A 111,276-nucleotide genomic window follows, 5' to 3' on the forward strand; every position below is an offset into this window, starting at 1 on the left:
TGAGCATTGCGGATATTTGCAGCTATGACTCCTGGCCTTCGCCTAGCTGGCGCGGCATCCGTGATAACTATCGTCAGTATGCCGTCTTGGACGCATCGCAACATGCGCAAATCCTAACGCGACAGCTGGAAATGGCAGTGTTCAATAAATCCCAGATGACGGGAACGCTATTACAACAGTATCTGGCGCCGATCGTCGGCGTGGTCGGCCAACCCGCATTTTATCAACATCAAATCGCCCATTACGACGCCCGCTATACTGATGATTTCGCACTGCGTTTGCCGGAACTACGTTTGCCGGTGCAAATTCTGTGGGGGGAAAACGACGAATGGCAGCCGGTCAGTTACGCTTACCGTTTACAAGGCGACATTCCCGGAGCCAGGCTGCAGGTAATCCCGCAGGCGGGGCATTTTCTCATGGAGGATGCACCGGAAACCGTAGCTCAACAGCTGGTCGCATTTATTCATTCACTTTAAACCGGGCGAATAGGCTCAGGAGTACATGATGCAATTGATAGGCATGCTGGATTCACCCTACGTGCGCCGGGTCGCCATTTGTTTAAAATTATTGGGGATCGCGTTTGAGCATCATGCCATTTCAGTCTTTAGCGGCTTCGATCGGTTTAAAGCCATTAACCCGGTAGTGAAAGCCCCGACGCTGGTGCTGGCCGACGATCAAATCCTGATGGATTCTTCCTTGATCCTGGAATACGCCTCAAGCATCGCCCCCACAGGGAAGATCTTGCTGCCGACCCAGGGTGCAGAGCGTCTACGTGCCCTACAGCTCAACGGCTTGGCACTGGCGGCCTGCGAAAAAACGGTGCAAATCGTTTATGAACAGCAACTTCGCCCGCAAGAAAAACAGCACCAGCCTTGGCTGGATCGTATTCAGAACCAACTGCTGGCCGCCTATGCCGAACTCGAAAAGCAGTTGCCACAGGCCGCAATGCCTGGCTGGATGGGCAGCGCAGAGGTCAGCGTGGCTGTTGCCTGGAGCTTCACCCAACTCATGCTGCCCGGGCAGATAAGCGCCGAGCAACACCCTGCATTGGCGGCATTTTCCGCCAATGCAGAAAAACACCCGGCATTTGTCAGTACTCCGCAGGTTTAACCCGCTGAAGCGCGCGTCATGCAGCGCTGATGCCGCTCATCCACCCGCTTGGCGAACCAGGCGGTGGTCAACTTACGGGTGATTTTCGGGCTTTCCAGTTGAATACCCGGCAGCATTTCCCGCGGTAATTTCTTGCCCGTGCTTTTCTCCGCCAAGGCATAGACCCGCTCATACAGGTCAGTGTCAGAAAACTCGAACCTATCGCCCTTTTCCAGCGCCCGACGAATCGCCGAATCACTCATATTCAGCCGTTTGCCGAGGGTGCGCACTGCCAGCTCAGTGGTGCCGGGTTTATCCGTACCGTAGTTGATCAAATCGCCATCCAACGCCAACGGAATGCCCGTCGTTCGGCTGACTGCACTCTGGAACGCCGCGTTGCGGCTGGCGTACCAACCGGCATTGAAGTCGGCGAAGCGGTAAATCGGCTGACTGTAGTTAGCGGGGTAGCCCAGCAAATGGGCGATACCAAAATACATGCCACCACGGCGGCTGAACACTTCACGGCGAAGGGTACCGTCAATCGGATACGGGTAGCCTTTGGCATGCGCTTCGGCGAAGGCAACGCTCACCTGCATCGGCCCAGCGGTATGTACCGGATTCAGGTTACCAAACAGCGTTTGGCCCATCGGCACCGAATTGATCATGTCATCAAAAATATCGCTAAGATCTTTCTCGGTACGTACCTTATCCAGACGTTCGCTATAGCTCTTACCGTTCGGTGATTTGATCAACAAAGCGGTATGCACCAGGAAATTCGGAATATGCAGCTGATCAGCACGGCGGTCGATCTCTTTCCAGGCAATTTTTGGTAGCCCCGGTACCGGCGGATTTGCCTGGAAGGTCGACTCCTGCTCGGTGACCGCCAGAACCGAACATAGGTTTTGAACGCTAGGTTCAATGCCCTGCGCAGCAAAAGCGGCAGTGATGTCGGTGGCCCACCCTTGACGATCGGCCGTATTGGCCGGCATCAGCCTTACCAGTTGGGCTTTAACGTCTTCCGGGCGTTGTACCGGTGTCGTTGTCGTAGTCTTAGTGGTACAACCGACCAGCACCATCAGCGCAGCCAGGCTCAATGGACGCAAAGTCATCGGGTTGATAAAACGGCGAATAAGCATCTTTTCCCTGATCGTTTTAGCATAAACTGCACTGACGTTAGCCCAGCGGAGGGCCGTGATCCAGTTTAAATATGCCCTCGGCTATCAGAACCAGGCTATGACAGGACATTAATCGTAAAGGAATAGCGTAATGATTGAACTCATAGACATGAGCCAACAGGACTTCGAGCGTTATCGCGTTCATGGGATCGAAGAATATGCCCAGGATTTGGCGCGTTCGTTGTCGTTGAGCCAGGAGCAAGCCCGAATAGAGGCCACAACATCCTACAACGATGCGCTCCCCAATGGGTTGGCAACACCACACCATCGACTGGTTTGCGCTCGCTTAAGTGGGTCAACGGAAAAGATAGCCATCGTCTGGTACAGCATTAAACAACGCACCTTCGGCAGGCAGCTGTTTGTCTACGATTTTGAAGTGGATACTGCCTGGCGGGGCAAAGGCTATGGTGAGAAAATCCTTAGCGCAGTGTTGAATGCCGGACGAGCTGCCGGTGCAGAATATGCCGAGCTGGCAGTTTTCGACGACAATCCGACGGCGGCCCGTCTGTATACTCGGCTCGGCTTTAAGGCCGTCAACACACGAATGCATCGTAAACTCTAAATCACGCCTTTGATGATATCAGGCATGTTCAAAGCCCCCATAAACATGTATTTTATATGCAACATATAAAATCATTTTATTCGCCCACCCTGTGCGGCAATACAGAACCTGAGGAGAGATGCATGACCGAGCTGCTGCGTTATAAAACCCTGCCGGAATGGAACAGCACCACGCTGCCAGAGAGTTTCCAACAAAAGCACAACACCCAAAGTGGCACCTGGGCCAAACTCACCCTGCTGAGCGGCACACTGACCTTCGCGCTCATGACCGAAGAGGGCGAAACCACCGAAACCTGGCAGTTTAGCCCCGAAAGCCAACCGCCGTTTATCGAACCGCAGCAATGGCATCGCATCGTTTCATTTTCCGATGACATGACCTGCCAACTGGCGTTCTATTGTTCGCCTGAAGATTACTACCACAAGAAGCATCAACTGACGCGCACCCATTCCGAAGTGATTGAGGCCGCGCAACGTATCGCGCCCGGTAAAACGCTGGATCTAGGCTGTGGCGGCGGACGCAACTCGCTCTACCTCAACCTGAAAGGCTTCGATGTCACTGCCTGGGATAAACACGCTCCCTCTATTGATAATCTCAACGCCATTATCGACAGCGAAGGCCTGTCACATATTCGCGCCAGCGTGCAAGATCTCAATACACACGGCTTCAGCGGTGAGTACGACTTTATTCTTTCCACCGTGGTATTGATGTTCCTCAACCCGGCGCAGATCCCCGCACTGGTGAAAAACATGCAGGACAGCACTGTCAGTGGCGGTTACAACCTGATCGTCGCGGCGATGGATACCCCAGACTACCCTTGCACTCTGCCCTTCCCGTTCACCTTTAAGCCAGGTGAATTGAACAATTATTACGCTGGCTGGGACGTGCTTAAATACAACGAAGACGTTGGCCAACTGCACAAAACTGATGCTGCCGGCAACCGTATTTCTTTGCGTTTCGCCACGCTACTGGCACGCAAGCCCTAACATTCCTGTACTCCCCGTCCAACGGGCTCGTGCCTGCCTGCGCCGAAATGCGGCAAACAACATGAAGTTTATTACGTTGCCAACCCGTGGCTGCGGCGTTAGGATCGCGCCCGGCTACGGGTGTAGCCAGTGTAATGAGTTGTCAGTTCCGCGCATGGAGAGGTAATTGTGTTAGAAAGTTTTGGCGTCCTGAATCTTTGGACCTATCTGGTCGGGGTGATTTTCATCATCATTTTGCCAGGCCCGAATACGCTGTACGTTTTAAAAACCGGTGTTACACGTGGCGTACGCGCTGGCTATACCGCCGCTCTGGGCGTGTTTATTGGCGATGCTATCCTGATTTTTTGCGCCTATATTGGCGTGGCCTCACTGATCCGCACGACGCCGTTTCTGTTTACGCTGGTGCGATTTCTCGGTGCGATTTACCTGTTGTTCCTGGGTGCAAAAATTCTCTATGCCACCTTTATCCAGAAAAATGCGGAGCAACATCCCCAGGTTGAAGGCGGCCATAGCATCCTGCGTAAATCACTGACGCTCAGTCTGACCAACCCGAAGGCGATCCTGTTTTATGTTTCGTTCTTCGTGCAATTCATCGACTTTGACTATGCCCACACCGGCCTGTCGTTCACCATTTTGGCGTTGATCCTCGAATCGGTCAGTTTTATTTACATGACTACGCTGATCTTCAGCGGCGCCATGCTGGCACACTTCTTTAATCACAAGAAAGGTCTGGCAAAACTGGGTAACGGTCTGATTGGTCTGTTGTTCCTGGGTTTCGCTACCCGCCTGGCAACCCTCAGTTCCTAGCCTCGCTCACAACGGCTGACTTGCTCAGCCGTTAGCCCTCCCCCGTTATGTCACGCAGGACAAACCGATTGTCAGGCAGACCAAAGTCGATCTTCTCAACCTGCTGTAGACTTTCAAGGTTAACGATTTACCCAAAATAATTGGCGTGGTATCAGGGCAGCCCGCGCGCAAATCCCGATGCGCTTACACCAGTCGGTGATTCGGATGAGTGCAGCCAACGCAGGTATCGCGTCAAGAATTAAGGGTACGACCTTTTTTGTCTGACAGGAGGGCGTATGCCTGACAATACCCTAGCAGTGATGGACAACGTTTCACGTTTTCTCGATCGTCATCATGGGCTGTATATCGACGGCCAGTGGTGTGAATCCAGCGCCGAAGGTCGGTTGGCAGTGTATAACCCCGCCGATGGGCAACAAATTTCCTCCACCGCAGACGCCAACGCGCAGGACGTCGCACGCGCCGTCCAATCGGCCCACAACGCGTTTACCTCTGGTGTCTGGGCGCAACGCTTACCCGCAGAGCGCGAACGCATATTATTGCGCTATGCCGATCTGGTTGAGCAACACACTGAAGAGCTGGCACAGCTGGAAACGCTGGAACAAGGCAAGTCGATCAATATTGCCCGTATGTTCGAGGTTGGCTGTACGCTGAACTGGATGCGTTACACCGCCGGGCTGACCACGAAAATCACCGGCCAGACACTTGATGTGTCAATCCCGATGCCGCCGGGCGCCAAATATCAGGTGTATACCCGTAAAGAACCGATTGGCGTGGTCGCCGGTATTGTGCCGTGGAACTTCCCACTGATGATCGCCATGTGGAAAGTGATGCCAGCGCTGGCCGCAGGTTGTTCTATCGTCATCAAACCGTCGGAAACCACCCCGCTTACCGTACTGCGCATGGCAGAACTGGCAACCGAAGCCGGTATCCCACCAGGCGTATTCAACGTGGTGACCGGTAAAGGCAGCGGTTGTGGCAAAGCGCTGACAGAACACCCGCTGATCGCCAAAGTGAGCTTCACCGGTTCCACTCCCGTTGGCAAAGGGATCGCACGTGCCGCGGCGGATCGTCTGACACGCGTGACCCTCGAACTCGGCGGCAAAAACCCGGCTATCGTGCTGAAAGATGCCGATCCACAACAGGTCATCGAAGGCCTGATGGCTGGCAGCTTCCTCAATCAGGGCCAGGTGTGCGCCGCCAGTTCGCGAATTTATATTGAAGCGCCGATCTATGACACTCTGGTCGCTGGGTTCGAGCAGGCGGTGAAATCACTGTCCGTTGGGCCGGGAATGGATGCCAGTGCGCAGATCAACCCGTTGGTCTCCAGCGATCACCGCAATAAAGTGGCCGCGTATCTGGATGACGCCAGATCCAAACATGCGGAGCTGATCAGCGGCGCATCCGGGCCAGACTCACAGGGGTTCTATATCCCCCCTACGCTGGTGATTAACCCGGATGACAAGCTGAACCTGACGCGCGAAGAAGTCTTTGGCCCGGTGGTCAATTTGATCCGCGTCGCGGACGCCGAAGAAGCCTTGCAAAAGGCCAACGATACCGACTACGGCTTGACTGCCAGCCTGTGGACCACCAGCCTGCAATCGACCATGGCTTATACGCCGCGTATTCAGGCCGGTACGGTTTGGGTCAACACCCATACGTTGATCGACGCCAATATGCCTTTCGGTGGGTTCAAACAGTCGGGCAGTGGGCGTGATTTTGGCCCGGATTGGCTGGATGCCTATACCGAATCCAAATCAGTGTGTATTCGTTACTGATCGTGCCCCAAAGCATCAGTAGCCCATTTTATGAGGCTACTGATGCTGTTTGCGGTATTCGCTCGGCGAGACGCCAAAACGGCTTTTGAAGGCAGTAGAGAAGTGGCTGTGATCGGTAAAACCCCAGTCATAACCGACAGTCGCCAGCTTTTGTCGTTCCGGTGCACGGCGCAAGGCCTGTGCGCACAGATCCAGACGGCGGTGCTTGATATATTGCGCCACCACCAACCCCTGGCGGGAAAACATCCGATACAAACTGCGTACCGATACGCCCAATTCACTGGCAATCCATTCCGGCCGCAACTGCGGCGATTGAATATGCGTATCGATAAACGCCAGCGTTCGGGTGAAGCTGCGAGGGTGGCTATCAACCTCAACCTCGCGATCAACCAACGCCGGGCGTAACAGCGTCGCGACGGCGCTCAGTATCGCTTCACTCTCTGGGGCGCTCATCAGCGGGTCCTGCATACAACCCAGCACCAGTTGCCGGCTAAGTCGCACTACGCTGCTTTGCGCGTCGAGACGCCGCGCACACTGCACATCGGCCCCGTGCGCCGAGGGTTCGAAATAACTGCGTGGCATCAATAACGAAATTTGGCGGGAATCTTGTTGAAAGGTAAAGCTGCTGGTACGTGAAGCGTCGATCAAGGTAACGTCGCCGGCGGACAGTACCGCCTGCCGCTCCCCCTGCTCCATCAATGAACTGCCACGCAGTTGAAAGACGGTGAAAAAGTGCGAACCGTCGCTGCGGGAAATCTCTTGAGGGGTACGATACAAGCGGGTGTGAGCGGCATCAACCACACTCAGACGTAGCGCATGGGCGCGGAACTCTTGCATCGCACCGCTAAACCCTGGCCCCAGCGTCTTGGCGCAAAACCGGCCGCAGGCGGAGTTGATTTTCGCCAGCCACTCCTCAAAGCCAACTTCCCTGCTCTGGGCGGAAATTGTCATGGCTTTCCCCTTCAAACATCAGCGATAAACGCTGTCGAACCGCAAGCGGCATTGAACAGAAAACCAACATAACAATCCGATAACATACAATCAATGCCGTGACCGGGATCTGGCGCAGGGATCACACATTGCTCCCACCACACGGGCACAGTCATCAAATTGACACCCAGCCGTCATGTAACCATCACATGACTCGCCAAATACAGAGCTCAGTTTGCTGACAGCCACCTTCACACCATGGGTATTCCTAATGAAATTATTACAAAAATCTGCGCTGGCACTGTGTTTGTTCACGGCTGCCGCCCTGCCTGCGTTCAGCGTTTATGCCGCCGAAGATGCACAACCCTTCACAACCTCACAGCAGGTTGATCTGACCCAGATCCTGCTGCCACCTCCGGCCAATGACTCCGTGCAAACCAAACGGGAACTGCAAGAAGTCGTGGATATGCAGCAGAAACGGACGCCGGACATGGCCACGCAGGCCAAGGCAGATGCGGAAGAGAATGTGTGGGTATACAGCAATGTGATGGGGCCGAAATTCAATGCCCAGGCGCTGCCGGTACTGAGTGCTTTCTTTGATCGCGTTGTCGCGACAGAAGCCGCCGTGGTTGATCCCGCCAAAGACTTCTGGAAACGCCCGCGCCCACACATGCTGGACAGCCGCATTGAACCGATCGTAAAACGCTCTACCTCCGGCTCCTGGCCTTCCGGTCACACCACGCTGGGCACGTTGATGGGCATTACGCTGGCCAATATGGTGCCGGAAAAGCGCGCCGAGATCATGGCACGCGCCTGGCAATACGGCGACAACCGCGTGGTTGCCGGTATTCACTATCCGTCGGATATTGAAATGGGTCGGATCGCCGGCAGCGTCATCAGCCAGCAGATCTCACACCAACAAGATTTCCAGCAGCAATACCAGCAGGCCCGCGAAGAACTGCGTCACGCATTGGGCCTGCCTGCCGCAAAATAATGCTTAAGGCTGGGTATCCAGCAAATAGCGAACGACGGCCGCGTACTCTTGTGCGTAGCCGTCGATGCTTTGACTCGACATACCGGCATTGTCGATCTTGTACTTACCGGAAACGTAAAATGATGGCGTTGCGCGTACATCCAGCGCTTTTACTGCTTCATTCTGCTTGGCAATCATGCCTTTCACCAGTAGGCTGTGGCGCGCATTCTCATAAGCCGCTGCGTCAACACCGGCGGCGGCAAACACCCGCTGAATATCCTCTTCACTGTTGATGGCACGTTTCTTTTGCAGCGCGTCAAACAGCATTCCTTCAATTTTATCCTCAATGCCCATCACCATCGCCACCGACCAGGCCTCGGTCAGTTCATTGCCTAATTTCCCCATCAGGCCAACGTGATACTTGGTCAGTTTGGTGCCCTCAGGCAACGCCTGGCTAACGGTGCTACCCACGTGGTAGGTATCAGCAAACTGGTAGCAAGGGCCGCAATAGAAGGAGAAGAATTCCACGACAGCCGGCGCAGAGGCCACCGGCTTATCCAGACGAGTATATTGTTCGCCTGCACGATAATCCGCCGCGGCAGCCAGGGTCGGAAGTAACAGCACCAGTAATGAACCGGCGATCAATCGATTAATTTTAGCCAACATACCTACTCCATTTTAGATGAGATCATTGTCCCTAACGCCGGTGTTTATAATCAAATTGTCGGCTTAAGGCCAGGCTTTATTACCTTATATTTATGTGGGATTGATGCACATCAAAGCCATAGCCTGGCCTGTCAGTGGCATTCTCCAGCCCAGGAACTATGCTTGAAAGAGGGCGCGAATTGCCGCTGGCGTGCCTGAGTCGAGGTAAAAATGACAGTAATTAATAAAGGTATTGGCGAATATGACTTCACCGCAGAGAAGAGGGACGGTGTGATCACCGGAACCATCAGCGGCGAATTCCCAGACAGCGATGCCAGCCTCCCACTGTTGCCTTTCACCGGTACCTTTTCGGCTACATCGGTCGCAGAAGCCATTGACGATATTACCCGGCAATTCCCTGATATAGAGCCAGCGATTATCGATTTATTACGAGATGAAATGCTCAGCGCCGGATATTAACTCGCGTTATCTCAATGACCGATATCCTCCCGATTAGAATAATCTTACTTACAGAACCTTTTCGGTTTCCCTACCTTTTCCCTATTGCTTGCACCCTTAGCAGAAGATGATACTAACGACCTCAATCTAAAGTTAAGAGGTTATATTATGCGTCGTATTCTGATGTTCATCAGTGCGCTGACTATTAGCGCCATGCTTTCCGGCTGTATATTCCCGCCACCAGGTGGCGGCGGTGGCGGTGGGCGCGGTGGCCCAGGCGGACCGGGGCATTATTTTAACGGGCCACGTTAAATAACGTTCATATCCCTGGCGCGTGACTTGAATATAAATTTAAGCCTGTAGGTCATCATAATGAAAAAAACACGCCTTATTATTTCATCCGCATTGCTATTAACCTGTGTATCGGTTTTTGCTGCGCCGCCTGCCAATGAATTTAACGGCAAGCCAGTGGTTCATCAGAATAATAAAAAACCTCATGACAATAAAGTACAGCCAAAATCACACCACAATAAAAAACCACTCAGGAAACCGGATAAGAAAGCGTCAGAAAAACGGGTTCAAGCGTTCCACCACGCGCGCAACGATTAATGTCAGTGATTAGGTCAGTCATGGCTAAACGATTCCCCCTACGCATGCGGCAGGGGGAATCGCTTACATCGCTTTAGCGCGCAGGGTATCGCCGCTGCGAATAAAATTGCCGGCGCCCAGATGATGAATAGTATGTAATTGCGGATCTGCGTCGGCAAAGTTCCAGCGGCCCCCCTGAAACACGCGTTCGTCTGCGGCGGCGGCAACCACCTCACCAAAACACGTATCGTATTTCTGTTGGGCACCACGTTCAGGTAACAGGCGACACTCCAACCACGCCACACACCCCTGCTCTATCAAGGGAACGTTCAGCGTAGCGCTGGGGAAGCTGGCAATATTAAAGCGAGAAAACTTGTCTTCTACGTCTTGCCCCGAGATGCTGCCCACCGCATAGGTCGTGTCGATAAACACAGCCGCCGGGATGCAGATGCCAAATACGCCACTCTCTTCGATCATCTGTCGGGAATGCGCATTTTTATCGACCACGATAGCAATCCGTGGCGGGGTAAATTCAACCGGCATCGACCAGGCAGCCGCCATCACATTACGCCGCGCAGCATCCTGGCTTCTGCTGGTAATCAACACCGTCGGGCCATGGTTAAGCAAGCGGCTGGCATGTTCCAGTGCAACGGGACGAAAATGATTCATGGGAGGCCCTTATTGATGTCTTTGGGTAATCAAACAGAAGGTAGTAACGGAGACTGTCTGTGTTTTGCAGTGTAGATCTGCGTTGCCGTGGGGATCAATCACGTTGGCGGCACAGAAGCACGGAATGTGTGCCTGTAATAAGCCTGATGTTGCAGAAGCCTTGAGGTTTGACGAGGAAATATTGCGCCAGCATCCACTGGCGCAATAGGGTAAAACTAGTTTTTTGGCAGTTGAATGCGCACGACGCTTTCTGGTTTGCCGGCCTTGGTACTGGCACCGTCATTTTTCACGCTCACAAACAACACGTTGTTGCGGGTATCGAGCGCCAGGCTGTTCGGATGCGGTGGCAATTCTACCGTCTGCAGCCGCTTAAGAGTCTTGGAATCAAACACCGTCAACGTACCTACCCCGTGCTCGACGCGTACCCCTTTGCGGTTGGTGACATACACCCGTTGATTGTTCTCATCCAGCAGCAGACCAATCGGCACCTCATCGGTCAGTTCGCTGGCCAAGACCTTGCCGCTGTCCGCGTCCAACGCAAAGACCCGGTGCCCGCTACTGCGCTTCACGTAGTCGTGCCCCAGATGCGTATTACGGTAATTGTCGCGATCGATCCCCTGATCCACACCCAGCAGACGGTTGTTCTTACCGTCATACACCAGGTTCAGCAATTGATCCGCCTGGATCTCTTTGGTGGACGTGATTGCCAGCGTATCGGCATTCAGCGTGATCAACTGCCCCTGCATATTGGAGACAAAGACGCGCCGCCCTTTCTCATCAAGCGTAATGCCTACCGCGTTATAGCCAAAACCGGGGATCATTTTCTCCAGTTTTTTGTTGCGGGTATCTACCACAAACAGCACGCTGTCCACCCCGAAACCCAGTCCAGGTAAGAAAAGACGGCCAGTCTGCGCGTCGTACTTCATTTCACGGATCCGGTACTGGTAGTCTTCCGTGATCTTGAAACGCTTAAGTTCCTCAAGTAAGAATTCCAGCCGTTTACCGCTGATGCCTGCGTCTTTATACGTCTTCTCAAGCATCGACTTTTCGGTCACCAGGATACTGCCCACCGCACGATTGGTGGTGGTATCCACCACACCGACCGAACCGTTAAACCCCTGGGTCAGATACAACCGGTGACCGGCATCATCCAGCGCCACGCCGAAGCCTTTCACCTGCAAAGGGATCTCCGCCTGCACCGCCAGCGTGGTCGGATCTAAACGCAACACGCGGGATTTTGCCTCTTCTTTCCAGTCTGGTGCACTGACAAACAGCGACTGCTGGCTCGGGCTATAAGCCATCTCCACCAGCGCCGACGACAACGGCTGGCGCTTGATATCCTCAGGTTTGATCCCTGTGTCACGGGCCTGTGCCGCACCGGCCACCACCAACGACGTTGCGATCAACAGCGACAGTAAAGCGCGAGGTGTTCCTATTGTTCCAGACATCCATTTATCTCCATGAAAGTAATAAAGTCAGTTAGGGTGAACAACGTCATTGCTGCGGTGCCGGTGGCAGGTCCGCAAGCGGCATATTCCCACCGTCCTGCTGGGAAAAATGCGCGAACACGTGCTGAATGGTCCCGGCGATCAGTCCCGCCTGTTGCGCGGTGTAGTGATCGGTCCGATAGGTCATCATCACGCGCAGGGATTTCACGCCGTCGAGGTTCTCTTCCATCACTTCAAACTGCAAACCGAGCAGTGATTCGGTTTTCTCCGGCTCAATCTGGCGATACGCTACCGTGCTGCCGTCTTGCAGGGTGAATGCCCCATTGAGCTTGATGCGGCTGTGGATCTGGATGAACACTTCAAACATGTGATTCTTGCGATCGGCATGCGCGCCAAATAGCCCCTCTTCCACCAGGTCAATCGGAATATCGGTGTAGGGCATCGAGCCATTGATGGTATTTTTGACCTGATCGATCAGGCCAGCCACCGTGAGTTGCTCGGCGAAGCGCACCCGGTGTACCACCACGGTAGTGAAGTAGCCAATGGTGTCGAAGTACTCAGCGTCGTTGCGCCCGGAAGTCGAGGTGCCCACCAGCAGATCTGCCGGACCACCGAGAAGACGCAAAGCCGAGGTGATACCGGCATAGACCACGTTGAACAGCGAGGCATTGTTCTTTCTGGCCTGTGCATACAAGCCGTCTGCCACCGCCGGGTCGACGTCGAACTCCAACCATCCTCCGTTGACATCGGCCTCTGCCGGTACTGCTGGATGGTGGGAAGGCTCCTGTTGGAACAGCGGCTGCCCCACTGGCGCATCCCGCAGGTTATCGAGCCAGTAATCCAGGTGTTGCTGTGCGACGCCGCCCGCCTGCTGCTGCCGGGCAAAGGCATAAAACTGCGGCACGTCGTTCGTCCACTGTGGCTTCTGCCCGGCAACGCGGTAGCGATAAGCGATACCCAGTTCGTCCATCATCAGGTTCAGCGACCATTCATCCAGCACGACATGGTGGAACAGCAACGACAACCATTGCTGGCCGGTGGCCGCGTCACGCAGGAAGGTGGCACGCAGCGGCAGCTCGGTGGCGAGGTTGAAGCGGTGGTCGCCAGCATTGGCCAGCAATTCACTGCCGTTACCGGCCGGTGTTTCATGAGAGAAGCGGAACCAGGCATAGTCGAGCAATTCAGCCGCAGGCACCACTTGCTGGCATACCTCACCGTCACGCGTGATAAACAGCGAACGCAATACGCTGTGCCGTGTCATCACGTCGATAAATGCCTGGCGCAACGCCGTTTCGTCTACCGGGTCAAGGAAGCTGATGGCAAATGGCAGGTTGAAGATCTCGTCATGACCGAACGCCTCATACACTTTCCACAGGGAGTGCTGTGCCAGCGACAAGGGTGCCTGGACGGTGTCGCCCTGCTGTTGCATGACGCCTTCCTGGGCTGCCGGCGCTACAGCGGCCTGACGTTTGGCATAGACTGACAGCCCGCGGGCAGTGGCATGGCTGAACAGATCGTTAATATTGAGCTCTATGCGATGCAAGCTGAGCAAACGGCCGATCACTCGAGTAGCCACCAACGAATGCCCGCCGCGATCGAAGAAATCCTCATCAAGGGTCATCTCTGGCGCAACCAGGGCATCGCGGAACTCCGCCAAGATCAGTTGTGCAATAGCGTCGTTTTCTTGCCCATCATTTACGGGCAAAGCGTGCTCAACCACGGCTAACGGCGGCTCAATGGCAGGAAGCCGCGCCGTCGTGATCGTCCGCCCCGCAAGGAAAGCGACAAACTGTTCCAACAGGAACGGGGCCGCGTGCGGAGTTAAACGAGGATCCGCGCTCAGCTCAAGCACCACCGAATCCGGATCGGGCAGGCTCAGCGCCAGCACCAATTCAAAAGGCGTATGCAGAGGCGGCAACAGCAGACGTTCAGCATTGACGCCGTCAAGTTGCAGAGCCACTGACGGGTCCGCCAACCAGGTCACCAACAGTTGAGCCAACTGCGGATTAGGGGCCTCCGGCGTGTGCTGCGCCAGCAGTCGGCTTTCCAATTCGGGATCGGCAGACTGTAGCGTCAGGCGTTTCAACCGGGCAGCGCTCATCCACGCGTCCACGCCGTTTGCCTGTTGTGCATCGTCCTGTGGTACACAGAGTTGTACCGGTAATCCGCCGGACTGGGCTGAGATAAAGCAGCCAAAACGCGTCGCGATCGCCGCCAACAACGTTGCCGGGTTATCAGCAACAGGCAGGATTTTACGCGCAACACGGGCCGCTATACGTACCCCGGCCAGTGCCAGAACGTCATCCTGCACAACCGACGTACGATAGTCCCGCAATGTCGCCGCCTGTCGCGCCCACGGCAGCACGAGATCGGTCACTTCCGGCAGTGGCGCAACCGGTGGCACCCCCTCAAAACCTTGCGCAGGGTCATTCCCGTTATACAGTGCCGATAACGTCTTCAATAACTGTCGGCATGACAACGTTTCCGCCAAAATATCGTGCGCCACAACGCCCAATACCACGCCGCTACCGGTGAAAACCCAAAAGCGTACCGGCGCTTCACGTGCCAATTCGAGAGGGGTGGCCTGTGCCTGCAGCAAACGGCTAACCGCCTGTTGCTCATTCGCCACAGACTGAATGTTTACCGGATTGAGCGCCGTATTACCGCGCAGCTTGCGTAAGCCTTGTTCGTCATCAAAGTCATAGCGAACATCCAGTTCCGGCATCAAGCGGCTCAGGGCTTCCAGCGCACTGACTAATCTGCCGATATCCGGTTCACCACCTAACCGCCAGGCCATTGCCTGCTGGCTCCCACCATCACCCCGCTGCTGGTGCATGAACCATGCCAGCTCTTCCGCTTCGCTCAGCGACTGAACGGCATCTGCCGCACGCTCGCCCAGTGCCTCGAACGCCAGATCCAGACGCTGGGCCTCATCATCGCTGAGAATATTGTCAAAATAACCGCTCACTGCTCTATCTCCTTGCGCCCGGTCAGCCCGGAACATCGGGGAAACGCTGGTCATTAAAAGGGGCGTTGATACGCCCCTTGCGCAGACTGGCTGTTACCGCATCAGAATGTCAGTTCAAGTGCCGCACCCACCATGCGTGGACGCTGCTGGGTTGCCGTATACACGTCATTGCCACTGACCATCACACGACGCTCTGAATCAAACAGGTTCTGTGCATACAGGGTGGCGCGACCATAGGCGAAGGTGTACGCCAGTTGGGTATTTGCCGACCAGTAAGAACCGATATGTCCGCGAGAGTCATTGTCATACTGCGAGTAGTAGGAATCAGAGAATGCGACGTTGCCGCTCAGTTCCAACCCGGCCATCAATTGGTACTTGGCGCCCATATTGGCGGTATAGGCTGGCGCACGCGCCAGTTCGTGCCCATCTACACCGCTGCCCGAGAACTTCTTGATCTTGGTTTTCAGCAGGCCAACGTTGGTAAACAGTTCGAAGTCCCAGCGCGGTTGCCAGGTCGCCCCCATTTCTGCCCCGTAGGTTTCCACCTTGTCGGCGTTGCGGATCACCGATGAGTTCGGCCCCAGGGAATACGGCAGTTGCATGTCCTTGTAGTCGTTGTAGAAGATGTTGCTGGTCAGAATGACATTGGCGTCTTTCAGGTGGTGACGGGTGTACAGCTCATAGTTCCAGACATATTCAGAACCATAGGTGTAGTTGACCACCGGCGTGCCAATGGTGATGCCCGCGCCACCGGCGTTATAGCCACGCGCTACCTTGGCGCCGTAGGTCTGGGTGTCTGTCGGCTTCCAGGCCAGATCGAGCTTCGGCAGGAACACGTCATAGGTTTCGTCGAAGTCGATACGCACGGCCTTGCTGCCGCCGGTACGCTGACGGTGCTCACGCTCCAGACGGCTGGCGGCTGTCAGGTCTACCTCAGGTGTAATGGCGTAGGTCAGTTCGGCAAAGGCGGAATGGGTGTCGGTTTTATCCTTGAAGGTGGAACCACCGAAAATATTGACGAACTCATCCTGCTTAGCGTGGAAATAACGCAGCCCCGCCAACCCATGCAAACGGCTGCCCGGCCCACCAAAGCGCGCCACCGGCTCCACGTGCACCTCTTTGCCGCCGATATCAGCGTATGGCAAGGCATAAGCGGTAGGACGGTTGATGTTAAAATCAGTGTAGATCACCCGGTTTTCGAGCGTCAGGCTGTCGGATTGCTCCCAGGCCAGATCCCAAACGCCGCTGTTGGTGTTGCTTTTAAACACCGCGCGGCGCGGATCGTGACGCAGGCTGGTCGGGTGCACCAGCGGATTGAGACTCTCGTTCTGTGGTGAGGTGCTGCCAAAATGGTTAAAGGTCAGCTTGGTGGTCAACTCGCGCATACCTGCCGGGTTGAACAACAGTTTGGCGCGAGCCGTCGTGGCTTCAACCTCGCGCGGATCGCCCACGGGTGCATAGGCGGGCAGGTCGACATCACTGCGGCGGCGCTGGCGATCGACGCTGACGCGGAACGCCAGTTGATCTTCCACCAGCGGGCCAGAGACCATGGCAGACAGCTGTGAAGAATGCTGATTACCCGCCCCACCTTTGAAGGCGCTTTCCCAGTCAAACGTCGGATCTTTACTGGCCATCACGATGGCGCCGGCAATGGCGTTACGCCCCTGAATATAGCTTTGCGGGCCAAGGAACACTTCGACGCGATCCAGATCCCACAGCGACTGCGGGCCGTATGCCTGCTCGTTATAGGTGAGAGAACGGCCATCCAGTGACAGGTTGAGGCGCGGACGGGTACCGCTGAGGAAGGCATTGGCGCCGGTGTTTGGACCAGAACCGTCGATACCACGCACGGTGGGGAGATCGTTACCGATGCCGACATCCATTACGTTGGCCGTCATGCGCAGCAAATCGGGGACCTGCAACGCATTGGGCATGGAAGATATCCGCTCGCTGTCGAAGACTTGCACGCTGGAGCCGGTATCAAAAATGCTGCGTTTAATTTTTTCACCGGTTACCAGCAGGCTCTCTGAGTCCTGCCAGTTGTCCTTACGTTTGCTGTCTGCGGCTTCCTGAACCTTTTCGTCCACTGCGGCGGCGTTAACGCTCCCTACAGATAAAGAACAAAGACCCAGAAAGAGTGAGGAAAATGCCCCAATGGCCTGTAAGCCTGCTTTTTCCTTGTTTCCTACGATTTTATGCCTTTGAGCCGCTGAATGCTTGCTCATAGATGTATTCTCCTTTCATCCCAGATGCACAAAAATTTACTTGTTTTCACATAGGTAACGACGCTGATTCTCACACTAACAATGGCATTACGGCCTTCCTGACCTTGCTATTGCATATCCCTGCCGCAGACGACCGCCCCACCCCAGACACACAGCGGGCGAGAGCAGTTTTTTTGTCTGGAAACGTAAAGAAATGTTAATAATGATAATATTTTACATATTTTAATGCAAATCATTATCACTTAAGAAAATAACCGTGCAGATAAAAAGCCACAACGCACAGAAATAAAACCGAAGTTACCCGTAACGATAAAAACCAATAATTTCATTTAAAATGAATACAAAACATAACTATATTGGAATTAACAATTTCACCCATCGAGCAAAAACCGGTATTAACCGTATTATTTACATGCGTTATTGAAACAAATAAAAATAGTAATAATTTTCATTCCCATTAACATTGACATATATTCTTACAGTCTCTCAATACTGATGGAAACCCGATGAAAGCGTTGACCACGATGCAGGCTGCCTACTGGGTTGGCAGGCAATCTGAAGCGCCGCTGGGGGGCGTATCTGCCCACCTGTATGCGGAATTTAACTGCAGTGACCTGGACGTCGAACGACTGAGACAGGCCGTTACCGCTCTTTACCTGCATCACCCCATGTTGCGCCTGCGCGTGACGGCGGATGGCCAGCAGACAATCGATGCCAGTGGTCCTCAACATCGCCTGCATCTGGACGATTTTAGCCACGCCGATGCTCCTGATGTTGCCAACCGGCTAGCCCATAAACGCCAAACGAAAAGCAGCCAAAAATTGCCGCTGGAACAGGGTATCCCCTGCGATATCAGCCTTAGCCTGCTGCCCGGTGGTCACAGCAGACTGCATGTGGATCTGGACATGATTGCCGGTGATGCGATGGGTTTTCGTGTATTGATGGAGGATCTGGCGCGTTTTTATCATCAATGCCCAACAGCACCCGATGACAGCAGTATTCCCTATTTTGATTACCTGGACCGTCACCGTGCCGACACAGCGCTACAGGCATGCCGCGCCCGTGCGCAAGCCTGGTGGCGTGAACGTCTGACTCAGTTACCGCCCGCACCGCATCTGTTGCGCACGCCGGATCGCTGCCGTAGCGATCGGCTGGCGCTGCAACTGAGCGCAAGAGAAACCCAAGCGCTGGAAGAGGCCGCCAAGGCACACCACGTCACGCTGTCATCACTGTTTCTGGCGCTGTTTGCCGTGACCGTCGGCCATGGCTGGAACCTGTCACGCTTCCGGTTGAATGTGCCGCTGTTCCACCGGGAAGCAGAAAACGTCGATAACATCATTGGCGATTTTTCTAATCTGGTGCTTCTCGGCATCACGCTGAATCCGACGGAAAACCTGTCAACGTTCAGCCGCCGCCTGATGGACCAACTGGCGGAACTGATCGCGAACGCCGACTACCCCGGCGTCAGCGTGATGCGCGACCTGTCGCGCCTGCAAGGCAGCATGCAACCTTCGCCGGTGGTGTTTACCGCCGGTTTTGGCATCCAGGGTAAAGCGCTGTTTTCTGATGATGTCACCCGCACCTTTGGTCCGCTGGAATGGGTGATTTCCCAGGGCCCGCAGGTTGCGCTTGATGCCCAGGTCGCGCACGCCAACGGCGGCATTCTGATCAACTGGGATGTGCGTCAGGACGCTTTCCCGGATCGGCTGCTGCCGCAGTTGTTCGCTACCTACGGTGCCTTGTTAAAACGGGCCGCCAACCAGCCAGACAGTTTCAACCAGCCGTTGGCGCAGTGGCTGTCACAATGTTCCGCGCAGGCATTGGGCCGCCAGGCGCCGGTACGCCAACTGTTACACCGGCTGTTAGCGCGCGTCGCGCCGGACACCCAGCTGGGTGATGACGACGACATCAACACCCTGCAGCTACCGCAGGATGGCCTGCTGGCCTTACTGGCCGTGCTTAACAAATATCTGTCGGTGGCGCTGACCCCAGAAGATGTGGCGGCTCACCCTACCCCAACGGCACTTGCCGCCCTGATCTGTGAACGGGCCCCCAATGCCGCTGAAGGTGTGCACATGCTGCTAAAGGTGCTGGCACCCAAAGCTTGATATCGGTTCCGGGTGCGTGGCCTCACGCGCCCTGTTTTCTTTTTCGTTGGTTAGCGACAATAGGGAAATACCATGGAGACACCATTAAGCACGCTGCAGCAGGCTTACCTGCTCGGGCGCAGCGAACAATGGCCGCTAGGCGGCGTGGCAATGCACGACTTTCGCGAATATCGCGGTCTGCAGTTGGACGTGGCGCGGTTGGAAAACCGACTGAGTGAACTGGTGCTGCACTATCCGGCGCTGCGCACCTGTATCGATCCTCACCGTTTCACCCAGCATGTACGACAGGAAGCCACGCTGAACCTGGATCGTCACGATCTGCGTGAGTTCGATCATGAGGTTGCACAACAACGGCTGGCAGCCCTGCGCGATCAATACTCGCACCAGCGGCACGATCCTACGCAGCCTTTGTGGCGTATCGCCGTCATTCAATTGCCGGAGATGCAGGACGCCCATCACGACAGCGTGGTTTTCACCAGCTTCGACGCGCTGATCCTCGACGGCCAGGGCATTTCCACCGTGATTGCTCGGTTATTTGACGACACCCCGCTGCGGCCCGTCGCCCCCCCGGCACCACCCGCCGCCGCCAGCGCAGAACAGCGTCAGACGGATGCGGCCTATTGGCAGGCCAAGTTGCAGAACGTCACCACGCCGTCGGCGCTACCCTGGCGTACTCCGCTGGCTAATATCAAGTCTTCACGCTACCGCCGCGCCACGTTGACGCTGCCACGCGAAACGTTAAAACAGTTCTCACGCCTGGGCTCTGCCCACGCATTGCTGCGCAACAGCAGCCTGTCGGCACTGATCCTCGATACGCTGGCGCAGTGGACCACCGACGGCGAGCTGTGCGTCGGCGTCCCCGTCGCCTTTCCCGCTGCGGACGGCGCACTCAGCAACGCCTCTACCTTCGTGGCGGTGCGCTATGCGCGTCAGGGTGGCACCTTTGTCAGCCGCGCGCAGGCATTGCAAGACGACGTATTAGGTGCGCTCGATCACCTGACATTTTCCGGTGTTGATTTGGCGCGACAGTTGCTGAACCACAGCCAGGGATCGCCTGCGCTGCCGGTGATCCTCACCAATTGCTTAGGTTGGGAGACGCTGCCAACCAATGCCCCCGTGCGCTACCATGACGGCGTGACGCAGACACCGCAGGTGGCGATCGATATTCGGCTGACGCAGGACGCCGACAAGAATCTGCTGCTGTGCGTCGACTATGCCGAACAGGCACTGGACGGTGAGCAGGTACAGGCGATGCTGAGTGCGCTGCAACGCCGGATAACGTTAATGTGCCGGGACGGCGATTTGGAGATCGCCCCAGCGCAATTTATCGATTATCAGCACTATCGCCATAACCACAGCGAGACGGCATTTACCGCCTATCCATACCTGGCGCAGTTGGCTGACCGGCTGTTTAACGATCCACAGCCGCGACCGGCCTTGATCTGCGATCAACAGAGCCTGACATACCCAGAACTTGGCCGGCAAGTCGGCAGCGTAATGGCCAATCTGCAACGGCGTGGCCTGAAACCTGGCAGCGTGCTGGCCTTGTATCTGGCACGCAGCCCAGAGCATGTGACGATCTCCCTCGCCTGTGCACTGCTGGGTATTATTTGGGTGCCGATCGACATCAACTCCCCCCCTGAGCGCACCGCTTATCTGCTGAGCAACTGTCGGCCGGATCTGGTGGTACACCAGGGTGAGCTGGAAACGGAGCACGGGATAACGCCAGAGGAACTGCTGGCCCCCACGGCAGACGCAGCCAAGCTACCGGACAGCCAGGCGCTGGCCGATCGCAGCGTCAGCACCGAGGCCAGTTATTACCTGTATACCTCCGGCACGACCGGCAAACCAAAATGCGTGGTGCTCAACAACCGCGCAACGGCCAACGTCATCGGCCAAACCCTGCAACGCTGGGCGGTTACCGCTGATGACGTGATGATCTCAGTCACGCCGCCGCACCACGATATGTCGATGTTTGATCTGTTCGGTTCGCTCAGCGCCGGGGCGACGCTGGTACTACCGGCACCGCATCAGGAAAAAGACGCCATCAGTTGGAACCAGTTGGTAGAGCGCCATCGCGTTAGCCTGTGGTGTTCGGTGCCCGCCATTTTGGAAATGCTGCTCACCTGCAAAACAGACGACAGCCTGCGCTCACTGCGCTTGGTGGCCCAAGGCGGTGATTACATCAAACCGGCAACGGTGCAGCTGTTACGTGGTTTGCGCCCCGACATCAGCCTGTTCTCACTCGGTGGCCCGACCGAAACCACCATCTGGAGCATCTGGCACCCGATTGCGGAACAGGATACCGGCACCGTGCCTTATGGCCAGCCGTTGCCGGCCAACCAATACTTTATCTGCCATGACGACGGCACCCATTGCCCGGCAGGGGTGGTTGGACGTATTCATACGGCGGGGGTTAATCTGGCATTGGGCTATCTGGAAGACGGCGCTCTAAAACAACATGACTTTGTCACCCTGGACGGCCCCGACGGGCAACCGCAGCGAGCCTTCCGCACCGGCGATCAGGGTTACTATCGTGCAGACGGCAATATTCTGTTCGCCAGCCGGGTGAACGGTTATGTGAAAATCCGTGGCGTGCGCGTCTCATTACCGGAGATTGAAGACGTGCTGCGCGGGCATGAGGCCATTCTCGATATCGTGGTCGTGGATTACCCAGGCGGCGACAATGCCGAAGCCACGCTGGGGGCGATGTACCTTACCCATGACGGCAAACCGCTGTCGCTAGCGGCCATCCGCGCCTTTTCCACCGGCTATCTGCCTTGCACCCATATTCCAACGCGCTTTATCCACGCCGAAACGCTGCCGCTTTCCGGCAACGGTAAAACAGACCGTCACCGCATCCGGGCGGCGTTCAGCGCTGAGCGTGCAGCACCAGGGCTAAACGCCTGCGCAGCACCGTTGCCACATGCACCCGCGGCAAACAGCGGCAAGATTTTGGCTATCTATTTGCAGGCCATCGGTGCAACGCCGCGCCCTGAGTGGGGGGAAGAAACGGCCTTTATCAGCATGGGGCTGAAGCTGCCACATATCCGGCAAGTGGCTACCCAGCTCAATGATGCCTTTGGCACCCGGCTCCCCCCCACGCTGCTCATTCCTTGTAAAAATGCGCGGGAGGTCGCAGCGCTGCTGGCGCGTTAACACCGTTTAAACGTCGTGGCGCAGCATGCTGCGCCCGCTCACAAAGGCAAATTGGGTCGAACGTCTTCGACCCCTACCGGTTGCGCTATTACGCCGGGTTATTCCCCCTCAGGCGGGCACCGCCATCAGTTCACCCACCGCGGTCTCCAACGCCTCTTCCCGCAATGCTCGCAGTAAAAAATCCTGCAGGGCGTTACCGTAGTCAGCAACCCCAATGCCAGGGAACTGCTGCACGTAGATATCAATATCCAGATGTAAATCGTCGGCATCGGTGCGCCCGCGGAAGGTCAGATTAGCGCCGTCACCCGAGCCACCCGCCAATACCTTGCGTGTGCTGTTGCACCCGCTGAAACCCGCAGGATCAAACGGCTGAACGTTGATAAACGGGGAAATAAACAGACGCGAAGCCGGCGTCACGCCACGATCGGCGGCGATCTGCCGCAGGCGATAACCGGCGTGGCTGCGTAGCTCACGCAGCGTCTGCGCCAGGTTGGAAAGAAAATGCCCGAGAGTCTCTTCCACGCGCAGCGACACCAAAAACGGCAGTGTATTGACCGCCAGTGCCGGCGTACTGGTCGCCTTGCTACTACGACGGTTCATTACCGGCATCCACATGGTGCGCGTATCGCCCTTATCGTGCGGTAGCGGCGGTAAGGTAAAGAACAGCCAGGCGGCGGACAGTGCCAGCAGCAAATCGGGCCAGCCGATGCCGCTACGTTCCGATAACCCACGCAGCCGCTGTGAGATCTCGCCCGGCAGCGCCGTGCTGGTGCTCAGACATTTCACGCCATATTCCCTGCCGCCTTTGCGTACCGTGGGTAACGTCTGTGACGGCGGTAAATAACGCTGCCAAAAAAGACGATCCTTAGTGCAGCGTTCAGACGTGGCATAGGCCAGCTCATGACGTTGGAAGGTGTCGAACGCCCCCAATGCTTGCCCTGCCGCACCCTTGCCAAGGAAGTGCGCATACAGCGCGGCGCAGCGGTGTTCGATCAGCGCCATGCCGAATCCATCGATGACGATATGGTGCGCACGAACGAACCAGATAAAGCGTGACGGCCCCAGTTTGATTAACCACATTGCCGCCAGCGGCCGGTTGCACAGATCCATAGGTTGCCCAATATCCGCCTGGATCAAGCGCATCGCGGATAGGTAGGGATCGGGTTGCTCTTGCAGGTCGATACAATTCAACGCCGGTGCCCAGGAAGGATCATAACGCTGCTGCGGCGGACGGTCGCCAATACCCGCATTAAAGCGCAGTGCGAATGCCTGCGTTTCGGCAAGCGTGAGGGTAATCGCCCGGCACAGCGCTATCTCGTCTACCGCTCCGCGTAATTCAGTGGCGTGGGCGACGGTGGAAAACGGCTGCCCGGGATGCAAAGTAAACTCTTCCCAGAAGTCTAACTGAGCCGGTGTCAGCGGCAGCCATTCTGTAGCCAAAACAGTTTCCGACATGTTACCTACCTTTGATAAGCCATAAACAAATGTTGAAACAACGGAAGCCAAAACCCCGCCGCCGCAGATTGCGTCTAATAACGGCCAATACGGGGTAAATACCGGATACGGCCTACCGCCCTATACACAGGCAACCTGGCGTGATCCTTTTTATTGTGGTTTGCGTGCTTGCCCCCCTGGCGCACGTAAAACGGGACGGCGCATCCGCCTTTTGCAAGGCCATGACAACGCACAGAAGATGTTTCGGTTCGGTTACAAATGAAAATGATAATAACACTTATTATCATTTTCATGAATATAGAACAACCTGTTCATACTGTAAATTTGCCTGACGGGGAAGGCTCTATACCGAAAAGCGCTGTTGAGGATGCTGTAACAAAAACAACAATCGACAACTAGCTCCCATATTCGCGATCAATCACTTATATTTAAATTGAGGGCTGCCTGAATGCCACAGCGGCGGCAGTGTCCTCGATTAACCTGAGGGAGCCATCCATTTTATGCATTTTAAACAAAGCACTGTGGGTCTGTTATTGGCGGGAACCGGTTTGTTGGCGGCGGGCAACGCACTGGCCGCCACGGATACTCTGGTCTATTGCACCGTGGCCTCACCGGAATCATTCAACCCGCAGCTTTCCAGCTCTGGGACCACCTTTATCGCGACGTCGCAGGTGTTGTACAACCGCCTGCTGACATTGCGTGAAAGCGATAAAACCCCGGCGCCCTCACTGGCGACCGAGTGGACCATCAGCCCGGATGGCAAAACCTACACCTTTACGCTGCGTAAAGGCGTGAAATTCAACAGCAACAAGTTCTTCACCCCCACGCGTGACTTCAACGCCGAGGACGTCGTGTTCACCGTGATGCGTCAAAAAGACCCCAATAATCCGTATCACAAGGTATCCGGCGGCAACTACGAGTACTTTACCGACACCGGGCTGGACACGCTGATCACCAAGGTAGAGGCAGTGGATAACGACCACGTGCGCTTTACGCTGAGCCAGCCTAACGCCGCGTTCCTGGCTGACTGGACAATGGATTTTGCGTCGATCCTTTCCGCCGAATATGCCGACGCCATGCTGAAAAAAGGCACGCCGGAAAATGTCGATAACTGGCCTATCGGCACCGGTCCCTTCGCACTGCAACAGTACAAACAGGACTCACTGATCCGCTACATCGCCAATCCCCATTACTGGCAGGGCGAAGTGGCCAGCAAGCACCTGATTTTTTCCATTACACCCAACCCGGAAACCCGGCTGGCCAAGCTGAAAACCAACGAGTGCCAGATCATCCCTGCTCCGCTGGCGGAGCAATTTGACGCCATCAAGAGCGACAAAAACCTGCAGTTGAACAGTATCGACGGCCTGAACGTCGGCTATCTGGCGTTCAATACCCAGAAGAAGCCGTTTGATAACGTGCTGGTGCGCCAGGCGCTGAGCTACGCGGTAGACAAAAAGGCGATTGTGGCTGCGGTATTTAAAGACAGCGGCACACCGGCCTATTCGATATTGCCGCCGGGCATGCTGGGCTATAACGACAAACTGCCTGAATACGCTTACAACCCGGAAAAAGCCCGTGAACTGCTGAAGCAGGCCGGTTTGGAGAAAGGGTTTGAGACCGACATCTGGTCGATGCCGGTGGCGCGACCTTACAACCCTAATTCACGGCGAATTGCCCAGATGATCCAAAACGACTGGGCGAAAGTGGGTGTGAAAGCCAAAATCGTCACCTGGGAGTGGGGCCAGTACCTGGCCGGGCTGCGCAAAGGAGAACAACAGAGCGCCCTGTACGGCTGGATGTCGGATAACGGCGATCCGGATAACTTCGCTACCCTGCTCAACTGCGCTGGCGTGCAAACCGGTGCCAACGCGGCCCGCTGGTGCGACAGCAGCTATGACAAACTGATCCAGCAGGCGATTCAGGTCAGCGTCCCTGCCGAACGCGCCAAGCTTTATCAGCAAGCGCAGGTGATTTTTGCCCAACAGGCTCCGCTGCTGCCACTGGCTAACGGCAAGGTGTTCTACGCCACCCGCAGCAACGTTAGCGGTTATGTGGTTGACGTTAACGGCAGTGACTTTGCCAAAGCCAAGGTCAACTGAGTGTGACTGCCGCGCCGGATGAAATTCGCATCCGGCGCTTTCCTCGCCTGTAACATTTCGTTACTCTCAGCAGCTAGACGATTTAACATCAAAAGGTAACCCGGTGCAGAACTCTTATATGCCAATGCAGATCCGCCTGCACTGGTTGGTGGCGATCCTGCTGGTCGTGACCTGCACAACGATTGAGCTGAGAGGTTTTACCCTGCCAGGCACCCCGTTATGGTACGTGCTGGTCGTGACCCACTTCAGTTGCGGCGTAACGGTCTTTGTCTTGATGATCGCCCGTCTGTTCCTGCGCTGGCGCCACACCAGCCCCGCTATTGCCCCTAAACCGGCAAAATGGCAAACCGGCGCGGCTCATTTGGTGCATAGCCTGATTTACCTCTTACTGCTGACACTGCCGGTTCTGGGTGTCTATTCCCGCTATCTGGGCGGCAAAGAGTGGTTTCTATTCGGTTTGCCAATGCCCTTTGCCGACGTTGCCGACCGCCCGCAGGCGCGGGCTATCATCGGCTGGCACAAGACGCTCGCCTCTTTTGGCTACTGGCTGATTGGGCTGCATGCCGCCGCTGCGCTGTTCCATCACTACATCGTGAAGGACAACGCGCTGGTGCGGATGCTGCCGTGGTTAAATAAGCGCTAACATCAAATGTTAATAAACCGCCCTGCGGCTGATAGACCCTTGGTTAAAGGGCTGTTTATTACAGAGCGCCTATTCCAGGTAAGAAAATAATCAAAGCAATAATGACCACATGCATACATATCAATTGAAATAATAAATAACCTCATTAATTAGAGGAAGGCCTGATTGCAAGCTAACAGGGCTGACAAATTTACCGTAGATAAATATAACCCTTTGTAAGAAAATGAGTTATATCAACCCACCTACTCAACCTTGAATTCAAGATAAAAAATTCTTATATGTCGAGTTGTATCTATTCCAGATTTTGACTAAGGTTATTCATACAACGAATATGCCAGCCAACTGGCCAACAACGTTAAAATAACATTCATTTTATACAGCTTAAAAACGCCAGTTAATTTTCGGGTTAACTCGTCATTTCTCATATTTATATGAGACGACAGAGTGCTGCCTATGACTTTATTAATTAGATCCCACCGACTACACACACAGGAAAGTTAATAAGGCTTTCCATTCATAAAAAGTCAGGAGAAAAGTAATGAAAGTAATGACTGGCATTATTCTACCGACAGTTGCCGCCATCACTATGGTTGGTATGGCACAGGCAGCAGACAGCAAACAACCGGTGACCGGCAAAGAGACGGTCACCCTGGAACACGTGCATGCCGTACAAGAAAATGGCAGCCCTGCACCCAAGCACGATGCCGCCTGTATGAAAGAGCTTTCGATGCCCACATCCAAGTATGTCGGCATGAAAGTCACCAGCGAATACACCGTTAACCCCAGCTCTATGATGATGTCCGCAAAATCTATGCTGCCGTCCCCAATGGCCACGCAACCGATGGAGTTGACGATTGATTTATCGGCACTGGGTCTGGAAGGGGTTTATGCGTTTGGTGCCTTTAAACCCAGCGCTTTACCGCAGGACTATGTTTATTTCACCATCGGCAAAGATTTTAAAAACCCCGTCAGCACCTTTATGATTATTAATAAAGGCAAAGAATATAACTGCGTTATTTCCAGCTCAAACAAAGCGATGAGTAAAGAAGAACGCAAGCACCTTATGGTTAAGAAATAGCGTGGGATATTGATGGGTAATAATGGGGGCGTGGGTGGTGTTTACTGTCCAGCCCCCATGCTTAATAAGACGATAACGTCCGCAGGTACCGGCTTCGTTTATTCATCATAATTAATTCCTCTAGTTAACTGATTGCTTAATAATCCTTTTCTGAGATAATTGCAGATATTCTGCTTTGGGATATCACTCGCGAAAAACGCCATGACTTCAGTTTATTCAACCGAGTATCAATTAGTTATAAAAATACTTCGGGATGCTCGTATAGAAAAAGGCATCACTCAGGCTAAATTGGCCGAGGCGCTGGGCCGCCCGCAGTCCTTTATCGCCAAGGTTGAGAACGGCGAACGCAAGCTGGATGTGGTGGAGTTTGCTCTTATCGCCAGGCTGCTTGGGGTGGATGCTGGAGCGGTTATGGAACGGATTGGTGGGCGGGTTAAATGATTGGAATATAAATATAAAATTCGTTTTAGAATGTCATTACTCTAACCATAAAAATCGCATCTCAGAAAACCATCACCAAGCAAATTATATTATTAACAAGAAATTTGCACATCGAGTAAAAATAAGATAACAGCATGAGATAATTAAAAAACCATTAAAGCCATATACTTTATTTAGTGATGAAACAGCTTTGAAAATTACGTAAAACATAAGAAAAACGACACTCATTAACAACCAATGAAAATATAAAAACCAAAAACACATTACAAAGAATTTTCACTTCACCCACAAAAATTTAAATTTCACGATATCTTATAGATTTCATAATTAAAATCTAATTTCTTGCTTTTTTTAAAATATATATTAAAATCAATATGTTTTTAAAAGGAGCACTTATGTTGACTAATATTTCCATAAAGAATTTTAAATCATTTTCTGGCACTCAATCCCTAGACTTAGCTCCAATAACACTTATCTTCGGACCAAATTCCTCTGGGAAAAGCACGATTATACAATCGCTGCTAGGTATGAAACAAACGCTGTCAACTCCACAAAAACAAGCCGGGTTCATAGCTAATGGGTCATGTTTAGACCTAAATTCATTTGTATCTTTAATTCACGGTCATGACGTTGGAAAAGAGATTGAGCTTTCATTTTCATTTACATACAATTTAAGCGCTCAGGAATACCAAGATATCTTCTCGGAAAGGCAATTTCTTGCATCATCTGATATTAGAAAAGTAGGATTCACGTATGCTCACAAAGAAAAAAGTGAAGATGACATCTCATCATGCTTTCTAAAGGAGTTCAAATATGAAATTTCAAATAGCTCAGACAAAGAAAACAAATTAAAATTAAATATTATAAAAGGGGATAAGAACTTCACATCAGAACTAAGTGAGAATTACTATGGTGATAGTGCGACTATAAGATCACTTTCTTCATTCATATTAAAAAGGATAGAGAGAATTTCTGATGATAACTCTAGCATTCTAAATAAAATGATTATTAAATCAATTAATAAAAATATTTTTAAAGTCAATAAAAACGTCTCCATTCCAATGACATTACATGGTGAAACGTTCTCTGATTTCACTAATAATTATCTTGGAATACTATCTAATGAGGTATCTCATGAATTTAACAGCATAAAATATTTAGGGCCATTAAGAACCACACCAAAGAGATTTTATTTATCCGGAAAGGATAATGCAGTGAAAATGAAAGGAGAAAGTAATCTAGGCGGCGAACTCTATGAATCCGGGAGTGAAGTTGTTAAAGAAATAAACAAATGGATGAAATCATTTGAAATACCTTATGAATTATCCGTGAAAAATTTCGGTAGTGAAATAAGCGGCGATATAATATCAATAGTATTAAAAGATGAACGAAACGATACACTAGTCACACCAATGGATGTTGGGTTTGGAATAGGGCAGGTCCTCCCAATAATTACAGATGCCATCATATCCAGAAATAATACATTATGCGTTGAGCAACCAGAAATACATTTGCACCCGAGATTACAAGCCCATTTAGCAGATCTTTTTATTGACTCTGTATTAGCCGAAAACAAAAACAAGAATGGGGCACAAAAGACAAAGAATCAATGGATAATAGAAACCCATAGCGAATCCTTAATCCTGAGAATGCAAAGAAGAATTAGAGAGAAAAAAATAAACAAAGAACTTGTAAAGGTATATTATGTGACGGCTGAAAATGAAGGTTCTAAGATAATTAACTTACCTTTAGATGATGATGGTGATTTTACCGCTCATTGGCCACATGGATTTTTTGATGAAAGAGTCAGCGAGATCTTTGGAGGGTAACATGTTAACTGAGTTTCATTTCGATGAAGATTTCTTAGCAGCTAATGATCTCAACGGCAAAAACTCCAACATGGTGAACAATATGCTGTTAGATTTTTGGTTAGAAAGAGGTTGTTTATTATATCCATTCTCAGAATTAAAAAACTACCAAGAATGGGAAGATACAATACCCGCAAAGTATTCCAAAAAATGGGTTACAGCTTTAACTCATGCTAGAACATATGATATCAGTAAATTATATAAAAAAACGGTATCCTTTGAAAATATTAATCAACTTGAATCTCTATATAAACCTACAGGGCTAGAGCTTATTCTAGTACCAAATGAATTTACTTCACTTGGTTTACTTGATGAAAACGATAGTATAGTTTTTGAAAGTTTAGAAATTTCAAAAATAAATGGCTTGCTAAAAAGTAACTCTTACTCAAAAAGTATAACACTATGCAATCAAGGTATAAAGGTTGGCGATGAAATAGAAAAAATATGGATGTTGCAATTTCAAAAAACAGCCAAGTATTCAAAGGTAATAACTATAATTGATCGCTATTTTGGCGCAAATCTCTCTGAAGATATTGGTAGACATAAAAGAGAGGTGGCGCTTGACCGATTCGTAAAGTTGTTAAGCCGGGAGGGTCGTAAATTCAACATTACAATTTGTACAGTTGGTGGAGAGCGTGATTCTGAACTGTACAATGAAATAACCAATTACTTAAGAAAAAAAATTGCTTCGAATATTCAATTTAAAAATACAATATCAAATATTACAATATTTTCGTGTGATGACAAAAATTTTCAGAAGTTTGGTCACGATAGATTTATATGCTTTGATAATATAGTATATGAAATAGGAAAAGGATTTGATATTTTCAGAGATCTACCATTATTCTCTTCAACATTATCGATAAAAAGTAGCTCTCACTCTAACTTCAAATATTCTTTAGGTGAGTTATTATCTCGGCGTCTATGGACTGAAGAGTTTTAGTTTAAAATTAAAAATTTCCGCTTGGAATAAATAACTATTTTAATTTATGAAAGCAATTAAATTAACTATCGGAGTAAAACATAATCATAGAAAAAAACATACCGTTACTAGGGGCGCAACATGCTGCGCCCCTACATTAAACCTAAACACCGAACCTAACGTTAACTGCGAACCTAACGTTAACTGCGAACCAAATCGTCGCCATAACCGATCCACTTATAGGTGGTCAGTGCGTCCAGGCCCATTGGGCCGCGGGCATGCAGTTTCTGGGTGCTGACGGCCACTTCTGCGCCCAGGCCAAACTGGCCGCCGTCGGTGAAGCGGGTGCTGGCGTTGACGTATACCGCGCTAGAGTCCACTGCGCGCACAAAGTGCTCGGCGCTGCTCAGTGAGCGGGTGAGGATCGCGTCGGAGTGGCTGGTGCCGTGGGTACGGATATGGTCGATGGCCTGATCGATGTCATCCACCAGCGCCACGTTCAGGTCCAGCGACAGCCATTCGTCGTCATAATCCTCCGCCGCTACCGCCACCACCGTTGCCGGGCCGTCTTGCAACAGCGGCATCGCGTTCTCTGCGGCATGCAGAGTGACGCCAACTGCAGCCATTCGGGTGCTCAGCGCAGGCAGGAACTCGGCAGCGATATTACGGTTCACCAGCAACGTCTCCAGCGAGTTACAGGCGCTTGGACGTTGGATTTTGGCATTCTCGATGACCGTCAATGCCTTGTCGAAATCAACGCTGTCGTCAACGTAGGTGTGGCAAACACCGATACCGCCGGTGATCACCGGAATGGTCGACTGTTCACGGCACAGCTTGTGCAAGCCAGCACCACCGCGTGGGATCAGCATATCGACGTAACGATCCAGACGCAGCAGCTCATTCACCAGTGCGCGATCCGGGCTTTCAATCGCCTGCACCGCTGCAGCCGGCAGGCCGCACTGTTCCAGCGCCTGCTGGATCACTTTCACTGTCGCCTGGTTGGTGTGGTGCGTTTCTTTGCCGCCACGCAGGATCACTGCATTCCCGGTTTTCAGGCACAGGCTGGCGACGTCGATGGTGACGTTCGGCCGCGCTTCATAAATCACGCCAATCACGCCGAGCGGCACGCGGCGACGCTCCAGCTTCAGCCCGCTGTCCAGCAGGCTGCCGTCCAATACGTGGCCGACCGGGTCGTTCAAACGGCACACCTGGCGCACGTCGTTGGCGATCGCTGCCAGCCGCGCCGGGGTCAGCAACAGGCGATCGAGCAGCGCTTCGGTCATCCCGCTGGCGCGTGCCTGTGCCATGTCCTGTTCATTAGCCTGTAAAATCACTTCGCTTTCGGCTTCCAGTCTGTCGGCGATCACCGACAACACCTGATTTTTCTTTGCCGTGCTCAGCACCGCCAGTTGCCAGGAAGCCTGTTTGGCGGCCTTCCCCATTTGCTCTAGCATGCTCACTCCTTAACTGACTATCATATCGTCGCGGTGCACTGCCACCGGGCCGTATTCATAACCGAGAATTTCGCTGATTTCCTGTGAGTGATGCCCGGCAATCATGCGCATCGCGTCGCTGTTGTAGCGGCTGACGCCGTGCGCCAGATCGCGCCCCGCCAGGTTGCGAATGCGGATCACTTCACCACGGGAGAAATCGCCTTTAACTTCGCGGATGCCCTTCGGCAGCAACGAACTGCCACGCGCCATAATGGCGTCGACGGCACCGTCGTCTACGGTGATCTCGCCGGCCGGTGGTGCACCAAAGATCCAACGTTTGCGGTTTTCCAGCGGGGTTTCCAGCGCATGGAAACGCGTGCCCACCGGTTTGCCTTCAATCACGTCGCCCACGACGCCTGGCTTGCTGCCGGCGGCGATGATCACGTCGATACCGGCGCGGCAGGCCACGTCAGCGGCTTGCAGTTTGGTCCCCATACCGCCGGTACCCAGGCCGGAAACGCTGTCGCCAGCGATGGCGCGCAGTGCGTCGTCGATGCCGTGCACTTCACGGATGAGCTCCGCCTGCGGGTTGTTACGTGGGTCTGCGGTGTATAACCCCTGCTGATCGGTCAGCAACAACAGCTTATCGGCCCCGGCTAGGATCGCCGCCAATGCCGACAGATTATCGTTGTCGCCCACCTTGATTTCTGCGGTCGCGACCGCGTCATTCTCATTGATTACCGGCACGATACGGTTGTCCAGCAGCGCCGTCATGGTGTCGCGTGCGTTGAGGAAGCGTTCACGGTCTTCCAGATCGGCACGCGTCAGCAGCATCTGCCCGACGTGGATACCGTAAATGGAAAACAGTTGTTCCCACAGTTGGATCAACCGGCTCTGCCCAACCGCCGCCAGCAGCTGCTTGGAGGCGATGGTGGCGGGGAGTTCGGGGTAACCCAAATGCTCGCGCCCGGCGGCAATCGCGCCGGAAGTCACGATAACGATGCGGTGACCCGCTGCATGCTGTTGTGCGCACTGGCGTACCAGTTCGACAATATGGGCACGGTTAAGACGCAGCGAACCGCCGGTCAACACGCTGGTGCCCAATTTCACAACCAGTGTCTGGCTGCCGTTCATAGTGTTTCTGCCGTATAAGATGAGAAGAATAATACTAGGGACTTTGTAACAGGAGAGACGCGTTATGCCAACAGGCACAACGCGAAATCAGCAGAATACTTGTGGTCAAACGGGGTCAGGCGGAAAGTTTAATCAGTTTTTCTTTGAAATCAGCGGCGGGCTCTAACGTCAGTTCCATTGTGTTCAGCAGTTCGCCCAGGCGGCGGTGGAAATCACGCAGGGTAGTTTCCAGCTTGGTTTTGACTTCAGTATCTTTAATCTTTTCCGGCGTCCAATGCCCTTCTTTATCAAACAGGCCGAACTGATAGGCGTAGGTGAAGCGCGTATCTTCAGCATGCAGTTCGATCCACCAGCCCCAGAACTCGCGTTTCTCTGGTGCGGGCTTAACATTGACGCAAACGGCTAAACAATCAAAGAAAAAACGGTCGTTCTCACACTGCCCTTCACGCAGATACGGCCCCAAGCTGGCGAAACGTTTCATTAGTCGGCTTTTAGGGTGACCACTCGGTAACGTCATTCTTTAACCTCCTCAATGTAGACCACTCTTTTTAACAAATTGTTAAAATTTAGCAACTATTTAACGCATTTTATCTTTCATCCAATGTGTCATCTGTAGCAATGCCTTGTGGAAACTGCTGTAGACAGGCGCGCGCGGTATGGCGATCAGCTTGCCGTCCATAGAAGACGACGCGATCAGTTGCGCTTCCTCTTTCGGGCTGAGGGGATCTTGATCCCAGTAACCGGCCAACATCGGCGTCGGACAGCGGCGGCCCAACAATCCCTGGGTTTTCAGCGAATAACTGTTCAGCTCAATCTTCAACACGTTATCCGACGCGTTGGCCATGCCCATGCGGCTGGCCAGCACGTCCATATACATATCCGGCACGTGTCGCTGCGTGTTGATGTCGCACAACAAGCGGTGCACCACCGGCCCCAGACAAGCCACACCCCGCAGCCGCTGCGGCTCCAGGTAGGCAAGACGGACGGCGACGTTGGCGCCGAAACGGAAGCCAAACGCCGTCACCCGCTGATGATCAACCCACGGCACCGAGGCCAGTTGAGTGAGCACCTGCTGGTGCAGGAAGCTGGAATCTTGCGTGAGTTTCCACTTATAAGAAGAACCGATAGAAGGCATATCAATGGTCAGCATGGCAATGCCATGCGGTGCCAGATAGTCGCGGAAAAAGCGGTGATAATCGGTCTGTAACGTGTCCAAACTGCCGCACATCAGTACCGTTGGGAACGGCGCTTCGCCTTTCTCTGGCATATGCAGGAACCCGGTGATACTGCTGCCGCCCTCAATGCGGAACTCCAGCTCTTTCAACTGGTACGGCAGTAACAGCGCGGCCTCTTCGTAGGCCCGACAGGACAGCGCTTCAGCCTGTTCGGCCAGCTCATCCCCTTTCAGATGCGGGTAACCGGCGATGCTGTAAAAATTGGCGGCGTTCAGCCAGTGCTGCCCACCGATCAGGGGATCTTGCTGTTCCAGCGCGCTCTGCTGCCAGCGCATGCCCTGGTGTACCCACTCGTAGATCCAGTTGCCGTTACGGTAACCGACCACGGTATCGAGCCACTTGTCGTTGGTGTGTTCCACATCTGCGACCGCAATGCGCGCCAGCACTTCGTTGATCTCGATCGGATCGACACCGCGCCAGGTCCACAGCAGGGGGTTAAGCATGCGATACCAGTTACTGACGGTATTGCCTTCTAGCGTGGAATGCAGCTCTGCACTGACTTTGTTGCGCGCACGCATGACCAGTGTCGAGGTCTCTGGGTGCTTAAATGAGGGTTTAAACAGGATTTCAGAAAGGTTGGCCTGTGCCATGGTAACAACAGCCTCCGTAAATCTGGCCGTAGGCCGCAAACAGCCTACTAATTAACTCGAGGTAGTGTACCGAACTCTGGCGCGATATACCCGTCATACTTGAAGCGACATCTGTGTCGGCCCCGCTCGCTTGCTGCCTTGATGCACACCCCATGGCCCAGTGGCGAATATCAGAAACAAAAACGCCCGGCGGAGCCGGGCGTTTTCACGAATCAGTGTGGCGAACTTAACGGCCGCCGATCGGTGGCACAAAGGTCACCGCCATGTCCCATGGCTGTTCGATCCAGGTGTCTTGCGGGATATCAACCACATAGTCATCCACCAGCGGGCGACCCGCCGGCTTGGCGAAGATGGTGACGAAATGCGCTTTCGGGTACATATCACGGATCGCTTTCGCGGTGCCGCCGGTATCCACCAGATCGTCGATCACGATAAAGCCTTCGCCGTCGCCTTCCGCACGCTTGAGCACTTTCATTTCGCGTTGGTTGTCATGGTCATAGCTGGAAATGCAGACGGTATCCACGTGGCGAATACCCAACTCACGGGCCAGTAAGGCTGCCGGCACCAAGCCGCCGCGGCTTACGGCAATAATGCCTGTCCATTGGTCAGCAGGCAGCAGGCGGTGAGCCAGTTTGCGCGCTTGCATTTGCAGCATATCCCAGGTAACAACGTATTTTTCGCTCATAGAATGGTGTCCCAGCCAGCAGTGGTGCGGCTTACTCAGTAATCAGGGGAAAAAAGGTTGCGCGAGATTATAAAGACTGGGCGCACCAAATACCAGTTGAACCGTGGAATTCATAAGTAATTCGTCTGGTGATTGATGCTGAAGAAATGAGCAACGACGCGTCAAACGAGTGTGATCAAGCGCTTAAACAGCGCAATACGGTACGGGCACCGCCCGGAATAAAGTGATATTCTCTGGAGATCGTGCCAAAGCCGCACAGATGCCCCTAACCCTAACCGAGCGGCATTCCCGCCTTGCCGAGAATGCTGTTACAGGAGACTTATAGTGTCTGAATTGTCTCAACTTTCACCACAGCCGCTGTGGGATATTTTTGCCAAAATCTGCTCTATTCCGCATCCTTCTTATCATGAAGAAGCGCTGGCACAGCACATCCTCGAGTGGGCGAAAGAGAAACACCTGCACGCCGAACGTGACCATGTAGGCAACATTCTGCTGCGTAAACCTGCCACCAAAGGCATGGAAAACCGCAAGCCCGTCGCCCTGCAGGCGCACCTGGATATGGTGCCACAGAAGAATAACGACACGGTGCACGACTTCACCAAGGATCCGATTCAGCCGTACATTGACGGCGAGTGGATTAAAGCACGCGGTACCACGCTGGGCGCCGACAACGGTATCGGTATGGCTTCTGCCCTGGCAGTGCTGGCCGACGACAGCGTTGAGCACGGCCCGCTGGAAGTGCTGCTGACCATGACCGAAGAAGCCGGTATGGACGGCGCGTTCGGGCTGCAAGCTAACTGGCTGCAAGCGGATATCCTGATCAACACCGACTCCGAAGAAGAAGGCGAGATCTACATGGGTTGCGCCGGTGGTATTGATTTCATCACCACCCTGCCACTGCAGCGCGAAGCCGTACCTGCCGGTTATCAGACCCTGAAGCTGACGATCAAGGGCCTGAAAGGCGGTCACTCCGGTGCCGATATCCACGTGGGTCTGGGCAACGCCAACAAACTGCTGGCACGCTTCCTGTTTGATCATACCGCTGAGTTGAACCTGCGCCTGCTGGATCTGAACGGCGGTACCCTGCGCAATGCTATCCCGCGTGAAGCCTCTGCAGTGGTTGCCGTACCGGCCGAAAAAGCCGATGCCTTGAAAGCGCTGACCCAGGCGTTTCTGGCAACCTTGCAAAACGAACTGGCCGCGAAAGAGAAAAACATTACCGTGCTGTTGGAGCCAACCACCAGTGCATCTCAGGCAATGACCGCCGACTGCCAACAGCGTTTCGTCGCGCTGCTTAATGGCACGCCAAACGGCGTGATCCGCATGAGCGACGCGGTCAAAGGCGTGGTAGAAACCTCATTGAACGTGGGCGTGGTCACCACCAACGACAGCGAAGCAGAAATCATCTGCCTGATCCGTTCACTGATCGACAGTGGCAAAGATTATGTGGTGGGTATGCTGACCGCTCTGGGCCAATTGGCTAACGCCAAAGTGGCACCAAAAGGGGGCTACCCGGGCTGGCAGCCAGATGCTGACTCACCGGTCATGCACCTGGTGCGTGAGATCTACCAGGATCTGTTTAACAAGACGCCAAACATCATGGTGATCCACGCCGGTCTGGAATGCGGCCTGTTCAAAAAGCCGTATCCAAATATGGATATGGTATCAATTGGGCCAACCATTACCGGGCCACACTCGCCGGATGAACAAGTGCATATCGAAAGCGTGGGCCTGTACTGGAAGCTGCTGACCGCACTGTTGAAGGCTATCCCGGAGCGCGCGTAATCTGCCGGGTTCGGCACGCTGAACCCCAAAAATGACCGAGCCGTTTACATAAAGGCGCAATCTTGCATTGCGCCTTTATTATTCCCACGGCAGCAACAGCTGACGCTCCAGTTGCGGGTCCAACAGCGTCACGTGCAAGCCGACCAGCCGCACCCCACGCCCTTCACGCCGCTCGCGCCATACCTGCCGTGCCACGCTGATCAAGTCGTCTTTATTGAGTACAGGCCAGACGTGTTCCTGCGTCGTTTGCTGGAAATCCTGAAACTTCAGCTTCACCCCTTGGCGGGCAATGTGCAGATCCGGTTTCACTTTACGCAACCGCGTCTCCAGCTCGGGATAGAGCTTATCGACGATCAAGGTTTCACACTCCTCCCAGTCATGGATATCTTCCGCCAGCGTACGCTCAACCCCCACCGACTTACGCAGCCGTTCTGGCGAAACCTCACGCAGATCTATCCCCTGGCAGCGCTCCCACAGCACACGGCCAAACTTGCCGAAGCGCTTTAACAGAGCAGCAAGATCGTACTGTTGCACATCTGCGCAGGTGATCAGCCCCACCTCTTCCAACCGTTTTGCGGTCACCTTCCCCACGCCGGGGATTTTGCTCAGCGGCAGTTGCTGTAAAAATGCCGGCACCTGTGCCGGCGTGATGACGTATTGGCCATTCGGCTTATTGAGCTCTGAAGCAATCTTGGCGAGGAACTTGATGGGGGCAATACCGGCAGACGCGGTGAGGTTCAGCTCATCGGAAATAGCCTGACGGATTTGCTGGGCGATCAGCGTCGCCGAACCGTTGCACTGGGTGCAGTCGGTCACATCCAGATAGGCTTCATCCAGGGATAACGGTTCAATCAGCGGGGTGTAGCGCGCAAATATTTCGCGGATGTGTTGCGAGGCTTCTTTATAGGCAGCCATACGGCCTGGCAGCAGTTTAAGATGCGGGCAAAGCTTGAGTGCCATCGCTGTCGACATCGCGCTGTGCACACCATAACGACGCGCAGGATAATTGGCGGTACTGATCACCCCGCGCCGATCGGCACTGCCGCCGATTGCCAGCGGAATCTCACGTAAACTGGGATCGTCGCGCATTTCTACCGCTGCGAAGAAGCAGTCCATATCGACATGAATGATTTTACGCATTGCGCCTCCAATAACACTGTATAAGTATACAGGCGATAATAGAAAGCTCAAGCCTCGGTTCAGTTCGAAGAAAACAGGGTTTCAACCAATTATCTTCGACTTGTTAAAAAAGCGTAATTTTTCAATAGTACGCTGTGAAAATTAATCCCCCCAGTGACTGACAACCATAACGCCTCGCACAGGATGGTGCCCTACATGAAAACATTATCTGTCTATTTGTTGGCTTCTGCTTTATCTCTGATATCCATTGCCGCTCAGGCCGCCCCTGCCATTATTGCGCACCGGGGTGGAACCGCCGACGCGCCTGAAAACACCCGCGTCGCTATAGAAACGGCACTGAAAAACGGCGCAGACGCCATTTGGATCACCTTACAGGAATCCAAAGACGGCGCGATCGTGCTGTATCGCCCTTCTGATCTGAAAGCGCTGACCAACGAACAGGGATTGGTTTCCGCCTTTACCGCCGCGCAGTTGGCAAAAGTCGATGCCGGTTGGTCATTCACCCAAGGCGAGGCACACCCGTTCCGCGGAAAAGGCATTGGCATTCCAAGATTGGATGAGATTCTGGCGGCGTTCCCCAAGGTCAACTTCTATCTGGATATCAAGTCGCCGGACGCAGACCCTGTTCAATTCGGCAAAGCCCTGTTGGCGACATTGGAGAAAACCAACAGCCTGGACCGCACCCGCGTGTATTCCACCGATGCCAACTATCTGCAGGCGCTACCGACAGCCATCAAACGTTTTGAGACGCGCGATGAAACCCGCGACCTACTGGCAAATATCAGCCTGTCACATCAGTGCGAGCTGAAACCCGATAATCAGCAACCGCGCTGGTACGGGTTGGAACTGAAGCGAGAAGTGGAAGTCGTGGAGAAATTTACGCTGGGTGAAGGGCGTTCCAAGGCGTTTTTGACCTGGGATAAAGAGTCGATCGACTGCTTCCGTTCGCAAGGGCCTGCACACATTATTCTGTTCGGCATTAATTCACCGGCGGAATACCAGCAGGCGCTGGCGTTGGGTGTAGACGGCGTGATGGTCAACTCACCGGCCGAGGCAAAAAGCTTTCGCCAAGCCAAATAACAGATAGCGAAAGGGGCGCTGCATGCGCCCCTTGTATTCAAATAATCCGGTGCTTGTCCAACTGCTTCTGACGCATCGCCTCTTTCTCCAGACGCTTCTTGCGTGCATCGCAAGGTTCAGGGCAATCACACACTTTATCCATCCCCAGCGCGGTAATCCCCCCACAGCTGCCTTGCAGGCTTTTGCGTTTGAACACGTAGCCCAATGACATCCCGCCGACAATCAGCAGAAACAACACGAAGCTGGCGATAAATACGGTCAACATAGCGACCTCACGAGTTATTGTTCAAATAGGGTTTAAACGCATCGGAGTAGCGCTCTTCAAAGCCGGTCGCGGTTTTCACAATCATAAACACCGGGATCCCCATCAGGTTCGCCAGCGCCATGCCGCGTTCCGGCCCCAAAACGTTCAGCCCGGTCGACAAACCATCGGCAGCCATACAGGTAGGGCTTAACACCGTGACCGACACTAAATGGTGATGGATCGGCCGGCCGGTGATGGGATCTATCGTATGCGAATAGCGCACGCCGCCCTGCTCGAAGTAGTTGCGATAATCGCCCGAAGTGGCGATCGACATCTCACCCGGTTGGATCACCAGTTGCGCTTTCTGCTCCATGCCAGCGGTTGGTCGCTCAATGGCAATACGCCATGGTTTTTTCTCGCCGTTATGGCCACGGGTACGCACCTCGCCGCCAATATCCACCATGTAGTTTTTAACCTGCTGCGATTGCAGATATTGGGCAATCACATCCACACCATAGCCTTTCGCGATCGAAGAGAGATCCACATATAGCTCTGGAATGCGCTTAACCAACGCATTGCCCTGCACCGACAGCTTGTCGATCCCCGTCCAGGCGCGACGTTGTTCCAGCGCCGCAGCACTCGGTACCTTTTCCGGTCGCCCTTCTGGCCCGAACCCCCACAGATTGACCAACGGCCCGACGGTCACGTCCAGCGCGCCATCGGTGACGCGGTTAATCCGTAGCGCTTCCAGCACCACTTCGGTCGTCGCGGCAGAGACCGGGAAAGGCTTATCCACGACGCGGCTGGCATTGAAGCGGCTCAGTTCGGAATTCGGCCGGTAGGTAGACATTTGATCGTTGACCAACTCTAACCGCTTGTCGATCTCCGCCTGTATTTTAGCGGCAGACGGCGTGTCGTCGCCGGTAACATAGCGGATCGAATAAGACGTCCCCATGGTTTTACCGTCGAGATTCACCTGCTCCGGCCCGCAGCCTGTCAATAACAGGGTGGCGCTCAGCGCCACCGTCGTTATTAACCCCTTCATTGCCCATCCACGCATTTAGCCACCAAAGTCATCGAGCATGATATTTTCGTCTTCGACACCCAGATCTTTCAACATCTTGATCACCGCAGCGTTCATCATTGGCGGACCGCACATATAGAACTCGCAGTCTTCCGGCGCAGGGTGATTCCGCAGATAGTTTTCCAACAGAACATTATGGATAAAGCCGGTGTAACCCGTCCAGTTATCCTCCGGCTGCGGATCGGAAAGTGCCACGTGCCAGGTGAAGTTCTCGTTCTCTTCCTGCAACCGATTGAAATCGTCCTCATAGAACATTTCACGCAGTGAACGCGCACCGTACCAGAAGGTAATTTTGCGCTTCGACTTCAGACGATTGAGCTGGTCAAAGATATGCGAACGCATCGGTGCCATACCCGCACCGCCACCGATGAAGATCATTTCAGCGTCGGTGTCCTTGGCGAAAAACTCGCCGAACGGCCCGGAAATGGTCACCTTGTCACCGGCCTTCAACGACCAAATGTAGGAAGACATGATGCCCGGTGGCACGTCCGGATCGCGCGGTGGTGGCGTGGCGATACGCACGTTGAGCATGATGATGCCCTTTTCGTCTGGATAGTTCGCCATCGAGTAGGCACGCACGGTGGTTTCATTCACCACCGAACGGTAGCGGAACAGGTTGAACTTGTCCCAGTCGCCACGGTACTCGTCCGGTACGTCAAAATCGGCGTAGCTGATGTCGTGTGCCGGCGCTTCAATCTGGATAAACCCACCTGCGCGGAACGGCACGTCTTCACCGTCAGGAATTTTCAGCTTCAGCTCTTTGATAAAGGTGGCTTTGTTATCATTGGAGATAACCTCGCACTCCCATTTCTTCACGCCGAAGATCTCTTCCGGTAACTCGATTTTCAGGTTCTGCTTCACATTCACCTGACAGGCCAATCGACAGCCTTCTTTCGCTTCACGCTTGTTGATGTGTGACAGCTCGGTCGGCAGGATATCGCCGCCGCCCTCTTTGATCACGACACGACACTGGCCGCAAGATCCCCCGCCGCCACAAGCGGACGAAACGAAGATCCCCTGGCTGGAGAGCATATTCAGCAGCTTGTCACCCGCCGGAGCGGTAAAGCTTTTGTCCAGATCGCCGTTAACTTCCACCGCGATGTCACCGGTGTTCACCAGTTTTGATTTGGCGAACAGGATGAGCAGCACCAGCACCATGACGATGCCGGTAAACATCGCGACGCCTAAAATAATTTCCATATCTTCTTCCCGCCTTTACAACTGAACACCGGAGAAGGACATAAAGCCCAACGCCATCAGCCCGGTGGTGATAAAGGTAATGCCCAGACCGCGTAACCCAGCGGGGACATTGGCATACTTGAGTTTTTCGCGGATACCCGCCATCGCGACAATCGCCAACATCCAGCCAGTGCCGGAGCCGAAGCCGTACACGACCGATTCGGCAAAGTTGTAGTCACGTTGCACCATAAAGGAAACGCCACCGAAAATGGCGCAGTTCACTGTGATCAATGGCAGGAAAATACCGAGTGCGTTGTACAGCGACGGGAAGAAGCGATCGAGGATCATCTCCAAAATCTGTACCAGCGCTGCAATGACGCCGATAAAGGTAATGAAGTTAAGGAAGCTCAGATCAACACCTTCCACCAGCGCGCCGTCACGCAGGATCAGGTTGTAGACCAGGTTGTTCACCGGTACGGAGATCCCGAGAACCAAGGTCACCGCGATGCCCAAACCAAAAGCGGTCGATACCTTCTTCGACACGGCCAGGAAGGTACACATCCCCAGGAAGAACGCCAACGCCATGTTCTCAACGAACACTGCGCGTACAAACAGGCTGATATAATGTTCCATCGGCCATTACTCCTTTTCGATCTGCGCTGGTTTCAGGGTGCGAAGCGCCCAAATCAGCAGGCCGATGATAAAGAACGCGCTCGGTGCCAGCAGGAACAGGCCGTTTGGCTGATACCAGCCGCCGTTCTGCACCGTTTCCAGCACGGGAATGCCAAACAACTTGCCAGACCCGAACAGCTCACGCAGGAAACCGACCAACACCAGGATCACGCCGTAGCCCAGCCCGTTGCCGATACCGTCCATGAAACTCTCGATGGGCGGCGACTTCATGGCATAGGCCTCGGCGCGCCCCATCACGATACAGTTAGTGATGATCAAGCCGACAAACACCGACAGCTGCTTGGAGATCTCGAACGCATAGGCACGCAACAGCTGATCGACCACAATGACCAATGACGCGATAATCGCCATCTGCACGATGATGCGCACGCTGTTTGGAATATGGTGGCGGATCAGTGAAATAAAGAAGCTGGAGAACGCCGTTACCAGCGTCACTGCAATGGTCATCACCACGGCCGTCTCCAGCTTGGTGGTCACGGCCAACGCAGAACAGACCCCAAGCACCTGCAGGGCGATCGGGTTGTTGTCGAACAACGGCCCCAAAAGGACCCGTTTAATCTCTTTGGAATCAGCCATTTTTCAGCGCTCCCTCACGAACTTTTTTCAGGAACGGGCCAAAGCCGTGCTCGCCCAACCAGAAGTCAAAAGTATGCTGCACACCGTTGGAAGTCAGCGTGGCGCCGGACAAGCCGTCCACCCCGTGTTCATCCCCCTGACGCGCCCCGCCTTTCACTACGCGGATCGCCGGCTGCCCGTTGTCATCAAACAGCTTTTTACCGATCCACTGCTGACGCCAGCTGGCATTCTCAACCTCACCACCCAGCCCCGGAGTTTCCCCTTGCTGGTAGTAAGTGATCCCTTTCACCGTGTTACCGTCGTTATCCAACGCAACAAAGGCGTACATCATCGACCACAGGCCAGTGCCATAGACAGGCAGGACAATTTTGTTCACCGCACCGCTATCGTCACGCACCAGGTAAATCTCTGCCTGGTTGCTGCGGCGTTTGATACCTGCCGGATCCTGAGCTGCCGGCAGTGCCGCGCTTTTACTGTCGTCACGCAATGCCGCAGCCAAATCGAACGCAGCCGCCTTGCCCGTCACAAACTCACCGCTGTTTAAATCCAGCAAACGTGGTTCGATACGTTGTGTGAACAACGCTTTAACCTGCTCACCTTCCATCTTCGGTTGCAGCAAGCCTGCCACGTCAAGGATATTGCGCTGTTTGTCGAGCAACTTCTGTTCCTGCTGTTTGGACTTCAGGCCGACAGCGGAACCCGCCACCACCACAGAACACACCAGGCACAGCAGCAGTACCACCAGCAGCGTTTTACCGATGCTGTCGTTTTTAGATTCATTCGCCACGGGCTTTTCTCCGCTTGATGTTGGCCTGCACCACCAGATAATCGAACAGCGGCGCGAACAGGTTGGCGAACAGAATCGCCAGCATCATGCCTTCCGGGTAGGCTGGATTGACAACCCTAATCAGCACGCACATCACGCCAATCAGAATGCCGTACCACCATTTGCCTTTGTTGGTAAACGAGGCAGAAACCGGGTCGGTGGCCATAAAGATCATGCCGAAAGCAAAACCGCCCAACACCAGATGCCAGTACCACGGCATGGCAAACAGCGGGTTGGTGGTAGAACCGATGGAATTGAACAAGAAGGCCGTCGCCATCATGCCCAGCATCACGCCGGCGACAATGCGCCAGGACGCCACGCGACCAAACAGAATTATTGCGCCACCAAGCAGGATCATCAGCGTAGAAACTTCACCAACTGAACCGGGGATGTTACCGAGGAAAGCATCCATCCAACTGATAGACTGGCCAGTCGCCACGTTGCTCAGGCTATGCGCCCCACCCACGCTCCACTGCGCGAGCGGCGTTGCGCCGGAGAAGCCGTCAGCAGAGGTCCACACCAGATCACCAGAAATCTGTGCCGGGTAAGCGAAGAACAGGAACGCACGCCCTGCTAACGCCGGGTTAAGGAAGTTACGCCCGGTGCCGCCAAATATCTCTTTCGCGACCACCACACCAAAGGTAATACCCAGTGCGGCCTGCCATAAAGGCAGCGTTGGTGGCACGATCAGCGCAAACAGAATCGAAGTGACGAAGAAACCTTCGTTAATCTCATGCTTGCGAATGATGGCAAACAGCACTTCCCAAAAGCCGCCGACCAGAAACACCACGGCATAGATCGGCAGGAAGTAACAGGCGCCCAGCACCATTTTACTGATCCAGCCGGCATCCGCCGCCAGGGACGCCCCCAGCCATTGTGCAAGCCGGTAGTGCCAATCGCCCGCCAGCACCTGTTGCAGCTGATCGCCGCTGTAAAGGTGGTGCAGGGCCGGGATGGCCTGTTGACCGACGTTGTACATACCCCAGAACATCGCAGGGAATACCGCCAGCCACACCAGGATCATCATACGTTTCAGATCGATGGCATCGCGCACGTGTGAAGCGCCGCGCGTTACCAGACCTGGGGTGTAAAACACCGTCGTCGTCGCTTCAAATAGCGGGTACCACTTCTCCAGCTTGCCGCCCGGAGTGAAGTGATGCTCTATCTTGTCAAAAAAATTCTTCAGGCCCATCGGTTATCCTTCCTGCTCAATCTTGGTCAGCACGTCGCGCAGCACCGGAGCGTATTCATACTTGCCGGGGCAAACGAAGGTGCATAGCGCCAGATCTTCTTCGTCCAGTTCCAGACACCCCAACGCCTGTGCACTGTCGCTGTCACCCGCCAACAGATCACGCAGCAGCAGCGTCGGCAGGATATCCAGTGGCATGACGCGCTCATAGTTACCGATCGGCACCATTGCACGCTCACCGCCGTGGGTGGTGGTCGAGAAGGCAAACAGTTTGTTCTTCAGGAAGTGGCCCAGCGTGGTGCGGGTGATGGAAAACTTATCCGGCGACGGTGCGATCCAACCGAATAACTCTTTATCGCGCCCTTCCTGCAGTACAGAAACCAGCGAGTGGAAACGGCCAAGGTAGGCGTTCGGCCCGGCGACATGCGTCCCGCTCAACACTGAGCCAGAAATCACGCGGTTTTCACCGGCTTTCAAACGGCCTGCTGTCAGTTCATCGAGGCTGGCGCCCAGACGGGTACGCAGCAGCACGGGGTTTTCCACCTGCGGTCCAGCCAACGCAACTACTCGACGAGTATCGAGCATGCCCGTGGTGAACAACGTGCCAATGGCAATCACGTCCTGGTAGCCGATATGCCAGACGGTCTTTTTCAAACTGACCGGTTCGAGGAAATGAATATGAGTCCCCACTAGCCCCGCAGGGTGCGGGCCGGCGAACTCGTTATAGGTGACCTGCGCATCGGGCTGTTTACCCAGGTTCGCGCCGGCAGCGTGACAAACATGCACCTTGCCGTCGGTCATACGCGCCAATACCGCCAGCCCAGCGTTGAACGCCGCTAGCTGCTCGGCAATGATCACCTGCGGATCGGCAGCCAGCGGCTGGCTATCCATTGCGGTGACGAAAATTGCACGTGGGGTGGTACCGGGAGCCGGTGTTTTACTGAACGGCCGGGTGCGCAGCGCGGTCCATAAACCGCTGGCGAGCAGTTCGCTTTCGACCTGTTCACGCGGCAGCATGGCCAGCTCAGCTACGGGGTAATGAGCAAACGCCAGTTGATCATCACCGCCGTTCTCAACAGCGATCACAACCGACTGCAATACGCGCCGCTCACCACGGTTGATGGCCACAATACGGCCACTGGCGGGCGCGGTGAAGAAAACCCCGGGGGTCTTTTTATCTTCGAACAGCGCCTGACCTTTCTTCACGGTATCGCCTTCCTGCACCAGCATGGACGGGCGCATTCCGACGTACTCTTCCCCAAGCAGGGCGACATGCTGAATTATTGGGCCGTCCTGAATCGCCTGAATCGGTGCTCCGGCAATGGGCAGATCTAACCCTTTTCTGATTTTAATCATAGGATTTATACGATGTTGGTTAGTTTCACACGTCTTACCGGCCCCAGAGGCTGGTGCTGACGATGCCTGGATGATGAGGCTGCATCAACAGCCTCTGGGTTGGGCGCAACGGCATCACGCTCAACATGAAATCTTGCGCACTGACAAAATGGGATCACGTACATTCCGTTGATTAACTCCTGCACCCATTTTTTGGCGCGATAAAAACGCTGTTAATATTTTGCTGCCGCCGAATGTCCACATACTAGACAGGGTGATGACATCAACACCTCTGCTCCGCGACCCTAACAGCAGGTTTATTCGAGACGGAATATTAACATTTTCCACAACATTTTTCTGCGTTGGGCAGTGACCTGAGTCAAGCAAACGCAATTAAATTTTGGCCCTTTTACATCACTAATCGTTAAAATCTGCCTGTCGATTCACTTTTATCGAAGTTTGTAGTTTTTTTATACATATCGCATATTGCTAAAATAGAACACACTGGTAATCTGACGGTGTTTTAAGACCGTAAAACAATAATCAGTGGCATGTTGGCCATGAACATTGAGCCAGCAGATAAATATAAGCAGGAATAATAATGAGAAAAATCGCACTGTTGTTTGCGATGCTTTTTTCTATGCCGATGATCACGGCCTGCAGCGCCAGCGAGCAGGTTCCCGAGGTTCCGGTAGTTAAACAGCAATTAGTCGGTTCACCGGTCTATATTCAGATTTTCAAAGAAGAACGCACGCTGGAATTGTATGCCAAAATGGGCAACGAATTCCGCTTGGTAAAGTCTTTCCAAATCTGTAATTTCTCCGGCGGCCTCGGCCCAAAACGCCGTGAAGGTGACTTTAAAAGTCCAGAAGGCTTTTATAGCGTTGACGCACGTCATCTGAAACCCGACAGTAAGTATTATCGGGCAATAAATATCGGTTTCCCTAATGATTACGATAAATCACAGGGGTATTCCGGCGCTTATCTGATGATCCACGGTGAATGTAAATCGATTGGTTGTTATGCGATGACCAACACGTATATGGACGAGATTTACCGTTACGTCGAAGCTGCATTCGCTTACGGCCAGAGCCGGATTGATATCAGTATCTATCCGTTCCGCATGACCGATCAGAACCTGAAACGCCACGGCTCATCCAACTACATCGCCTTCTGGCGTCAGTTGAAGCCAGGCTACGACTACTTCGTCAAAAACCATCAGCCGCCGATGGTCAGCGTAGCCAACGGTCAGTACGTGCTGGGCCAACCCGTGCTGAGCAGCAGCCAGATGACGCAATATGCGTCAACCACGGCTCCCGCTGTCAGTACCAATCCCTTCGCTCAGGCCAAGCCGCTCACCGAAGTGAAATAGCGCGAATTCGCCTGGTGCAATCTTGTGCCAGGTTTCATTCGCCGTCAGTGGCTGGGTGGCGATCACCGTGACCACATCGTTAGGTGTGGTCTGCTGCTGAAAATCAATCTCTACATCCTGATCGAGCAGCGTCGCTTTACCAAAAGGTGCGCGACGCGTAATCCAATACAGATTGGTGGAGCAATAGGCCATCACAAAGCGCCCATCCGACAGCAGCATATTGAATACCCCTTTCTGACGCAGTTGATCCGCCAGCAAAGCGATATAACGGAAGACCGGTGGCCAGCGGCTAGGGGTGCGCGGGTATTTAAGTGAAAGCTGGTGCAGCAACCAGCAGAAAGCGTACTCACTGTCGGTCTGACCAACCGGGCGGAAAGTGCCGGTTTCCAGTTGGCGATAGCCTTTCAGCTGGCCATTGTGTGCGTAGGTCCAATTACGTCCCCAGAGTTCACGGGTGAACGGGTGGGTATTTTCCAGCGAAACTTCACCGCGATTGGCCTGACGGATATGCGAGACCACCGCGCAGGATTTGATGGGGTATTCTTGCACCAGGCGTGCTATCGGCGAGTCGAAACTCGGCTGGGGATCCTTAAACGTGCGGCAACCGTTCCCTTCGTAGAAGGTAATGCCCCAACCATCTTTATGTGGCCCTGTACGGCCACCGCGCTGAACCAACCCGGTAAAGCTAAAGCAAATATCGGTCGGTACGTTTGCGCTCATCCCGAGCAGTTCACACATCGCCAGCACTCCTTAACCACACTGACACCGTCTATCTATACGGGTGCAGTAGACGGCACCCGTACTATAATTAATGAGGGACCAGGGGCCCCTCAGCAGCTATTACGCCTTAACCATCTCTTTTTCGATCAGTTGAATCAAGATGTGAATCGCTTTGATATGGATTTCCTGAATACGGTCGGCATAGCCGAAGTGCGGCACACGGATTTCCACGTCGGCGGAACCCGCCATTTTGCCGCCATCTTTGCCGGTAAGGGTGATCACTTTCATTCCCTTCGCACGCGCCGCTTCGATAGCTTTAATGATATTGCCGGAGTTGCCGGAGGTGGAAATGCCCAGCAATACGTCACCTTCACGGCCTACCGCTTCCACATAGCGTGAAAACACGTACTCATAGCCGAAATCGTTGCTGACGCAGGACAAGTGGCTAACGTCGGAAATGGCAATCGCCGGATAGCCCGGACGGTTTTCACGGTAGCGGCCCGTCAGCTCTTCGGCAAAGTGCATGGCGTCACAGTGGGAGCCGCCGTTGCCGCAGGAGATAACTTTCCCACCGGCTTTAAAGGAATCGGCCAGCAGCACCGCTGCACGTTGAATCGCGTCGATATTGGCGTCGTCATTGATAAATTTTGCCAGGGTATCGGCCGCTTCGTTCAGTTCACTACGAATAAGGTCGTGGTACATGAGGAACCTCTTGTTATCGTCAATCTTCCGCCCCGCAGTGTAACGGATCGGGGAAAAACCGAGAAGCACTGTGAGTTAAACAGCACCGCGGTTGAGGCACCAATGAGGTTTTTGATTATTGATGCGGTCAGTTTGTGACTTAAGTTGTAATTAAACTGTAAATGCATTGATAAAAATATGGCGTTGTACTAAAACCTATTACATACACACAACAGGTCAGACCTCTTGCCACTTTGGAGCTTCTTATGATGGTTCTTAGTATTGTTGTTTTGCTGGCACTCATTGGTGTGGTGTTTTATCACCGAGTGAACCTCACCCTCAGTAGCCTTATTCTTCTGGCATACACCGCTGCTATGGGCGCCATTGGTCTGTGGACCTTTTGGATGCTGCTGCCGCTGGCGATTATCCTGCTGCCATTGAACGTCGCCTCATTGCGTCGTTCCATGCTCTCTGCCCCGGCGCTGCGTGCGTTCCGCAAGGTAATGCCACCTATGTCCACCACCGAAAAGGAAGCTATCGAAGCCGGTACTACCTGGTGGGAAGGCGACTTGTTCCGCGGTACGCCGGACTGGAACAAGCTGCATAACTACCCGAAACCGCAATTGACCGCCGAAGAGCAGGCGTTTATTGACGGCCCAGTGGAAGAAGCCTGCCGTATGGCGAACGACTTCCAGATCACCCATGAACTGGCCGATTTGCCGCCGGAACTGTGGGCATATCTGAAAGAACACCGCTTCTTCGCGATGATCATCAAGAAAGAATACGGCGGCCTGGACTTCTCTCCTTATGCACAGGCACGCGTGCTGCAAAAACTGTCCGGCGTTTCCGGTATCCTGGCCATCACCGTTGGCGTGCCTAACTCCCTCGGCCCAGGTGAACTGTTGCAGCACTACGGTACTGATGAGCAGAAAAATCACTACCTCCCAGGCCTGGCACGTGGCGATGAGATCCCTTGTTTCGCCCTGACCAGCCCGGAAGCAGGCTCCGATGCCGGCGCTATTCCAGATGTCGGCACCGTCTGTATGGGCGAGTGGCAAGGCGAACAGGTCTTGGGCATGCGCCTGACCTGGAACAAACGCTATATCACGCTGGCTCCGGTTGCGACTGTGCTTGGCCTGGCGTTCAAACTGTATGACCCGAACCATCTGCTCAGCGATAATGCATCTCCTGGCATCACCTGTGCGCTGATCCCAACCAGCACCCCAGGTGTGGAAATCGGTAACCGTCACTTCCCGCTGAACGTCCCCTTCCAAAACGGTCCGACTCGCGGTAATGACGTGTTTGTCCCCATTGATTACATCATCGGTGGGCCAAAAATGGCCGGCCAGGGCTGGCGTATGCTGGTTGAGTGTCTGTCTGTCGGTCGCGGTATCACGCTGCCTTCCAACTCCACCGGCAGCGTGAAATCCATGGCGCTGGGGATTGGTGCTTACGCGCATATCCGCCGTCAGTTCAAACTCTCTATTGGCAAGATGGAAGGTATCGAAGAGCCGTTGGCACGCATCGCCGGTAACACCTATGTGATGGATGCAGCAGCTACGTTGATCACCAGCGGCCTGATGCTGGGCGAAAAACCGGCTGTCCTCTCAGCTATCGTGAAATACCATTGTACCCACCGTGGCCAGCAGGCAATCATTGATGCAATGGATATCGCCGGCGGTAAAGGGATCATGCTCGGCAAATCCAACTTCCTGGCCCGTGCCTATCAAGGTGCACCTATCGCCATCACGGTTGAAGGGGCGAACATCCTGACCCGTACCATGATGATCTTCGGTCAGGGCGCTATCCGCTGCCACCCATACGTTCTGGACGAAATGGCAGCAGCGCAGAAGAACGATCTGAACGCCTTTGACAAATCACTGTTCGGCCACCTGGGCCACGTGGGCAGCAACAAGGTACGCAGTTTCTGGCTGGGCCTGACGAACGGCCGCACCAGTGGCACACCAACCAAAGACGCAACTCGCCGCTATTATCAGCAGTTGAACCGTCTGAGCGCGAACCTGGCACTGCTGTCGGACGTATCCATGGGTGTTCTGGGAGGTAGCCTGAAGCGTCGTGAGCGTATCTCCGCCCGTCTGGGGGATATCCTCAGCCAAATGTACCTGGCATCCGCTACGCTGAAACGTTTTGAAGATGAAGGCCGTCAAAAAGAAGATTTACCGCTGGTTCACTGGGGCGTTCAGGACAGCCTGCACCAGGCAGAGCAAGCGTTGGACGATCTGCTGCGTAACTTCCCGAACCGCTTTATCGCCGGTGCAATGCGCTTCGTGATCTTCCCGTTCGGCCGTGTGCATACCGCCCCGTCCGACCGCCTGGATCACCAGTTGGCCAAGATCCTCCAACAGCCGTCTGCCACCCGTAGCCGCCTGGGCCGTGGCCAGTATCTGACGCCAAGCGAGCATAACCCAATTGGCCTGATGGAAGCCGCGCTGGTTGATGTGATCGCCGCCGAACCGATTCACGACCGTCTGTGCAAGGCAGCAGGCAAGAATCTGCCGTTCACCCGACTGGATCGCCTGGCGCAACGTGCGCTGGAAGAAGGCAAGATTAACGCGGATGAAGCGAAGATCTTGGTGAAAGCCGAAGAGAGCCGCCTGCGTTCCATTAACGTTGATGACTTCGAGCCGGATGCGCTGGCGGCCAATAAGCCGGAAAAGTCGCTAAAGCTGGATAAGCGCCAGAAACAGACCGAAGCCGCGTAACTGCAATAATCACATTTCCTCAGGGGGCGATAATTCATCGCCCCTTTTTTATTGCCGCTAGAAAATGCGCAGCAATTCGCAACATTGAAAAACGACTAATTTAATCTTGGGAATAATTGGATAGGCTGCGGATGGGTGCTCTGGATCTTTCTGTCCGGAGCCTTGGCAACGGATTAACCCAATGGATTTCATGTTGCAGCTAGGCGGCAAGTTCGGGCATCCCCGCGAGCTCACTTTGGTGAGTGACCGGGGTAAGCGAATGCAGCCAACAACGCTGCAGCTTGAAAGACGAAGGGGAAGAAAGAGAAAGGCCCCGAGTCGATATTATCAACCCGAGGCCACTCTCATGTCTAAGCAACATCAGGTTAGCCTCTTACCCGCCGCAAGGCAAGGACAAGGAGGTCAAAAATGCAGCAAGAACGGGTCGTTCTCAGGCTGATGATTATCTGCATCACGTTGATAGCGCTGATGTGGATTACCCGCGGTTCGCTATGCGAATTGCGCATCAAACTGGGGGACACGGAGGTTGCAGCCATTTTGGCTTACGAACCCGAAAGGTAAGGCAACCCAACGGCGGGGCTCGCCCCGCCTGTTGGTTGTTGACGACTGATCCATGAGCACCCTCCCCCACGGCATCCACCACGCTTCTAACCGTTCTGGCGGATACGCGCCAGTAAGGCATCAATATGCTCAATCTGTGGCGCGTTCACGATCAACGCACGGCCCAACCCCAAGGCATTCCGCTGACATTCAATGCGCATCTCGGTATCGTCTATGCTGTCCAGATCGGCAACATGTGCCAGGCCAATAGTGCGACGAATCAGCTCACTGCCACAGTAACCTACCGCATCCGTCCACACCTGTTGCAGGAACTGTTCGGCATAGCCTGGTACCGCCAACGCAAGTTCACGGGTCTGTTGGTGACATAATGCCAGGAAACGATCGGAGAAAATCAGCCAAAGCTCGCGCACATCTTGTAAACGCTGCTCACGCCCAGCGGCGGCGTCACGCGGCCCGAGAAGTCCCGGCAAACCGCAGTAATTCAACAACAGGTTCCCCAGCACGCTGCCGACGTCAAAGCCGATCGGGCCGTAGAAACCAAACTCGGCATCTATCGCCTTCAGTTTACCTTCTGCGACAAAAATCGAGCCGCTGTGAATATCGCCATGCAGCAGCGCTTCTGCCTTGCTCAAGAAGCGATGCTTCAACCCGGCTACCGCCAGTTTTAGCGGCGCATCGTTACGCAGTTCAACTACTTGCGGCAACAACGCCGCATCGAATTGATTACGTTCATGATCAATATAAGGATCGGTAAAGAATAGATCTTCGGTGATCTGGCACAGTTCAGGATTGGTAAAGCGGCTGACCTCCGCCTTTTTCTGCTGTGCCGACTGATAAAAGTCGGAGGTATGGAAGAGGGTCTGGGCCAAATATTCCGCCAATTGCCCAACCGCCAACGGATAATACTTGCCCTTGAGCAATTCACTGCGCCAGATGTGGTGGTCAGAGAGATCTTCTTGCACCATCACGGCCAGCTCGGGATCGTGATGAAGCACCTTTACCGTATGCCGTGGGCAAAAACCACCGTGGATCAACAAGGTTTCCGCTTCAATACGCGCACGATCCAGGGTCAATGGCCAAGATTCACCCACACAACGCACGTACGGAAGCGCCTGTTTGACGATCACCCGGCTTATGCCGTCACGATCGCGGATCTTGAACACCAGGTTTAAGTTACCGTCGCCAATCTCGTCGGCGCTAACAAGCGCGTGAGGATCGGCCAACAGCCCATATTGGCGGGCATATTCAACGGCATCGGCAGCAGTAAACGTACGATAGTGCGACATTCCCAACCCCTCTTTCCTGTCTCTCTGACACAGCGATTATTATTTTTTAGACGTAAAAGCATTTGGACGTCTATACATCTGGAAGTCATGTTGGCAGAATAGCTTTCCAGATGCAATAACTACGCAACAAGGAATTAACCGCCGATGCAAGCGCTTAACACCACCAGTTTGACCCTGAGAGACAACCGACTTTGGATCCTCGATCAACAGGCTCTGCCGCAGGAAAAACAATGGCGTCCCTGTGACAGCGTGGAAGAGTTGGTGGGACATATTCACAGCCTGCGAGTACGGGGCGCACCGCTGATCGGCCTGTCCGCCAGCCTGCTGTTGGCCCTGTTGGCAGAGCGCGGCCTGCCGCGTGAAGAGCTGGAGCAAGCGCTGATGACCCTACGTGCCTCAAGGCCGACGGCGGTCAACTTGATGAACAATCTGGACCGCATGAAGCTCGCGCTGGCGCAACCTCACTGGGTACCCGCGATGGTGGAAGAGGCATTGCGATTAGTGGATGAAGACCGCAAATTGTGTGACCGCATTGCCAATCACGGTGCCGAATTGGTGAAACCCGGCAGCCGCCTGCTGACACATTGCAACACCGGTGGTTTGGCAACCGCGGGTATTGGCACAGCCATTGGCGTGCTGCTGCGTGCTCATCAGCAAGGCAAGGTACAACAGGTGTGGGTCGATGAAACCCGTCCGCTGCTACAGGGAGGGCGGCTGACCGCTTGGGAACTGGGCGAACGGGGTATCCCATATACGCTGATTTGCGACGCCATGGCCGCTAGCCTAATGGCACAGGGCCAGGTAGATGCCGTGTGGGTAGGTGCCGACCGCATCGCCGCCAACGGTGATGTCGCCAATAAGATTGGCACCTATAGCCTGGCGGTACTGGCGCATTATCACCGCATTCCGTTCTACGTCGCTGCGCCGCACACCACCCAGGATCCGCACTGTCCCAATGGAGCGGCAATCCCGATTGAGCAACGGGCTGCGGCTGAGGTGACCGGCGTCGCCGGGAGCTTTGGTTCATGCCAGTGGGCGCCTGTTGATGCCCCGGTCTATAACCCGGCATTTGACGTGACGCCAGCGGCACTGATTAGCGGTTGGGTATTCGACAGCGGCGTAATCACACCGCAACAAGTCAATGAGGGGATATTCACGCGGGCGTTAGGTTAACGCCCGCATCATTGCGGTCAGTCGAGACGTGGATACGCATCGGCGATGTCGTCGCCGGTGAAATGTGCCACCCAGCCTTCGGGATTATCGAATACGCGGATCGCCGTGAAATTCGGTGCCGAGCCCATATCAAACCAATGGCGGGTATCGGCCGGTACCGAGATCAGATCGTTCTTCTCACACAGGATCTGGAAGATCTTGCCCTCCAGATGCAGGCAGAACAGCCCTGCTCCCTCCACAAAGAAACGCACTTCATCTTCGCCGTGTGTGTGTTCGGAGAGGAACTTGCTGCGTAACACGTCGCGCTGCGCATTGTCAGGACGCATGCTAATCACATCCCAGCTCTGGTAGCCTTTTTCTGCCACCAGCCGATCAATTTGCTGCTGATAGGCGGCAATCACCGTGGCTGGTTCTGGGTTTTCACCCAGTTCGCGATCCGCCTGCCAGCGTTCGAAGCGTACGCCAATCTGCGCCAATTGCTGCTGAATCGCCTGCGCATCGTTGCTCTGCCACAAAGGTTGCTGCGGCTCTTTATCACTGAAAATGGTTAATCCACTCATGAGGCAAACTCCCCTAAATCGATATGATCAAACCGGTTAACCTGCAGATGCTGGCTTTGCTCATCGGCATCATCGCGGATCAGTTGGCAGGTATGCCAACCGGCAGCACGCGCGGCGTCCAGCTCTTGGTGAATGTCAGAAAGAAATAACAGCGCGTCGGGAGCAATACCGATTTCACGGGCAATATTGCGGTACGAAGCAACGTCGCGCTTGGCACCCACATGGGTATCAAAATAACCGCTGAACAGCGGCTGAAGATCCCCGGCATCGCTGTATCCGAACAACAGTTTCTGCGCCTCTACCGAACCGGATGAGTAGACATACAGCTTCAGCCCTTGCTGCTGCCAGGCCGCCAATTGTTCGGCCACTTCGGGGTACAAATGCCCACGAAAATCACCGTTCTGGTAGCCACTGCGCCAAATGATGCCTTGCAGTGCCTTCAGCGCGGTAGATTTGCGATCTTCGTCCATAAAGCGATACAGCGTAGTAATCAGCTGTTCAATGTCCGCCTGCGGCCGATCAATTTCCTGGCGTAAGTCGTTCAGCGGCGCGGCCACTTCGGCATCAGCGGCGTGCTGACGAAGAAACGCCGCCAACCTTTCACGTGCATAAGGGAACAAGACTTGATGTACGAAGCGGATATCGCTGGTTGTGCCTTCAATGTCGGTGACGATAGCGCGGATCATTTTGCCTCCAGTAAGCGGCGTTGCAGTTCGCACTGGAACAGAAATTCCAGTCCTTCGAGATGGCGGCGAGCCTCTGCGACCTGGCTGCCCCAGCAGTACAAACCGTGGCCCCGCACCAGAAAACCATATTGCAACGGCGTCACTTCAGCATAAGCCGCCACGCGCGCCGCTAAGCGCGGGATGTCCTGATCGTTATCGAAAATGGGGATAACCAGGCTATCCAGATGCGTGCGTTGTCCACTGAGTGATTTTTGCATCTCATAGCCCTGCAACAACAGCCCATCACCCGGTTCAACACGTGACAACACCGTCGCATTCACTGAATGCGTATGCAACACCGCGCCAATCTGCGGATAGAGGCGGTAAATCAGGGTATGCAGGCCGGTTTCCGCCGACGGCGTGCGGCCGCTGGGTACGTGATTGGTGTCCGTTTCTACCAGCAAGAAATCCGTTTCAGTCAGGCTGCCTTTATCCTTGCCGGATTCGGTTACCAGACAGTGCCGATCGTCGAGACGCAACGACATGTTGCCGCCCGTCGCCGGACACCAACCCCTTTCACCAATCCAGTGGCACGCAGACAATAGCGCTGTAAGTTGCGGATTTTCGGTCATTATCGTTTCCCGGTCTGTAAGGTCGTCCAGCAGATGAAGCTTAGAATGATTTGATTGATGGTTAGATCTTTTCTTCATTTAGCCATCTAAGCGTCTTGATTGCCAAATACTAACATCGTGTTATATTGACGGCAACATAAGCGCCAGGAGTATTAGCCTGCTATGAGCACTTCAGCATGGATTCCCGAAAGTAAATTGCCCGCACTGGGCACGACCATTTTCACCCAGATGAGCGCACTGGCGGCGCAGCATCAGGCGATCAACCTGTCGCAGGGCTTTCCCGATTTCGATGGCCCCGATTACCTGAAAGAGCGCTTAGCCTGGCATGTCAGCCAGGGCGCTAACCAATATGCTCCAATGACCGGCGTCGCCCCTTTACGCGAGGCCATCGCTGAAAAAACGGCGGCTTTGTATGGCTGGCTGCCAGACGCCACCACCGAAGTCACCGTCACGGCCGGTGCCACCGAAGCCCTGTTTGCCGCCATCAGCGCGTTAGTACGCCCCGGCGATGAAGTGATCTGTTTTGATCCCAGCTACGACAGCTATGCTCCGGCGGTGGCCTTGTCTGGCGGCACGCTACAACGCATTGCGCTACAACCGCCGGCGTTCAGCGTAGACTGGCAACAGTTTTCTCAATTACTGTCGCCACGCACCCGTCTGGTGATCCTCAATACGCCACACAATCCGTCCGCCACAGCCTGGCAAGCGGAGGATATGCAGCAACTGTGGCGCGCAATCAGCGATCGCGAAATCTATGTCCTCAGCGACGAAGTCTACGAGCACATTTGTTTCGCCAAAGGTGGCCACACCAGCGTATTAGCTCACCCACAATTGCGTCAGCGTGCGATCGCCGTGTCCTCTTTCGGTAAAACCTTCCACATGACCGGATGGAAAGTGGGTTACTGCGTGGCCCCGGAAGCGCTGAGTGCTGAAGTACGTAAAGTGCATCAATACCTGACCTTCTCCGTCAACACCCCGGCGCAATTGGCATTGGCGGATATGTTGCGCAGCGAACCAGAACATTGGCAGCAGTTATCGGCGTTTTACCGCGCCAAGCGCGATCGTTTTGTACAGGCATTGTCAAACAGCCGACTGGAAATTCTCCCCTGTGAAGGTACATACTTCCTGTTGGCAGATTACAGCACCGTCTCCGATCTGGACGACGTGGCGTTCTGCCATTGGTTAACTGAGCACGTGGGCGTGGCGGCGATCCCGCTGTCGGTCTTCTGTGCCGATCCTTTCCCCCATAAATTGATCCGGCTGTGCTTCGCTAAACAAGATGCCACGCTGGATGCAGCTGCGGAGCGGTTATGTCGACTTTAAAAATTACCCTGTTGCAGCACCCCTTGGTCTGGCGCGACGGTGAGGCTAACCTGCGTCATTTTGATACGCTGCTGGCACCGTTAAGTGGACGCGATTTGATTGTGCTGCCGGAAATGTTCACAACCGGTTTTGCTATGGATGCCGGGGAAAGTGCACTGCCGGAACGGCAGGTGATCGACTGGCTACACGGCTGGGCGAGCAAAAGCAACGCGCTGGTCGGTGGCAGCGTGGCGCTAAAAACCCCCGAAGGCGCGGTAAACCGGTTCCTGCTGGTTGAGCCGAACGGTCGGGTACATGCCTACGATAAGCGCCATTTATTCCGCATGGCTGGCGAACACCTGCATTATCAGGCGGGCAAACGGCGTGAAATTTTTGAATGGCGTGGCTGGCGGATTCTGCCGCAGATTTGTTATGACTTGCGCTTCCCGGTGTGGTCCCGTTATCAACAAGATTACGATCTGGCGTTGTACGTCGCCAACTGGCCAGCGCCGCGCAGCAAACACTGGCAAACACTGTTGGCAGCACGCGCCATTGAAAACCAGGTGTACGTGGCGGGTTGCAATCGCGTTGGCGAGGACGGCAATGGGCTAAACTACAGCGGTGACAGCCTGATCATCAGCCCGCAGGGAGAGACGCTGGCGCACGTTGAGCCATTCGCCGCCGCACAGTTGGATGCAGAATTGTCGCTGGAAACCCTGCAAAGCTACCGCAGCGCCTTCCCGGCCTGGCGTGATGCCGACAGCTTCCTGCGCCACGATTAATGATGACGGGCGTGGTCCTCTACGCCCGTAACGTCAAGACAGTTCTTCCTCGCCCGTTTTTTCTTCTGCGCTCTCAATACGGTTAAACAGCAGGTTTAACAGTAACGCCACCAGGCACGAAGCGCTGATGCCGGAATGCAGCAAGGTACGCACCCCATTTGGGAACTGATCGTAAAAGGTCGGCATCACTATCGGGATCATGCCGAAGGCAATCGCCGTCGCCACCACCACCAAATTCATGTTGTCCTTATAATCCACTTTTGCCAGGGTACGAATGCCGCTGGCAGCCACCGAGCCAAACAACACCACGCCGGCACCGCCCAGTACCGGTAACGGAATGCAGGCGACTAACCGACCCAGCACCGGCAAAACGCCCAGCAGCACCAAAATTGCACCGCCAGCGCTGACGACAAAACGGCTCTTCACGCCGGTGATTGCCACCAGCCCAATGTTCTGGGCAAACGAACTTTGCGGGAATGAGTTGAACACCGGCGACAACGCACTCGACAGCATATCGGCACGCAAGCCGTTAGCGATCCGGCGCGCATTGACCGGTGAACCGACAATCTCGCCAACCGCCATTAGCCCCGCCGTGGTTTCCGTCAGCAGCACCAGTACGATCAATAGCATGGATAACACTGCGCTCAATTCGAAGGTGGGCCAGCCATACGCGAAGGGCTCGGGGAATGCCACCCATGGTCCGTTCCACACAGCAGTAAAACTGACCTTGCCCACCAGCACCGCCCCCCCGCAGCCGACGGCCATCGCCAACAGCACGGATAAGCGTTTCAACGCCGGTGACCCCACTTTATTGAGCAATAAAATGACCGCCAGTGTGAACGCCGCCAGACCAATATTTCCGGTTGATCCCCAGTCTGCCGCCTTGGCATTCCCCCCCATCGCCCAACGTACCGCCACTGGCATCAATGACAACCCGATCACCGTCACCACCGTGCCGGTCACCACCGGTGGGAAGTAGCGGATAATCTGCGAGAAAAATGGCGCGATCAGCAGCCCCACCAGAGAAGCGACGATCACCGCGCCAAATACCGCGGGCAGGCCGCCGTCGCCGGTGACGATGGTCACCATGGTCGCAACACCCGCAAAGGAAACGCCCTGCACCAACGGCAGACGAGAACCGAAGCCGGGCACACCAAGCGTTTGCAACAGCGTAGCCAACCCGCTGACAAACAACGCCGCCGTCACCAGCATGCCAATCTGTGGTGCGCTTAATCCTGCGGCTGAACCTATGATCAGCGGCGGTGCAATGATCCCCCCGTACATCGTCAGAATATGTTGCAGACCGTAGGCGAACGTTTTTACCAACGGCAATTTTTCATTTTCCGGGCAGCACGAAGCCGCACCCTTATCCTGAGACAGAGCCATAAGAACCTCGTCAATATGCATGTAGAACAATTGTCGCCGTCAGTGTGGGGATCCCCAGGGCATACATGAAGTCCGTGAGGAGGCCGAGCACTGCCCCAACCCAAAATGGCCCCCATTAAACACGGCGTTTAGCTGCCCCGGTAGGTTGAGTAGGAATACGGGCTGATGAGCAGCGGCAAATGGTAATGCTGGGCATCATCATTGATGACAAAATCGATAATTGCCGTCGCGTACAGCGTCGCTCGCCGATCGGCAGCAAAGTAAGCGCCAAGATCGGCAGACAGGCGGTAATGTCCGGTGGCCAGGCTGTCAGCGGTCAGATCGCGCGCGCGGCCATCGGTATCCGTATGGCCTTCGGCCAATGTCTGCCACTGCCCGTCTTGCTCGAACTCCAGCCACAACCGTACACCTGCAGCAGGTTTACCGAGTGACGTATCCAAAATATGGGTGCTTATTTTACTCATCGCTCAGTAACTCCTTAAAACGCAGCATCACGATCTCACGCAGCTGTTCGGCGGTTTCCTGCCGTTCCTGCTCCGCACTGTTTTTCAATCGTCTTTCCAGTTCACGCAGGATGGCGAACCCATCTCGACCGGCGGCACGGATTAAAAATACCTGACCAAATTGCGCCTCATAACGCCGGTTACCTGCCTGCAGCGCTTGGGCAAGCTCAGTATCCTGTGCGTTGACCGCCGCTTGCTCACGCGCTGAAAACTGGGCGTCCTGCTCCATGCCTTTCGCACGCTCACCGATACGCGGATGCTGCGCCAAGGCCAGGCTGACCTCTTCAGGCCGCCAGTTCTGTGCCGCCTGCCAGGCGACAGCCAGCGCGGCATCACTGCTGCTGAATGGCCGCGCTGCGATCACCGCGGCTATCCAGGCGGCAATGTTTACGCAGGGCCGCAGCCGCAGCTCGGCTTCCGCCACGGATAATTGGTTAAACTGTTGCAGGTTCATCAGGAAACTCCCAACTGGCTACCGTTTGGCAGTAAGCCTGTATGGCCAACGCCACATCTGCCTGACTTACGGCTTCAGCCGGATGGTGGCTGATGCCACGATCGCAACGAACAAACAGCATACCCACTGGCCAACAGGCCGCTAACGCAATCGCGTCGTGCCCGGCACCGCTCGGCAACGCGATGCTGCGCCCTTGCGCCGCGACCACGCTCTGTTGCCAGCGACGTTGCAAATTTGCATCACACTCTGTTGCATTTATGCGGTAAAACTCCTCACTGGAAAAACGCAGTCCCCGACGTGCGCAAATCGCGTTTGCCTGCGCCAATAGTTGCGTCAGCAGCACCGCCAGCGGGCCGTCTTCCGGGCCACGCACGTCGAGCGACAATGTGACCTCTCCGGGGATCACATTGACCGCTCCCGGCAGGCTTTCTATCTGCCCCACGGTCGCCACCAAGTGCCCATCGCTGGCGCAGGTTATCGCCTCAACCGCCACCATCCACTCCGCCGCTGCCGCCAGGGCGTCTTTACGTTGCCCCATCGGCACGGTACCGGCATGGCCTGCCTCGCCGGTGAAGGTGCAGTTTAGACGCCGAGCACCGTTAATCGCCGTTACCACACCCAGCGCCAGATCGGCGGCTTCCAGGCATGGCCCCTGCTCAATGTGCACTTCCAAATACCCGCAGATATCACTTTGCGCGCGCCGCGCCTCACCGACCGCCGCGGGATCAAGACCAAAATCACGCAGTGCCTGCGCCACGCTGATACCCTCGACGTCAGTCCTTTCCAGCCAGTCTGCCGGCCACTGGCCGGTAATGCCCCGGCTACCCAACAGGGCGATACTAAAGCGCGTGCCTTCTTCATCGGCAAAGCCAATCACTTCAACGGCGATCGGTAAACGCCGTTGCTGCTGATGCAAATGCGCCACCACTTCCAGCGCAGTCAATACGCCGAGCATGCCGTCATAACGCCCAGCGTTGCGCACCGTATCCAAATGCGACCCGAGCAACAGCGCGGGAGCGCCCGGCGTTTGGCCTTCATAACGGCCACAAATATTGCCAACGCTGTCTTGCCAGACCGTCATGCCGAGAGTCCGCATCCAGTCGCCTACCAACAGGTTGGCGCGTCGATGCTCCGGCGATAAATAAACCCGCGTCAATTCGCCTGGCGTCGCACTGATCGCTGCCAGTTCGTCACAACGGGCCATCACCCGCGCCGCCGCCAGCTCCGCCGCGTGGGCGGTTAACAACGCCGTCATCAACGGCTCCCGTCGTCGTAGGTGTTCCAGGCCGCCTGCAGCGCTTCCCCCTGTTTACTGGCGAAGCCCAGCCGATTCAGCACGGCTTCCAGCGCGGTGAGCGTCTGCAACACACAGTCTTTACGTGCGTTGTAACCCATGGTACCGATGCGCCAGATCTTGCCTTGCAGCGGGCCAAAGGACGTACCGATCTCGATGGCAAAATCATTCAGCATCATCTGACGTACCTGCTCGCCCTGCACCTGTGGCGGGATCACCACGCCAAGCACGTTATTCATCCGGTTATCGAGATCGCCGAAGACCTCAAGCCCCATACCCTGAATGCCGGCCAACATTGCGGCACCGTGCAGCTTGTGGCGGGCAATGGTGTTATCCAGCCCCTCTTCCAGGATCACCCGGGCGCACTCACGCGCGGCGAAAAGCATACTGGTGGCTTCGGTGTGGTGGTTCAGGCGCTCTGGCCCCCAGTAATCCATGATCATGCCGAGATCGAAATAGTTGGAGTAGATCATCTCGTCGTCGCCATCGGCATGGTCTGCGGTGCGAATGCCCTGTTCCACACATTTACGGCGGCGAACTATCTCTTCAAATTGCGGGCTGAGGGTGATGGGCGAACTGCCGGACGGGCCACCCAGACATTTCTGCAACCCGGCGGAGACTGCATCTAGCCCCCATGCATCTGTTTCCAGCGGGTTACCGGCAAACGAAGCGGTCGCATCGGTATAAAACAGCACACCGTGGCGGCGGCAAATATCCCCCAACGCCTCCAGTGGCTGTAACATGGTGGTGGAGGTATCACCCTGCACCGTTAACAGCAGGCGCGGGCGCACCTTCTTGATGGCATCTTCAACCTGGTCCGCACTGAACACCTCGCCCCAGGGAGCCTCAATGGTGTGCACTTCAGCACGACAACGGCGGGCAATCTCACACAGCAGATGACCGAAACGGCCAAATACCGGTACCAGCACCTTGTCCCCTGGGCGGATTGAGGAAACCAGCATCGCTTCAATACCCGAACGGGAAGTACCGTCCACCAACAGGGTCCAGCGGTTTTCGGTGCGGAACAACGCGCGATACAGTTCCATGACCTGATTCATGTAGCCCGTCATCGCGGGATCGTACTGGCCAATCAATTGACTCGACATGGCACGCAACACACGCGGATCGGCGTTGATCGGCCCCGGCCCCATCAGCAGGCGGGCGGGGGGGTTAATCTGATCGAATTTTGCGATATCTAACATGTTCATTCCTTGCCAACTTAATATACCCTTCATCTTTCAAGTTGCAGATGCGTTGGCTTTCCTCGCTCGCCTTGGTCACGTACTACTTGTACGCTCCCAAGGACTCACTGCGTTGCCGCCTTCCTGCATCTTGAAATCTATTGGGTAGAGATTTACGTTTATCCGTTCTCGGACAAACCGCGGACCGACGCGATAAACTGTTTTAATTCCTGCGTTTGCGGGTTGGCAAACAGCGTGCGGCTGTCGCCTTGCTCCCACACTTTGCCCTGGTGCATAAACACCACCCGGTCACCGACCTCACGGGCAAAATTCATTTCATGGGTCACCAGGATCAGTGTCATGCCCTCTTTGGCCAGCTGTTCCAACACTTTCAGCACTTCGCCCACCAGCTCGGGATCCAACGCGGAGGTAATTTCGTCACACAGCAACACCTTCGGGTTCATCGCCAAAGCGCGGGCAATCGCCACACGCTGCTGCTGCCCGCCGGAAAGGTTCGCCGGTGAATAATGCATACGTTCGCTCAGCCCAACCTTGTTCAACATCTCTTCCGCCAGCTCGCGGCATTCAGCCGGGCTTTTTTTCAGCACCCGCCGAGGCGCAAGCATCACGTTCTCTAGCGCGGTCATGTGCGGGAATAAATTGAAGTTTTGGAACACCATGCCTACGGATTTACTGATTTCTCGCGCCTGTGAATCGCGATCGGTGATGGTCATGCCACCCAGTTTAATGCTGCCTTCCTGATAACCTTCCAGCCCATTGATGCAACGTAACAGCGTGCTTTTACCGGAACCGCTGCGACCGATGATTGAAATCACCTGCCCCATATCAATATCCAGATCCACGCCCTTCAGCACATGGTTCTGACCGTAATACTTTTGAACCTGATTAATTGTGATGAGCGGCATGGAATTTCTTCTCCAAATAATGGCTGTAGCGCGACAACGGGTAGCACATCAGGAAATACCCCAGTGCGACCAGACCGAAAACTTTAAAAGGTTGATACGTGACGTTATTCAGCATGGTGCCGGCCTTGGTCAGTTCGACAAAACCAATGATCGACGCCAGTGCAGTGCCTTTAATGACCTGAACGGAAAAACCGACGGTCGGTGCGATGGCAATGCGTACTGCCTGTGGCACCACCACCCGCGTCAGTGTCTGACCAAAACTCAGCCCAAGGCAGCGTGATGCCTCCCACTGGCCCTTCGGTAATGCAGTAATGCTGCCGGACCAGATATCCACCAAGAATGCGCTGGTGAATAACGTCAATGCCAACGCGGCGGCTGTCCAGGGGCTAACATCAATGCCGAACAGTGCCAGGCCAAAGAATGCCAGGAACAGCTGCATCAGCAGCGGTGTCCCCTGAAACAACTCGGTATAGCCGCGAACAAAACGCAGTGCCCACTTACGCTTGCTCAGGCGTAGCAGTAACAGCGGCAAGGTCACCAAAGTACCGCCAATAAATGCCGTTAGTGATAACAACAGCGTCCAGCGCGCCGCCAACAGCAAATTGCGCACAATGTCCCAATCGGTAAATGTCAGCATCAGCCTTAGCTCCCTAAAAAACGGCGTCCGGCGGCCAGGAAGAGTTGGCGCATCAATATGGATAACAGCAGGTAAAACAGCGCCGTCACCAGATACACCTCAAAGCTGAGGAAGGTGCGCGACTGGATCAGGTTGGCAGCAAACGTCAGCTCCTCAAAAGACACCTGTGACACCACCGATGAACCCAGCATGACAATGATGCACTGGCTGACCAGCGCCGGATAAATCCGTTGAAGCGACGGCGGTAGCACGATGCGTAAAAACGTCTGGCTTCGACTGAAACCGAGCACTCGCCCCGCCTCCCACTGGCCTTTCGGCGTGACCTGAATACCTGCACGGATGATTTCGGTGCTGTACGCGCCCAGATTAACCACCATCGCCAGCAATGCCGCCTGCCCGGCGGTCAGCTTCCATCCCAGACTTGGCAGGCCAAATACAATAAAGAACAGCTGCACCACAAACGGCGTATTACGCACAATCTCAACGTAAACACCCCAAACGTGGCTGAGCAGGTTAGCCTTGCCGCTGCGGAGTGCCGCGCCGAAAATACCCAGTGTGACCCCCAGCACCGTGGCCATGGCCGTCAGTTCAATGGTGGTCAGCAGACCCGCCAGCAACTCAGGCAGGTAAGGCCACAGAGCAGGAAAGTTAAGCTGATAGGTCATCAGGTGCCCCCGTTATGCGCCAAAGTTGGCAGGCAAAGGCGCTTTCAGCCATTTTTCCGACAGGCCATTCAGGGTGTTGTCTTTCAACGCCTGTTCAATCAGTTCATCCACTTTTGCTTTCAGGGCCGGCTCACCCAAGCGCAGGCCTACGTAGCACGGGGAATCTTTAAGCATGAATTTGGCTACTGGCGCTTTGGCCGGGTTCTGCCGCGCAATCGCACTCACTACCAAATTCCCGGTGGCGATGTATTGCACTTGCCCGGAAAGATAGGCCGACAGCGTGGTGTTGTTATCCTCATATCGCTTAATCTGCGCGCCCTTGGGCGCAGTGTCGCTCAGCACCATGTCTTCCACCGCTCCGCGCGTGACGCCAATGGTTTTACCGTCCAGTTGTGCAGCGTCGCCCAACGCAGTGTCTTTAGGGCCAAACACCCCAAGAAAGAAGGGTGCATAGGTGCGGCTGAACGCGATGGCCTTTTCACGCTCTGCATTTTTCCCCAAACTGGAGATCACCAGATCGACCTTGTTGGTCTGCAGATAGGGCACGCGGTTGGCGCTGGTCACGGGCACCAGCTGCAACTTAAGTTTCATCTTGTTGGCCAGATACTGCGCCATATCGATGTCATAACCCTGAGGCTGCAGATCGGTACCCACCGAGCCAAACGGTGGAAAATCCTGAGGTACTGCGACCCGCAACACGCCGCGCTGCTGGATTTCTTGCAGTTGATCCGCCATCGCCGTTGCGGCCTGCGCCATCAACAACACCGCACCTAACGCCGCTACCCCGATTTTCTTGAAGTTCATAGATTATCCCCGATGGTGAAATGATGAAACAAAAGATTCTTTGATTATCACTCTGCAACTAATGTGCCAATTCACGGTATTGGGAATGTTTGGTATGACTGCCCGTCAGTGAGGGCATCAGGAGGGGGATTAGCCTGCCATGGACAGGGCAAGGCTCATCCATCAAACGGGAAAATAACGCACCATCAAAGTGCGAAAGCACCAAAATAGCGCTGAGATTAGCGCTGCTCCAGCTCGTCCAAATCGCTATACAGATCTGCGATCTGGTGAATGCGTTGACGCCCTTGCGCCAGCGTCTCGTGCAGCAAGGCGTTGCTCAGCAGATTCGCCAGGCTCATGGCTGCGGAATAACTGTCGAAAGCAGAAACGCTATCAAGTGGCGTCGCCAGATGCCAGCTCGCCAACGGGATCAACGCCTGTGCTTGAGGCTCGCACACCAGCAGCGTCGGTACCTGTTGCCCCTGCAGCTGCGTCAGCAATGCCCGCAGCTGCCGCGGCCTGCGGCGGAAAGCCACCACCACGGCAACATCCCGTTTATCCAAATCAACCAGCTCTTCTGCCAGCGTCTGGCCAGGTTGCGGCACCAGCAGGACCTGCTCACGGACTTGCATCAGCTGCTGGCGCAGGTGCATCGCGACCGGGTAGCTGTTGCGAAACCCCATCAGTACTACGCGCCGCGCCTTCACCAAAGCGGCGATCACCGCCGTGAACTGATGGGTATCCATGTGGTTCACCCAGTGGGTGAGATTAGCCATTTCCTGTTTGTAGTGCCGCGCCAACAAGGTGTTGCCCTGTACCGCATCACGATTATCCGTCAAGGGCATACCGCTTTGGCGCAAGGTGCGCAATTCGTCGCGCATAGTACGGTAGCTCGGGTAGCCCAGGCGTTTGAACAGGCGGCTGACCGTGGCTTTGGACACGCCGCTCAGGCGCGCCAGCTCAGCGCTGTTGTAGCTGATCAGGTCATCAAAGTGATCGAAAATAAAGTCAGCCACCCGCTGTTCCTGCGGCGTGAGCTGCGGATATTCACCGCGCAAGCGTTCGTCTATCTGCTTCATTGCTGCTCCTGCTGTCCCCCATAATTATCAACGTGCAGCCCGGTGGCAACCGAGCAATCCCCAGAAGCTCAGTCAGTTAAGTGACTGGGGGTGGGCGCAGAAGTCAACGCCGCGGCAATGTGAAATAGGACGGGGGTTGTAACCTTTGTTTCAGCGGAACATAGCACGCTCAAGCTACCTGCTGGCAAGCGATTATTGCCCTTCACGAAAACATGGAACATCTCTTGCTTGTGTTTAAGGCAGATGCTGACTTCAAACAAGGGCCAATAAATGATTAACAGCAACACTGCGCCATTGGGCATGGCCGTCACGCCGCATCACCTCGCCAGCGAAAGTGCACTGGCGGTATTGCGTGAAGGCGGAAACGCAATTGAAGCGATGGTCGCCGCTGCCGCCACTATTGCCGTGGTCTACCCACATATGAACGGTTTGGGGGGTGACGGTTTTTGGTTGATCGTCCCGCCACAGGGCGATCCGGTGGCGATCGATGCAAGCGGTGCAGCCGGCTCTTTGGCGACGCTGGATTTTTACGCCGGCGAAAGCCACATTCCGCATAGAGGCCCCAAAGCGGCACTGACTGTCGCGGGGACCCTTGGCGGCTGGCAGGAAGCGTTGGATTATTCGGTCGAACTGGGCGGCGAACAATTACCGCTCCCACGCCTGCTGGCCGATGCCATTCGCTATGCCGCAGATGGCATTCCGGTCACCGCCTCGCAAGAGGCTGCCACGCGGAGCAAATATCACGAACTGGCGGATTTGGAAGACTTTGCCCGCACCTTCCTGCCGCACGGCGAAATACCTCACGCCGGGCAACGTTTTTGCCAGCCGCAGCTGGCGGACACGCTGATTACGCTGGCCGAAGAGGGTTTGGACAGTTTCTATCGCGGCCCACTGGCACAGAGTATGGCGGCGGATATGGCTAAGCTCGGCATGCCACTCACCGCGCAGGATCTGGCAGATTATCGACCACGCCGTCGTACCCCCTTGCGGCTGGAGCATCAGAAAGGCGAGATCTTTAACCTGACGCCCCCGACTCAGGGTCTCGTGTCGCTGGCGATCCTCGGGTTAACCGACCGGCTACCGCTTGCCAGCCGCAGCGAAGGTGCCGTCGTGCATGGCATTGTTGAAGCCACCAAGCTGGCATTCAGCCTGCGCGATCAATTCATCACAGATCCGCGGCATATGACGCAAGATCCACAAGCATTGCTGACAAATGAGCATCTGGATGCGCTGGCCCAACGCATCGATCCCCAGCAGGCCGCTCTCTGGGGGAAAGGTAAAGGCCCCGGCGATACCGTCTGGATGGGCGTGATGGACAGCAGCGGTCTGGCGGTGTCCTTTATCCAAAGCATTTACCACGAATTCGGCAGTGGCGTGGTGCTGCCGCAAAGTGGTGTGCTGTGGCAAAACCGCGGGGCCTCTTTCAGTCTGGATGCGGCCCACCTGTTGGCACTGGCCCCCGGCAAACAACCCTTCCACACCTTAAACCCGGCGGCTGCACGTTTGTATGACGGGCGCACCCTGGTGTACGGCTCCATGGGCGGCGACGGTCAACCGCAGACTCAGGCGGCCGTATTTGTCCGCTATGTAGTGCAGGGTTTACCGCTGCAACAGGCGATCAGTGCGCCACGCTGGCTACTCGGCCGCACCTGGGGCGAAAGCTCCGACTCGTTGAAGCTTGAAGGACGCTTCTCTGAGGAAACCCTGACCTATTTACGCCAACGCGGACACGATGTGGAACTGCTGCCTGATTTTAGCGAAGCCGTCGGCCACGCCGGGGCCATTGTTCGCCATACTAACGGCATGCTTGAAGGCGCTTTTGATCCACGCAGCAACGGCAGCGCCGCTGGCTTCTAACCGCTCTATCTAGAAGAGGACACAATGAACAACTCACTCCCCACAGACTGGGCAGCCTATATCCGCCAGATGGAAGCCGTATTGGCCCTGGAGCTGGATGACGTGCGTCGCCAGGAACTGTTGACCCAGTACAACCGCATCGCGGCGATGGCCGAACCGCTGATGGCTTTGCCGCTCGATCAGCGTCTGGAAATTGCCGGGGTATATCGAGCATGAATCCGTTAAGCGAACTGTCGATCGCCGAGATCCGCGCCGCTCTGAATCAGGGTGCGATTTCTGCCCGTGAGATCGCCCAGCACACGCTGGAACGTCTTGATGATCTCAATCCTTCGTTGAACGCCTACACCCACATCACCCGCGAACGAATGCTGAGCGAAGCCGATCATATTGATCGCATTCGTGCCAAGGGCCAGGTACTGCCGACTTTGGCAGCCATTCCCTATGCGGTGAAAAACCTGTTCGATGTCACAGGAGAAACCACCTTAGCGGGTGCCAGCCTGTTCAGCGATAACCCGCCCGCAAAACAGGATGCCTGGGTGGTGAGTAAACTGGCAGCACAAGGTGCGCTGCTCTCCGGCATGCTGAATATGGACGCCTATGCCTACGGCTTCACCACCGAAAATAGCCACTACGGCGCGACGCGCAACCCACACGACACCACACGCATTGCCGGCGGCTCCTCCGGCGGTTCAGCGGCGGCAGTCGCAGCCGGGTTAGTGACATTTTCGCTCGGCAGCGATACCAACGGTTCAATACGTGTGCCCGCCTCGTTGTGCGGTATCTTTGGCCTGAAACCCACTTTCGGTCGCCTGTCGCGGAGTGGCAGCCAACCCTTTATCGCCAGTCTGGATCATGTTGGCCCCTTTGCACGCCGGGTCCGCGATCTGGCAACGGTGTATGACGTCATGCAAGGCACCGACATCGACGATCGCTTCCAGGCGGATAAACCGATCACCCAAACCGAGTCTTTGCTGTCGCGTGGACAACAAGGGCTACGTTGCGCAGTGCTGGCAGGGTATTTCCAGCATTGGTGCGATGACGACGCAAAAGCGGCGGTTCAGCAGGTCGCTCAGGCACTTGAAGCCATCGCCGACGTCGAATTGCCACAGGCTGAACTGGCACGTTCTGCCGCGTTTATACTCACCGCAGCCGAGGGCGGTAATCACTACCTGCCACTGCTGCGTAGCCAACCTGAACGCTTTGAGCCATTGTCGCGTGAGCGCTTGTTGGCCGGCGCTATGCTGCCTGCCGCTTGGTATGTGCAGGCACAACGCTTCCGCTCCCATTTCCAGCAGCAGGTATTGCCCTTGTTTGAACACTGGGACATTTTGATTGCCCCAGCAACCCCGTGCAGCGCCACGCTCATTGGCCAGGAAACCATGCGCATCAACGGAACCGATCTGCCCATTCGTGCCAATATGGGGATGCTGACACAACCTATTTCCTTCCTTGGCTTGCCGGTGGTGACAGTACCGCTGAAAACGGCCTCTGGCCTGCCAATTGGTCTGCAGTTGATCGCCCCGCCGTGGCGGGAGGATCTGGCACTGCGCGCCGCCTACGCGCTGGAACAACGCGGCGTGGCGGCCTGTGTTTTACCGGGCAAACAGGATTAACAGATGAAGAGTGACCATATTGATCGCCCAGCGGTATTGGCAGAGGTGAACGCCGCCTTTTATCGCTATGAGCAGGCGTTGATTAGCAATGATATTGACGTATTGGATGAGCTGTTCTGGCACGATGGACGCACCGTCCGTTATGGCGCGACAGAGAATTTGTACGGTATCGATCAGATCCGTGATTTCCGTCTGCAGCGGCCATCAAAAGGGCTGGACCGCGTGTTGGAAAACACCGTCATCACCACCTACGGTGACGATATGGCGGTAGCCAGCACCGAATTCCGCCGTCCAGGCAGCGAACGCATCGGTCGCCAAATGCAAACCTGGTCCAAACTGCCCTGCGGTTGGCGTATTGTGGCAGCGCACGTGAGTTTGATGGCCAGTTAAATCACATCGCACAAAAATTGGACAACATGGCATGCGGAGTCTTATAGTCGCTAAAGGTATTACCTTTAATTAATTGAGGCTACTTATGACTACTGCTACATCGATAAAAATTGATGATGAGCTTAAACAACGGGTGCAACACATCGCGGCCACACGTCAGCGGAGTACGCACTGGATTATGCGTGAGGCGATCCGCGAATACGTCGAGCGAGAAGAAAAGCGCGAAGCGCTACGCAAAGATGCGCTGCAGGCGTGGGAAACCTATCAGGCCAATGGTAAACATCTGACTCAGGATGAGGCTAACAGTTGGCTCACCAACCTGGAAAAAGGTGACGATACGGAGATACCGGAGTGCCACAACTGATATGGACGCCTGCAGCACTGCTTGATATACAGCGACTGTACCGATTTCTGGCGGCAAAAGATCGCCATGCGGCTCAAAGAGCTATTGCCACCATACGTAGCAATATCAATATATTGGCCCATCATCCACAGGCTGGTCGGCCGGTTGATGATATGGATATTGAATTTAGGGAATGGCCGATCGACTTCGGCGGCAGCGGCTATATCGCGTTGTATCATTTTGATGGTCGCACCGCAGTTCTGCTGGCGGTGCGTCACCAAAGTGAAGCCGGTTATTGATGGATTAACTCAACACCAATACGCCATAAAGTTAACGGTGGATCGATCCAGATCGCGCTCACCAATCAGGTAACGGCGTAAAGCCTTCACCGCTGAAGACTCCGCCGCGACCCAGGCATAGAAGCTTTTCGCGCCTTCTGCACGTTCCCACAACAAATCGCCTCCCAGGCTATTTTCCGCCAGCGACTGCGCTTGTTCACGTGCCGACTCAGGAATATTCACCCGCTGGCGCACCGACTCCACCAGCAGCGTACCCTGCACCTGCTGATGCCCGACGTCACGCGGTAACCAGTACACCTCGGCAAAGGGGAAACGGTCCATGTTCAGGCAGTCGCCCGCCACCGGCACCTCGAAGAACGCCTGCACTCGCGGCGGATTGGCCCGTTGCGCCAACTGTTCCAGAATCCCCATCGCCGCCGGCACGGCCGTTTCGTCGGCAATCAGCAGAGCCTGTTGTAACGCACTCGGCGGTGACCATTCGTAGCCACCGCTGTCACCGTCAAAATCAGCATTGGGTGCCACCGTCTGAAGAGTATCTCCCGGTTTGGCCTGCGTCGCCCAGGCAGAGGCTGGCCCATTAACACCATGCAGCACAAATTCGACGTCCATTTGGTTTTGTTCGACGCGTAAGGCACGCAGCGTATAGGTGCGCATCACCGGGCGCTGCGCTTTCGGTATCGCCATATAGTCCCGATACCAGTCGTCGCTGTTTTCCAGACGCAAGATCTGCCCCTCCTCCACCGGGAATAACAGTTTGATGCGCTGATCCGGCGCTTCCAGCTTCATGCGATGGACGTCCGGTCCCTCGAAAACGCAGCGCAGCAAGGAAGGCGATACGTTCTCTTTTACTTTCAGTGTGATATCAAAAATTCTATAGCTTGATACGCCGGACATGTCTTTACTCTCCCGCAGACTTTACGCTGATGCGATGCTGGCGCCACAGCCAGCCGCTGATGCCACCCAGCAGAACCGCCATCGTCAGAGCCGCCGCGATCAGCTGCGACTCACCATAAAACTTTGCTACTACCGGAACCATCAGTGCGCTAAGACCGTAACCCAACGTATGACTGGTCGCGATCGCGCCAGATCCTTTGCCGGTGGATAATTTGTCGTTCAACATCAACTGATAACCCGGCGTTGCCATCGCTGCACCAAAAGAGGCCAGCGCGCAGCCGGTGTAAAATAGTGCCAAGGGTTGAGCACACATCAAGCCCAATCCCACCACCATCAATACTGCCGCAATCAGCAGTAGCTGCGGTGCGCTAAAGCGTTGTGGACGCACCACCAAGAACTGCGCCAACAACGTACAGGCTGCCGCTACGCTCAGCAATACCGCCACATGATGGCTGACGGTCGTGGCGGAGTGGCTAAACAGACGCGTCAAATGCGGTGCAAGCCCCAATTGCATCAGGCTAACCGACGCGGCCAACAACAACGCGCACAGTAAATAAGGTGCCATATTGAGACGCAGCCGATTTTGCTGATGCGCAACCGGCGGCAACGGAGGATCGTTTTGCTGGCGACACACCACCAGCAAGGCGATTAAGGGGGCAATCGCCATCAGCCACAGCGGCGCCATAGGATGAATCGACAGCGCCAATGCCGCGCACAATGGTCCAAGCAGTCTCCCACAACTCAGGCCAGAACTGATGGTCGCCAGCGCCGACATGCGCTGTTCATAACCTGCACGCTGCAAAGCCCAGGTCTGGCTGGCAGGCACCATGCCGGATACCGTCAGCCCATAGATAATCCGCGCCACGATTAGTCCACCTAGCCCCACCATCGGTGAAAGCCAACCGGCAGACAACCCCCAAACGGCCAATGCCAGTAAAGCGAAACTGAACAAATACCCTGCTAATGCCATGGTTACCACAAACTTGCAGCCCCGTATTTCAGACTGCCGACCCCACCACGGCGAACCAACCAGAAACAGCATTGAGCCGAGCGTCAATAGCCCGGCCCAGACTGAAAGCGACAATTGAGTCATGCTCACCAACACCGGCAATGCCACCAGCAGGCCGTTTTGCCCGATGCCCAACAGCCCGGCACACAGCGCCAAAGGCCAATTGGAAGGAGACGTATTCCCAATTGTCGGTGATTTAGGGGGAGAGTAAATAGGCATCAAACGTAAATTTACCGTTAATAAAATTATAAGGTTATGTTCAATTCATTGAAAAATTGTATCATAGGACGATTGATAACAATAAATATTATTGATATAAGAATCATTCTCAATTGATTCAAACAGTGAAATGGGATCATGACAATCCAGTTTGAAACCGCGACGACCGACGTGGCTGCACAATGTTTTCTCAACGCATTGATGCGTGAAACTCGGGACTGGCAAATCGTTCCGCCAGCCAGCCACCAACAGTATCCACAACTCCACATTCCACTTTCGTCTTCTCAGGCTATTCGCATCGCGTTACGCCATACCTCCCCCACTCAGCATCACCAATATCTGTTCCCGGCACGTCTGCATCAGCAGGACGATGGGGCTGGCGTGGCGCTGAGCATGGAGCAACTGGTCACTCTGTTGCTGGAGAAACCGGCGGTGAAAGGTGAATTGTCGGATGACGTGGTAGCCCGCTTCCGCCAGCGTGTGCTGGAAAGTCATGAGAATACCCAACAGGCGATCACTGTTCGCCTGGACTGGCCTGCGCTGCGCGACAAGCCATTGAATTTTGCCCAAGCGGAACAGGGCCTGCTGGTCGGCCACGCCTTCCACCCGGCACCAAAATCCCACGAGCCATTCAATGAGCAGCAGGCGCGCCGCTATCTGCCAGACTTTGGTGCCCGTTTCCCGCTACGTTGGTTTGCTGTCGATAAACGCCACCTGTGCGGTGATAGTCTTAATCTGACACTGCAACAACGCCTGCAGCGTTTTGCTGCCGAAAGTGCCCCACAGTTGCTGGCGCACTTTACCGATGACGTCTGGTTGTTGCCGATGCATCCGTGGCAAGCCGACCATTTGCTGACGCAAGTCTGGTGCCAGGATCTGGTGACTCAGGGGCTGCTGCGCGATCTGGGCGAAGCCGGTGAACGCTGGTTACCAACCAGTTCCTCGCGCTCGCTGTACAGCGCCAGCAACCGCGACATGATCAAGTTCTCCCTCAGCGTACGCCTGACCAACTCGGTGCGAACCCTGTCGGTAAAAGAAGTGAAACGCGGCATCCGTTTGGCCCGTTTGGCACAAACGCCACGTTGGCAGCAATTGCAGGCACGTTACCCAACCTTCCGTGTGATGCAGGAAGACGGCTGGGCCGGTCTGCGCTCTGCGGACGGGACGATTCAGGAAGAAAGCCTGATGGCACTGCGCGATAATCTGCTGTTCGACCAACCAGAAAACCAGACCAATGTGCTGGTGACCTTGACCCAAGCGGCACCGGACGGCGGCGACAGCTTGCTGGCTGCGGCAGTGCGCCGTTTAGCCACTCGCCTGAACTTGCCACTACAGCAGGCCGCCCATACCTGGCTGGATGCTTACTGCCAACACGTCTTACTGCCGCTGTTCAGCACCGAAGCCGATTACGGACTGGTGCTTTTGGCCCACCAGCAAAACATTTTGGTAGAGATGCAGCAGGACCTGCCGATCGGGATGCTGTACCGCGACTGTCAGGGCAGCGGCTTTACCCGCGACGCTGGGCCGTGGTTGGAAGAGATTGGCGAGGCCGATGCGGAAAACCGCTTCAGCGAACAGCAGTTGCTGCGTTACTTCCCTTACTACCTCCTGGTGAACTCCAGCCTGGCGGTCACCGCTGCGCTGGCGGCGGCCGGTTTCGACAGTGAAGAACAGCTGATGGCCCGGGTGCGCGATGCACTGAGCGGCCTGCGGGCCAACGCCAAAAATACCCTGTGCCTTGACTACGTGCTCGACAGCAGCCATTGGAACTGCAAAGGCAATTTCTTCTGTTACCTGCACGACCATAACGAAAATACCATCGTCGATCCGGCGGTGATTTACTTCGACTTCGTCAACCCGCTGCGCCTGGGGGCTACCCAATGATGCCGCACGCCAAACTGATGCATGCCGGCAGCGGTTTTCGCTGCGAGCAGTTGGAAAAGGAGCTGCAACTCGGGCTGGGGCTGGACGGCAGTGCCGTGCTGCACTACCCGGGACCACTGCCGCAGGGCTGGTTAGTGCAGGCGCTGGACCAATTGCTGATCGCGGCCCCCCAACTTAGCGGTATTACCCTGCCCTACGCGCAATGGTGCGAAGAACCGCAGGCTCAGGCGCTATTTACCTTGGCAAGCAGTGATTACCTGGCTCGCGACACCTTTTATCAACTGCCATTATGGCTAGGTGCCGAACGCCACACTGCGTCAGGGAAGATGCAGTATGACGCCGAACGTGGCCTGTGGTTCCCGCAACGCCCGGCACGGCCCAGCGGCGAGGTGTATCGCCGTTACGATCCGCAGTTGAAGAAAACGTTGAGCTTCCGCCTGCCAGAAGTGGAACGCGACGCCGAACAGTTCACCCGCTGGATGAACTCACCTCGCGTCGACGCATTTTGGGAAATGAGCGGCCCACTGGAAACCCAGGCTGCCTACCTGCAGCGTCAACTGGACTCCAGCTACTGTTACCCACTACTGGGTTGCTTTGACGATCGCCCATTCGGCTATTTCGAAGTCTATTGGGCGCCGGAGGACCGTATCGGGCGTCACTACCGCTGGCAGCCGTTCGACCGCGGGCTGCACATGCTGGTCGGTGAAGAAGACTGCCGCGGCGCGCAGTACATCCGCAGTTGGCTACGTGGTCTGACGCATTATCTCTACCTGGACGAGCCACGCACCACAAGGGTCGTTGCGGAGCCACGCGCGGATAACCAGCGCCTGTTCCGTCATCTGCCGGCCGCGGGTTACCACACCGTCAAAGAGTTTGATTTCCCGCATAAGCGTTCACGCTTGATCATAAATCAGCGTGATGAATTCTTTCGGGGGGGTTCAGTATGATCACCACAGATTATGTCGACTGGCAGCGCGTTAACCGCCAAATGATCGCCAAGATCCTTGCCGAGCTGGAATACGAGCGCACGCTGCATGCCAATCAGCACGACGGGCAATGGCACATCACGTTAGGCGACGCCCACTATAGCTTTAGCGCTGAACGCGGTATCTGGGGTTGGTTGCATATCGATCCGGCTACGCTGGTTTGCGATCAAACGCCGTTAGCTGCCGACCAGACGCTGCGTCAGTTAGCGCAGGTGCTGAAAATGGACGATGCGCAGATCGCCGAGCATTTGGAAGATCTGTACGCCACGCTGCGCGGCGATATGCAGTTACTCTCCGCCCGTCATGGCATGAGCGCACAGGATTTGATTGCGCTGGACGCCGATGCACTGCAATGTCTGCTGGCCGGGCATCCCAAGTTTGTGTTTAACAAAGGTCGCCGCGGCTGGGGGCTGACCGCCTTACAGCAGTATGCGCCCGAGTATCAGGGGCAGTTCCGCCTGCACTGGGTTGCAGCCAAGCGAGGTAGCTTCGTCTGGTGTGCTGATGAAGAGTATCCACTGGAAAATCTGCTTGGCAGTGCGATGGATTACGCTGAACGCCAGCGCTTTGACCGCCGTTGGCGCGAGCTGAGGCTGACCCATGATTGGATCCCGGTGCCGCTGCATCCGTGGCAGTGGCAGCAAAAGATTGCCCTGCACTTCCTGCCGCAGCTGGCCGAAGGCGAATTGGTGGAGCTGGGTGAATTCGGCGACCGCTATTTGGCACAACAATCGTTGCGTACCCTGACCAACATCAGCCGCCGCTCCGCATTCGACATTAAGTTGCCGCTGACCATTTACAACACCTCGTGTTATCGCGGGATCCCGGGTAAATACATCAGCGCCGGACCCGCCGCCTCGCGCTGGTTACAGCAGATATTTACCGAAGACAGCACGCTGCAGGCCAGCGGCGCCGAGATCCTTGGCGAACCGGCGGCAGGCTATATGACACACCCAACCTACGCCTCTTTGGCCAAAGCCCCCTATCGGTATCAGGAAATGCTTGGGGTGATCTGGCGTGAGAACCCGTCTTGCTATCTGCAGGAAGGCGAACAAGCCATTTTGATGGCGACGCTGATGGAAACGGACAACCACGGCCAACCACTGATCGCCGCCTATATCGCCCGTTCTGGCCTGAGCGCCGAGGCTTGGTTGCAGCAAATGTTCAGTGTGACGGTGGTGCCTATGTATCACCTGATGTGCCGCTACGGCGTGGCGTTGATCGCCCACGGCCAGAATATCACGCTGGTGATGAAGGACCATGTGCCGCAGCGCGTGCTGTTAAAAGACTTCCAGGGCGATATGCGCCTGGTGGATCAAGACTTCCCTGAAGCGGCATCGCTACCAAACGTCGTGAAGGATGTCACCGTACGTCTGTCTGCCGACTACCTGATCCATGACTTGCAAACCGGGCATTTCGTCACTGTGCTGCGTTTTATTTCGCCGCTGATGCAAGCCTGTGGGATCGGTGAAACCCGTTTCTATCAACTGCTGGCGCAGGTGTTGAACAGCTACATGGCTCAACACCCCGACATGGCAGAACGCTTTGCTCTCTTTGATCTGTTTAAGCCACAAATCATTCGCGTGGTGCTTAACCCGGTGAAACTCACCTATTCAGAACAGGACGGTGGCAGCCGCATGTTGCCAAACTATCTGCAGGATCTGGATAACCCTCTTTACCTGGTCACCAAGGAGTTTGCCCAATGAATCAGCCCCTGGATTTCATCGGCATTGGCATCGGCCCGTTCAACCTCAGCATTGCCGCGCTCGGCAGTGAAGTCGCCGGTTTTAACGCTAAGTTCCTCGAGCGTAAACCTCATTTTTCCTGGCATCCCGGCATGATGGTGCCTGATTGCCATATGCAGACCAGTTTCCTGAAAGACCTGGTCAGTGCAGTATCGCCGACCAACCCCTACAGCTTTATTAACTATCTGGTAAAGCGGAAGAAATTTTACCGTTTCCTGACCACCGAGATGCGCACGGTGTCGCGTGAAGAGTTCGCCGACTACCTGGACTGGGCCGCCAATGGTTTAAAGTCGCTCGAGTTCAGCCAAGACATTCAAAGCGTGGACTTTGACGACCAGCAGCGCCAATTTGTCGTCACCACCCAACGTGCAACCTATCGGGCACGCCACGTCTGTCTGGGCATCGGCAAACGCATCAAGCTGCCGGACTGTGTCACCGAACAAAACGACCGCTGCTTCCACGCCAGTGAGATGACGTTGCGCAATCCAGACTTGACCGGCAAGCGTGTCACCATCGTCGGCGGTGGCCAGAGCGGTGCGGATCTGTTCCTCAATATTTTTCGCGCCGAGTGGGGCCAGCCAGCCCAGTTGAACTGGATCTCACGCCGCAACAACTATAACGCTTTGGACGAAGCCGCCTTCGCCAACGAGTACTTCACCCCAGACTACGTTGACGGCTTCTACGGCCTAAACGACAGCGCCAAGCAACGCATGCTGACCGAGCAGAAGATGACCTCTGACGGCATCACCAGCGACTCGCTATTAGCGATTTACCGTGCGATGTATCACCAGTTTGAAGTGCTGCGTGAAAAACCTTGGGCACATCTTTTGCCAAGCCGCTCTCTGGCAGCGATACAGGCCGCAGGCAACGGCTGGCAGTTGGTCATGCATCACCATCTCGATCAGGGCCGGGAAACCTTCGATACCGACGTGGTGATCTTCGCCACCGGCTACCAGCAGGATCGCCCTGCGTTCCTTGAACCGCTGGCAAACCGCCTACTGACCACCGCCGATGACCAGTACTCTGTGGCCCCCGACTTCAGCCTGGAGTGGGAAGGCCCCAAGGAAAACTGCCTGTTTGCCGTTAACGCCGGTATGCACAGTCACGGCATCGCCGAACCCCAGCTCAGCCTGATGGCCTGGCGATCGGCTCGTATTCTCAACCGGGCTTTAGGACGCGACCAGTTCGATTTAACGTCCACCCCGGCTGTGATCCAATGGCGCAGTCGGCAGCCGGGCACATCAGCCCGCGCCGATCACGTCATGCTCAATTACACCGAGTTTTAACTCTACCTTATAGCTTTCAAGTTGCAGCCAGGCGACCAGCTCACTCATCCCCAGGCGCTTACTAAAGGTAAGTAACTGGGGTGAGTGAGTCCAGGTAACAACGCAGCAGCTTGAAAGATGACGGGTATACACACCAATACGGGAAACACAGGTCCATAACGATGAAACGCAAACACCTCTGGGTATTAAATCCTTGCCTGCTGGCGATGCTCGCACCCGCGGCGGCTTGGGCAGAAGAACAAAAAAACGAAGAGCAAATGGTTGTCTCAGCCAGCCGTTCCCACCGTACGGTGGCAGAAATGGCACAAACCACCTGGGTGATTGAAAGTCAGGAAATTGAGCAGCAGGTTCAGGGTGGCAAAGAGATCAAGGACATGCTGGCACAGTTGATCCCTGGCATGGACGTTAGCGGCCAGGGGCGCACCAACTACGGCATGAACCTGCGCGGTCGTTCAATGATGGTGATGATCGACGGCGTGCGTTTGAACTCTTCACGCAGCGACAGCCGCCAGTTGGATTCGATCGACCCGTTCAATATCGACCACATTGAAGTCATCTCCGGTGCCACCTCGCTCTACGGCGGCGGCAGTACCGGTGGTCTGATCAACATCGTCACAAAAAAAGGCCAGAAAGAGCAGCAGGTCGAACTGCAAATCGGCGGCAAAACCGGCTTTGGCGGCCATACTGACCACGACGAGAACGTAGCGGCGGCCGTCAGCGGCGGCAATGATAATGCCTCGGGCCGTCTGTCGGTTTCTTATCAGCGCTATGGCGGTTGGTACGATGGTAAGGGCAATGAAGTCCTGATCGACAATACCCAGACTGGCCTGCAGTATTCTGACCGTCTCGACGTGATGGGTACCGGCACCATTAATATCGACGACCACCAGCAGTTGCAGCTGACCACTCAGTATTACAAAAGCCAGTCCGACGGCGACCACGGCCTGTTCCTTGGAGAAAATTTCGCGGCGGTAACCGGCAACGCCAAGGCGTACAACAGCGGTAACCTCAATTCAGATCGTATTCCGGGTACCGAACGTCATCTGATCAACCTGCAGTACTCCAATACCGACTTCCTCGGGCAGGATCTGGTTGCGCAGGTCTATTACCGCGATGAGTCACTGACTTTCTACCCGTTCCCGACGCTGGCGGGCAAAGCACCAAACTATTACGTCAGCAGCATTGGGGCTTCACAGCAGAAGACCGACTTTTACGGCGGCAAGCTGACGCTGAACAGTAAGCCAATCGACGACCTGACGTTGACCTACGGCATCGACGCCGAGCATGAGACGTTCAACTCCAACCAGCAGTTCTTCAATCTGGCAAAAGCGCAGCAGTCCGGCGGTATGGATCTGCAAAATGCTTATAACACCGGGCGTTATCCTGGCTACAGCACCACCAACCTGGCTTCATTCCTGCAGGCCAGCTACGACATCAACCCAATCTTTACGCTGAGCGGCGGCGTCCGTTATCAGTACACCGAAAACAAGATTGATGACTTTGTCGGTTATAGCCAACAGCAGGCCATCGCCACCGGCGGTGCGACCTCCGCGGACGCGATCCCTGGAGGGAAAACTGACTATAACAACGCCCTGTTCAACGCCGGCCTGTTGGCACATCTGACCGAACGCCAACAAACCTGGGTCAACTTCTCACAGGGTTACGAGATCCCGGATCCGGGCAAATATTACGGCAACGGCACTTATTCACTGAACAAGGGCCACTATCAGTTGAACAAAAGCGTCAACGTGGGTGATTCCAAGCTGGAAGGCATCAAGGTTAACTCCTATGAGCTTGGCTGGCGCTATACCGGTGATAACCTGCGCACGCAGATCGCCGGCTACTATTCCCTGTCCGATAAGAGCATTTCGATCAACAAGACCGACATGACGATTAACGTCAACTCGGACAAACGCCGTATCTACGGGGTGGAAGGCGCGGTCGATTACTTCTTCGAAGACAGCGACTGGAGTGCCGGTACCAACTTCAACGTCATTCGCTCTGAGACCAAGGTCAACGGCGAATGGAAAAAGTTGGTGGTGGATACCGCCAGCCCATCGAAAGTGACCGCCTATGTCGGCTGGGCGCCGGGCGATTGGAACCTGCGTCTGCAATCACAACAGACCTTTGACGTGTCGGATGACGGTGATTACACCAAAGCCAGCTCCACCCAGGGCCGCAAAATTGATGGCTACAACACCATCGACTTCCTCGGTAGCTATGCCCTGCCGGTGGGTAAACTCAGTTTCAGCGTAGAGAATCTGCTGGACAGGGAGTACACCACGGTATGGGGCCAACGTGCACCTATCCTTTATAGCCCAACCTACGGCTCACCAGAGCTGTACAGCTATAAAGGCCGCGGTCGCACCTTTGGTCTGAACTACTCCGTCCTGTTCTGATTTCTGCCCGAGCGCAATCCTGCGCTCGAACAAAACGAAAAGGGCCGACACGGCCCTTTTTTACTTCTTGAACGGATGCTGTGCCAGCCAGTGGTCGGCAATATCCTGGCGCCGGCATACCCAGACGCGATCATATTGCTCGATATAATCCAGGAATCGCTGCAACGCACGAAACTTGCCCGGACGCCCCAATAAACGGCAATGCATGCCGATCGACAGCATTTTCGGTGACTCAGCCCCTTCGGCATACAGCACGTCAAAGCTGTCTTTCAGGTAGGTGAAGAACTGCTCGCCGGTGTTAAACCCTTGCGGTGAGGCAAAGCGCATGTCATTCGCCTCCAGGGTATAAGGCACGATCAAATGCGGTTTTTTCTCTCCGTTGGCGCACTGTACCTCGGTCCAAAACGGCAAATCGTCGCCGTAATAGTCGCTGTCGTACATCAGACCACCTTGTTCCACCACCAGCCGCCGGGTATTTGGGCTATCGCGGCCGGTATACCAGCCGAGCGGAGCCTTGCCAAACAGATCGCGCAATACCCTGATGGCCTGTTGCATATGCTGCCGTTCGGTAACTTCGTCCATATGCTGGTAGTGGATCCAGCGCCAGCCGTGGCTGACGACGTCGTAATTGGCGTTTTTGATCGCTTCAACCACCAATGGGTTGCGCGCCAGCGCCATCGCCACACCAAATACCGTCAACGGCAGGCCGCGGCGCTGAAACTCATTATAAATACGCCAGAATCCCGCGCGTGAACCATATTCGTACAGCGAATCCATCGACATATGCCGCTCGGGATAACTGGCGGCACCGATGATATCGGAGAGAAATTGTTCAGAGCCGGCGTCGCCGTGCAGCACGTTGTTTTCGGCACCTTCCTCGTAGTTGAGGACAAACTGCACTGCAATGCGTGCCTGCCCAGGCCAACGCGCATGGGGCGGTTGCCCACCGTAACCGATCAAATCACGGGGGTAATCTTTATTGAACTGGTATTCACTCATCGCCGTTTCCCTATGCTGATTACCCGTTAAAATTGCTAAACATGCCGGACAAAGATTTTGCCGGTGGGAAATCCAGATCGCCGTGTTTACTGGTGCTTAGACCGAGTGCATTCAACGACTCGATCATCTTCACCGCGGCGCTGACGCCGTCGATCACCGGGATCCCCAACTCCAACGTCAGTTCTCGCGCTAAATCGGCCATACCACCGCAGCCGAGAACAATCGCCCCGCTGCCGTCCTGCTGTTTTGTTCGGATGCATTGTTCACGCACTTTCTGCTGGGCCAGACCGCTGCCATCTTCCAGCGCGAGCACCGGTAGATCAATGGCATGCAGTGCAGCACAGTGCCGTTCAAAGCCATATTGATGTAGCAGATGCCGTGCAATGATCAGCGTGCGTGGCAGCGTGGTGACGATAGAGAAACGCGTCGCCACCAGCGTCGCCATGTGCATTGCTGCTTCAGCGATGCCAATCACTGGTGCACTGGCCAATTCACGCGCCGCCAGCAGGCCCGGATCGCCGAAGCAGGCGATAACATGCCCGCTCACACCCGCTTCTCGGCCCAGCCTCACCTGCTGCAATACGCCGATGGCGGCGATAGCCTCGTCAAAATGGCCTTCTATCGACGGGGCCCCAGCTTGCGGACAGACTGCCTGAATCTCGGTACCCGGCGCCGCTGCCGCTCGGGCAGCAACGGCTATGGTTTCGGTCATCGCCAGACTGGTATTCGGATTAATGACCTGAATGATGCAGCGAACGGTCATCGCGCCTCCCGTGATGCGGTTGCAGCAAAAATATGGGCGAAATCCGGCACCTCATGGGTGCCTTGATCAAAGCGTAAATTAGCCACGATATCGTCAAAATGACGGGACAGATGATCCACCAACGCTGCGCTGTCCTTCGCACGCAACAACGCCAATAGATCGCTGTGATCATGGCAACGACAGCCTTGCTGCCACGGAGAGCCGTAAACAGCGATCACCAAGGATGAGCGCAGTGTGAGCAGCGAAACCATCTCCGTTAGCACCTGATTGCCGGCAATGGCCTGCAGCTGCACATGAAACGACGCCGACAGGCGAATCGCCGCCGCCCCGTCCTGATCGCGGTGCGCCTGCTGTTCCTGCGCCACGATCTCTTCCATCGCCAACACATGACCTTCACCGCAGTGCGCAATCACCTGCGGCAGGTTGGCACACTCCAACATTTTTCGCGTTTGGAAAACGTGAGCGGCTTCGTCCTGCCCCGGCGTTGCCACCTGTGCACCACGTTTGGGCAGTTGGGTAACCAGTTGCACTGCGGCAAGGCGCTGTAATACCCGCCGAATGCCGGTCCGGCTGACACCAAAGGTTTCTGCCAGCGCCTCTTCCGGCAGTTTACTGCCGGGCAGCAACCGGTGTTCGACGATGGCTTTCACCAGCGAGTTATAAATATGATCGTCTTTATCTTCAATGAAATACGTGGCCTGTTGCCCGTGCCACACGGCGCTGGCGTCCTTCGTCATACCGATCATTTTTCTGCCCCTCGTCCCCTTCGATAGTCAAATCGTATACAAAAAACAGATATTTTGTATACAAGAAAACACAGTTTGGCCTGGATCCTGCAAAAGCCATCTCAGCACGCTTTACCAAAAACAGATAACGACATCCGGGTGACGTTCTTGAGAGGAGCACGATTTATGCCAAACCCTAATGAAAACTACAGTCCCAAGCTGTGCAACGATGACCTGGCACCCACGCGTGACCAGAACTGGAGCTGGTACAACATCTTTTCTTTCTGGATGTCGGATGTACACAGTATGGGCGGCTATGTGGTGGCAGCCAGCTTCTTTGCTCTGGGTCTGTCGAGCTGGCAGGTATTGATTTGCCTGTTGGCGGGAATTTGCATCGTACAGTTTTGCGCTAATCTGGTGGCCAAACCCAGCCAACTTGGCGGCGTGCCTTACGCCGTATTAAGCCGTCAGGCGTTTGGCGTGTTTGGCGCCAATATTCCCGCGGTAATCCGCGGCATGATTGCCTTCGCCTGGTATGGCATCCAAACCTACCTGGCGTCCAACGCGCTGATGCTGACGCTGCTTAAATTCTTCCCGTCGCTGGAGCCAATGACTCTGCCGCATTTTCTTGGGCTATCGCAACTTGGATGGTTTTGTTACATCACCATGTGGCTATTGCAGGCAATGGTGTTTTGGCATGGCATGCAGGCCATTAAGCGCTTTATCGATATCGCCGGGCCGGCCGTTTATGTGGTGATGTTCGCGCTGGCGGGCTGGATTATTTACCGCGTTGGTTTTTCCAACCTTTCCCTCACGCTAACAAGTAAAAACCTGAGTGCCGGCGAACAAGGCTGGCTAATGCTGACGGCTACTGCGCTGGTGGTATCGTATTTTTCCGGTCCACTGCTTAACTTTGGCGATTTTACCCGCTACGGCAAAAGCTTTGCCGAGGTGCAACGCGGTAACCGTTGGGGGCTGCCGTTCAACTATCTGTTATTTTCGCTGGTGACGGTGGTGATTGTTTCCGGCACCTTGCCGCTGTTCGGGCAGCTCATCACCGATCCCATCGAAACGGTCACCCGCCTCGACAGTGATATTGCCGTCGCCCTTGGGTTGCTGACCATGATAGTGGCCACTATTGGCATTAATATTGTGGCCAACTTTGTGTCACCGGCGTTTGATTTCTCTAACTGCTCACCGCAGAAGATCAGCTTCCGTACTGGCGGGATGATTGCCGCTGTCGGTTCATTCCTGCTCACGCCGTGGAATTTGTTCCAGTCGCCCGAGTTGATTCATTACACGCTGGATGTTCTGGCGGCCTTTATCGGCCCGTTGTTCGGTATTTTGTTGGTGGATTTTTACATCATCAAGCGGGGGGAATTGCATGTCGATGACTTGTATAACGCCACACCGACGGGTCGCTACTGGTACAAAAATGGGTTCAACCCAAATGCTATCTGGGCGCTGGTACCCGCAGTGATAATTGGACTGGCGATCAGCTTCACACCGGGTTTGCATGAGGTGGCAAACTTCAGTTGGTTTATTGGTGCTGCATTGGGTGGGGGATGTTATCGAATCATTGCCCGCCGCGAATGGGCGGCCAATCAGGCGGTCACCTTTGCCAAAGCCGAATTGAGCAAAGAGTAAAAACAACGAAGCCCTGAGTTATTGCTAACTCAGGGCTTCTGAATGTTGGCGGAACGGACGGGGCTCGAACCCGCGACCCCCTGCGTGACAGGCAGGTATTCTAACCAACTGAACTACCGCTCCGCGCCGTTCTTCTCTTTCGAGAGGAACGAGGCGCATATTACGGTTGAGTCAGTATTGCGTCAATGCCTTTTTCTTACCAAATGAACCGTTTGCGCAGTTTTTCAGCTAACACGACGCAAAGGCTACTCAACCGCCTTTTTATACGCAAAAAACAGCGTTACTCCACGTCAGTACGCCACAGACAACTGCCACCTTTTTTCGCCACCAGATCCAGGCGAGCTTCGTGTGCGGCTACTTCTGCCTCGCTGGCGTAAACCACTTTCATCGTTGTCGCCGGGCGAACAATACGCTGAATGTCCTGCGTTGAGTTGTTATTCTGGGTATCACCTTCCATCTGGAACGCGATCGACGTCTGACCACCGGTCATCGCCAGATACACTTCCGCCAGGATCTCGGCATCGAGCAATGCGCCGTGCAACGTACGCTTGCTGTTGTCTATCTCATAACGGCTGCATAAGGCGTCAAGGTTATTGCGTTTGCCCGGAAACAGACGACGCGCCATTAACAGGCTGTCGGTGATGGTGCAGAAGGTATCGGTCTTCGGAATGCCCTGCTGCAACATGCGGAATTCGTGATCCATAAAGCCGATGTCGAACGCTGCGTTATGGATGACTAACTCACCGCCACGGATAAAGTCGATAAACTCATCGGCAATTTGGTCAAACGTCGGTTTATCTGCCAAGAATTCATCGCTGATACCATGAACGCCATAGGCTTCAGGATCGACCAAGCGATCAGGCTTGATATAAACATGGTAGTGACGGCCCGTCGGGCGACGGTTAATCACCTCAACGGCACCAATTTCAATGATGCGGTGGCCTTCGTAATGCACCCCGAGTTTGTTCATACCGGTGGTTTCGGTATCGAGGACAATCTGTCTGGTGGTTGTAGAGATCATATTGCAGTGCTCACAGCGCTCGTTTATGTCAGACTTGGCTTTTATAAAACTGATAGGAAGAGTCTACCAGAGATGCTCAAACAGGTAGAAATTTTCACCGACGGCTCCTGCCTTGGCAATCCGGGTCCCGGTGGTTATGGCGCAATATTGCGTTATAAACAAACTGAGAAAACCTTTAGCGCGGGCTTCCGCCTGACCACCAACAACCGTATGGAGATGATGGCGGCCATTGTCGCACTGGAAGCTCTGACAACGCCTTGTGAAGTGATCCTCAGTACCGACAGCCAATATGTGCGCCAGGGCATCACCAGTTGGATCCACAACTGGAAAAAACGCGGCTGGAAAACTGCCGACAAAAAACCGGTTAAGAATGTCGATCTGTGGCAACGGCTGGATTTGGCTATTCAGCGCCACAGCGTCAAATGGGAGTGGGTTAAAGGCCACGCCGGCCACCCGGAAAACGAACGTTGTGACGTGCTGGCACGTGATGCGGCAGGTAACCCAACCCAAGATGACGTGGGTTACAAGCCGGAAAACTAAGGCAGCTTGCGATAACTCTTGGTCGCGCCAACCGCGCGGCTGAGAGAAGGCTTTCTCGCCCCGAGCTTCATCGGCGTTGGCGTCAACGGCAAAGTGCGTTTACGCGCAACGATCACGCTCATACACCCCAGCGCCGGTAAATGTGTACACAGAAACTTCCCGCCTTTGCGCTGCCACGGCAACACATGAAAACGCGACTGATATAACACTTCATAATTCAACAGGCTCAGCCAGTCCAGCAAGCGCATCTGGGTGAACATCCGGCTGACATAGGGCTGACGACGACGCAATCCAGGCACCAGCTTGCCTAAGCCCAGCAAACTGAACGGGTTGAAACTGCTGATCACCAGCCAACCGTCATCAATCAACACGCGATCGACTTCACGCAGCATACGGTGCGGATCGTCAGCATAAGACAACGTATGCGCCAATAAGCAGGCATCCACGGATTTAGCGGCAAAGGGCAACTGGTAGGCGTCCGCGATCACCTGCAGGTTTTCACCTTCCAGACTCACATTCACCTGATGCGAAATAGCGCACTTGTCGGTGGCCAGGCTGGCGCTGAGATTACCGAGCTTAAGCAGATGGAAACCAAACAGCTTCGGCCACCAGGGTTGCAACTGTCGCTCGAGCGCCTCACGATAGTATTCCCCCCATGGCAACTCTGCCCAAGACTGTGGGTCGGTAAGCTTTTGTAGAGTATGGGCTGGTTTCATGATTTAGTGTCTTCTCTACCCAATGGATTCAAATTGCAGCCAGGCGGCTAACTTGTGCGTCCTCAAGCGCGAATGCCCGTCAGTCACTGGGGGAGCGCGTGCAGCAACAAATAACGCTGCGTTTTGAAAGACGACGGGTAAATCAAGCCGTTACCAACAAGAGGTCTTACATGAATCTTATCAGCATTCCCGCCTTCCAGGACAATTACATTTGGTTATTGGATAACCAGAAAGGCCATTGCATTATTGTCGACCCCGGCGAAGCGCAACCGGTGCTCGACGCGCTTGATCGCCTGCATCTGGTACCTGACGCCATTCTGCTTACCCATCATCATCACGATCACGTTGGCGGCGTAGCGCAAATCACGGCGCGCTATCCTGAGTTGAAAGTCTATGGCCCACAGGAAACGGCCGACAAAGGCGCCAACCACGTCGTTCATGACGGCGAAACCATCGAAATAGACGGCCTAAAATTCGCCACAATCGCCGTTCCCGGACATACATTGGGACACGTGGCATTCTATAGCGCCCCTTATCTGTTCTGCGGAGACACTATTTTCTCTGCTGGCTGCGGCAGGCTGTTCGAAGGGACCGCCGAGCAAATGTTCGACTCATTTCAACAACTCGCGCAACTTCCCGATAACACCTTAATTTGTTGCGCGCATGAATATACGCTTTCAAATCTTAAGTTTGCGCGGGCTATTTTGCCGGAAGATCGAGAGATTGAAACATATCAGCAACAAGTCACTGCGTTACGGGCAAAAGGCCAACCCAGCGTGCCCACCACGCTACAATTAGAGCGTAAAATTAACGTATTTTTACGCTGTCATGACGCTGATTTACAAAGGAAATTAGGCTTTCATACGCCACCGCAACACCTTCATTCAGTTTTTTCCGAATTACGCCTGCGGAAAGACAACTTCTGAGCTTTTAGTTGTGTTATTTGACGAAGCAAAGTATGATTGCTCGTCTTTTAAGCAACTACATTGACACACACATGAAGGCTAAAGCGATATTTCTCGCCTCAGTCTTGCTAGTGGGGTGCCAGTCGTCCAGGCAGGACGCACCGGCCCCAGAACAGCATGCACAGAGTTTGTCTTCGGCAGGTCAAGATGGTGAAGCAGGAGAGTACACAGCGAATGGTCGAGCGAGCTCGGCGCGGTGGCTAGATAACAATAGTGGTGCCGCGCAACAGAACCTGTGGAACTTCATTAGCGACGAGCTGAAGATGGAGGTTCCGGAAAATTCCCGGATCCGTGATCAAAAAAGAAAGTACCTAAAAAGTAAGAGCTATCTCCACGATGTAACATTACGGGCAGAGCCGTACATGTACTGGATAGTCGGGCAGATTAAGAAACGTAATATGCCGATGGAACTGGTACTGCTACCCATAGTGGAGAGCGCTTTTGACCCACACGCCACGTCAAATGCCAACGCCGCAGGGCTATGGCAAATCGTGCCGCAAACGGGTCGGAACTATGGTTTGAAAAACAATCAGTGGTATGACGGGCGACGCGATGTTGTAGCCTCGACGACCGCTGCGCTTGATATGATGCAGTATTTAAACCGCATGTTTAACGGTGACTGGTTACTGACCATTGCCGCTTATAACAGTGGTGAAGGCCGTGTCATGCAGGCGGTTAAGGCGAATAAACGCCAGGGTAAGCCAACCAATTTCTGGGCATTGTCGCTTCCACGTGAAACGTCAATTTATGTCCCGAAAATGCTGGCACTGAGCGACATCATTAAAAACAGCAAGAAGTACGGTATCAATCTACCTAAGACTGATAACACCCGTGCACTGGCGCGTATTGATGTTGGGCAGCAGATACAGTTAACTCAGGCGGCTGAGATGGCTGGGCTTTCACTTACCAAGATGAAAGCTTACAACCCAGGCTACAAAAAAGGCGTTACGGCACCCAACGGGCCCCATTATATTATGGTTCCCAAAGGCCATGCCGATCAGCTGAAAGACTCGTTGGCCGACGGCCAAATCGCAGTGACTCAGCCAACAACCCAGTTGGCAAAGAACAGCGGTTTGACAGGCGGAAGTTCGTATAAAGTGCGCTCCGGCGACACGGTATCGGGCATTGCAAAACGGTTGAACATCAAGTCCAGCGATTTGCAGAGTTGGAACAACTTACGTGCCAAGAGCACCTTAAAAGTTGGGCAAACCCTGCAAGTGGCCAGCAACACTGGCAATAACAGCAGTATCACCTATCAGGTTCGTAAAGGTGATTCGCTCGCCAGTATTGCACGTCGTCACGGCGTCGATATTAACGACGTGATGCGTTGGAACTCAACGCTTGCAAAAGCCAACAACAGTCTGCAACCAGGTCTGAAATTGACCTTGTTTGTCAGCGATAAAACGTCGCCGGACACCTAAATTTCCGGCACAAAAAAAGCACCCTTCGGGGTGCTTTTTTATTGTCTGAATATTGGGCCCTGCCCTACCAGTGCGGTTTGTCGGCTTCAGGATGAAACTCCACCAGCAGCGGGTTATGATCCGACGCACTGGTCACCAGCACCGAAGCCTCAGCCACACCCATATTGCGATAAAATACAAAGTCTAACGGACGCCCAAAGGCCTTACGGCGGTGATCATCCGTGAAGCTCACCTCACGCAATGCCATATCACTGGCAAACTGGTACAGCGCATTAATACGTTTACGGCTCCAGGCATTAAAATCACCGGCCATGATGACCGGTCCATGATGATTGGCAATTTGTTCACCTATCGGCCCCAGCTGCTTGCTATAAACGTCCACACCCAGGCTGAAGTTCACCGCATGGATATTCACGACCATCAATAGCTGGCCATTAAATAACGGATAGACGGTGATCAACGCCGACTTGGCTAATCGCAGCAGGGGTTCACGCTCGCGCAACGGGCAACAATAGACCGGATGCGCCGCCGCCAGCGTCATTACGCCGGACGGGTGCTGTGGCAACACAAAAGCAGGAACCTGATCGGCAGCCAGATAATTTGAGGTGGCAAAACTCACCAGTTCAGGCGTCGTTTGCGCTTCCTGCAACAATACCAGTTGCGCATCCTTACCATAACTTTTCAGCACCGAAAGCCAATCTGCCCGTTGCTGTTTAAAGATATTCCACACCATCACCCGTAACGCACCAGATGTGGGCAATGCAGCCCCGGGTGGCAGCGGTTGATTAATGGCGCCAGGGAAAATTCGCTCAACTGGCTGGCCTGCAACATACCTCATTGCATAAGTTCGTTTCGGCACGCTATTCGCCTATTTCCCATTAGGATGAAACTGGCGGTGACATTCCCGCCAACAATAATTCGATTATACGCCTGCCCTGACATGACGGCATGGCTTTTACGGGGCATACCCTTTTCAGTTATAGGGGCGTAAGGCGGGGAATTCAATCTTCTGACAGTATATGTGTGTAAAGGTTGGTGACGGTGGCGCATAAATGCAAAAAGGCCCGCAAAATGCGGGCCATGGAAAGGGAGATTAGGCCAGTTGCTGCCGGTATTTCTTATCCAAGCGTCCGCTAATGCCAACCAGTAACAGTGCCGCCAACACAATCAGCGCACCAATCCACGGCGTTTGCGCCAATCCCAGGCTTGCGACTGTTTGGCCGCCAATCACCGAACCCAGTGCAATACCCACGTTAAAGGCCGCGATATTCAGACCGGAAGCAACATCCACGGCATTTGGCGTGTACTGCTCTGCCTTCTGCACGACATACACCTGTAGGCCTGGAACGTTACCAAAGGCAAATACGCCCATCACGATCACCGTCATCAACGCAGCAACGCTGTGGCTAGCGGTGAACTGAAACACCAACAGCAACGCGGCCAGTGCGGCAAAAATAAAGCTGAGTGCGCGCACCGCCCCGTGTCGATCCGCCAGTTTGCCCCCCCAAATATTACCCATCGCCACTGCAATACCGTAGGCCAGCAGGATCCAACTGACCGCCGGTGCGGAAAAGCCCGCCAGTTCCTGCATCATTGGCGCCAGGAAGGTAAAGGTTGTGAACACACCGCCGTAACCCAATGCAGTAATCGCGTAAATCAGCAGCAGGCGCGGATGGGTCAGTACTTTAAACTGCTCACCAATACTGGCACTGGCCTGATTTTTAATCGTGTTTGGCACCAGAATAATGCTGGCGATGGTCGCAATCACACCGATAAACGACACCGCCAGGAAGGTTTCACGCCAACCGAAGTGCTGGCCGATAAAAGTCCCCAACGGCACCCCGGTCACCAGCGCGACAGTCAGGCCACCAAACATGATGGCAATCGCCGACGCCGCTTTCTCTTTCGCCACCAGGCTGGTGGCAATAGTGGAACCAATGGAGAAAAACACCCCATGAGCCAGCCCCGTCAGCAGACGTGCCACCACCAGCGACTCATAGCTTGGTGACTGCCAGGCCAATAAGTTACCCAAGGTAAACAACACCATCAGGCTGATCAGCAACAGCTTGCGCGGAACCCGACCCGTTAATGCCGTCAGGACCGGCGCACCAATGGCCACACCGATAGCGTAAATAGTCACTAACAGTCCGGCAGAAGGGACTGTCACCCCAAGTTGTTCTGCAATCGTCGGGATTAACCCAACAATCACGAACTCCGTCGTGCCGATAGCAAAGGCACTGATGGTCAATGCAAGTAATGCGAGAGGCATCTTTTTACTCCAAATAGCGTTCCAGTTGATGACGGCTATTATCGGCCCGTGCTTAAATGATAAAAATGCTCAAAATATCAAATTAATTTTGCCAAAGGAGCAATAGTGAAAGCGAACTCGGATGAGCTCATCACCTTCGTTACCGTGGTTGAAAGCGGCAGTTTCAGCCGAGCGGCGGAGCGGCTGGACCAAGCTAACTCGGTCGTCAGTCGTACGGTCAAGAAGCTGGAGACCAAGCTGGGCGTCACGTTGCTCAATCGCACTACGCGCCAGATCAGCCTGACGCAGGAAGGGGAAAACTATTTCCGCCAGGTGCAGAAGGTACTGAGTGATATGGCTGCGGCAGAAAACGCCTTAATGGAAAGCCGCCAGCGCCCTCAAGGGTTACTGCGCGTTGATGCCGCAACACCGGTGGTGTTACACGTATTAACGCCGTTGGTGGCTGAGTTTCGGGCGCTCTACCCGGAAATGTCCTTGTCGCTGGTGTCCTCAGAAAACTTTATCAATCTGATAGAACGTAAGGTAGATATTGCTATTCGCGTCGGCGAATTGACCGACTCCAGCCTGAAAGCACGTAAACTGATGACCAGCTATCGGCACATACTGGCCTCCCCTGCCTATTTAGCGCAACACGGCACGCCAAAATCCGTAGAGGATCTGGCGCAGCACTGCTGCATAGGTTTTAACGACCTGCCCAGCCTGAACCGCTGGCCGCTCGCTTGCGCCGACGGTCGACAGCTAGAAATTACGCCGAGTCTGACCACCAACAGCGGTGAAACCCAGCGCCATCTGATCCTGCACGGTAACGGCATTGCCTGCCTGTCGGACTTTATGACTCATGCCGATATCAAACGCGGCGATCTGGTGCCAATCCTGGTGAAAGAGACCCTGCCGGTCGCGATGCCGATCAATGCGGTGTATTACAGCGACAGCGCCGTCAGCAACCGCCTGCGCAGCTTTATCGATTTTATCAGTGAGCGTCTGGCGCAATAAAAAAGGCGCCCATTAGGGCGCCTTGATGCGTATGGTGTTAAATCAATCCCAGTTCGGTGCCAAGCCTTCCGGGCTGACCAAACGGCCATTATTTTCCAACGTGGCGATCTCCGCCATGTCCTCGGCAGTCAGCGTCAACTGTTGCGCCAGCAGGTTGCTCGCCAGGTTTTCACGTTTGGTTGATGAAGGAATCACCGCGTACCCCTGCTGTAGCGCCCAAGCCAGAATGACCTGTGCCGGGGTAGCATTGCGGCGTGCCGCGATCGCCTTGATTGTCTCATCCTGCAATGCTTTGCCATATGCCAGCGTCATGTAGGAAGTAATAGCAATGCCATGCTGTTGGGCAAACGCCACCACTTTGCGGTTCTGCAGGTAAGGTGAAAGCTCAATCTGATTTGTGGCGATCTGATCGCTCCCCACGGCGTCAATCGCCTGCTGCATCAGATCCAGAGTGAAGTTGGACACACCAATCTGGCGCGTCAGGCCCAGCGCTTTGGCCTCGGCTAACTCAGCCATAAACTCTGCGACAGAGACCTCATCATTCGGCGAAGGCCAGTGGATTAAGGTTAAATCAACATAGGACGTTTGCAGCTTTGTCAGGCTTTCTTGCAGGCTTGGGATCAGCTTGCCCTTAGCCAGATTGGCGATCCAGATCTTGGTGGTGATGAACAGCTCGTCACGCGGAACACCGCTGGCGGCAATCGCCTGGCCTACCGCCGCTTCGTTTTCGTAGATCTGCGCAGTATCGATAACGCGGTACCCCAGCTCAAGTGCGCGAGTGACCGAGTCGATCACGACCTGATCCTGAAGACGAAAGGTACCTAAACCAAATGCAGGGATGCTCATAATCTTATTCTCTCATTAGGATGTTGAAACGATATGAGAGGATTATGGCAACTGTTTTGTTGATCAAAAACGCCCTATTGTGCATAAGACTTTTGATTAAGCAGCAACAATTGCCGGGGTGATCCCCCCGGCAATGAAGCGTTATGCCCAGCGACGCAGAATTAACGAGGTATTGATGCCACCAAATGCGAAGTTGTTCGATTGGACAAACTCCGTATCAATCTGGCGATAGTCACCCATGATGTAATCCAGTTCGCCACAGGCGCTGTCCGGCTCACTGAGGTTAATCGTCGGTGCAAAGCTGCCCTCACGCATCATCTCCAGCGCCATCCAGGCCTCCAGCGCGCCACACGCGCCCAGCGTATGGCCAAAATAACTCTTTAATGAAGAGATCGGCGTACGGTCACCGAAAATGGCCGCCGTTGCCTGACTTTCAGCGATATCGCCACGGTCTGTTGCCGTTCCGTGAGCGCTGATATACCCAATATCGCGGGTTGCCAACCCAGACGCTTTCAGCGCCTGTTGCATGCAAACTTGCATGGTTTCCTGCTGAGGCTGGGTAATATGTGCCGCATCACAGTTGGTCGCAAAGCTGATAATTTCACCGTAAATGGTGGCACCACGCGCCAGCGCGTGTTCCAACGATTCCAGGATCAGGGTTCCCGCGCCTTCGCCAATGACCAAACCGTCACGTTGACGATCAAACGGGCGCGGTGAAAGCGCAGGGTGATCGTTTTGCTGGCTGGTGGCAAACAACGTGTCGAACACCGCTGCCTCCGAAGGACATAGCTCTTCGGCGCCTCCTGCCACCATCACCGTTTGATAGCCGTGACGGATACTCTCGTAGGCGTAACCAATCGCCTGGCTGCCCGACGTACAGGCGCTGGAGGTCGGGATCACTCGCCCCCGCAAGCCGAAGAACAGGCCTGTATTGACCGCCGCAGTGTGAGGCATCATCTGCACATAGGTGGTGCCGGTAATATTGCCGGTGTGCTTTTCGGTCAACATGGTGGCGAACTCGCTGACTGGCTTGGTACTGCCGGTTGAGGAACCATAGGCGATGCCGGTCTCGCCGTTGGTCAATACAGCCTCACCCAGTAGCCCCGCTTGCTCCAGCGCCAATTCCGTCGCCCGAGTCGCCAGCAATGAAACGCGTCCCATCGAACGGATACGCTTGCGGGTATAGTGCTCCGGCAACACGAAATCCTCGACCGGAGCACCGAGGTGAGTGTTCAGCCCTTGATACTCTTCCCATTGTGCCATGTAACGCACGGCATTCTTGCCCTGCTTCAGGCGGCTGGACACGTCCGCCCAATTATTGCCAAAGGCGGTGATGCCCGCCATACCGGTAACGACTACGCGCTGCGTCATACCATTCCTCCATTAATGGAAATGACTTGCCGCGTCACATAACCGGCAATATCCGACATCAGGTAGCTGGCTAGCCCCGCCACCTCTTCTGCAGATCCCATGCGCTTGAGCGGAATAGCGCGCATTGCGTCATCCAACGCTGCAGGCTCCATGTCGAGCATCCCTGTGTCAATCAGGCCAGGTGCAATGCAGTTAACCGTAATTTTGCGCTTTGCCAATTCAATCGCCAACGCCTTGCAAGCGCCTATCACACCGGCCTTGGCTGCACTGTAGTTGACCTGTCCACGATTTCCCATGACACCCGAGACCGAAGACAACGCGACAATCCGCCCCCCTTTGCGCAAGCCAATCATCGGCATGACACAAGGGTGCAGCACGTTGTAGAAGCTATCGAGGTTGGTATGGATCACACCATCCCAGTCGTCTTCACTTAATGCCGGGAAAGCGCCGTCGCGAGTGATACCCGCATTGTTCACCACACCATAATAAGCGCCGTGGGTGTCAATATCCTGCTCAAGCCGCTCACGGCACTCAATACGGTTGCTAATATCAAACTGAATCAACCGCCCTTGCCCGCCAGCACTGACAATCTGCTGCAGCGTGTGCTCTGCCCCGTTCTTATCGCTGTGGTAGTGAACTACTATCAAAAAGCCATCCGCAGCCAAGCGGCAGGCAATAGCCTGGCCGATTCCTTTGCTGGCGCCGGTGACTAAAACGGAACGCATCATGCGTCTCCCCTTAAGGTCGTCAATTGAATAATTTCTTGTTGATCAGGCTGATAGGTGTTCAACCTGCCCTGTGCTATTTGCACATTATTGATACTGATCTCGCATTCAAAGCTGGCTAACTTTTCATCTTTCAACAACTGATGCACGCTCACCAACAGTTCGCTACCGGCGGGAAAAGACGACAGTTCGCAGTGAATTGCGCGTCCACCAAGCAGCATACCAAGCTGGGGTGGCTGAGCGCGCTGGCGACCATGCCAACCACTCCATACGCCAATCGCCTGCGCCATCAGCTCAATGCCATACCAGCCAGGCAACGCCCCTTGCGCGTCAAGGAAAGGGGCCAGCACGCCGTCACCGCTAACCATTACTGCGCATCGCGCATGTTCTTCCCCCACTTCCAGTACCCGCTCCAACAGCACCATAGGAGAAGCGTGGGGCAAGTAGTATTCGGCGTTGTGATACCGGTTCACGGCGCATCTCCCAACAGCAGACAAGCGTTATTGCCACCGAAGGCAAAGGAATTGGACAAGATCGTACGTGGCCCCAACGACTGCGGCTGGCAAACCAGACCTATGGTTGGGAGTTCAGCATCGCGTGGCACAACGCTGAAATCCTGCTGTGGTAACGGCAGCTGTTCGGTCAGCAGTAACCAACTCAACGCAGCCTCTACGGCACCGGCAGCGCCCAACGTGTGGCCCGTGAGATGTTTGGTGGAACTGCAGGGGGTCTGAGAACCAAACAGGCGATTCACCACCTGAGCTTCAACCTGATCGTTCAGCCGCGTGGCGGTACCATGCAAATTAATATAGCCAACCTGCTCGACGCCCAAACCTGCCTGCCGCAGTGCCATTTGGATAGCCCGTTCGGCACCGTCACCCGTCGGGTGCGGCGCCGACATATGCCAGGCATCCGAAGATTCGCCGACGCCCAGCAGCGCTACGGGTGCCGCTTCCCGCGTTAACAACATCAATGCCGCCGCCTCGCCAATATTAATGCCGCTACGCCCGGTCGCGAAGGGTGTGCAACGTTCAGCGGACAGTGACTCCAGGCTGTTGAAACCATTGATTGGCATTTGGCACAAACTGTCAGCACCGCCGACAATCGCCGCATCCACCAGCCCTGCCTCAATCAGGCGCTTGCCGCTGATGATGGCGCGAGCACTCGAGGAACAGGCGGTAGACAGGGTATATGCCGGGCCACGGGTACCGAGGAAAGCACTGAGGAACTGGCCCGGATCGCCCAATTCCTGCTGCTGATAATCATAACCCTGCGGCCATTGCCCTGCATGGTACTGCTGTAACGCCAGCTCACCCTCGCGGATCCCCGAGGTACTGGTGCCCATAATCACCGCGACACGCTCCGCACCGTAACGGGCGATAGCCTCTCGCACCGGCGCATCAATCTGCGCCAGCGCCGCCAGCAGCAGGCGGTTGTTGCGTGAATTATGCCGTTTGAGTGACTCGGGAATGGTGGGTAACTCCCCCTGCACATTGCCAAACCAGGAGGGAGCGCCGCCGATGAGCCACTGCGTTTGCGGTTGCATGCCTGGCGACACGCCACGCGCCAGATTTTCTGCAATCTGCGGCAGGCTATTACCCAGTGCATTCACCATGCCTACGGCGGAGAAGTAGATCATTATTCGCTCCCCAGGTTTTGAATGGTGATGCGATAGTGGAAGGCGGATTGCGCAATAGAAACGGGTTCACGCCGCCCATCTGCTTGCTGGTAACGAATTTCACTGACGATCACCCCGCGATCATCATACAGGCGACGCATCTGGGGTTGCTCCTCTAAGCGCCATCCCGCGGGCAACAAGGGCTGCCAATCGGCTACCGGCCAATAGCTCAGCATAATGTCGGCAAGCACCTGGCTGGCTGGCGGCAGCTCACCCACGTTGATCAACTGTTCGGTGCGGATCTCCTGATGATCATAGGTCAGGTTGAACAGGCGAATGCCGAGCGGTGACATACCCACCAGTTGCAGGCGCTGGCCGTCAGCATTGAGTAATACCAGCATCGAATGCTGCTGCCCTTTTACGTTGGCGGTCAGTAACTGTTGCTGATTGAACGGTTGGGCCAGCGTCGGCGCGGGTAATGTTACCCGGGTTCCGGGCTTCAGCCAGGCTTGTGGCAGGGTCTGATCCTGCGGGCTGGCACAGCCGGCCAGCACGGCGACCAGCATTAACAACATCATTCGTAAGCCGTGCATCAGGCTTTTCCTCTTTTTCTTTTTGTTGCTAACGTCAACGGCGCCAACAGAAATGCTACGGCGATTCCGCTGCTCAATACGATACCAAAACTGCTGATGGCCTGTGTATGACTCAGCACTAACATGCCGAAGGTCAGTTGAGTGGTGCATACCGCCATAAAGATGGCGAACATTGAGGTGGTCGGCGTACCACGGGGATTCGTAAAGAACAGCGTATAGTTAATGCCAATCCCCAGTACCAGCACCAGTGCCAATAACGAGAACAAATTCAACGTATGGCCACTCAATGCCAACACCGCAATACCGCTACCCAGTGACAACAGCGTTGGCACCATACAGCGCAGACCATGGCGCACACCAAAACGCCACAGATAGATAAGCGCAATCACCGCCACTGACAACATCAGCAAATATGAGAGATACAACCGGTATTGCCCAAAGAGTTCACTGAATTCGGTTTTACGATCGATCCATCCGGTGCCCGGCACTTGCTCGGCCAATGCCTGCATCGCCGCACTGTTTTGCACGCCGTTGACAGGCACCAACGCCGCGCTGCGGCCATCAGGTAGCGTCAACCATAGCAACCGCCAGCCCTCGCTGACCACGCTGCCCATCCATTGTTCCGGTGTTACCCATTCAGGCGTCAAGTCCGGGGCGTTCAGCGCCAGATCCGCCTGCTGTAACTGCGCCATCACTTGGGGTACAACCCGTTGCAGCAAGGCAGCATTCTGCTGCTGACGCTGAAGTGAAGGTAAAGGTAACAACCGATAATCCGCCAGTATGCCTTGCCGTTTAGCCTGTGCCAGCATGGGCTGCAACAGCTCCATTCGCTGTAGCAACTGTTCGGCATTAGTGCCGTAGACCACCAGCCATTTCTGATCGTTATGTTGCCCCGTTAGAGCGGCGATACGTTGTTCCTGCTGCTGCAGCGCCATTGGCAACGCCTGTAATTGCCCAATATCGTCGTCCACCTTCAATTGGCTGAAGCCGACTATCACCAGCAACAGCACTGCTCCGGGCAACCCATAACGCAGTGCTGGCCGATGACGCCAGGCATGTAACCAGCGCAAAATCAGCGTTAATCCCGGCGCCGGGCGCACAGGCAACCGACGCGATAACCGTGGGTACCAACATATCACCGTGATACAGGCGGCGCTCAGCCCTGCAGCGGCAAACACCGCCAATTGCTGTAAGCCCGGAAATGGCGCAATCAACAGCGCCAGGTAGGCAACCACGGTGGTCACTAACGCCATCGACAAGGCGGGCAACAGTTTCTGCAAACTGGCTAATGGCGTCGATTGCTGGCCATGTACCCTTCGTTCAGTCAGGAAATAGAGCGTGTAATCCGCCGAAATGCCGACAATGCTGATGCTTAGCACCAGCGTCATCACATGTATTTCTCCAAACGCCAGCAGCGTAGCGACAGTACCCGCCAATGCGCCAATGCTCACGGACAGCGCACACAATAACAGCGGCAACGGCGATCGGAACATCAACAACACCAATAAAAACACGCCCACGACCGACGCCAGGCCAATGGTGGAAATATCCCGTTCGGCCTGTTGGCTGGCGTAGTTGCTGTAAAACAGCGTGCCGCGGTTCAGCACCTCTGTGCCCGGCCAGCGTTGTTGCAGTTGTTGCTGCAGCGCGGCCAGTTTATCCACCGTTCGCCGAGCACTGGTGATGTCATAAGAAGATGCACTTAACTCCGCATGCAGCAGATACCAACTGCGGCCTTGTGCGTCGCGCGCCACTAGCCAGCCGTCGGACAGGCTCAACAACCCCCCGTTTTGCTGCTGCGCCAATTGCGAGGCACGTACCAGCATCAGCGGATCGTTAGCCAGTTCTTTACCGCTGACGCCGGCGAAAGCTGAATAGAGTTGCCCGAGGATCCACTGGCTTTGCACATCCGGCCCCTGCTGAAGCCGTTGCCGGGTAGCGTCGTCCAACAACACGTTACGGTGCTGGTAGAAAAATCGCCCCCACTGCTGTTGGCGTTGCGCATCCATTGGCCCGCCAACCTGCTGCAGTTCGGGCATCTGCCGTAATTGCTGCCACCACCACTTCACCGCCGCGCTATCCGCGCCTGGCGGTGGGCTCACCAACCACATCAGTTGCCGATCGAGCCGGCGACTGAAACCATCAGCCAGTTCATCCGGCACCCCCACCAATTGCTGCTTGGGTAATAACGCCAAGACGCTACTGTTAATCTGGCTACGCGGTAACAGCCAGCACAGCGCTGCAAGCAAGAGCAGACAAATCGCCAACCAACCCAAGGCTAACCGTCGGTGCAAGTCAGGACGCAAAACGCTGTTGCTCCGCAGCCGTCAGTGTCTGGGGTGCCGTTTTCTGGTTAAAGAAACGGATATGTGTGGCGTCACTTTGCATATCATCAATATCAATGGTTTCCAGGAATTGCTCACCATTGAGAGTAATGCGCTTGAACAACTTATCGAGCGGCGTGGTTTTCGGTGTCAGTACCAACCGCCATTGGTTGTGCCCAAGATCGCTGAATTGCAAAGCAAAGTTTTGTTCCAGTGCCTGGCTGTCAGCGTGAAACAGTGCGGTCAGCAGATGGTTGAACTGAAACATCTGCGGGTTGTTTTCCGCCGTGACTACCTGCGGTGGCTGGCCTGCCAGGGTTTGTACCATACGTTTATCGTCCAACAGCAGGGTCAACGGGAAGGGTTTCTGCTGCGCCCACCACAGCCCTTTTTGCTGAGAAATCAAAAGCTCACCACTGGACTTCAAGGGCTTTGCCATGCCGCTAATGCTGCGTTGCTGTTCGAACTCGGCACGCAGTACCGGCTGTTGACTAAAGCGCTGTTGCAGCTCCGGCAGCGTTACCGCCTGCACGCTCAAGCTAAAAAAGGCAGCGATAGTTAGCACCCAGAATTTCATTGCGCCTCCTCGATGTTATCCAATAGCACCTGCGGCGAAACGAAACACATCTCTTTGCTGGCAATCTCTACTGCCACCTGAATGGTATGACCGCGAGTGGTTAACTGACCGCTATGTGCATCAAGGATACGGTAGCCAATACGCAGGCGATTTTCATATTCCTCCAGCTCGGCACAGACACTAATTTTCTGTTCAAACAGCACTGGGGCAATATATTTCACTCGCGTGTCGACGATCGGCCAAACATAGCCCGATGCCTGCATTTGCCGGTAGCCATAGTTAAACTGTTTCAGCAAAGCCTCACGGGCGATTTCAAAATAACGGAAGTAGTTACCATGCCAGACCACCCCCATGGCATCGGTATCATGGAAAGGAATGGTGATCTCAACCTTAACGGAAAATCGCGGATCGTCTTTTAGCTTCATGTCTCAGGCCTCTGTTGCGATGACGGTTGCGACGTCAACTGCCAGAAATCGAAAAAATTAAACCAGTCGAGCGGTGCCAGCAGACAATAATGTTCCAGCCGCGCGGCATACTGGTCCACCGCCTCTTGCAACGCCTGCTGGCGCTGTTGACGGGGTAAAATTAGCGGATCGGCAAAGGGTTCAAAATAGACGTTAAGATGCCCCTGCTGCTTGAGGCCGAACATCAGAAATACCGGGCAGCGCAACGCGGCTGCCAGAATGAATGGGCCTTGCGGAAACGGTGCAGGGTGACCGAGGAAACGGCTCCACACGACACGCGGCTGCTCACCGCGCTGGAATTTGCCCGCGGAAGTACGATCGCCCACGATCGCCACCCATTCACCGGCATCCAGTTTATCCTGCAAGCGCATCGCCGTTTCTGGCCCCAATGACGTCACAGAAATCAAATTCACATTGGCGCGGGGATTAACCTCTTTCATCAACTGATTGAAACGCTCGGCGTGTTCCGTAAACACCAGCGCATTGACCGTCACGCCGGAACCCAACTCCCCCAGCGCCCGACAGGATTCAATATCTCCCAAGTGCGAGGCCAGAATTAAGGTTCCCTTGCCGCTGGCAATTTGATGTTCGCACAGAGAAGGATTCACCAACTTGATATCGCTCAGCTCGCCTTGCCAACTTGCCAGCTTATTAAGCATCGCATCACCAAAGCGCATAAAATGACGGAAGCTGTCGAGTGGCCCGGGCAACGGCTGCTGCCGCCCCTGGGCAAACAGCTGCAGGCGCTGCAGATAGTCTCGCGATGCCTCCCGCTGAGTACGGCCAGTCAGCCAGAAATAGCCGATCACCGGATACAGCAGCAGTTGAAAAGCCCGGCGGCCGAACAGACGGTACACCCGCAACATCAGCCGAATGCCCCACAGGCCCTGACGCTCTTGCGTCGCCGACCAATGTTCTGGGGCTGCCAACCGACGCCGCTGGCGCAACAAGCGGGAAATACGCGGCAACATGCCGAAAAACAAACGGGTATGCATCCAGGATATGCGCAAATTATCGCGCAGCGCATCGAAGTGGGAAACGCCGTCGGCAGGATAGGTCACGCGCGTGGGTAGAAAACGGCTTGCGACCCCCTGCCAATACAGCCTAACCATCACTTCGGTATCAAAATCCATGCGTTTGCCAAGCGGTTGGCGTGTCGTCAACGCCAGCGTCGACGCCACCGGATAGACACGAAAACCGCACATGCTGTCTTTCAATGACAGTGACAGGGTTTCGATCCACACCCAAACATGGGTGATGTAGCGGCCATACAAACGCGCTTTCGGCACTGAGCTGTCATACACAGGCCGACCGGAGATCAGACAGTCTGGGTACCTTTGCGCTTCGACTATCATGGCCGGGATATCGCTCAGTTGATGCTGACCGTCGGCGTCCACCTGTAAAGCATGGCTGTAACCCTGCCGTTGTGCCAACTGCAAACCGGCGATCACTGCCGCGCCTTTGCCTTGATTTTGCTCCAGCCGCAGCAACATGACCCATGGCAGCCCAGCAACCAACCGCTGCAACTCCTGCTCGGTCTCGGGATCACTACCATCATCGACGACCAGGCATGGCAAACCATAACCTGCCAGCGCAGCCAGCACTGCTGGCATCATCTGCCCATGATTAAAACAAGGGATAATAATGCAGGGAGAGAAGGGTGCGCTCACTGACATAATGAGATCTTGCCGCTGCTGGCCGTCGCCTCACCCACGCGATAGCTAAACAACAGTTTCTGCCGTACGGGTTGCCATTCAAGCTGTAACGTCACTGTTTGTTCAGGTAGCAAGGGTTGTTGAAACTTGATCACCTCGATCCCCTTGAACTCGGCCTCAATAGCCAGCAACTGCCGGGCATACTGCATAACCCAGTTCAACTGCGTGACCCCAGGCAAGATCGGGTGTTCTGGAAAATGACCCCGAAACCAAAACAGCCCGGCAGGTAAACGCAGCTGCAGGCTGGCATGCGTGGCATCACTCACCTGTTGTTGCAGCACCTCAGGTTGCATCATAAAAATAGCTCCTGTAGTTCGGCATAGGCGCGTTTACCTTGTGGGTTAAGCGGAATGGCGTCGATAATACGCCAACTGCGTGGCAGGGCCACCGGCTCTAGCCAACACCGTAATGCCTGATGCAACGCACGGGTAAATCCCCCTTCAGACAAGGCATGCCGGCGCGTTTCACCATACGCAGACAGTACAATCACCGCCGCCAATACAGTGCGACCCCTTCGCTGTTGCGTTATCACCGCAGCATCGGCGATCTCCGGCAGAGAAATGAGGCGTTGCTCGACTTCGGTTAGCGACAGGCGTTTCTCTTCCAGCTTGATAATACGGTCAGCACGCCCCTTTAACTGAAATTGCCGGCCATCTGGCGCAAGCTGAATAATATCGCTCAGCACCAGTTCACCGGTATCGGGTATTAATGGGGACATAGCCTGAACACTGCCATCTGAGTTTACCGTTAACCTTACATCCGCAAACGGCTGCCACAATGTCTCTTCACGATCTTGCCTGCGCCAGGCCAACGTACCCGTTTCCGTCGTGCCATAAATTTCCAACGGCAATACGCCCAGCGCTTGCTTAGACTGCATTGCTTCCGCGCAGGATAGCGGACCACCTGCGGAAATAACATCAACGCACTCTGCAATAGCCAACCGGTTATCTAATCGTTTAAGCCACGCGGGACTGCTGACGAACACTAAACGTTGCCCCTGGTGCTGAGCAATCAACTGTTCATGGTATTGCGTCAGCTGCGCGTCAAAGGGCAGGCCCAAAGCCAGCGGCAGAAACACCCGAAAGCTCAGGCCATACATATGTTGGTGAGAGACCGAGGCAACGACGCGACATCCCTGGAAAGTATCGCCCCACGTTGCGGCCAAAAGCTCGCTTTCGCGGTCCATGCAGCTTACAGATTTATTCACCGCTTGCGGCTGGCCGGTCGATCCGGAAGTATAAAGGATAAAGCGAGGATCCCGAGGCCAGGCAGGTAAGGCTATATCTGCACCAGCGCCCTCGGATACAGCCAAAATGGGTACACCGGGATTCAGAGCAAGATCGGTCAATAACGCATCGAAATCCGTTCGTTGCTCTTTGAGGATAGCCTCACGCTGGTGACCAAAAATCACGGGCACCTTGCCAGCATACAAAGACGCCAGCAACGCGACAGCAAAGCGATAGCTATCATCAAAACACAGCGCCCAGCGGCGTTCTTCCCTGCCCAACAGTTTTTCGGTCAACGCCGCAACGTCACGGCGAAATTGGCCAAGACATAATGCTTTGTCGCCACGCCAGGCGATAAGCACCCTATCGTCGCGTGCCGAACTAAGCCATTGGCTCATTGGCAAACTTAGATGTGCCTGACCCTTTTCCTGACTATCCATTCAATACCCATTAATGCTCCCATCAGCAGATAGCTGATGCCGCCGTTATACAGCGTCCAAAGTGCAATATCACCGGACAAACAGGTTGCCAGCGCTATTGCACCGTTAACAATAAAAAAGCCACACCACACCTGAGTCACCCGGCGCGTATAAATAATGCCGGCGCAGTCCAACTGCGGCTCTGTCATTCGGGCCAGCCGCTCAACCACCGTGGGTGGTACAAACAGGGAGTATACAAACAGTATCAACAGTAATGCGTTGACCAGTACGGGGTAATACAACAACCAATGGTTCTGTTTCAGCGCCCAGCTGACAAGCGCCAGTAGAATGCCAACGATGGCTAACGCTTTGCCCAGCCACATTTGCTGACGCAGTTTACCGCGCAGTACGAACAGACGAAGGGTAAAGAGCGTCACCAATAACGGCGCCAAGACAGTGGTTCCCCAGCGTGATAAACCCACCCAGACCGCCAGCGGGTAAAGCAGCAGCACTAGCCAGGTCGCAGCCTGCAGCAGCCGTAACACCCCATTTAGCCAAGGAACGGTCTTCACCTTCACGCCCTGGCCTTAGCTGCCTGACTTCAGCAACGCATCGATGGCATCAACCACGTCTTGCACAGTACGTACCGACTTGAACATTTCAGGTTTGATCTTCTTGCCGGTCGTTTTCTGCAGGTGCACTACGAGATCCACTGCATCAATACTGTCCAGCTCTAATTCTTCGTACAGCCGAGACTCGGGTTTGATGTCATCGGCATCCAACTCGAACAACTTGACCAGTAATGCCTGAATTTGCAGGTAAATTTCTTGCTTATCCATGAAAACCCCTTATTTGCTACGCTGTGCAGAAACAAACTTCGCCAGCGTTTCCACGGAATAAAAATGTTGCCGCATATCTTGGCTTTCAGCCGACAGCACCACGCCATAACGGTTCTTTAGTGCTAAGCCCAGCTCCAAGGCGTCAATGGAGTCCAAACCCAGTCCATCACCAAACAGCGGCGCCTCGGCGTCAATCTCCTCCGGTGTCATACCTTCAAGATTGAGCGTATCAATGATCAATTGCTTGATTTCAGAGCTCAATAAATTCATTACGCTATTTCTCATTATTTATAGAATCTGACTGTAAAGCGTCAGTTAAATGCTGGGTTAATCTTCTTGCCGCGAGGGCGGGAGAAACGTCATTCGCATGTATAAATGCGCGAGCGTCGATCTTGTCCTGAACGGTGATGCGGAACTGCGGTTTTATCGGCGGGATCTTATACCATTTGCCCTCTTTCGTCAGCATAGGTGGCTGGCAGTGGATATGCACCACGCGGATATCACACTGGCTACGTAGCGCAATATTGGCTGCCCCACGTTGCAGGGTCAGCCCCTTGCCCGGCGTCGTGCGTGTCCCTTCAGGAAAGATCAAGATAGTTCCACCGCTGGCCAGACGTTGGCGGCAGTGTTCCAACAAAATATCCGACTGCGCGTTGGCCAGATAGCCCGCAGCTTTGATCACACCACTGACAAACACGTTACTCAGTAATGCTTCCTTGACGATACAGTCGCAGCGCGGCATCTGTGAAGCCAGCAACACATAATCCAGCAGGCTGGGATGATTGGCGATAACCAAACATCCACTGTCCTCACTTAAGCGTTCAACGTTGTCGAAATGGTAATCCATTACACCGAAAAAACGCGTCGTTGCCAGAAAAAAACGGAAACTATGCCGGATCGCGTTTTGTGTCAGCCGGCTACGACGCGCAGGATCGCGCACCACCAGACGCATCAGGTTAAACCAAACGCCTGATAGCAGCAGGCCGCCCAGACCGAAAAGAGAAAAGCAAAAGCCGGTGGCCACTACCCGCCAACAGCGATTAACCCAGGACGATTGTTCGGGCACATTTTCCGCAGATATCGTCGTTGCCATCAGCGCCCCCACGACCAGCCGTGCCGCGGGCCCGGAACAGTGAATGCATCATCAGTGCGCAACCAACCGCGCAAGAACGACAGGCTTTGTGGTTCCTGACAGCCCGTCGGCCCGTCGTCTACGGCGTTGCAATGCAGTGAACCACCGCTTTCCAACAGCAACGCGACAGCATAAGGGTAGGAATTCGCGGGAGTAAAAGGCCGGTAAACATCCGGCACAACACCGTCAAAATCAATTAATAGCACCCGCTCCGCGCTACCCGTCGCCAATACGGCCTGGGCCTCTATCATGCCCTGCTGAAAGCTGTCTTCACCGGCGGCCAATGATGTCGTTGGCAAGATATTCTTCGCCATAATCGTTAACCAACCGGCAGCCGTGTTGTGCACCGACATGGCAAAATCCGTTGGCGATAACGGCTGTTCTTGATGCAGATGTTGGAGAATTTTGTGTGTCCGCGCTAACTCACCATGGCGGCTGGTAAAGATCGCCATATCCGCCTGGAAGTCATTCAGTAAGATGAGTCCACTCTCTACTGCCAAACGCGTTCCGACACTCATTCGACGTAGCGACATCATGGGAATATGTGAACAACCGGGTAATACACCCTGTAATTCAGTAGCAAATGAGTTGTCTGCAGCCCATTGACGCCAAGCTTCACGCGTTCCACGATCGGGAGCCATTGCCCACCAACTGAGTATATTCATGTCGCCGCCATATAAGGGTATTACCGGTCAAAGAAATTGCGTGGGTAAATTTATTATATCTGACCTCAGATTGCATTCCCAAAATTCCTATTTTTGCACGGAATATCCAATTAAAAGATTAGGAATACTTATCGACATACCGCAGTGAGACTTGAGTAAAAAGAGAATTATCACGATGAAAAGCAGCAATATTTGTCGAAAAGAATCTATAGAGGTATCTTAATGAGGGGAAACCATACCGCGCTCTTCGTGTATGGCTAATACATTTCTTATTTACGACCGCTCATGGAAAAGAGTATGAAACCATTAAAGCTCATTTTAACTGGCGTATTCGCCGCAGTTCTGGTCAGTGGGTGTGCAGGCACTGCACCGGTAAAAAACATCAATCAGAATGTTGTAGGGAGTCACACTGAAGCACAAGTGCGCCAGGCCATTCTCGCTGCCGGGCTGAATCGCAACTGGATGCTGAATCCGACGAGTGATGGCGTGATAGATGGCAAAATCCTGTTACGCGGGCACAGTGCTAACATCCGTATCACTTACAATACAAATAGTTATCAGATTAAGTATCTGGGCAGCAGTAATATGGATGCCAAAGATGGAAAGATTCATCCAAACTATAACCGCTGGGTAGCCAATCTTGATAAAGATATACAGTTAGAATTGGCGCGCCAGAATATTAAATAACAATAATAAGAAGCATTAACCCGGCAGAGATAATACTGCCGGGCATAGTGTTCTTTATATCGGCATTTATTTAGATAAATCTTTATAAAAACAGGGTTTCACCACATAAATCACGCAGAAATATTATGTTTCTTTGGATTTTGCATATGAAAAAGCCCTGAGTCATAGACTCAGGGCTTATCAATTAGTGGCGGAACGGACGGGGCTCGAACCCGCGACCCCCTGCGTGACAGGCAGGTATTCTAACCAACTGAACTACCGCTCCACCGGTTCTTTCACGTCACATCTGTCGATGTGGGCAAAACCGCACTTGGCGATTCTGCTCATTACCGGGTGTCAAACCGATAACGTTTAATTGATGCCTGGCAGTGTCCTACTCTCGCATGGGGAGACCCCACACTACCATCGGCGCTACGGCGTTTCACTTCTGAGTTCGGCATGGGGTCAGGT

106 protein-coding genes, 2 tRNA genes, 1 rRNA gene and 1 pseudogene (1 of these 110 only partly in view) are annotated in these 111,276 nt (G+C 54.6%); 43 read left to right on the top strand and 67 right to left on the bottom strand.

What is annotated here, in order from left to right:
• Together JOE25_RS15825 and JOE25_RS15830 are read left to right on the top strand one after the other, a co-directional pair.
• Positions 1–476, top strand: the 3' portion of a protein-coding gene (locus JOE25_RS15825) for an alpha/beta hydrolase (protein WP_209636695.1). The gene continues 367 nt to the left of window position 1, outside the view; the window shows 476 of its 843 coding nt (coding positions 368–843); the start codon falls outside the window, past its left edge; its stop codon occupies positions 474–476.
• A 28-nt stretch (positions 477–504) separates the two neighbouring features.
• The gene (locus JOE25_RS15830; RefSeq protein ID WP_209636922.1) at positions 505–1,110 is read left to right on the top strand and encodes a glutathione S-transferase; all 606 of its coding nucleotides are present in this window, start codon (positions 505–507) and stop codon (positions 1,108–1,110) included.
• On the opposite strand, the gene JOE25_RS15835 is transcribed toward JOE25_RS15830, so the two are convergent.
• A complete protein-coding gene (locus JOE25_RS15835) occupies positions 1,107–2,225 on the bottom strand; it encodes a DUF1615 domain-containing protein (protein ID WP_209636697.1) in 1,119 nt (372 codons plus the stop codon). The two genes, JOE25_RS15830 and JOE25_RS15835, sit on opposite strands and share 4 nt — an antisense overlap.
• Positions 2,226–2,355: 130 nt before the next feature.
• Here JOE25_RS15835 and JOE25_RS15840 point away from each other — a divergent pair, with 130 nt between their 5' ends.
• The 4 genes from JOE25_RS15840 (at position 2,356) to JOE25_RS15855 (ending at position 6,391) form a co-directional block, all read left to right on the top strand.
• Complete coding sequence (locus JOE25_RS15840; protein ID WP_209636699.1) at positions 2,356–2,826, top strand: GNAT family N-acetyltransferase; 471 nt, start codon at positions 2,356–2,358, stop codon at positions 2,824–2,826.
• A 122-nt stretch (positions 2,827–2,948) separates the two neighbouring features.
• Entirely contained in the window at positions 2,949–3,809 is an 861-nt protein-coding gene (tehB, locus tag JOE25_RS15845) for an SAM-dependent methyltransferase TehB (RefSeq protein WP_209636701.1), read from the top strand.
• 168 nt (positions 3,810–3,977) lie between these two features.
• A complete protein-coding gene (leuE, locus tag JOE25_RS15850; protein ID WP_209636703.1) occupies positions 3,978–4,616 on the top strand; it encodes a leucine efflux protein LeuE in 639 nt (212 codons plus the stop codon).
• A gap of 275 nt (positions 4,617–4,891) precedes the next feature.
• Complete coding sequence (locus JOE25_RS15855) at positions 4,892–6,391, top strand: aldehyde dehydrogenase family protein (protein WP_209636706.1); 1,500 nt, start codon at positions 4,892–4,894, stop codon at positions 6,389–6,391.
• A gap of 36 nt (positions 6,392–6,427) precedes the next feature.
• Here JOE25_RS15855 and feaR read toward each other — a convergent pair whose 3' ends face one another.
• A complete protein-coding gene (feaR, locus tag JOE25_RS15860; protein WP_209636708.1) occupies positions 6,428–7,342 on the bottom strand; it encodes a transcriptional regulator FeaR in 915 nt (304 codons plus the stop codon).
• A 250-nt stretch (positions 7,343–7,592) separates the two neighbouring features.
• Here feaR and JOE25_RS15865 point away from each other — a divergent pair, with 250 nt between their 5' ends.
• Complete coding sequence (locus JOE25_RS15865; RefSeq protein WP_209636710.1) at positions 7,593–8,315, top strand: phosphatase PAP2 family protein; 723 nt, start codon at positions 7,593–7,595, stop codon at positions 8,313–8,315.
• 3 nt (positions 8,316–8,318) lie between these two features.
• On the opposite strand, the gene JOE25_RS15870 is transcribed toward JOE25_RS15865, so the two are convergent.
• Positions 8,319–8,960, bottom strand: a complete 642-nt coding sequence (locus tag JOE25_RS15870) for a DsbA family protein (protein WP_209636712.1) — start codon at positions 8,958–8,960, stop codon at positions 8,319–8,321.
• A gap of 210 nt (positions 8,961–9,170) precedes the next feature.
• Between JOE25_RS15870 and JOE25_RS15875 the strand changes: the two genes are divergently transcribed.
• The 3 genes from JOE25_RS15875 to JOE25_RS15885 all read left to right on the top strand — a co-directional run bounded on the left by JOE25_RS15875 (position 9,171) and on the right by JOE25_RS15885 (position 10,007).
• Positions 9,171–9,419 carry a hypothetical protein gene (locus JOE25_RS15875; protein WP_209636714.1) on the top strand — a complete coding sequence of 83 codons (249 nt, stop codon included), beginning with the start codon at positions 9,171–9,173 and terminating at the stop codon, positions 9,417–9,419.
• A 147-nt stretch (positions 9,420–9,566) separates the two neighbouring features.
• Positions 9,567–9,710: a hypothetical protein gene (locus JOE25_RS15880; RefSeq protein ID WP_209636716.1), complete on the top strand. Its 144-nt coding sequence runs from the start codon at positions 9,567–9,569 to the stop codon at positions 9,708–9,710.
• A 60-nt stretch (positions 9,711–9,770) separates the two neighbouring features.
• Positions 9,771–10,007, top strand: a complete 237-nt coding sequence (locus JOE25_RS15885; RefSeq protein ID WP_209636718.1) for a hypothetical protein — start codon at positions 9,771–9,773, stop codon at positions 10,005–10,007.
• 63 nt (positions 10,008–10,070) lie between these two features.
• Here JOE25_RS15885 and JOE25_RS15890 read toward each other — a convergent pair whose 3' ends face one another.
• The 4 genes from JOE25_RS15890 to JOE25_RS15905 form a co-directional block, all read right to left on the bottom strand.
• The gene (locus JOE25_RS15890; RefSeq protein WP_209636720.1) at positions 10,071–10,655 is read right to left on the bottom strand and encodes a flavin reductase family protein; all 585 of its coding nucleotides are present in this window, start codon (positions 10,653–10,655) and stop codon (positions 10,071–10,073) included.
• Between the two features lie 215 nt (positions 10,656–10,870).
• Positions 10,871–12,103, bottom strand: coding sequence for a hypothetical protein (locus tag JOE25_RS15895; RefSeq protein WP_209636722.1), 1,233 nt, complete (start codon positions 12,101–12,103; stop codon positions 10,871–10,873).
• 46 nt (positions 12,104–12,149) lie between these two features.
• Positions 12,150–15,071 carry a condensation domain-containing protein gene (locus JOE25_RS15900; protein WP_209636724.1) on the bottom strand — a complete coding sequence of 974 codons (2,922 nt, stop codon included), beginning with the start codon at positions 15,069–15,071 and terminating at the stop codon, positions 12,150–12,152.
• A 101-nt stretch (positions 15,072–15,172) separates the two neighbouring features.
• Positions 15,173–17,296 carry a TonB-dependent receptor gene (locus tag JOE25_RS15905; protein ID WP_209636727.1) on the bottom strand — a complete coding sequence of 708 codons (2,124 nt, stop codon included), beginning with the start codon at positions 17,294–17,296 and terminating at the stop codon, positions 15,173–15,175.
• A 506-nt stretch (positions 17,297–17,802) separates the two neighbouring features.
• On the opposite strand from JOE25_RS15905, the gene JOE25_RS15910 reads away from it, so the two are divergent.
• Entirely contained in the window at positions 17,803–19,404 is a 1,602-nt protein-coding gene (locus JOE25_RS15910; RefSeq protein ID WP_209636729.1) for a condensation domain-containing protein, read from the top strand.
• Between the two features lie 72 nt (positions 19,405–19,476).
• A complete protein-coding gene (locus JOE25_RS15915; RefSeq protein WP_209636731.1) occupies positions 19,477–22,563 on the top strand; it encodes an amino acid adenylation domain-containing protein in 3,087 nt (1,028 codons plus the stop codon).
• A gap of 108 nt (positions 22,564–22,671) precedes the next feature.
• On the opposite strand, the gene JOE25_RS15920 is transcribed toward JOE25_RS15915, so the two are convergent.
• Positions 22,672–24,018: a condensation domain-containing protein gene (locus JOE25_RS15920; RefSeq protein ID WP_209636733.1), complete on the bottom strand. Its 1,347-nt coding sequence runs from the start codon at positions 24,016–24,018 to the stop codon at positions 22,672–22,674.
• 500 nt (positions 24,019–24,518) lie between these two features.
• Between JOE25_RS15920 and JOE25_RS15925 the strand changes: the two genes are divergently transcribed.
• The 6 genes from JOE25_RS15925 to JOE25_RS15950 all read left to right on the top strand — a co-directional run bounded on the left by JOE25_RS15925 (position 24,519) and on the right by JOE25_RS15950 (position 31,090).
• Complete coding sequence (locus JOE25_RS15925) at positions 24,519–26,117, top strand: ABC transporter substrate-binding protein (protein ID WP_209636734.1); 1,599 nt, start codon at positions 24,519–24,521, stop codon at positions 26,115–26,117.
• Between the two features lie 118 nt (positions 26,118–26,235).
• The gene (cybB, locus tag JOE25_RS15930; RefSeq protein ID WP_209636924.1) at positions 26,236–26,760 is read left to right on the top strand and encodes a cytochrome b561; all 525 of its coding nucleotides are present in this window, start codon (positions 26,236–26,238) and stop codon (positions 26,758–26,760) included.
• Between the two features lie 538 nt (positions 26,761–27,298).
• Positions 27,299–27,838, top strand: a complete 540-nt coding sequence (locus JOE25_RS15935) for a hypothetical protein (RefSeq protein ID WP_209636736.1) — start codon at positions 27,299–27,301, stop codon at positions 27,836–27,838.
• Positions 27,839–28,039: 201 nt separating this feature from the next.
• Positions 28,040–28,279, top strand: a complete 240-nt coding sequence (locus JOE25_RS15940; protein ID WP_209636738.1) for a helix-turn-helix transcriptional regulator — start codon at positions 28,040–28,042, stop codon at positions 28,277–28,279.
• A gap of 395 nt (positions 28,280–28,674) precedes the next feature.
• Positions 28,675–30,108: a DUF3696 domain-containing protein gene (locus JOE25_RS15945; protein WP_209636740.1), complete on the top strand. Its 1,434-nt coding sequence runs from the start codon at positions 28,675–28,677 to the stop codon at positions 30,106–30,108.
• Position 30,109: 1 nt separating this feature from the next.
• Complete coding sequence (locus tag JOE25_RS15950; protein ID WP_209636742.1) at positions 30,110–31,090, top strand: hypothetical protein; 981 nt, start codon at positions 30,110–30,112, stop codon at positions 31,088–31,090.
• 179 nt (positions 31,091–31,269) lie between these two features.
• Here the strand turns inward: JOE25_RS15950 and proA are convergent, their stop codons facing one another.
• The 5 genes from proA to gpt form a co-directional block, all read right to left on the bottom strand.
• Positions 31,270–32,523 (bottom strand): glutamate-5-semialdehyde dehydrogenase, encoded by a 1,254-nt coding sequence (gene proA, locus JOE25_RS15955; protein ID WP_209636743.1) that lies wholly within the window; start codon positions 32,521–32,523, stop codon positions 31,270–31,272.
• 9 nt (positions 32,524–32,532) lie between these two features.
• Positions 32,533–33,636, bottom strand: coding sequence for a glutamate 5-kinase (gene proB, locus JOE25_RS15960; protein WP_182824943.1), 1,104 nt, complete (start codon positions 33,634–33,636; stop codon positions 32,533–32,535).
• Between the two features lie 115 nt (positions 33,637–33,751).
• Positions 33,752–34,153 carry a sigma factor-binding protein Crl gene (gene crl / locus JOE25_RS15965; protein ID WP_209636745.1) on the bottom strand — a complete coding sequence of 134 codons (402 nt, stop codon included), beginning with the start codon at positions 34,151–34,153 and terminating at the stop codon, positions 33,752–33,754.
• 60 nt (positions 34,154–34,213) lie between these two features.
• Entirely contained in the window at positions 34,214–35,461 is a 1,248-nt protein-coding gene (gene frsA, locus JOE25_RS15970) for an esterase FrsA (RefSeq protein ID WP_209636748.1), read from the bottom strand.
• Between the two features lie 226 nt (positions 35,462–35,687).
• Positions 35,688–36,146: a xanthine phosphoribosyltransferase gene (gene gpt, locus JOE25_RS15975; protein ID WP_209636750.1), complete on the bottom strand. Its 459-nt coding sequence runs from the start codon at positions 36,144–36,146 to the stop codon at positions 35,688–35,690.
• 324 nt (positions 36,147–36,470) lie between these two features.
• On the opposite strand from gpt, the gene pepD reads away from it, so the two are divergent.
• The gene (gene pepD, locus JOE25_RS15980; protein ID WP_209636752.1) at positions 36,471–37,931 is read left to right on the top strand and encodes a beta-Ala-His dipeptidase; all 1,461 of its coding nucleotides are present in this window, start codon (positions 36,471–36,473) and stop codon (positions 37,929–37,931) included.
• 78 nt (positions 37,932–38,009) lie between these two features.
• Here the strand turns inward: pepD and dinB are convergent, their stop codons facing one another.
• Complete coding sequence (dinB, locus tag JOE25_RS15985) at positions 38,010–39,071, bottom strand: DNA polymerase IV (protein WP_209636759.1); 1,062 nt, start codon at positions 39,069–39,071, stop codon at positions 38,010–38,012.
• A 195-nt stretch (positions 39,072–39,266) separates the two neighbouring features.
• On the opposite strand from dinB, the gene JOE25_RS15990 reads away from it, so the two are divergent.
• Entirely contained in the window at positions 39,267–40,151 is an 885-nt protein-coding gene (locus JOE25_RS15990) for a glycerophosphodiester phosphodiesterase family protein (RefSeq protein WP_209636761.1), read from the top strand.
• 37 nt (positions 40,152–40,188) lie between these two features.
• Here the strand turns inward: JOE25_RS15990 and nqrM are convergent, their stop codons facing one another.
• From nqrM to JOE25_RS16030, 8 genes are read right to left on the bottom strand one after another with little or no spacing between them, the layout of a single operon-like run.
• Positions 40,189–40,416, bottom strand: a complete 228-nt coding sequence (gene nqrM, locus JOE25_RS15995) for a (Na+)-NQR maturation NqrM (RefSeq protein WP_209636763.1) — start codon at positions 40,414–40,416, stop codon at positions 40,189–40,191.
• Positions 40,417–40,423: 7 nt separating this feature from the next.
• Positions 40,424–41,455, bottom strand: a complete 1,032-nt coding sequence (locus JOE25_RS16000; protein WP_209636765.1) for an FAD:protein FMN transferase — start codon at positions 41,453–41,455, stop codon at positions 40,424–40,426.
• Positions 41,456–42,679, bottom strand: a complete 1,224-nt coding sequence (gene nqrF / locus JOE25_RS16005; protein ID WP_037423058.1) for an NADH:ubiquinone reductase (Na(+)-transporting) subunit F — start codon at positions 42,677–42,679, stop codon at positions 41,456–41,458. It abuts the gene before it with no gap.
• 15 nt (positions 42,680–42,694) lie between these two features.
• Entirely contained in the window at positions 42,695–43,291 is a 597-nt protein-coding gene (nqrE, locus tag JOE25_RS16010; protein ID WP_012005400.1) for an NADH:ubiquinone reductase (Na(+)-transporting) subunit E, read from the bottom strand.
• 6 nt (positions 43,292–43,297) lie between these two features.
• Positions 43,298–43,927, bottom strand: a complete 630-nt coding sequence (locus JOE25_RS16015; RefSeq protein WP_020825369.1) for an NADH:ubiquinone reductase (Na(+)-transporting) subunit D — start codon at positions 43,925–43,927, stop codon at positions 43,298–43,300.
• Complete coding sequence (locus JOE25_RS16020) at positions 43,920–44,714, bottom strand: Na(+)-translocating NADH-quinone reductase subunit C (RefSeq protein WP_209636767.1); 795 nt, start codon at positions 44,712–44,714, stop codon at positions 43,920–43,922. Before JOE25_RS16020 ends, JOE25_RS16015 begins: the two co-directional genes overlap by 8 nt.
• Positions 44,704–45,945: an NADH:ubiquinone reductase (Na(+)-transporting) subunit B gene (locus JOE25_RS16025; protein ID WP_209636769.1), complete on the bottom strand. Its 1,242-nt coding sequence runs from the start codon at positions 45,943–45,945 to the stop codon at positions 44,704–44,706. Before JOE25_RS16025 ends, JOE25_RS16020 begins: the two co-directional genes overlap by 11 nt.
• Before the next feature lie 3 nt (positions 45,946–45,948).
• Positions 45,949–47,298 carry a Na(+)-translocating NADH-quinone reductase subunit A gene (locus JOE25_RS16030; protein WP_209636771.1) on the bottom strand — a complete coding sequence of 450 codons (1,350 nt, stop codon included), beginning with the start codon at positions 47,296–47,298 and terminating at the stop codon, positions 45,949–45,951.
• 580 nt (positions 47,299–47,878) lie between these two features.
• Between JOE25_RS16030 and dpaA the strand changes: the two genes are divergently transcribed.
• A complete protein-coding gene (dpaA, locus tag JOE25_RS16035) occupies positions 47,879–48,649 on the top strand; it encodes a peptidoglycan meso-diaminopimelic acid protein amidase (protein ID WP_209636773.1) in 771 nt (256 codons plus the stop codon).
• Here dpaA and JOE25_RS16040 read toward each other — a convergent pair.
• Positions 48,581–49,387, bottom strand: coding sequence for a class II glutamine amidotransferase (locus tag JOE25_RS16040; protein WP_209636775.1), 807 nt, complete (start codon positions 49,385–49,387; stop codon positions 48,581–48,583). The genes dpaA and JOE25_RS16040 overlap by 69 nt on opposite strands.
• A gap of 102 nt (positions 49,388–49,489) precedes the next feature.
• Positions 49,490–50,071 (bottom strand): D-sedoheptulose 7-phosphate isomerase, encoded by a 582-nt coding sequence (lpcA, locus tag JOE25_RS16045; RefSeq protein ID WP_004949058.1) that lies wholly within the window; start codon positions 50,069–50,071, stop codon positions 49,490–49,492.
• A gap of 245 nt (positions 50,072–50,316) precedes the next feature.
• On the opposite strand from lpcA, the gene fadE reads away from it, so the two are divergent.
• Both fadE and JOE25_RS16055 read left to right on the top strand, forming a co-directional pair.
• Positions 50,317–52,773 carry an acyl-CoA dehydrogenase FadE gene (gene fadE, locus JOE25_RS16050; protein ID WP_209636777.1) on the top strand — a complete coding sequence of 819 codons (2,457 nt, stop codon included), beginning with the start codon at positions 50,317–50,319 and terminating at the stop codon, positions 52,771–52,773.
• A gap of 408 nt (positions 52,774–53,181) precedes the next feature.
• Entirely contained in the window at positions 53,182–53,334 is a 153-nt protein-coding gene (locus tag JOE25_RS16055; protein ID WP_041414251.1) for a Hok/Gef family protein, read from the top strand.
• Positions 53,335–53,420: 86 nt separating this feature from the next.
• Here the strand turns inward: JOE25_RS16055 and mtnK are convergent, their stop codons facing one another.
• Complete coding sequence (gene mtnK / locus JOE25_RS16060) at positions 53,421–54,620, bottom strand: S-methyl-5-thioribose kinase (protein WP_209636779.1); 1,200 nt, start codon at positions 54,618–54,620, stop codon at positions 53,421–53,423.
• A 144-nt stretch (positions 54,621–54,764) separates the two neighbouring features.
• On the opposite strand from mtnK, the gene mtnA reads away from it, so the two are divergent.
• Positions 54,765–55,793: an S-methyl-5-thioribose-1-phosphate isomerase gene (gene mtnA, locus JOE25_RS16065; protein ID WP_209636781.1), complete on the top strand. Its 1,029-nt coding sequence runs from the start codon at positions 54,765–54,767 to the stop codon at positions 55,791–55,793.
• 17 nt (positions 55,794–55,810) lie between these two features.
• On the opposite strand, the gene JOE25_RS16070 is transcribed toward mtnA, so the two are convergent.
• Genes JOE25_RS16070 through JOE25_RS16080 form a run of 3 tightly spaced genes read right to left on the bottom strand, consistent with a single transcriptional unit; the run spans position 55,811 to position 57,650 of the window.
• Positions 55,811–56,353, bottom strand: coding sequence for an acireductone dioxygenase (locus JOE25_RS16070; protein ID WP_209636782.1), 543 nt, complete (start codon positions 56,351–56,353; stop codon positions 55,811–55,813).
• Positions 56,350–57,039 carry an acireductone synthase gene (mtnC, locus tag JOE25_RS16075; protein WP_209636784.1) on the bottom strand — a complete coding sequence of 230 codons (690 nt, stop codon included), beginning with the start codon at positions 57,037–57,039 and terminating at the stop codon, positions 56,350–56,352. The genes JOE25_RS16070 and mtnC overlap by 4 nt, the downstream gene beginning before the upstream one ends.
• Positions 57,036–57,650 (bottom strand): methylthioribulose 1-phosphate dehydratase, encoded by a 615-nt coding sequence (locus JOE25_RS16080; RefSeq protein WP_209636786.1) that lies wholly within the window; start codon positions 57,648–57,650, stop codon positions 57,036–57,038. Before JOE25_RS16080 ends, mtnC begins: the two co-directional genes overlap by 4 nt.
• A gap of 162 nt (positions 57,651–57,812) precedes the next feature.
• On the opposite strand from JOE25_RS16080, the gene JOE25_RS16085 reads away from it, so the two are divergent.
• Both JOE25_RS16085 and JOE25_RS16090 read left to right on the top strand, forming a co-directional pair.
• Positions 57,813–58,973, top strand: a complete 1,161-nt coding sequence (locus JOE25_RS16085; RefSeq protein WP_209636788.1) for a pyridoxal phosphate-dependent aminotransferase — start codon at positions 57,813–57,815, stop codon at positions 58,971–58,973.
• Positions 58,961–59,734, top strand: a complete 774-nt coding sequence (locus JOE25_RS16090; protein ID WP_209636790.1) for an amidohydrolase — start codon at positions 58,961–58,963, stop codon at positions 59,732–59,734. The genes JOE25_RS16085 and JOE25_RS16090 overlap by 13 nt, the downstream gene beginning before the upstream one ends.
• A gap of 33 nt (positions 59,735–59,767) precedes the next feature.
• Here the strand turns inward: JOE25_RS16090 and JOE25_RS16095 are convergent, their stop codons facing one another.
• The 10 genes from JOE25_RS16095 to JOE25_RS16140 form a co-directional block, all read right to left on the bottom strand.
• Entirely contained in the window at positions 59,768–61,120 is a 1,353-nt protein-coding gene (locus JOE25_RS16095) for a nucleobase:cation symporter-2 family protein (RefSeq protein WP_209636792.1), read from the bottom strand.
• Between the two features lie 128 nt (positions 61,121–61,248).
• On the bottom strand, positions 61,249–61,584 hold the full coding sequence (gene uraH, locus JOE25_RS16100) for a hydroxyisourate hydrolase (RefSeq protein WP_209636794.1): 336 nt from the start codon (positions 61,582–61,584) through the stop codon (positions 61,249–61,251).
• The gene (uraD, locus tag JOE25_RS16105; RefSeq protein ID WP_209636796.1) at positions 61,577–62,077 is read right to left on the bottom strand and encodes a 2-oxo-4-hydroxy-4-carboxy-5-ureidoimidazoline decarboxylase; all 501 of its coding nucleotides are present in this window, start codon (positions 62,075–62,077) and stop codon (positions 61,577–61,579) included. Before uraD ends, uraH begins: the two co-directional genes overlap by 8 nt.
• Positions 62,058–63,332, bottom strand: a complete 1,275-nt coding sequence (hpxK, locus tag JOE25_RS16110; RefSeq protein WP_209636798.1) for an allantoate amidohydrolase — start codon at positions 63,330–63,332, stop codon at positions 62,058–62,060. Before hpxK ends, uraD begins: the two co-directional genes overlap by 20 nt.
• Entirely contained in the window at positions 63,332–64,573 is a 1,242-nt protein-coding gene (locus JOE25_RS16115) for an alanine--glyoxylate aminotransferase family protein (RefSeq protein ID WP_209636801.1), read from the bottom strand. The genes hpxK and JOE25_RS16115 overlap by 1 nt, the downstream gene beginning before the upstream one ends.
• Positions 64,574–64,731: 158 nt before the next feature.
• Positions 64,732–65,478, bottom strand: a complete 747-nt coding sequence (locus tag JOE25_RS16120) for an amino acid ABC transporter ATP-binding protein (protein WP_209636803.1) — start codon at positions 65,476–65,478, stop codon at positions 64,732–64,734.
• A complete protein-coding gene (locus JOE25_RS16125) occupies positions 65,459–66,115 on the bottom strand; it encodes an amino acid ABC transporter permease (RefSeq protein WP_209636805.1) in 657 nt (218 codons plus the stop codon). The genes JOE25_RS16120 and JOE25_RS16125 overlap by 20 nt, the downstream gene beginning before the upstream one ends.
• A gap of 5 nt (positions 66,116–66,120) precedes the next feature.
• Positions 66,121–66,780: an amino acid ABC transporter permease gene (locus tag JOE25_RS16130; protein WP_209636807.1), complete on the bottom strand. Its 660-nt coding sequence runs from the start codon at positions 66,778–66,780 to the stop codon at positions 66,121–66,123.
• 12 nt (positions 66,781–66,792) lie between these two features.
• On the bottom strand, positions 66,793–67,584 hold the full coding sequence (locus tag JOE25_RS16135) for a transporter substrate-binding domain-containing protein (RefSeq protein ID WP_209636809.1): 792 nt from the start codon (positions 67,582–67,584) through the stop codon (positions 66,793–66,795).
• A gap of 218 nt (positions 67,585–67,802) precedes the next feature.
• The gene (locus JOE25_RS16140; protein ID WP_209636811.1) at positions 67,803–68,642 is read right to left on the bottom strand and encodes a MurR/RpiR family transcriptional regulator; all 840 of its coding nucleotides are present in this window, start codon (positions 68,640–68,642) and stop codon (positions 67,803–67,805) included.
• A 270-nt stretch (positions 68,643–68,912) separates the two neighbouring features.
• Between JOE25_RS16140 and JOE25_RS16145 the strand changes: the two genes are divergently transcribed.
• The 6 genes from JOE25_RS16145 (at position 68,913) to JOE25_RS16170 (ending at position 73,144) form a co-directional block, all read left to right on the top strand.
• Entirely contained in the window at positions 68,913–70,499 is a 1,587-nt protein-coding gene (locus JOE25_RS16145; RefSeq protein WP_209636812.1) for a gamma-glutamyltransferase family protein, read from the top strand.
• A gap of 24 nt (positions 70,500–70,523) precedes the next feature.
• Entirely contained in the window at positions 70,524–70,715 is a 192-nt protein-coding gene (gene hpxX, locus JOE25_RS16150) for an oxalurate catabolism protein HpxX (RefSeq protein WP_209636814.1), read from the top strand.
• Positions 70,712–72,112: an AtzE family amidohydrolase gene (locus JOE25_RS16155; protein WP_209636816.1), complete on the top strand. Its 1,401-nt coding sequence runs from the start codon at positions 70,712–70,714 to the stop codon at positions 72,110–72,112. The genes hpxX and JOE25_RS16155 overlap by 4 nt, the downstream gene beginning before the upstream one ends.
• A 3-nt stretch (positions 72,113–72,115) precedes the next feature.
• A complete protein-coding gene (gene hpxZ, locus JOE25_RS16160; RefSeq protein WP_209636818.1) occupies positions 72,116–72,502 on the top strand; it encodes an oxalurate catabolism protein HpxZ in 387 nt (128 codons plus the stop codon).
• Between the two features lie 85 nt (positions 72,503–72,587).
• Positions 72,588–72,866, top strand: coding sequence for a CopG family ribbon-helix-helix protein (locus tag JOE25_RS16165; protein WP_209636820.1), 279 nt, complete (start codon positions 72,588–72,590; stop codon positions 72,864–72,866).
• Positions 72,854–73,144, top strand: a complete 291-nt coding sequence (locus tag JOE25_RS16170) for a type II toxin-antitoxin system RelE/ParE family toxin (RefSeq protein ID WP_209636828.1) — start codon at positions 72,854–72,856, stop codon at positions 73,142–73,144. Before JOE25_RS16165 ends, JOE25_RS16170 begins: the two co-directional genes overlap by 13 nt.
• Before the next feature lie 9 nt (positions 73,145–73,153).
• Here JOE25_RS16170 and JOE25_RS16175 read toward each other — a convergent pair whose 3' ends face one another.
• Complete coding sequence (locus tag JOE25_RS16175) at positions 73,154–74,038, bottom strand: siderophore-interacting protein (protein WP_209636830.1); 885 nt, start codon at positions 74,036–74,038, stop codon at positions 73,154–73,156.
• A gap of 4 nt (positions 74,039–74,042) precedes the next feature.
• A complete protein-coding gene (locus JOE25_RS16180) occupies positions 74,043–75,266 on the bottom strand; it encodes an MFS transporter (protein WP_209636832.1) in 1,224 nt (407 codons plus the stop codon).
• Positions 75,267–75,404: 138 nt separating this feature from the next.
• On the opposite strand from JOE25_RS16180, the gene JOE25_RS16185 reads away from it, so the two are divergent.
• From JOE25_RS16185 to JOE25_RS16205, 5 genes are all read left to right on the top strand, one after another.
• Positions 75,405–77,150: an IucA/IucC family protein gene (locus JOE25_RS16185; RefSeq protein ID WP_209636834.1), complete on the top strand. Its 1,746-nt coding sequence runs from the start codon at positions 75,405–75,407 to the stop codon at positions 77,148–77,150.
• Positions 77,147–78,097 carry a GNAT family N-acetyltransferase gene (locus JOE25_RS16190; protein WP_209636836.1) on the top strand — a complete coding sequence of 317 codons (951 nt, stop codon included), beginning with the start codon at positions 77,147–77,149 and terminating at the stop codon, positions 78,095–78,097. The genes JOE25_RS16185 and JOE25_RS16190 overlap by 4 nt, the downstream gene beginning before the upstream one ends.
• Positions 78,094–79,842, top strand: coding sequence for an aerobactin synthase IucC (iucC, locus tag JOE25_RS16195; protein ID WP_209636838.1), 1,749 nt, complete (start codon positions 78,094–78,096; stop codon positions 79,840–79,842). Before JOE25_RS16190 ends, iucC begins: the two co-directional genes overlap by 4 nt.
• Positions 79,839–81,167, top strand: coding sequence for a lysine N(6)-hydroxylase/L-ornithine N(5)-oxygenase family protein (locus tag JOE25_RS16200; RefSeq protein WP_209636840.1), 1,329 nt, complete (start codon positions 79,839–79,841; stop codon positions 81,165–81,167). Before iucC ends, JOE25_RS16200 begins: the two co-directional genes overlap by 4 nt.
• 161 nt (positions 81,168–81,328) lie before the next feature.
• On the top strand, positions 81,329–83,566 hold the full coding sequence (locus JOE25_RS16205; RefSeq protein WP_209636842.1) for a TonB-dependent siderophore receptor: 2,238 nt from the start codon (positions 81,329–81,331) through the stop codon (positions 83,564–83,566).
• 60 nt (positions 83,567–83,626) lie between these two features.
• Here JOE25_RS16205 and puuE read toward each other — a convergent pair whose 3' ends face one another.
• From puuE to JOE25_RS16220, 3 genes are read right to left on the bottom strand one after another with little or no spacing between them, the layout of a single operon-like run.
• Positions 83,627–84,565 carry an allantoinase PuuE gene (gene puuE / locus JOE25_RS16210; RefSeq protein ID WP_209636844.1) on the bottom strand — a complete coding sequence of 313 codons (939 nt, stop codon included), beginning with the start codon at positions 84,563–84,565 and terminating at the stop codon, positions 83,627–83,629.
• Positions 84,566–84,584: 19 nt separating this feature from the next.
• On the bottom strand, positions 84,585–85,328 hold the full coding sequence (hpxA, locus tag JOE25_RS16215; RefSeq protein WP_209636846.1) for an allantoin racemase: 744 nt from the start codon (positions 85,326–85,328) through the stop codon (positions 84,585–84,587).
• Complete coding sequence (locus JOE25_RS16220) at positions 85,325–86,074, bottom strand: GntR family transcriptional regulator (protein ID WP_209636848.1); 750 nt, start codon at positions 86,072–86,074, stop codon at positions 85,325–85,327. Before JOE25_RS16220 ends, hpxA begins: the two co-directional genes overlap by 4 nt.
• A 165-nt stretch (positions 86,075–86,239) precedes the next feature.
• Here JOE25_RS16220 and JOE25_RS16225 point away from each other — a divergent pair, with 165 nt between their 5' ends.
• A complete protein-coding gene (locus tag JOE25_RS16225; protein ID WP_209636850.1) occupies positions 86,240–87,700 on the top strand; it encodes an NCS1 family nucleobase:cation symporter-1 in 1,461 nt (486 codons plus the stop codon).
• A 46-nt stretch (positions 87,701–87,746) separates the two neighbouring features.
• On the opposite strand, the gene JOE25_RS16230 is transcribed toward JOE25_RS16225, so the two are convergent.
• Positions 87,747–87,823, bottom strand: a tRNA-Asp gene (locus JOE25_RS16230).
• Positions 87,824–87,980: 157 nt separating this feature from the next.
• Positions 87,981–88,670, bottom strand: a complete 690-nt coding sequence (gene dnaQ / locus JOE25_RS16235; protein WP_245209928.1) for a DNA polymerase III subunit epsilon — start codon at positions 88,668–88,670, stop codon at positions 87,981–87,983.
• A 4-nt stretch (positions 88,671–88,674) separates the two neighbouring features.
• On the opposite strand from dnaQ, the pseudogene rnhA reads away from it, so the two are divergent.
• Positions 88,675–89,261, top strand: a pseudogene (rnhA, locus tag JOE25_RS16240) (ribonuclease HI).
• On the opposite strand, the gene JOE25_RS16245 reads toward rnhA, so the two are convergent.
• Positions 89,258–89,977 (bottom strand): class I SAM-dependent methyltransferase, encoded by a 720-nt coding sequence (locus tag JOE25_RS16245; protein WP_209636855.1) that lies wholly within the window; start codon positions 89,975–89,977, stop codon positions 89,258–89,260. The pseudogene rnhA and the gene JOE25_RS16245 sit on opposite strands and share 4 nt — an antisense overlap.
• Before the next feature lie 170 nt (positions 89,978–90,147).
• On the opposite strand from JOE25_RS16245, the gene gloB reads away from it, so the two are divergent.
• The gene (gene gloB / locus JOE25_RS16250; RefSeq protein ID WP_209636926.1) at positions 90,148–90,903 is read left to right on the top strand and encodes a hydroxyacylglutathione hydrolase; all 756 of its coding nucleotides are present in this window, start codon (positions 90,148–90,150) and stop codon (positions 90,901–90,903) included.
• Positions 90,904–90,974: 71 nt separating this feature from the next.
• Positions 90,975–92,363, top strand: coding sequence for a murein transglycosylase D (gene mltD / locus JOE25_RS16255; protein WP_209636928.1), 1,389 nt, complete (start codon positions 90,975–90,977; stop codon positions 92,361–92,363).
• A gap of 64 nt (positions 92,364–92,427) precedes the next feature.
• On the opposite strand, the gene JOE25_RS16260 is transcribed toward mltD, so the two are convergent.
• Entirely contained in the window at positions 92,428–93,222 is a 795-nt protein-coding gene (locus JOE25_RS16260; protein ID WP_073963495.1) for an endonuclease/exonuclease/phosphatase family protein, read from the bottom strand.
• A 234-nt stretch (positions 93,223–93,456) separates the two neighbouring features.
• Positions 93,457–94,632 carry an MFS transporter gene (locus JOE25_RS16265; protein WP_209636857.1) on the bottom strand — a complete coding sequence of 392 codons (1,176 nt, stop codon included), beginning with the start codon at positions 94,630–94,632 and terminating at the stop codon, positions 93,457–93,459.
• A 105-nt stretch (positions 94,633–94,737) separates the two neighbouring features.
• Here JOE25_RS16265 and yafC point away from each other — a divergent pair, with 105 nt between their 5' ends.
• On the top strand, positions 94,738–95,625 hold the full coding sequence (gene yafC / locus JOE25_RS16270) for a DNA-binding transcriptional regulator YafC (protein WP_209636859.1): 888 nt from the start codon (positions 94,738–94,740) through the stop codon (positions 95,623–95,625).
• Positions 95,626–95,667: 42 nt separating this feature from the next.
• Here yafC and dkgB read toward each other — a convergent pair whose 3' ends face one another.
• From dkgB to JOE25_RS16355, 17 genes are all read right to left on the bottom strand, one after another.
• Positions 95,668–96,471 carry a 2,5-didehydrogluconate reductase DkgB gene (gene dkgB / locus JOE25_RS16275; RefSeq protein WP_209636861.1) on the bottom strand — a complete coding sequence of 268 codons (804 nt, stop codon included), beginning with the start codon at positions 96,469–96,471 and terminating at the stop codon, positions 95,668–95,670.
• A gap of 141 nt (positions 96,472–96,612) precedes the next feature.
• Positions 96,613–97,842 (bottom strand): beta-ketoacyl-ACP synthase, encoded by a 1,230-nt coding sequence (locus JOE25_RS16280; RefSeq protein WP_209636863.1) that lies wholly within the window; start codon positions 97,840–97,842, stop codon positions 96,613–96,615.
• Positions 97,839–98,570 carry a 3-ketoacyl-ACP reductase FabG2 gene (locus JOE25_RS16285; RefSeq protein WP_209636865.1) on the bottom strand — a complete coding sequence of 244 codons (732 nt, stop codon included), beginning with the start codon at positions 98,568–98,570 and terminating at the stop codon, positions 97,839–97,841. Before JOE25_RS16285 ends, JOE25_RS16280 begins: the two co-directional genes overlap by 4 nt.
• Positions 98,567–99,040, bottom strand: a complete 474-nt coding sequence (locus JOE25_RS16290; RefSeq protein ID WP_209636867.1) for a hotdog family protein — start codon at positions 99,038–99,040, stop codon at positions 98,567–98,569. Before JOE25_RS16290 ends, JOE25_RS16285 begins: the two co-directional genes overlap by 4 nt.
• Entirely contained in the window at positions 99,037–100,206 is a 1,170-nt protein-coding gene (locus JOE25_RS16295; RefSeq protein ID WP_209636869.1) for a beta-ketoacyl-[acyl-carrier-protein] synthase family protein, read from the bottom strand. Before JOE25_RS16295 ends, JOE25_RS16290 begins: the two co-directional genes overlap by 4 nt.
• Positions 100,206–100,778 (bottom strand): DUF3261 domain-containing protein, encoded by a 573-nt coding sequence (locus JOE25_RS16300; RefSeq protein ID WP_209636871.1) that lies wholly within the window; start codon positions 100,776–100,778, stop codon positions 100,206–100,208. The genes JOE25_RS16295 and JOE25_RS16300 overlap by 1 nt, the downstream gene beginning before the upstream one ends.
• The gene (locus tag JOE25_RS16305) at positions 100,778–103,084 is read right to left on the bottom strand and encodes an MMPL family transporter (protein WP_209636873.1); all 2,307 of its coding nucleotides are present in this window, start codon (positions 103,082–103,084) and stop codon (positions 100,778–100,780) included. The genes JOE25_RS16300 and JOE25_RS16305 overlap by 1 nt, the downstream gene beginning before the upstream one ends.
• Positions 103,074–103,679: an outer membrane lipoprotein carrier protein LolA gene (locus tag JOE25_RS16310; RefSeq protein ID WP_209636875.1), complete on the bottom strand. Its 606-nt coding sequence runs from the start codon at positions 103,677–103,679 to the stop codon at positions 103,074–103,076. The genes JOE25_RS16305 and JOE25_RS16310 overlap by 11 nt, the downstream gene beginning before the upstream one ends.
• Positions 103,676–104,104 (bottom strand): thioesterase family protein, encoded by a 429-nt coding sequence (locus tag JOE25_RS16315; protein WP_209636877.1) that lies wholly within the window; start codon positions 104,102–104,104, stop codon positions 103,676–103,678. The genes JOE25_RS16310 and JOE25_RS16315 overlap by 4 nt, the downstream gene beginning before the upstream one ends.
• The gene (locus tag JOE25_RS16320; protein WP_209636879.1) at positions 104,101–105,819 is read right to left on the bottom strand and encodes a glycosyltransferase family 2 protein; all 1,719 of its coding nucleotides are present in this window, start codon (positions 105,817–105,819) and stop codon (positions 104,101–104,103) included. Before JOE25_RS16320 ends, JOE25_RS16315 begins: the two co-directional genes overlap by 4 nt.
• The gene (locus JOE25_RS16325; RefSeq protein WP_209636881.1) at positions 105,810–106,154 is read right to left on the bottom strand and encodes a hydroxymyristoyl-ACP dehydratase; all 345 of its coding nucleotides are present in this window, start codon (positions 106,152–106,154) and stop codon (positions 105,810–105,812) included. The genes JOE25_RS16320 and JOE25_RS16325 overlap by 10 nt, the downstream gene beginning before the upstream one ends.
• Positions 106,151–107,482 carry an AMP-binding protein gene (locus JOE25_RS16330; protein WP_209636883.1) on the bottom strand — a complete coding sequence of 444 codons (1,332 nt, stop codon included), beginning with the start codon at positions 107,480–107,482 and terminating at the stop codon, positions 106,151–106,153. Before JOE25_RS16330 ends, JOE25_RS16325 begins: the two co-directional genes overlap by 4 nt.
• An 8-nt stretch (positions 107,483–107,490) precedes the next feature.
• Positions 107,491–108,075 (bottom strand): hypothetical protein, encoded by a 585-nt coding sequence (locus JOE25_RS16335; protein WP_209636885.1) that lies wholly within the window; start codon positions 108,073–108,075, stop codon positions 107,491–107,493.
• Between the two features lie 15 nt (positions 108,076–108,090).
• Entirely contained in the window at positions 108,091–108,342 is a 252-nt protein-coding gene (locus JOE25_RS16340) for an acyl carrier protein (protein ID WP_209636887.1), read from the bottom strand.
• Between the two features lie 9 nt (positions 108,343–108,351).
• Positions 108,352–108,612, bottom strand: a complete 261-nt coding sequence (locus tag JOE25_RS16345; RefSeq protein WP_037426925.1) for a phosphopantetheine-binding protein — start codon at positions 108,610–108,612, stop codon at positions 108,352–108,354.
• A gap of 4 nt (positions 108,613–108,616) precedes the next feature.
• Entirely contained in the window at positions 108,617–109,435 is an 819-nt protein-coding gene (locus JOE25_RS16350; protein WP_209636889.1) for a lysophospholipid acyltransferase family protein, read from the bottom strand.
• The gene (locus tag JOE25_RS16355) at positions 109,435–110,139 is read right to left on the bottom strand and encodes a beta-ketoacyl synthase chain length factor (RefSeq protein WP_245209929.1); all 705 of its coding nucleotides are present in this window, start codon (positions 110,137–110,139) and stop codon (positions 109,435–109,437) included. Before JOE25_RS16355 ends, JOE25_RS16350 begins: the two co-directional genes overlap by 1 nt.
• A 297-nt stretch (positions 110,140–110,436) precedes the next feature.
• Here JOE25_RS16355 and JOE25_RS16360 point away from each other — a divergent pair, with 297 nt between their 5' ends.
• A complete protein-coding gene (locus JOE25_RS16360) occupies positions 110,437–110,826 on the top strand; it encodes a hypothetical protein (RefSeq protein WP_209636891.1) in 390 nt (129 codons plus the stop codon).
• 188 nt (positions 110,827–111,014) lie between these two features.
• Here JOE25_RS16360 and JOE25_RS16365 read toward each other — a convergent pair.
• Together JOE25_RS16365 and rrf are read right to left on the bottom strand one after the other, a co-directional pair.
• A tRNA-Asp gene (locus tag JOE25_RS16365) sits at positions 111,015–111,091 on the bottom strand.
• A gap of 95 nt (positions 111,092–111,186) precedes the next feature.
• Positions 111,187–111,276: ribosomal RNA gene (rrf, locus tag JOE25_RS16370) — 5S ribosomal RNA — on the bottom strand; the annotation flags it as partial.

The sequence above is a fragment of the Serratia sp. PL17 genome (genome assembly GCF_017832355.1).
In the GTDB taxonomy this organism is placed as follows: Bacteria; Pseudomonadota; Gammaproteobacteria; order Enterobacterales; family Enterobacteriaceae; genus Serratia.

Coding starts and splice junctions, on each gene's coding strand:
- nqrM (WP_209636763.1), bottom strand. CDS start 40,416: ATGTTGACCGTATTTATCGCCAGCTTCGTGTTGTTTCTGCTGATTGTC.
- hpxZ (WP_209636818.1), top strand. CDS start 72,116: ATGAAGAGTGACCATATTGATCGCCCAGCGGTATTGGCAGAGGTGAAC.
- JOE25_RS16090 (WP_209636790.1), top strand. CDS start 58,961: ATGTCGACTTTAAAAATTACCCTGTTGCAGCACCCCTTGGTCTGGCGC.
- hpxA (WP_209636846.1), bottom strand. CDS start 85,328: ATGACCGTTCGCTGCATCATTCAGGTCATTAATCCGAATACCAGTCTG.
- JOE25_RS15910 (WP_209636729.1), top strand. CDS start 17,803: ATGAAAGCGTTGACCACGATGCAGGCTGCCTACTGGGTTGGCAGGCAA.
- JOE25_RS16085 (WP_209636788.1), top strand. CDS start 57,813: ATGAGCACTTCAGCATGGATTCCCGAAAGTAAATTGCCCGCACTGGGC.
- gpt (WP_209636750.1), bottom strand. CDS start 36,146: ATGAGCGAAAAATACGTTGTTACCTGGGATATGCTGCAAATGCAAGCG.
- puuE (WP_209636844.1), bottom strand. CDS start 84,565: ATGAGTGAATACCAGTTCAATAAAGATTACCCCCGTGATTTGATCGGT.
- JOE25_RS16115 (WP_209636801.1), bottom strand. CDS start 64,573: ATGTTAGATATCGCAAAATTCGATCAGATTAACCCCCCCGCCCGCCTG.
- feaR (WP_209636708.1), bottom strand. CDS start 7,342: ATGACAATTTCCGCCCAGAGCAGGGAAGTTGGCTTTGAGGAGTGGCTG.
- JOE25_RS16145 (WP_209636812.1), top strand. CDS start 68,913: ATGATTAACAGCAACACTGCGCCATTGGGCATGGCCGTCACGCCGCAT.
- JOE25_RS16345 (WP_037426925.1), bottom strand. CDS start 108,612: ATGAATTTATTGAGCTCTGAAATCAAGCAATTGATCATTGATACGCTC.
- JOE25_RS16360 (WP_209636891.1), top strand. CDS start 110,437: ATGAAACCATTAAAGCTCATTTTAACTGGCGTATTCGCCGCAGTTCTG.
- nqrE (WP_012005400.1), bottom strand. CDS start 43,291: ATGGAACATTATATCAGCCTGTTTGTACGCGCAGTGTTCGTTGAGAAC.
- JOE25_RS16095 (WP_209636792.1), bottom strand. CDS start 61,120: ATGGCTCTGTCTCAGGATAAGGGTGCGGCTTCGTGCTGCCCGGAAAAT.
- mtnC (WP_209636784.1), bottom strand. CDS start 57,039: ATGATCCGCGCTATCGTCACCGACATTGAAGGCACAACCAGCGATATC.
- JOE25_RS15830 (WP_209636922.1), top strand. CDS start 505: ATGCAATTGATAGGCATGCTGGATTCACCCTACGTGCGCCGGGTCGCC.
- JOE25_RS16340 (WP_209636887.1), bottom strand. CDS start 108,342: ATGGATAAGCAAGAAATTTACCTGCAAATTCAGGCATTACTGGTCAAG.
- uraD (WP_209636796.1), bottom strand. CDS start 62,077: ATGAACCTGCAACAGTTTAACCAATTATCCGTGGCGGAAGCCGAGCTG.
- tehB (WP_209636701.1), top strand. CDS start 2,949: ATGACCGAGCTGCTGCGTTATAAAACCCTGCCGGAATGGAACAGCACC.
- JOE25_RS16225 (WP_209636850.1), top strand. CDS start 86,240: ATGCCAAACCCTAATGAAAACTACAGTCCCAAGCTGTGCAACGATGAC.
- JOE25_RS15865 (WP_209636710.1), top strand. CDS start 7,593: ATGAAATTATTACAAAAATCTGCGCTGGCACTGTGTTTGTTCACGGCT.
- dinB (WP_209636759.1), bottom strand. CDS start 39,071: ATGCGTAAAATCATTCATGTCGATATGGACTGCTTCTTCGCAGCGGTA.
- JOE25_RS16300 (WP_209636871.1), bottom strand. CDS start 100,778: ATGCACGGCTTACGAATGATGTTGTTAATGCTGGTCGCCGTGCTGGCC.
- JOE25_RS16355 (WP_245209929.1), bottom strand. CDS start 110,139: ATGAATATACTCAGTTGGTGGGCAATGGCTCCCGATCGTGGAACGCGT.
- JOE25_RS16310 (WP_209636875.1), bottom strand. CDS start 103,679: ATGAAATTCTGGGTGCTAACTATCGCTGCCTTTTTTAGCTTGAGCGTG.
- JOE25_RS16030 (WP_209636771.1), bottom strand. CDS start 47,298: ATGATTAAAATCAGAAAAGGGTTAGATCTGCCCATTGCCGGAGCACCG.
- proB (WP_182824943.1), bottom strand. CDS start 33,636: ATGAACGGCAGCCAGACACTGGTTGTGAAATTGGGCACCAGCGTGTTG.
- JOE25_RS16015 (WP_020825369.1), bottom strand. CDS start 43,927: ATGGCTGATTCCAAAGAGATTAAACGGGTCCTTTTGGGGCCGTTGTTC.
- cybB (WP_209636924.1), top strand. CDS start 26,236: ATGCCAATGCAGATCCGCCTGCACTGGTTGGTGGCGATCCTGCTGGTC.
- JOE25_RS16330 (WP_209636883.1), bottom strand. CDS start 107,482: ATGAGCCAATGGCTTAGTTCGGCACGCGACGATAGGGTGCTTATCGCC.
- dnaQ (WP_245209928.1), bottom strand. CDS start 88,670: ATGAACAAACTCGGGGTGCATTACGAAGGCCACCGCATCATTGAAATT.
- JOE25_RS15840 (WP_209636699.1), top strand. CDS start 2,356: ATGATTGAACTCATAGACATGAGCCAACAGGACTTCGAGCGTTATCGC.
- JOE25_RS16040 (WP_209636775.1), bottom strand. CDS start 49,387: ATGTGTGAACTGCTCGGGATGAGCGCAAACGTACCGACCGATATTTGC.
- JOE25_RS16190 (WP_209636836.1), top strand. CDS start 77,147: ATGATGCCGCACGCCAAACTGATGCATGCCGGCAGCGGTTTTCGCTGC.
- JOE25_RS15885 (WP_209636718.1), top strand. CDS start 9,771: ATGAAAAAAACACGCCTTATTATTTCATCCGCATTGCTATTAACCTGT.
- JOE25_RS16325 (WP_209636881.1), bottom strand. CDS start 106,154: ATGATGCAACCTGAGGTGCTGCAACAACAGGTGAGTGATGCCACGCAT.
- JOE25_RS16055 (WP_041414251.1), top strand. CDS start 53,182: ATGCAGCAAGAACGGGTCGTTCTCAGGCTGATGATTATCTGCATCACG.
- JOE25_RS16155 (WP_209636816.1), top strand. CDS start 70,712: ATGAATCCGTTAAGCGAACTGTCGATCGCCGAGATCCGCGCCGCTCTG.
- JOE25_RS16320 (WP_209636879.1), bottom strand. CDS start 105,819: ATGTCAGTGAGCGCACCCTTCTCTCCCTGCATTATTATCCCTTGTTTT.
- JOE25_RS15880 (WP_209636716.1), top strand. CDS start 9,567: ATGCGTCGTATTCTGATGTTCATCAGTGCGCTGACTATTAGCGCCATG.
- crl (WP_209636745.1), bottom strand. CDS start 34,153: ATGACGTTACCGAGTGGTCACCCTAAAAGCCGACTAATGAAACGTTTC.
- gloB (WP_209636926.1), top strand. CDS start 90,148: ATGAATCTTATCAGCATTCCCGCCTTCCAGGACAATTACATTTGGTTA.
- JOE25_RS15935 (WP_209636736.1), top strand. CDS start 27,299: ATGAAAGTAATGACTGGCATTATTCTACCGACAGTTGCCGCCATCACT.
- JOE25_RS15870 (WP_209636712.1), bottom strand. CDS start 8,960: ATGTTGGCTAAAATTAATCGATTGATCGCCGGTTCATTACTGGTGCTG.
- JOE25_RS15925 (WP_209636734.1), top strand. CDS start 24,519: ATGCATTTTAAACAAAGCACTGTGGGTCTGTTATTGGCGGGAACCGGT.
- JOE25_RS16185 (WP_209636834.1), top strand. CDS start 75,405: ATGACAATCCAGTTTGAAACCGCGACGACCGACGTGGCTGCACAATGT.
- JOE25_RS16070 (WP_209636782.1), bottom strand. CDS start 56,353: ATGAGTGGATTAACCATTTTCAGTGATAAAGAGCCGCAGCAACCTTTG.
- lpcA (WP_004949058.1), bottom strand. CDS start 50,071: ATGTACCACGACCTTATTCGTAGTGAACTGAACGAAGCGGCCGATACC.
- JOE25_RS16200 (WP_209636840.1), top strand. CDS start 79,839: ATGAATCAGCCCCTGGATTTCATCGGCATTGGCATCGGCCCGTTCAAC.
- dkgB (WP_209636861.1), bottom strand. CDS start 96,471: ATGAGCATCCCTGCATTTGGTTTAGGTACCTTTCGTCTTCAGGATCAG.
- JOE25_RS16140 (WP_209636811.1), bottom strand. CDS start 68,642: ATGAAGCAGATAGACGAACGCTTGCGCGGTGAATATCCGCAGCTCACG.
- JOE25_RS16135 (WP_209636809.1), bottom strand. CDS start 67,584: ATGAACTTCAAGAAAATCGGGGTAGCGGCGTTAGGTGCGGTGTTGTTG.
- JOE25_RS16350 (WP_209636889.1), bottom strand. CDS start 109,435: ATGGCAACGACGATATCTGCGGAAAATGTGCCCGAACAATCGTCCTGG.
- JOE25_RS16220 (WP_209636848.1), bottom strand. CDS start 86,074: ATGATCGGTATGACGAAGGACGCCAGCGCCGTGTGGCACGGGCAACAG.
- mtnA (WP_209636781.1), top strand. CDS start 54,765: ATGCAAGCGCTTAACACCACCAGTTTGACCCTGAGAGACAACCGACTT.
- JOE25_RS15945 (WP_209636740.1), top strand. CDS start 28,675: ATGTTGACTAATATTTCCATAAAGAATTTTAAATCATTTTCTGGCACT.
- JOE25_RS15920 (WP_209636733.1), bottom strand. CDS start 24,018: ATGTCGGAAACTGTTTTGGCTACAGAATGGCTGCCGCTGACACCGGCT.
- mtnK (WP_209636779.1), bottom strand. CDS start 54,620: ATGTCGCACTATCGTACGTTTACTGCTGCCGATGCCGTTGAATATGCC.
- iucC (WP_209636838.1), top strand. CDS start 78,094: ATGATCACCACAGATTATGTCGACTGGCAGCGCGTTAACCGCCAAATG.
- JOE25_RS16080 (WP_209636786.1), bottom strand. CDS start 57,650: ATGACCGAAAATCCGCAACTTACAGCGCTATTGTCTGCGTGCCACTGG.
- dpaA (WP_209636773.1), top strand. CDS start 47,879: ATGAGAAAAATCGCACTGTTGTTTGCGATGCTTTTTTCTATGCCGATG.
- JOE25_RS16180 (WP_209636832.1), bottom strand. CDS start 75,266: ATGCCTATTTACTCTCCCCCTAAATCACCGACAATTGGGAATACGTCT.
- mltD (WP_209636928.1), top strand. CDS start 90,975: ATGAAGGCTAAAGCGATATTTCTCGCCTCAGTCTTGCTAGTGGGGTGC.
- nqrF (WP_037423058.1), bottom strand. CDS start 42,679: ATGGAAATTATTTTAGGCGTCGCGATGTTTACCGGCATCGTCATGGTG.
- JOE25_RS15990 (WP_209636761.1), top strand. CDS start 39,267: ATGAAAACATTATCTGTCTATTTGTTGGCTTCTGCTTTATCTCTGATA.
- JOE25_RS15940 (WP_209636738.1), top strand. CDS start 28,040: ATGACTTCAGTTTATTCAACCGAGTATCAATTAGTTATAAAAATACTT.
- JOE25_RS16315 (WP_209636877.1), bottom strand. CDS start 104,104: ATGAAGCTAAAAGACGATCCGCGATTTTCCGTTAAGGTTGAGATCACC.
- JOE25_RS16175 (WP_209636830.1), bottom strand. CDS start 74,038: ATGTCCGGCGTATCAAGCTATAGAATTTTTGATATCACACTGAAAGTA.
- JOE25_RS16120 (WP_209636803.1), bottom strand. CDS start 65,478: ATGCCGCTCATCACAATTAATCAGGTTCAAAAGTATTACGGTCAGAAC.
- frsA (WP_209636748.1), bottom strand. CDS start 35,461: ATGGCACAGGCCAACCTTTCTGAAATCCTGTTTAAACCCTCATTTAAG.
- JOE25_RS15895 (WP_209636722.1), bottom strand. CDS start 12,103: ATGTCTGGAACAATAGGAACACCTCGCGCTTTACTGTCGCTGTTGATC.
- uraH (WP_209636794.1), bottom strand. CDS start 61,584: ATGAGTAAAATAAGCACCCATATTTTGGATACGTCACTCGGTAAACCT.
- JOE25_RS15950 (WP_209636742.1), top strand. CDS start 30,110: ATGTTAACTGAGTTTCATTTCGATGAAGATTTCTTAGCAGCTAATGAT.
- JOE25_RS16280 (WP_209636863.1), bottom strand. CDS start 97,842: ATGACGCAGCGCGTAGTCGTTACCGGTATGGCGGGCATCACCGCCTTT.
- hpxK (WP_209636798.1), bottom strand. CDS start 63,332: ATGACGGCGTTGTTAACCGCCCACGCGGCGGAGCTGGCGGCGGCGCGG.
- JOE25_RS15905 (WP_209636727.1), bottom strand. CDS start 17,296: ATGAGCAAGCATTCAGCGGCTCAAAGGCATAAAATCGTAGGAAACAAG.
- fadE (WP_209636777.1), top strand. CDS start 50,317: ATGATGGTTCTTAGTATTGTTGTTTTGCTGGCACTCATTGGTGTGGTG.
- JOE25_RS15915 (WP_209636731.1), top strand. CDS start 19,477: ATGGAGACACCATTAAGCACGCTGCAGCAGGCTTACCTGCTCGGGCGC.
- JOE25_RS16165 (WP_209636820.1), top strand. CDS start 72,588: ATGACTACTGCTACATCGATAAAAATTGATGATGAGCTTAAACAACGG.
- JOE25_RS15890 (WP_209636720.1), bottom strand. CDS start 10,655: ATGAATCATTTTCGTCCCGTTGCACTGGAACATGCCAGCCGCTTGCTT.
- JOE25_RS15835 (WP_209636697.1), bottom strand. CDS start 2,225: ATGCTTATTCGCCGTTTTATCAACCCGATGACTTTGCGTCCATTGAGC.
- JOE25_RS16245 (WP_209636855.1), bottom strand. CDS start 89,977: ATGAAACCAGCCCATACTCTACAAAAGCTTACCGACCCACAGTCTTGG.
- JOE25_RS16265 (WP_209636857.1), bottom strand. CDS start 94,632: ATGCCTCTCGCATTACTTGCATTGACCATCAGTGCCTTTGCTATCGGC.
- JOE25_RS16205 (WP_209636842.1), top strand. CDS start 81,329: ATGAAACGCAAACACCTCTGGGTATTAAATCCTTGCCTGCTGGCGATG.
- JOE25_RS15855 (WP_209636706.1), top strand. CDS start 4,892: ATGCCTGACAATACCCTAGCAGTGATGGACAACGTTTCACGTTTTCTC.
- hpxX (WP_209636814.1), top strand. CDS start 70,524: ATGAACAACTCACTCCCCACAGACTGGGCAGCCTATATCCGCCAGATG.
- JOE25_RS16130 (WP_209636807.1), bottom strand. CDS start 66,780: ATGACCTATCAGCTTAACTTTCCTGCTCTGTGGCCTTACCTGCCTGAG.
- JOE25_RS16125 (WP_209636805.1), bottom strand. CDS start 66,115: ATGCTGACATTTACCGATTGGGACATTGTGCGCAATTTGCTGTTGGCG.
- JOE25_RS16025 (WP_209636769.1), bottom strand. CDS start 45,945: ATGGGCCTGAAGAATTTTTTTGACAAGATAGAGCATCACTTCACTCCG.
- JOE25_RS16295 (WP_209636869.1), bottom strand. CDS start 100,206: ATGATCTACTTCTCCGCCGTAGGCATGGTGAATGCACTGGGTAATAGC.
- JOE25_RS15875 (WP_209636714.1), top strand. CDS start 9,171: ATGACAGTAATTAATAAAGGTATTGGCGAATATGACTTCACCGCAGAG.
- JOE25_RS16285 (WP_209636865.1), bottom strand. CDS start 98,570: ATGATGCGTTCCGTTTTAGTCACCGGCGCCAGCAAAGGAATCGGCCAG.
- JOE25_RS16000 (WP_209636765.1), bottom strand. CDS start 41,455: ATGCGTGGATGGGCAATGAAGGGGTTAATAACGACGGTGGCGCTGAGC.
- proA (WP_209636743.1), bottom strand. CDS start 32,523: ATGCTAGAGCAAATGGGGAAGGCCGCCAAACAGGCTTCCTGGCAACTG.